Origin of the sequence: Curtobacterium sp. MCBA15_013 (genome assembly GCF_001865095.1) — a bacterium.
In the GTDB taxonomy this organism is placed as follows: Bacteria; Actinomycetota; Actinomycetes; order Actinomycetales; family Microbacteriaceae; genus Curtobacterium.
This window is the reverse complement of the sequence record NZ_MJGQ01000086.1, coordinates 1-110,298: the sequence shown is the minus strand read 5'-3', so window position 1 is coordinate 110,298 and position 110,298 is coordinate 1. Positions and strand designations below refer to the sequence as shown.

93 protein-coding genes are annotated in these 110,298 nt (G+C 72.2%); 39 read left to right on the top strand and 54 right to left on the bottom strand.

The features are described 5' to 3' along the window. Window positions 1–33: 33 nt before the first annotated feature. Window positions 34–456: a hypothetical protein gene (locus tag BIV01_RS18630; RefSeq protein ID WP_071303807.1), complete on the bottom strand. Its 423-nt coding sequence runs from the start codon at window positions 454–456 to the stop codon at window positions 34–36. Window positions 457–716: 260 nt separating this feature from the next. Here BIV01_RS18630 and BIV01_RS18625 point away from each other — a divergent pair, with 260 nt between their 5' ends. After that, window positions 717–965, top strand: a complete 249-nt coding sequence (locus BIV01_RS18625) for a WhiB family transcriptional regulator (RefSeq protein WP_022904217.1) — start codon at window positions 717–719, stop codon at window positions 963–965. An 869-nt stretch (window positions 966–1,834) separates the two neighbouring features. Here BIV01_RS18625 and BIV01_RS18620 read toward each other — a convergent pair. Then, entirely contained in the window at window positions 1,835–3,343 is a 1,509-nt protein-coding gene (locus BIV01_RS18620; protein ID WP_070418508.1) for a sensor histidine kinase, read from the bottom strand. Between the two features lie 117 nt (window positions 3,344–3,460). On the opposite strand from BIV01_RS18620, the gene BIV01_RS18615 reads away from it, so the two are divergent. After that, complete coding sequence (locus BIV01_RS18615) at window positions 3,461–3,874, top strand: Rv3235 family protein (RefSeq protein WP_083414148.1); 414 nt, start codon at window positions 3,461–3,463, stop codon at window positions 3,872–3,874. 78 nt (window positions 3,875–3,952) lie between these two features. Here BIV01_RS18615 and secA read toward each other — a convergent pair whose 3' ends face one another. The 6 genes from secA to mtrA all read right to left on the bottom strand — a co-directional run bounded on the left by secA (window position 3,953) and on the right by mtrA (window position 12,634). After that, on the bottom strand, window positions 3,953–6,733 hold the full coding sequence (gene secA / locus BIV01_RS18610) for a preprotein translocase subunit SecA (protein WP_071294918.1): 2,781 nt from the start codon (window positions 6,731–6,733) through the stop codon (window positions 3,953–3,955). Window positions 6,734–6,891: 158 nt separating this feature from the next. Beyond that, window positions 6,892–7,599, bottom strand: coding sequence for a ribosome hibernation-promoting factor, HPF/YfiA family (hpf, locus tag BIV01_RS18605; RefSeq protein WP_070418505.1), 708 nt, complete (start codon window positions 7,597–7,599; stop codon window positions 6,892–6,894). A 184-nt stretch (window positions 7,600–7,783) separates the two neighbouring features. Then, window positions 7,784–8,494, bottom strand: coding sequence for a ComF family protein (locus BIV01_RS18600; RefSeq protein ID WP_071303806.1), 711 nt, complete (start codon window positions 8,492–8,494; stop codon window positions 7,784–7,786). A gap of 95 nt (window positions 8,495–8,589) precedes the next feature. Next, entirely contained in the window at window positions 8,590–10,272 is a 1,683-nt protein-coding gene (locus tag BIV01_RS18595) for a GerMN domain-containing protein (RefSeq protein ID WP_071303805.1), read from the bottom strand. Next, window positions 10,272–11,954 carry an MtrAB system histidine kinase MtrB gene (gene mtrB / locus BIV01_RS18590; RefSeq protein WP_254791888.1) on the bottom strand — a complete coding sequence of 561 codons (1,683 nt, stop codon included), beginning with the start codon at window positions 11,952–11,954 and terminating at the stop codon, window positions 10,272–10,274. The genes BIV01_RS18595 and mtrB overlap by 1 nt, the downstream gene beginning before the upstream one ends. A 5-nt stretch (window positions 11,955–11,959) precedes the next feature. After that, window positions 11,960–12,634 (bottom strand): MtrAB system response regulator MtrA, encoded by a 675-nt coding sequence (gene mtrA / locus BIV01_RS18585; protein WP_070418502.1) that lies wholly within the window; start codon window positions 12,632–12,634, stop codon window positions 11,960–11,962. 148 nt (window positions 12,635–12,782) lie between these two features. Here mtrA and BIV01_RS18580 point away from each other — a divergent pair, with 148 nt between their 5' ends. Genes BIV01_RS18580 through BIV01_RS18560 form a run of 5 tightly spaced genes read left to right on the top strand, consistent with a single transcriptional unit; the run spans window position 12,783 to window position 18,481 of the window. Then, window positions 12,783–14,261, top strand: coding sequence for a glycerophosphoryl diester phosphodiesterase membrane domain-containing protein (locus tag BIV01_RS18580; RefSeq protein WP_175473782.1), 1,479 nt, complete (start codon window positions 12,783–12,785; stop codon window positions 14,259–14,261). Then, on the top strand, window positions 14,258–14,896 hold the full coding sequence (locus BIV01_RS18575; protein WP_071303803.1) for a DUF4129 domain-containing protein: 639 nt from the start codon (window positions 14,258–14,260) through the stop codon (window positions 14,894–14,896). The genes BIV01_RS18580 and BIV01_RS18575 overlap by 4 nt, the downstream gene beginning before the upstream one ends. Further along, the gene (locus tag BIV01_RS18570) at window positions 14,893–16,137 is read left to right on the top strand and encodes a DUF4350 domain-containing protein (RefSeq protein ID WP_071303802.1); all 1,245 of its coding nucleotides are present in this window, start codon (window positions 14,893–14,895) and stop codon (window positions 16,135–16,137) included. Before BIV01_RS18575 ends, BIV01_RS18570 begins: the two co-directional genes overlap by 4 nt. Next, window positions 16,134–17,129, top strand: coding sequence for an AAA family ATPase (locus BIV01_RS18565; protein ID WP_441294383.1), 996 nt, complete (start codon window positions 16,134–16,136; stop codon window positions 17,127–17,129). The genes BIV01_RS18570 and BIV01_RS18565 overlap by 4 nt, the downstream gene beginning before the upstream one ends. Further along, the gene (locus tag BIV01_RS18560) at window positions 17,129–18,481 is read left to right on the top strand and encodes a DUF58 domain-containing protein (RefSeq protein WP_071303801.1); all 1,353 of its coding nucleotides are present in this window, start codon (window positions 17,129–17,131) and stop codon (window positions 18,479–18,481) included. Before BIV01_RS18565 ends, BIV01_RS18560 begins: the two co-directional genes overlap by 1 nt. Before the next feature lie 7 nt (window positions 18,482–18,488). Here BIV01_RS18560 and BIV01_RS18555 read toward each other — a convergent pair whose 3' ends face one another. After that, window positions 18,489–19,484 (bottom strand): stage II sporulation protein M, encoded by a 996-nt coding sequence (locus tag BIV01_RS18555; RefSeq protein WP_071303800.1) that lies wholly within the window; start codon window positions 19,482–19,484, stop codon window positions 18,489–18,491. An 80-nt stretch (window positions 19,485–19,564) separates the two neighbouring features. On the opposite strand from BIV01_RS18555, the gene BIV01_RS18550 reads away from it, so the two are divergent. Beyond that, window positions 19,565–20,434 carry an RDD family protein gene (locus BIV01_RS18550; protein ID WP_071303799.1) on the top strand — a complete coding sequence of 290 codons (870 nt, stop codon included), beginning with the start codon at window positions 19,565–19,567 and terminating at the stop codon, window positions 20,432–20,434. A 385-nt stretch (window positions 20,435–20,819) separates the two neighbouring features. On the opposite strand, the gene ahcY is transcribed toward BIV01_RS18550, so the two are convergent. Beyond that, window positions 20,820–22,298 carry an adenosylhomocysteinase gene (gene ahcY / locus BIV01_RS18545; RefSeq protein ID WP_071303798.1) on the bottom strand — a complete coding sequence of 493 codons (1,479 nt, stop codon included), beginning with the start codon at window positions 22,296–22,298 and terminating at the stop codon, window positions 20,820–20,822. 103 nt (window positions 22,299–22,401) lie between these two features. After that, on the bottom strand, window positions 22,402–22,617 hold the full coding sequence (locus BIV01_RS18540) for a DUF3499 family protein (RefSeq protein ID WP_070418494.1): 216 nt from the start codon (window positions 22,615–22,617) through the stop codon (window positions 22,402–22,404). Between the two features lie 139 nt (window positions 22,618–22,756). Here BIV01_RS18540 and BIV01_RS18535 point away from each other — a divergent pair, with 139 nt between their 5' ends. After that, window positions 22,757–23,116 (top strand): metallopeptidase family protein, encoded by a 360-nt coding sequence (locus BIV01_RS18535; RefSeq protein WP_254789530.1) that lies wholly within the window; start codon window positions 22,757–22,759, stop codon window positions 23,114–23,116. Window positions 23,117–23,132: 16 nt separating this feature from the next. On the opposite strand, the gene BIV01_RS18530 is transcribed toward BIV01_RS18535, so the two are convergent. From BIV01_RS18530 to manA, 5 genes are all read right to left on the bottom strand, one after another. Continuing rightward, window positions 23,133–24,536 carry a DUF5719 family protein gene (locus BIV01_RS18530; protein ID WP_071303797.1) on the bottom strand — a complete coding sequence of 468 codons (1,404 nt, stop codon included), beginning with the start codon at window positions 24,534–24,536 and terminating at the stop codon, window positions 23,133–23,135. Further along, complete coding sequence (locus BIV01_RS18525) at window positions 24,533–27,370, bottom strand: glycosyltransferase family 2 protein (RefSeq protein ID WP_071303825.1); 2,838 nt, start codon at window positions 27,368–27,370, stop codon at window positions 24,533–24,535. Before BIV01_RS18525 ends, BIV01_RS18530 begins: the two co-directional genes overlap by 4 nt. 133 nt (window positions 27,371–27,503) lie before the next feature. Beyond that, the gene (locus BIV01_RS18520) at window positions 27,504–27,836 is read right to left on the bottom strand and encodes a WhiB family transcriptional regulator (RefSeq protein WP_083295294.1); all 333 of its coding nucleotides are present in this window, start codon (window positions 27,834–27,836) and stop codon (window positions 27,504–27,506) included. 202 nt (window positions 27,837–28,038) lie between these two features. Further along, window positions 28,039–29,001 (bottom strand): UDP-glucose 4-epimerase GalE, encoded by a 963-nt coding sequence (galE, locus tag BIV01_RS18515; protein WP_070418491.1) that lies wholly within the window; start codon window positions 28,999–29,001, stop codon window positions 28,039–28,041. 53 nt (window positions 29,002–29,054) lie between these two features. Beyond that, complete coding sequence (gene manA / locus BIV01_RS18510) at window positions 29,055–30,263, bottom strand: mannose-6-phosphate isomerase, class I (RefSeq protein ID WP_071303796.1); 1,209 nt, start codon at window positions 30,261–30,263, stop codon at window positions 29,055–29,057. 51 nt (window positions 30,264–30,314) lie between these two features. Here manA and BIV01_RS18505 point away from each other — a divergent pair, with 51 nt between their 5' ends. Continuing rightward, on the top strand, window positions 30,315–31,694 hold the full coding sequence (locus BIV01_RS18505) for an O-antigen ligase family protein (protein ID WP_139199581.1): 1,380 nt from the start codon (window positions 30,315–30,317) through the stop codon (window positions 31,692–31,694). A gap of 37 nt (window positions 31,695–31,731) precedes the next feature. Here BIV01_RS18505 and BIV01_RS19555 read toward each other — a convergent pair whose 3' ends face one another. Beyond that, entirely contained in the window at window positions 31,732–33,123 is a 1,392-nt protein-coding gene (locus BIV01_RS19555; RefSeq protein WP_071303794.1) for a hypothetical protein, read from the bottom strand. A gap of 186 nt (window positions 33,124–33,309) precedes the next feature. Between BIV01_RS19555 and BIV01_RS19550 the strand changes: the two genes are divergently transcribed. Both BIV01_RS19550 and BIV01_RS18490 read left to right on the top strand, forming a co-directional pair. Further along, a complete protein-coding gene (locus BIV01_RS19550) occupies window positions 33,310–34,596 on the top strand; it encodes an O-antigen ligase family protein (protein ID WP_139199579.1) in 1,287 nt (428 codons plus the stop codon). 112 nt (window positions 34,597–34,708) lie between these two features. Then, window positions 34,709–36,577, top strand: coding sequence for a hypothetical protein (locus BIV01_RS18490; RefSeq protein WP_071303793.1), 1,869 nt, complete (start codon window positions 34,709–34,711; stop codon window positions 36,575–36,577). A 90-nt stretch (window positions 36,578–36,667) separates the two neighbouring features. Here the strand turns inward: BIV01_RS18490 and BIV01_RS18485 are convergent, their stop codons facing one another. Next, entirely contained in the window at window positions 36,668–37,417 is a 750-nt protein-coding gene (locus BIV01_RS18485) for a polyprenol monophosphomannose synthase (protein ID WP_071303792.1), read from the bottom strand. Next, a complete protein-coding gene (locus BIV01_RS18480) occupies window positions 37,414–39,903 on the bottom strand; it encodes a glycosyltransferase (RefSeq protein WP_071303791.1) in 2,490 nt (829 codons plus the stop codon). Before BIV01_RS18480 ends, BIV01_RS18485 begins: the two co-directional genes overlap by 4 nt. Before the next feature lie 136 nt (window positions 39,904–40,039). Here BIV01_RS18480 and BIV01_RS18475 point away from each other — a divergent pair, with 136 nt between their 5' ends. Continuing rightward, window positions 40,040–41,338, top strand: coding sequence for a glycosyltransferase family protein (locus BIV01_RS18475; RefSeq protein WP_071303790.1), 1,299 nt, complete (start codon window positions 40,040–40,042; stop codon window positions 41,336–41,338). 86 nt (window positions 41,339–41,424) lie between these two features. On the opposite strand, the gene BIV01_RS18470 is transcribed toward BIV01_RS18475, so the two are convergent. Next, the gene (locus BIV01_RS18470; protein ID WP_071303789.1) at window positions 41,425–43,863 is read right to left on the bottom strand and encodes a hypothetical protein; all 2,439 of its coding nucleotides are present in this window, start codon (window positions 43,861–43,863) and stop codon (window positions 41,425–41,427) included. Then, entirely contained in the window at window positions 43,863–44,426 is a 564-nt protein-coding gene (locus BIV01_RS18465) for a hypothetical protein (RefSeq protein ID WP_071303788.1), read from the bottom strand. Before BIV01_RS18465 ends, BIV01_RS18470 begins: the two co-directional genes overlap by 1 nt. A 206-nt stretch (window positions 44,427–44,632) precedes the next feature. Between BIV01_RS18465 and BIV01_RS18460 the strand changes: the two genes are divergently transcribed. The 5 genes from BIV01_RS18460 (at window position 44,633) to BIV01_RS18440 (ending at window position 49,877) form a co-directional block, all read left to right on the top strand. Then, window positions 44,633–45,535 carry an ABC transporter permease gene (locus tag BIV01_RS18460; RefSeq protein WP_071295759.1) on the top strand — a complete coding sequence of 301 codons (903 nt, stop codon included), beginning with the start codon at window positions 44,633–44,635 and terminating at the stop codon, window positions 45,533–45,535. A gap of 4 nt (window positions 45,536–45,539) precedes the next feature. Continuing rightward, window positions 45,540–46,769, top strand: coding sequence for an ABC transporter ATP-binding protein (locus BIV01_RS18455; RefSeq protein WP_071295760.1), 1,230 nt, complete (start codon window positions 45,540–45,542; stop codon window positions 46,767–46,769). Then, entirely contained in the window at window positions 46,688–47,800 is a 1,113-nt protein-coding gene (locus tag BIV01_RS18450) for a glycosyltransferase family 2 protein (protein WP_083414145.1), read from the top strand. The genes BIV01_RS18455 and BIV01_RS18450 overlap by 82 nt, the downstream gene beginning before the upstream one ends. Before the next feature lie 74 nt (window positions 47,801–47,874). After that, a complete protein-coding gene (locus BIV01_RS18445; protein ID WP_071303786.1) occupies window positions 47,875–49,026 on the top strand; it encodes a glycosyltransferase family 4 protein in 1,152 nt (383 codons plus the stop codon). Continuing rightward, window positions 49,023–49,877, top strand: coding sequence for a glycosyltransferase family 2 protein (locus tag BIV01_RS18440; RefSeq protein WP_071303785.1), 855 nt, complete (start codon window positions 49,023–49,025; stop codon window positions 49,875–49,877). Before BIV01_RS18445 ends, BIV01_RS18440 begins: the two co-directional genes overlap by 4 nt. A 242-nt stretch (window positions 49,878–50,119) precedes the next feature. On the opposite strand, the gene BIV01_RS18435 is transcribed toward BIV01_RS18440, so the two are convergent. The 3 genes from BIV01_RS18435 to BIV01_RS18425 all read right to left on the bottom strand — a co-directional run bounded on the left by BIV01_RS18435 (window position 50,120) and on the right by BIV01_RS18425 (window position 53,488). After that, window positions 50,120–51,871 (bottom strand): glycosyltransferase, encoded by a 1,752-nt coding sequence (locus tag BIV01_RS18435; RefSeq protein ID WP_071303784.1) that lies wholly within the window; start codon window positions 51,869–51,871, stop codon window positions 50,120–50,122. A gap of 125 nt (window positions 51,872–51,996) precedes the next feature. Next, window positions 51,997–52,860, bottom strand: coding sequence for a glucose-1-phosphate thymidylyltransferase RfbA (rfbA, locus tag BIV01_RS18430; protein WP_071295765.1), 864 nt, complete (start codon window positions 52,858–52,860; stop codon window positions 51,997–51,999). A 19-nt stretch (window positions 52,861–52,879) separates the two neighbouring features. Continuing rightward, window positions 52,880–53,488, bottom strand: a complete 609-nt coding sequence (locus tag BIV01_RS18425; RefSeq protein ID WP_071303783.1) for a dTDP-4-dehydrorhamnose 3,5-epimerase family protein — start codon at window positions 53,486–53,488, stop codon at window positions 52,880–52,882. A gap of 85 nt (window positions 53,489–53,573) precedes the next feature. Between BIV01_RS18425 and BIV01_RS18420 the strand changes: the two genes are divergently transcribed. Genes BIV01_RS18420 through BIV01_RS18395 form a run of 6 tightly spaced genes read left to right on the top strand, consistent with a single transcriptional unit; the run spans window position 53,574 to window position 61,062 of the window. Then, complete coding sequence (locus BIV01_RS18420; RefSeq protein WP_070418474.1) at window positions 53,574–54,515, top strand: glycosyltransferase family 2 protein; 942 nt, start codon at window positions 53,574–53,576, stop codon at window positions 54,513–54,515. After that, a complete protein-coding gene (locus tag BIV01_RS18415; RefSeq protein WP_071303782.1) occupies window positions 54,505–56,088 on the top strand; it encodes a DUF2142 domain-containing protein in 1,584 nt (527 codons plus the stop codon). The genes BIV01_RS18420 and BIV01_RS18415 overlap by 11 nt, the downstream gene beginning before the upstream one ends. Further along, window positions 56,085–57,071, top strand: coding sequence for a dTDP-glucose 4,6-dehydratase (rfbB, locus tag BIV01_RS18410; protein ID WP_070418472.1), 987 nt, complete (start codon window positions 56,085–56,087; stop codon window positions 57,069–57,071). The genes BIV01_RS18415 and rfbB overlap by 4 nt, the downstream gene beginning before the upstream one ends. 14 nt (window positions 57,072–57,085) lie before the next feature. Then, window positions 57,086–57,937, top strand: a complete 852-nt coding sequence (gene rfbD / locus BIV01_RS18405; RefSeq protein WP_071303781.1) for a dTDP-4-dehydrorhamnose reductase — start codon at window positions 57,086–57,088, stop codon at window positions 57,935–57,937. Next, entirely contained in the window at window positions 57,934–58,872 is a 939-nt protein-coding gene (locus BIV01_RS18400) for an NAD-dependent epimerase/dehydratase family protein (protein WP_071303780.1), read from the top strand. The genes rfbD and BIV01_RS18400 overlap by 4 nt, the downstream gene beginning before the upstream one ends. A gap of 60 nt (window positions 58,873–58,932) precedes the next feature. Continuing rightward, window positions 58,933–61,062 (top strand): acyltransferase family protein, encoded by a 2,130-nt coding sequence (locus BIV01_RS18395; RefSeq protein WP_071303779.1) that lies wholly within the window; start codon window positions 58,933–58,935, stop codon window positions 61,060–61,062. A 125-nt stretch (window positions 61,063–61,187) separates the two neighbouring features. On the opposite strand, the gene BIV01_RS18390 is transcribed toward BIV01_RS18395, so the two are convergent. Further along, complete coding sequence (locus tag BIV01_RS18390) at window positions 61,188–62,366, bottom strand: glycosyltransferase family 4 protein (RefSeq protein ID WP_070418468.1); 1,179 nt, start codon at window positions 62,364–62,366, stop codon at window positions 61,188–61,190. Between the two features lie 29 nt (window positions 62,367–62,395). Here BIV01_RS18390 and BIV01_RS18385 point away from each other — a divergent pair, with 29 nt between their 5' ends. After that, on the top strand, window positions 62,396–63,451 hold the full coding sequence (locus BIV01_RS18385) for a lysylphosphatidylglycerol synthase transmembrane domain-containing protein (RefSeq protein ID WP_083414142.1): 1,056 nt from the start codon (window positions 62,396–62,398) through the stop codon (window positions 63,449–63,451). A 57-nt stretch (window positions 63,452–63,508) separates the two neighbouring features. Further along, window positions 63,509–64,651 carry a glycosyltransferase family 4 protein gene (locus tag BIV01_RS18380; RefSeq protein ID WP_071303777.1) on the top strand — a complete coding sequence of 381 codons (1,143 nt, stop codon included), beginning with the start codon at window positions 63,509–63,511 and terminating at the stop codon, window positions 64,649–64,651. Window positions 64,652–64,682: 31 nt separating this feature from the next. On the opposite strand, the gene purE is transcribed toward BIV01_RS18380, so the two are convergent. The 4 genes from purE to BIV01_RS18360 all read right to left on the bottom strand — a co-directional run bounded on the left by purE (window position 64,683) and on the right by BIV01_RS18360 (window position 68,994). After that, the gene (gene purE / locus BIV01_RS18375) at window positions 64,683–65,195 is read right to left on the bottom strand and encodes a 5-(carboxyamino)imidazole ribonucleotide mutase (RefSeq protein WP_071303776.1); all 513 of its coding nucleotides are present in this window, start codon (window positions 65,193–65,195) and stop codon (window positions 64,683–64,685) included. 9 nt (window positions 65,196–65,204) lie between these two features. Further along, window positions 65,205–66,317: a hypothetical protein gene (locus BIV01_RS18370; RefSeq protein WP_071303775.1), complete on the bottom strand. Its 1,113-nt coding sequence runs from the start codon at window positions 66,315–66,317 to the stop codon at window positions 65,205–65,207. 28 nt (window positions 66,318–66,345) lie between these two features. Then, the gene (locus BIV01_RS18365) at window positions 66,346–67,710 is read right to left on the bottom strand and encodes a glycoside hydrolase family 6 protein (protein ID WP_071303774.1); all 1,365 of its coding nucleotides are present in this window, start codon (window positions 67,708–67,710) and stop codon (window positions 66,346–66,348) included. Window positions 67,711–67,857: 147 nt separating this feature from the next. Beyond that, window positions 67,858–68,994 (bottom strand): 5-(carboxyamino)imidazole ribonucleotide synthase, encoded by a 1,137-nt coding sequence (locus BIV01_RS18360; protein WP_070418462.1) that lies wholly within the window; start codon window positions 68,992–68,994, stop codon window positions 67,858–67,860. A gap of 153 nt (window positions 68,995–69,147) precedes the next feature. Here BIV01_RS18360 and BIV01_RS18355 point away from each other — a divergent pair, with 153 nt between their 5' ends. Both BIV01_RS18355 and BIV01_RS18350 read left to right on the top strand, forming a co-directional pair. Beyond that, complete coding sequence (locus tag BIV01_RS18355) at window positions 69,148–69,630, top strand: GtrA family protein (RefSeq protein WP_254791887.1); 483 nt, start codon at window positions 69,148–69,150, stop codon at window positions 69,628–69,630. A gap of 52 nt (window positions 69,631–69,682) precedes the next feature. Then, window positions 69,683–71,230 carry a DUF2142 domain-containing protein gene (locus tag BIV01_RS18350; RefSeq protein ID WP_071303772.1) on the top strand — a complete coding sequence of 516 codons (1,548 nt, stop codon included), beginning with the start codon at window positions 69,683–69,685 and terminating at the stop codon, window positions 71,228–71,230. On the opposite strand, the gene BIV01_RS20055 is transcribed toward BIV01_RS18350, so the two are convergent. From BIV01_RS20055 to BIV01_RS18330, 4 genes are all read right to left on the bottom strand, one after another. Further along, window positions 71,211–73,088, bottom strand: coding sequence for a hypothetical protein (locus BIV01_RS20055; RefSeq protein WP_071303771.1), 1,878 nt, complete (start codon window positions 73,086–73,088; stop codon window positions 71,211–71,213). The two genes, BIV01_RS18350 and BIV01_RS20055, sit on opposite strands and share 20 nt — an antisense overlap. A 19-nt stretch (window positions 73,089–73,107) precedes the next feature. Next, window positions 73,108–74,415, bottom strand: coding sequence for a UDP-glucose dehydrogenase family protein (locus tag BIV01_RS18340; protein ID WP_071295778.1), 1,308 nt, complete (start codon window positions 74,413–74,415; stop codon window positions 73,108–73,110). Window positions 74,416–74,477: 62 nt separating this feature from the next. Beyond that, a complete protein-coding gene (locus tag BIV01_RS18335; protein ID WP_070418457.1) occupies window positions 74,478–75,026 on the bottom strand; it encodes a PH domain-containing protein in 549 nt (182 codons plus the stop codon). 4 nt (window positions 75,027–75,030) lie between these two features. Further along, window positions 75,031–75,831 (bottom strand): biotin--[acetyl-CoA-carboxylase] ligase, encoded by an 801-nt coding sequence (locus tag BIV01_RS18330; RefSeq protein WP_083403378.1) that lies wholly within the window; start codon window positions 75,829–75,831, stop codon window positions 75,031–75,033. 73 nt (window positions 75,832–75,904) lie between these two features. On the opposite strand from BIV01_RS18330, the gene BIV01_RS18325 reads away from it, so the two are divergent. Beyond that, window positions 75,905–77,500: an acyl-CoA carboxylase subunit beta gene (locus BIV01_RS18325; protein ID WP_070418456.1), complete on the top strand. Its 1,596-nt coding sequence runs from the start codon at window positions 75,905–75,907 to the stop codon at window positions 77,498–77,500. Between the two features lie 13 nt (window positions 77,501–77,513). Beyond that, window positions 77,514–77,780: an acyl-CoA carboxylase subunit epsilon gene (locus tag BIV01_RS18320; protein ID WP_083403379.1), complete on the top strand. Its 267-nt coding sequence runs from the start codon at window positions 77,514–77,516 to the stop codon at window positions 77,778–77,780. A gap of 410 nt (window positions 77,781–78,190) precedes the next feature. Here the strand turns inward: BIV01_RS18320 and BIV01_RS18315 are convergent, their stop codons facing one another. The 4 genes from BIV01_RS18315 to BIV01_RS18300 all read right to left on the bottom strand — a co-directional run bounded on the left by BIV01_RS18315 (window position 78,191) and on the right by BIV01_RS18300 (window position 82,737). Beyond that, complete coding sequence (locus BIV01_RS18315) at window positions 78,191–79,234, bottom strand: hypothetical protein (protein ID WP_071303770.1); 1,044 nt, start codon at window positions 79,232–79,234, stop codon at window positions 78,191–78,193. Continuing rightward, window positions 79,231–80,535 carry a sensor histidine kinase gene (locus BIV01_RS18310; protein ID WP_071303769.1) on the bottom strand — a complete coding sequence of 435 codons (1,305 nt, stop codon included), beginning with the start codon at window positions 80,533–80,535 and terminating at the stop codon, window positions 79,231–79,233. The genes BIV01_RS18315 and BIV01_RS18310 overlap by 4 nt, the downstream gene beginning before the upstream one ends. A 5-nt stretch (window positions 80,536–80,540) precedes the next feature. Next, entirely contained in the window at window positions 80,541–81,305 is a 765-nt protein-coding gene (locus BIV01_RS18305) for a response regulator transcription factor (RefSeq protein WP_374115184.1), read from the bottom strand. A 172-nt stretch (window positions 81,306–81,477) separates the two neighbouring features. Further along, window positions 81,478–82,737, bottom strand: a complete 1,260-nt coding sequence (locus BIV01_RS18300; RefSeq protein ID WP_071303768.1) for a class I SAM-dependent RNA methyltransferase — start codon at window positions 82,735–82,737, stop codon at window positions 81,478–81,480. Window positions 82,738–82,751: 14 nt separating this feature from the next. Here BIV01_RS18300 and BIV01_RS19540 point away from each other — a divergent pair, with 14 nt between their 5' ends. Continuing rightward, window positions 82,752–83,579, top strand: a complete 828-nt coding sequence (locus BIV01_RS19540) for a Maf family protein (protein ID WP_071303767.1) — start codon at window positions 82,752–82,754, stop codon at window positions 83,577–83,579. Between the two features lie 79 nt (window positions 83,580–83,658). Then, window positions 83,659–85,428, top strand: a complete 1,770-nt coding sequence (locus tag BIV01_RS18290; protein WP_071303766.1) for an acetyl/propionyl/methylcrotonyl-CoA carboxylase subunit alpha — start codon at window positions 83,659–83,661, stop codon at window positions 85,426–85,428. 129 nt (window positions 85,429–85,557) lie between these two features. On the opposite strand, the gene BIV01_RS18285 is transcribed toward BIV01_RS18290, so the two are convergent. The 13 genes from BIV01_RS18285 to BIV01_RS18225 all read right to left on the bottom strand — a co-directional run bounded on the left by BIV01_RS18285 (window position 85,558) and on the right by BIV01_RS18225 (window position 99,661). Continuing rightward, window positions 85,558–86,493 carry a hypothetical protein gene (locus BIV01_RS18285; protein WP_071303765.1) on the bottom strand — a complete coding sequence of 312 codons (936 nt, stop codon included), beginning with the start codon at window positions 86,491–86,493 and terminating at the stop codon, window positions 85,558–85,560. Window positions 86,494–86,688: 195 nt separating this feature from the next. Further along, entirely contained in the window at window positions 86,689–88,353 is a 1,665-nt protein-coding gene (locus BIV01_RS18280; protein ID WP_071295785.1) for a phospho-sugar mutase, read from the bottom strand. Continuing rightward, window positions 88,350–89,189, bottom strand: coding sequence for a purine-nucleoside phosphorylase (locus BIV01_RS18275; protein ID WP_070418448.1), 840 nt, complete (start codon window positions 89,187–89,189; stop codon window positions 88,350–88,352). The genes BIV01_RS18280 and BIV01_RS18275 overlap by 4 nt, the downstream gene beginning before the upstream one ends. Before the next feature lie 30 nt (window positions 89,190–89,219). Then, window positions 89,220–89,498, bottom strand: coding sequence for a PTS sugar transporter subunit IIB (locus BIV01_RS18270; RefSeq protein WP_070418447.1), 279 nt, complete (start codon window positions 89,496–89,498; stop codon window positions 89,220–89,222). Then, on the bottom strand, window positions 89,495–89,941 hold the full coding sequence (locus BIV01_RS18265; protein WP_070418446.1) for a PTS sugar transporter subunit IIA: 447 nt from the start codon (window positions 89,939–89,941) through the stop codon (window positions 89,495–89,497). Before BIV01_RS18265 ends, BIV01_RS18270 begins: the two co-directional genes overlap by 4 nt. Window positions 89,942–89,944: 3 nt before the next feature. Next, entirely contained in the window at window positions 89,945–91,060 is a 1,116-nt protein-coding gene (locus tag BIV01_RS18260) for an adenosine deaminase (RefSeq protein WP_071295787.1), read from the bottom strand. 132 nt (window positions 91,061–91,192) lie between these two features. After that, window positions 91,193–92,482, bottom strand: a complete 1,290-nt coding sequence (locus tag BIV01_RS18255) for a thymidine phosphorylase (protein ID WP_071295788.1) — start codon at window positions 92,480–92,482, stop codon at window positions 91,193–91,195. 5 nt (window positions 92,483–92,487) lie between these two features. Further along, on the bottom strand, window positions 92,488–92,886 hold the full coding sequence (locus BIV01_RS18250) for a cytidine deaminase (RefSeq protein ID WP_070419511.1): 399 nt from the start codon (window positions 92,884–92,886) through the stop codon (window positions 92,488–92,490). 163 nt (window positions 92,887–93,049) lie between these two features. After that, window positions 93,050–94,333, bottom strand: coding sequence for an ABC transporter permease (locus tag BIV01_RS18245; RefSeq protein ID WP_071295798.1), 1,284 nt, complete (start codon window positions 94,331–94,333; stop codon window positions 93,050–93,052). A gap of 5 nt (window positions 94,334–94,338) precedes the next feature. Further along, window positions 94,339–95,667: an ABC transporter permease gene (locus BIV01_RS18240; RefSeq protein ID WP_217637380.1), complete on the bottom strand. Its 1,329-nt coding sequence runs from the start codon at window positions 95,665–95,667 to the stop codon at window positions 94,339–94,341. Next, on the bottom strand, window positions 95,664–97,184 hold the full coding sequence (locus BIV01_RS18235; RefSeq protein ID WP_071295789.1) for an ABC transporter ATP-binding protein: 1,521 nt from the start codon (window positions 97,182–97,184) through the stop codon (window positions 95,664–95,666). The genes BIV01_RS18240 and BIV01_RS18235 overlap by 4 nt, the downstream gene beginning before the upstream one ends. Before the next feature lie 75 nt (window positions 97,185–97,259). Further along, a complete protein-coding gene (locus BIV01_RS18230) occupies window positions 97,260–98,336 on the bottom strand; it encodes a BMP family lipoprotein (RefSeq protein ID WP_070418441.1) in 1,077 nt (358 codons plus the stop codon). Window positions 98,337–98,545: 209 nt separating this feature from the next. After that, window positions 98,546–99,661 (bottom strand): mannose-1-phosphate guanylyltransferase, encoded by a 1,116-nt coding sequence (locus BIV01_RS18225; RefSeq protein WP_070418440.1) that lies wholly within the window; start codon window positions 99,659–99,661, stop codon window positions 98,546–98,548. A 256-nt stretch (window positions 99,662–99,917) separates the two neighbouring features. Here BIV01_RS18225 and BIV01_RS18220 point away from each other — a divergent pair, with 256 nt between their 5' ends. The 6 genes from BIV01_RS18220 (at window position 99,918) to BIV01_RS18195 (ending at window position 105,501) form a co-directional block, all read left to right on the top strand. Next, a complete protein-coding gene (locus BIV01_RS18220; protein WP_229086419.1) occupies window positions 99,918–101,156 on the top strand; it encodes a glycosyltransferase family 4 protein in 1,239 nt (412 codons plus the stop codon). Window positions 101,157–101,234: 78 nt separating this feature from the next. Continuing rightward, on the top strand, window positions 101,235–101,684 hold the full coding sequence (gene sdhC / locus BIV01_RS18215) for a succinate dehydrogenase, cytochrome b556 subunit (RefSeq protein WP_083414140.1): 450 nt from the start codon (window positions 101,235–101,237) through the stop codon (window positions 101,682–101,684). A gap of 11 nt (window positions 101,685–101,695) precedes the next feature. Continuing rightward, complete coding sequence (sdhD, locus tag BIV01_RS18210; protein ID WP_070418438.1) at window positions 101,696–102,142, top strand: succinate dehydrogenase, hydrophobic membrane anchor protein; 447 nt, start codon at window positions 101,696–101,698, stop codon at window positions 102,140–102,142. A gap of 70 nt (window positions 102,143–102,212) precedes the next feature. Next, the gene (gene sdhA, locus BIV01_RS18205; RefSeq protein WP_071295791.1) at window positions 102,213–104,006 is read left to right on the top strand and encodes a succinate dehydrogenase flavoprotein subunit; all 1,794 of its coding nucleotides are present in this window, start codon (window positions 102,213–102,215) and stop codon (window positions 104,004–104,006) included. Between the two features lies 1 nt (window position 104,007). After that, window positions 104,008–104,781 carry a succinate dehydrogenase iron-sulfur subunit gene (locus BIV01_RS18200; RefSeq protein WP_071295792.1) on the top strand — a complete coding sequence of 258 codons (774 nt, stop codon included), beginning with the start codon at window positions 104,008–104,010 and terminating at the stop codon, window positions 104,779–104,781. Between the two features lie 75 nt (window positions 104,782–104,856). Then, entirely contained in the window at window positions 104,857–105,501 is a 645-nt protein-coding gene (locus tag BIV01_RS18195) for a TNT domain-containing protein (protein WP_070418435.1), read from the top strand. A gap of 74 nt (window positions 105,502–105,575) precedes the next feature. On the opposite strand, the gene BIV01_RS18190 is transcribed toward BIV01_RS18195, so the two are convergent. The 4 genes from BIV01_RS18190 to BIV01_RS18175 all read right to left on the bottom strand — a co-directional run bounded on the left by BIV01_RS18190 (window position 105,576) and on the right by BIV01_RS18175 (window position 109,049). Beyond that, window positions 105,576–106,238, bottom strand: coding sequence for a DUF805 domain-containing protein (locus BIV01_RS18190; protein ID WP_083403381.1), 663 nt, complete (start codon window positions 106,236–106,238; stop codon window positions 105,576–105,578). Further along, entirely contained in the window at window positions 106,235–106,759 is a 525-nt protein-coding gene (locus BIV01_RS18185) for a DUF805 domain-containing protein (protein WP_071295793.1), read from the bottom strand. The genes BIV01_RS18190 and BIV01_RS18185 overlap by 4 nt, the downstream gene beginning before the upstream one ends. A 72-nt stretch (window positions 106,760–106,831) precedes the next feature. Next, complete coding sequence (locus BIV01_RS18180) at window positions 106,832–107,776, bottom strand: quinone oxidoreductase family protein (RefSeq protein ID WP_071303823.1); 945 nt, start codon at window positions 107,774–107,776, stop codon at window positions 106,832–106,834. A 10-nt stretch (window positions 107,777–107,786) separates the two neighbouring features. Then, complete coding sequence (locus BIV01_RS18175) at window positions 107,787–109,049, bottom strand: ice-binding family protein (RefSeq protein ID WP_071303764.1); 1,263 nt, start codon at window positions 109,047–109,049, stop codon at window positions 107,787–107,789. A 186-nt stretch (window positions 109,050–109,235) separates the two neighbouring features. Between BIV01_RS18175 and BIV01_RS18170 the strand changes: the two genes are divergently transcribed. Next, the gene (locus BIV01_RS18170) at window positions 109,236–110,234 is read left to right on the top strand and encodes a diacylglycerol/lipid kinase family protein (RefSeq protein ID WP_083414139.1); all 999 of its coding nucleotides are present in this window, start codon (window positions 109,236–109,238) and stop codon (window positions 110,232–110,234) included. Window positions 110,235–110,298: the final 64 nt, after the last annotated feature.

The following is a 110,298-nucleotide window of genomic DNA, read 5'->3' as shown; positions in this document are numbered from 1 at the left end:
GCACCGCGCCTCCAGTCCGTGGATCGGGACCGTCTACTCGACCGGTCGGGCGAGCGCGTCCGTCACCGGTCGCGACAGCACCAGCGTGATGCCCAGCAGCGCGGGGATGAGCAGGAACCAGCCGACGGCGGGCACGCGGAAGACGCCCTGGAACGCCCCGATCGCGAGCGCACCCTGCAGCACCTGCCAGACGATGATCCCGGACCGCACCCACGGACTACGGTTGCGGAGGCCGATGAACAGGGAGCCGAGCCAGAGCGCCGCGATGGCCGCGAGGACCGTCAGCGCGATCCCGGACGCGATGCTCGTGGCCGGCGCGACGATGAGTTCGACGATGAGGACGATCGTCACGACGACGAGGGCGGCGAACTCGAGTCCGACGACGACGAGGAGCGCCAGGAGGGCAGGCGACCGCCGCTCGACGTGGTCGGGCTCGGTCGGGGTGGTGTCGGGCACAGCATTCCTCCAGCGTCGGAACCCTTGATTTGGCCCTACCAGTATGGAACGATATTCGAGGTCGTTTGGACGGCACGATGTGGTGTGCGTCTCCCGTGGTTCGACGCTCCTCCCCCGAGCGTTCTGCGGGCGTCAGACTCGCTTCCAGCGGACTCCTCCCCCACGGGTGTCCCCTCGTGCCTCGCGCATGCTCAGCGTTCCGATCCCCGAACCACGGCCCCGGCCTGCCGTTCGAGCATCGATTTCAAGGAGCACCACACATGGACTGGCGTGACCAGGCAGCCTGCCTCACCGCGGACCCCGAGCTCTTCTTCCCCGTCGGGAACACCGGACCGGCCGTCGATCAGATCGAGAAGGCCAAGTCGGTCTGCGCTCGCTGCACGGTCACCGAGATGTGCCTGCAGTACGCCCTCGAGAACAACCAGGACTCCGGTGTCTGGGGTGGCCTGAGCGAGGACGAGCGCCGCGCGCTGAAGCGTCGCGCCGCCCGCGCTCGCCGCGCTTCCTGACCCGGCGCCTGCTGCGCGCCTGACGCCCGCCGCCCCCTCGGGGCCGGCGGGCGTCGTCGTGCGCGGGGCGCGGCTGCGCCGCGCGCGGGGGCGGCTGCGCCGCGCCGCGCCGCGCCTCCAGGCGGTTGCGCATGCCTGCGCACAACGGAAAGCACGCGGCGCCGCGCGATCGCGCGGTTCGGACGCACTTCCGTTGTGCGGCCGCCCTCTGCGCATGCCGCCGCGGCGAACCACGGAACCGACGTCGAACCAGGGCCCGACGGCGGTTCGACGTCGGGAACGTGGTTCGACGCGGGCCTGGCGGGCGCACGCCGCGCCTCCAGGCGGTTGCGCGTGCCTCCGCACAACGGAAAGCACGCGACGCCGCGCCTCCAGGCAGTTGCGTGTGCCTGCGCACAACGGAAAGCACGCGACGCCGCGGCATCGCGCGGTTCGGACGCACTTTCGTTGTGCGGCCGCCCGCTGCGGCTGCGGTTGCGGCGGGCGCGCCGGCGCGCGCGCCGCGCGGCGAACCACGGAATCGACGTCGAACCAGGGCCGGACGGTGGTTCGACGTCGGGAACGTGGTTCGATACGGCACTGGCGGGCGCACGCCGCGCCTCCAGGCGGCTGCGCGTGCTTCCACACAACGGAAGGCAGGCGACGCCGCGGCATCGCGCGGTTCGGGCGCGCTTTCGTTGTGCGGCCGCGCGCCGCGGCGTGCGCGCCGGCGCGCGCCGCGCGACGAACCACGGAACCGACGTCGAACCAGGGCCGGACGGTGGTTCGACGTCGGGAACGTGGTTCGATGCGGCCCTGGCGGGCGCACGGCGCCTTCAGGCGGTTGCGCGGGACGCCGCGGCGGGCCCGCGGCGCGGGCGCGGAGCGCGCTACGCGGCGCCCGGGGTCGCCGTCAGCCAGCGGAACGGGATCGTGATGGTCACCTCGGTGCCGCTGCCGGTCAGGGTGTGCCAGTCGATGGTGCCGCCGAGCTCGCCCTGGATCAGCGTCCGGACGATCTGTGTCCCGAGGCCCGACCCGACCTTGCCCTCGGGCAGGCCCCGCCCGTTGTCGCGGACCTGGATGTCGAGGTGGTCGTCGAAGCGCTCCGCCACGATCTCGACCTCGCCGTCGCGGCCGTCCAGCCCGTGCTCGACGGCGTTCGTGACGAGCTCGGTGAGCCCGAGCGCGAGCGGGGTCGCGGCCTCGGAGGGCAACACCCCGAACTCCCCGGTCTTCTTCGGGCGGACGGTCGTGTTGTGCGACGCCGCGACCTCGGTCACGAGCTTCAGCACGGAGTCGAAGACCTCGTCGAAGTCGACGTTCTGGCTGAGGCCGGTCGACAGGGTGTCGTGCACGACGGCGATCGCGGCCACGCGGCGCATCGCGTTCTGCAGCGACGTCCGGGCCTCGTCCGAGTGAGTGCGGCGCGCCTGGATGCGCAGGAGCGACGCCACGGTCTGCAGGTTGTTCTTCACGCGGTGGTGGATCTCGCGGATCGTCGCGTCCTTGGTGATGAGCTCGCGCTCCTGGTGCCGCAGCTCGGTGACGTCGCGGCAGAGGACGATCGCACCGATCCGCTCGCCGTGGTCGCGGAGCGGGATCGACCGCAGCGAGACCGTGACGCCCTTCGACTCGACGTCGGCGCGCCACGGGGCACGGCCGGTGACGACCAGGGGCAGCGACTCGTCGACGTCGAGCTGCGCACCGATGAGCTCGGTCGTGACCTCGGCGAGGGACTTCCGCTCGAGCTCGCCCTCGAAGCCCATCCGGTTGAAGGCGCTGAGGCCGTTCGGGCTGGCGAACGTGACGATCCCGTTCGTGTCGAGGCGGAGCAGGCCGTCGCTGGCGCGCGGTGCACCGCGTCGGGGCCCGGCCGGCGCACCGATGTCGGGGAAGTCACCCGTGGCGATCATGCCGAACAGGTCGTTCGCGCTCGCGGTGAAGTTGAGCTCCTGGCGGCTCGGGGTGCGCATCTCGTCCTGGTTCGAGTGCCGCGTCACGACCGCGATCGGGCGCTCGGTCGTCTCGGCGCTGTTCGCGCTCAGCCGCCGGAGCACCGGGATCGCCCGGACGCGCGTCGGGGTGTCCTCGTACCAGTCCGGCTCGGCGGAGTCGACGACCTTCGCGCCGACGAAGCTCTCGGTGACCTGTTCGCGCCACTCCTCGCGGATCTCCTGCCCGACGATGTCACGGTAGAAGAGCGTCGCCGCGGAACTCGGGCGAGCGTGCGCCACCGCCACGAACGAGCCGTCCTCGGCGGTCGGGACCCAGAGGACCATGTCCGCGAAGGACAGGTCGGCGAGCAGCTGCCAGTCCCCGACGAGCAGGTGGAGCCACTCCACGTCGGCTTCGGAGGAACGGCCTTGTGCGAGGACGAGGTCACTGAGGGTCGACACCCGCCCAGTCTAGGTGCGCACCACTGTGGACAACTCCGCTCTCTCCACAGGCACGATGACAGTCATATTTCTCATGTTGTACTCGCTCTACGCTCAGCCCCGACGAAAGGGGCAGGGGTGGCCGAGGAAGCACGCCGGATCGATGACGCAGAGCCGATGGGGGACGTCCCGCGACTCAGCGCGGTACCGCCACCGACCGACGTCGAGGACACCGCTCGCGCGCTCGGCCTCTGCGTCGCCGAGATCCTGACGGGGTCACGCGAGGTCGACAGCATCGCCCGGTGGATCACGGACGAGGTGCACCGGCACCTGCAGCAGCGGGCGGCGGTGGCGGCGCGGGCCCGGCAGCTCGGCAGCCGGTCGCGCGGACGGGCGCTGCTCCGGGTCGGAAGCGTGATCGTGTGCCGCCCGGCCGACGGGGTCGCCGAGGCGACGGTCGTCGTGCACACGCGCAGTCACGCCCGTGCGGTCGCGATGCGCCTGGAAAAACGGCAGGGTCGCTGGCGCGCGACGGCCGTCGGGGTCTTGTGACGCCCGTGACGTGACCGGAAGACGGACAGGAGGAGCGGTGCCAGCCGGCACCGCGCCTCCTGTCTGGACGTGGTCGCGTCAGCCCTTCTTGGCGGCCTGACGACGCTCGGCACGGTTGCCCGCGGCAGCCTGGCCGGACGCGGTCGCGGCGTTGCCGAACGCGGAGCCCTGCTCCGGCCCGGCGGCCGCCTCGGCCTCGGCCTGCGCCTTCTGCGCTCGCGCGGTCGCGGCCTGCTCGAGGCGACCGCGCTCGTCGCGGACCTCGACCTCGCCATCGATCGACGGAGCGGAGTACTCGAGACCGGAGACCTCGTCCTCACCGAGGCCCTTGGCCTCGATCACGGCGTTCTCGCCGTCGGACTGGACCTGCACCTCGAGGTTGAAGAGGTAGCCGACCGACTCTTCGCGGATCTGGCCCATCATGCTCTGGAAGAGCGCGTAGCCCTCGCGCTGGTACTCGACCAGCGGGTCGCGCTGTGCCATCGCACGGAGGCCGATGCCGTCCTTGAGGTAGTCCATCTCGTAGAGGTGGTCGCGCCAGCGGCGGTCGATCACCGAGAGGACGACGCGGCGCTCGAGCTCACGCATGGCCTCGTCGCCGAGGAGTTCCTCGCGCTGCTGGTAGGCGAGCTTGGCGTCGGAGAGGATCTCGCGGCCGAGGAACTCGCGCGAGGCCTTGCCCTTCGAGCCCGCCTCGGTGATGACCTCGTCGATGGAGATCGAGATCGGGTACAGGGTCCCGAGCTCGGTCCACATGGCGTCGAGGTCCCAGTCGTCCGCGTTGCCCTCGGCGGTGTGGGAGTCGATCACGTCGTCGACGACGCTCTTGAGGAACGACTGCGCACGGTCGTGGATGTCGTCGCCCTCGAGGATGTGGCGGCGGTCGCTGTAGATCGCTTCGCGCTGGCGGTTGAGGACGTCGTCGTACTTCAGGACGTTCTTGCGGATCTCGGCGTTGCGGCCCTCGACCTGCGCCTGGGCCGACCGGATCGCACGGCCGACGAGCTTGTTCTCGATCGCGAGGTCGTCCGGGACGTTCGAGCGGCCCATCAGGCTCTCGGCGGCACCGGAGTTGAACAGGCGCATGAGGTCGTCGGTGAGCGACAGGTAGAAGCGGCTCTCGCCGGGGTCACCCTGACGGCCGGAACGACCGCGCAGCTGGTTGTCGATGCGACGGGACTCGTGGCGCTCGGTGCCGAGGACGTAGAGACCGCCGACCTCGCGCACCTTGTCGGCCTCGTCCTTGATCTCAGCCTTGACGCGGTCGAACACGTCGTCCCACGCGGCCTCGTACTCTTCCGGCGTCTCCGTCGGGGACAAGCCCTTGGCGTGCATCTCCTGCACGGCGAGGAACTCCGAGTTGCCGCCGAGCATGATGTCGGTACCGCGACCGGCCATGTTCGTCGCGACCGTCACGGCGCCGAGTCGACCGGCCTGGGCGACAATCGCGGCCTCACGCGCGTGGTTCTTCGCGTTGAGGACCTCGTGCTTGACGCCCTTCTTCGCGAGGAGCTTCGACAGGTACTCGGACTTCTCGACGCTCGTGGTGCCGACGAGGACCGGCTGGCCCTTCTCGTGGCGCTCGGCGATGTCCTCGGCGACCTGCTCGAACTTCGCCTTCTCGTTCTTGTAGACGAGGTCGGTCTGGTCGATGCGCTGCATCGGCTTGTTCGTCGGGATCGGGACCACGCCGAGCTTGTACGTCGACATGAACTCGGCGGCCTCGGTCTCGGCCGTACCCGTCATGCCGGACAGCTTCTGGTAGAGGCGGAAGTAGTTCTGCAGCGTGACCGTGGCGAGGGTCTGGTTCTCGGCCTTGACCTCGACCTTCTCCTTCGCCTCGATCGCCTGGTGGATGCCCTCGTTGTAGCGGCGGCCCATCAGGATGCGGCCGGTGTGCTCGTCGACGATGAGCACCTCGCCGTTCATCACGACGTAGTCCTTGTCCCGCTTGAAGAGGGCGACGGCCTTGATCGAGTTGTTCAGGAACGAGATGAGCGGGGTGTTCGCCGACTCGTACAGGTTGTCGATGCCGAGGTAGTCCTCGACCTTCTCGATGCCGGGCTCGAGCACGCCGACGGTGCGCTTCTTCTCGTCGACCTCGTAGTCCTCGCCCGGGGTGAGGCGGGTCGCGATCGACGCGAACTCGGTGAACCAGCGGTTGGCCTCGCCCGAGGACGGACCGGAGATGATGAGCGGCGTGCGGGCCTCGTCGATGAGGATCGAGTCGACCTCGTCCACGATCGCGAAGAAGTGGCCGCGCTGCACCATGTCGGATGCCTGCCACGCCATGTTGTCGCGGAGGTAGTCGAAGCCGAACTCGTTGTTCGTGCCGTAGGTGATGTCGGCGGCGTACTGCTCGCGACGCTCGGCCGGGGACTGGTTCGCGATGATGCAGCCGGTCGTCATGCCGAGCGCACGGAACACGCGGCCCATGAGCTCGGACTGGTACGACGCGAGGAAGTCGTTGACGGTGATGACGTGCACGCCGCGCGACGGGATGGCGTTGAGGTACGCGGCCGTCGTGGCGACGAGGGTCTTGCCTTCACCGGTCTTCATCTCGGCGATGTTGCCGAGGTGCAGCGCGGCACCGCCCATGAGCTGCACGTCGAAGTGCCGCATGCCGAGGGTGCGCTTCGCTGCTTCCCGCACGGCGGCGAACGCCTCGGGCAGCAGGTCGTCGAGGGTCTCGCCGTTCGCGTAGCGCTCGCGGAGCTCCTTGGTCTCGTCCTGGAGTTCCTCGTCGGTGAGGCTCGCGAAGTCGTCCTCGAGGTCGTTGATGGCCGAGGCGTACGCCTTCAGCCGTCGGAGGGTGCGTCCTTCGCCGATGCGGAGGACCTTCTCCAGCACGTTTGCCACGTGAGCTCCTTACGAGATCGTCACGCGCGACCTGCGCGATGCGAACAGCCAGTCATGCTAGCAACCCGTCGACTCCGGCCGCTGTGAACAGCGCGGGTGTGCGCGGCCCGCGAACGGTCCGCGCACACCCGGGTTCGGTCTGCCGTACTGAGCGATCGTCAGGCGATCGCGACCGCCGGCTCGGACTCCGACGCCGCTGCCGGAGCGTGCTCGGTGGACGGGTCGTCGATGCCGATCACGCCGTAGTCCCAGCCCTTGCGGCGGTAGACCACGCTCGGCCGGTGCGTCTCCGCGTCGACGAACAGGTAGAAGTCGTGCCCGACGAGCTCCATGAAGTACAGGGCGTCGTCGACCGTCATGGGACCGGCTTCGAAGACCTTGTGCCGGATCACGACGGGGCTGTAGACCTCGTTCTCGTCGTCCTCGGCGTTCGCGTCGACCACCGGGACGGCACCCGTCGCGACGTCCTCGATGAGCTTGCCGTCGGCCGGGACGACACCCATGCGCTCGAACGCGGTGCCGGACGCCTCGGACACGGAGGTCGGACGGTGGCGGCCGCGGTGCACCTTGCGGCGGTCGCGTGCTCGGCGGAGTCGTTCCATGATCCGGGCGAAGGCCAGATCGAAGGCGGCGTACTTGTCCGACGCGGCGGACTCCGCCCGTACGAGGGGGCCGGGGCCGATCAATGTCAGCTCGACGCGGTCCTCGCCCTGGGAACCGCCCGATTTCTCGTTGTGGCGGCTGATGCGCACCTCGAATGCGAGGGCGCGGTCGGCGAGCACGTCGATCTTCTCGGACTTCTGTTCGACGTAGGTGCGGAATCGGTCGGTGACCCCGATGTTCCGGCCCGTGATCGTCACGTCCATGTGGCGGCTCCCATCCAGACTCAGCGCGTCGCCTCCATCCGGCGATCCTGAACGCCTTGCCGCGAGGCTAGACCCGGTGGCGCTCCGGCGTCACGTGATGTCGGTGAGTCGCCAGGACACCCACCGGACACACAGTGGCCACCGAGCGTTCACCGATGCGCCGAGGGCTCCGGACGGGCGCACCTCAGTCGTCGACGCTCGCGACGGCGACGCACCGCACGACCCGACCACCGGCGGCACGCACGGCGCGCACGGCCTCTGCCATCGTGACGCCGGTGGTGACGACGTCGTCCACCACGACGACGGCTCGACCGGCAACGCCCGTGACCGAGAGGGTGCCGACCGTCGCGGCCACCCGTTCCACCGCGCTGCGTTCCTTCTGCCCACCGCGCACTGCGCCGACGCCGGCACCTGCACCGGCACCGACGCCGGCGCGGCGCCGCACCAGCCCTCCTGCCCGCACCCGCGACATCGCCCGCGACCGCCGCACTCCCCCGCGCGCCGCCAGCAGCACGACGGGGTCGAACCCCCGCCGCCGAGCACCCTGCCGCGACGGCGGTACCCGCAGCAGTACGGCCCCGGGACCGGCGTCGGCGAGCGCCGCCCGCACGAGCCCACCGAACCGGGCGCCGAGGGGCCGAGCGAGGTCCACCCGCCCGCGCAGCTTGAGCTCGAGGAGCATCGTCCGCACGAGTCCCGTGTACTCGAACGCCGCGTCCAGCCGGACCCCGGCGACGAGACGCACCCGGCGGGGCATCGCGTCGAGCGCGTGTCGGCACGCGGCGCAGAGTGCCCGGTCGGGCCGGCCGCACCCGACGCAGTCCACCGGCAGGAAGAGCCCGAGCACCGCGACGGCCGCGTGGAGCCACGGCCGCAGCCTGTCCCGTGTCGTCATGCCGACGATCCTGACCGCCACCCACCACCTGGCGGGGGCCGATCCGTGGGGCTGGGGACGCGCCTCCTGGACCGCCGCCCTGTGGAGGAGCGACCTCAGCGCTGCACGCCGAGCACGTCCGCGCTGATCCCGGTCGTGACCCAGCCACCGCCGGTCGACTGCAGGACCGACCCGTCGGACATCCGCAGGAGCATCGAGCCGCCGCTCCCACCGACGATCTCGGTCGCCCGGCCGTCGGGCTTCGGCAGGGTGCTCGACTGCCCACCGATCGTGGAGCGGACGACGTCCGGGCCGGAGGACGTCTGCCCGACCGAGGCGACGTCGGAGTCGCTGATCCAGGCGGCGCCGACGGCGTTGCCCGTGGCGGCCTGCACGCGCACCGGGGAGCCGAGTGCGGTCGGTGTGCGGTCGGCGCCGCGGACGATGGCCATCACGTACAGGCTCGGTCCGTCGTTCGTCTGGATGAGTGCGAGGGCCCTGGTCGAGTCGCGCGAGACCTGGAACGACACGAGGTCGCCGGCCGGGAGCGTCGTGTTCACCGCGTGCGGATCGCCGCCGAGGCCGTAGGCCGTGACCCGGCGGGTGTTCTTCTCGGACGCGACCCAGACGAAGCCGAGGTCGTCGACGGACGGCGGGACCAGGCCGTCGGTCGCGTCGATGCGCAGGTGCGAGCGTCCGCGCACGACCGTCACGCCGTCGCCGTTCCCGACGACCGCAGCGGTACCGGACGCGGACAGCGCGAACGAGGACGGACCGAGGTCGCCGATCTCCGCGCCCATGCCGTTGCCGAGCGGTGCGATCTTCCCGCCGCCGAGGGCCGAGTAGCCCACGGTGCCGTCCTGGTCGACGAGCGGGCGGGCATCGACGTCGGGGTTCTGCTGCGCGTCGGACCCGCTGCCGTCGGGGACGGCGAAGGTCGTGCCCTCGGCCGTGATGTCGACGGAGGACACCGTGGCGACCGAGGCGAGCGACTTGCTCAGCTGCTCGCGCATCCGGATCCGGTCCTGACTGCTGGCGCGCAGGGCGTCGCTGGACAGGTCGACGAGGGCGGTCCCGCTCTGGATCGTGACCGCGTTCAGGGAGAGCTGCGTGCCCTCGGGGAAGGCGGTGACCACGGCCCCCTTGAGCCAGCTCGCGGGTCCGGCGAGCAGCGCGCTCGCGATGCGGGTGCTCGTCGACGACCGGGCGAGGAACCAGCGCTCGTCGGGCACGAGGAACTTGTACGTCGGGTCGTAGAAGTAGAGCGCGTGCTGCTGGAACACCGACTCGAAGTTCACCGGCGACAGGATGATGCCGTCGGGGGCGTAGGCGATGCGCCACTCGCCGTCCTCGCGGGTGAACTGGAACGTCAGCGTGGACGAGGTCGGTCGGACCGCCTGCGTGTACTCGCCGTCGGCGTCCACCGAGGCGCTCGCGGTGAGGGTGTAGGTCAGCTCGCGTTCGCCGACCCGCTCGATCGCCGGGTTGCCGGGCTGGATCGTCACCGAGCGCCGGGGGTTCCACTTCGTCGAGAAGTTCGAGGCGAGGAACTCCCGGGCCACGGCGTAGTCGTCCGCCGCACCGGTGCCGGCCGCGATGAAGCCGCGGAGGATCGTCGTCTGGTCGGCGCCGGGCACGGGCTTGCCGGGCCGGTAGTCGACGCCGGACACCGACTGGTCCTTGATCACGCCGCCGGAGCGCACCGCGCCGTCGGTGGGGATCGCGGCGCAGGCGGACACGGCGACGATCGTCAACGCGGCGAGCGCCGTGGCGACCAGGGTGCGGAAGCGGGTGCGCATCAGTCGTCCTCCCTGACGGCGCGGGGGCCGTCGTACGACTCGTCGAGGTCCGGCAGCGGGATCGCCGAGGTCGTCACGGTGACGCGGTCGTTGCGCGGCAGCGTGAGCACGAAGGTGGAGCCCTCGCCGGGGCGGGACCACACGTCGATGCGGCCGCCGTGCAGGTTCGCGTCGCCGAGCGAGATCGCGAGTCCGAGGCCGGTCCCGCCGATCGTCCGCTTGCGGCTCGGGTCGGCGCGCCAGAACCGGTCGAACACGCGGGCGGCGTCCTCCGGCGGCATGCCGACGCCCTGGTCGCGGACGGCGATCGCGACCGAGCGGGCGTCGCTGTCGACGACGACCTGCACGGGCTTCGCGTCGCCGTGCTCGATCGCGTTGCCGACGAGGTTGCGGAGCACGCGGCGGATGCGCTTCGCGTCGAGCTGCATGGTGGTGTGCCCGCCGGGTGTGGCGAGCTGCAGGTCGATGCCGGCCCGTTCGGCGAGCGGCCGGAACTCGTCGACGATGTCGGTCGCCAGGGCCGCGGGGATGACGGGCTCGGGATCGAGGTGCACCGCCTGCGCGTCGAACCGCGAGATCTCGAGGAGGTCGGCGAGCAGGAGCTCGAACCGCTCCACCTGGGCGTGCAGGAGCTCGGCGGACCGACCGACCGACGGCTCGAAGGCGTGACGGGAGTCGAACAGCATGTCGCCGGCGAGCCGGATGGTCGTCAGCGGGGTCCGGAGCTCGTGGGAGACGTCGGAGACGAACCGCTGCTGCACGCGGGAGAGCTCGGCGAGCTGGGTGATCTGCCGGCTCACCGCGTCGGCCATGCCGTTGAAGCTGCGGGCGAGGGTGGCGATGTCGTCGTTGCCCCGCACCGGGATGCGTTCGTCGAGCCGGCCGGCGGCGATCTTCCGGCTCGTCTCGGCCGCACCCCGGATCGGCACGACCACGAGCCGGACGACGAGCGAGGTCACGAGGGCGATGAGCACCATGAGCGCGACACCGCCGATCGAGAGCGTCTGCGAGACGAAGTCGAGGGTCTGCTGGGCGTCCGACAGGTCGTAGACGAGGTACAGCTCGTACTGACCGGCACTCGGGATCTGCAGCGTCGACCCGACGGCGAGGCCGGGCTGGTGGCGGCCGTCGTCGTCGAGGCGCACGGGCTGCAGGCTGAGCGTGCCGGTGTTCTTGCCGACCTGCTTCCGGAGGGCGTCGGTGATCACGGCGTCCGGGAAGCCCTGACTCGCGACGTTCTGCACCGTCTGCGGCCCGGGCTGGTCGGGACTCCGCTCGATGGCGATGCTCGTGCCGCCGGGGCTCGTGGTGTTCGACAGGATCGCCTGCTGCGCCTCGCTCTGCAGGGTCTCGAGCTCGCTCTGGTTGTTGTCCTCGCCCGCGGTGGCCGCGTCGAAGATGCCCTGCGCGACGATCGTCGCGCGTGCCGACTCGGCCTCGATCTGGTCGCGGCGCTGCGAGTAGACGTTGTTCGAGATGCTGATCATGACGGCCGTGCCGATGATCGCGACCGCGAGGCCGGTGGTCATCACCGTGATCGCCACCGACCGGAACATCAGGGACCGGCGCCACACGTACGCCGCGGCCCGCCAGCCACGCCGGACCCACCGTCGAAGGCGACGGCCGGCACGGGCGAGCCTGCCCTGCACGGCGACGCCGCCGGTCGACGCTGCGGACGGCACGGTGCTCAGGCTCCTCCGGCCCGGTACCCGACGCCGCGCACCGTGGTGACGATCTTCGGGTTGTCGGGGTCGTGCTCGATCTTCGCGCGGAGGCGCTGCACGTGGACGTTCACCAGGCGGGTGTCCGCCTTGTAGTGGTAGCCCCAGACCTGTTCGAGCAGCATCTCCCGGGTGAACACCTGGTTCGGCTTCTCGGACAGCGCCCGCAGCAGGTCGAACTCGAGCGGGGTCAGCGCGATGACGGCGTCGCCCCGACGGACCTCGTGCCCGGCGACGTCGACGGTGAGGTCGCCGACGTGCAGCACCGTCGCGTCGGCGGCCGTCGGGCGGAGCCGGGTGCGGATGCGGGCGACGAGCTCCTTCGGGTTGAAGGGCTTCACGACGTAGTCGTCGGCGCCGTTCTCGAGCCCTGCGACGACGTCGGACGTGTCGCCCTTGGCCGTGAGCATGATGATCGGCGTGCCGCTCTCGGCGCGGATGCGCTTGCAGACCTCGATGCCGTCGATGCCCGGGAGCATCACGTCGAGCAGCACCAGGTCGGGCTTCGTCCCGTGGAACGCGTCGATGGCGTCGTTGCCGTCGGCGCTGAACTCGGGTTCGTAGCCCTCGGAGCGGAGGACGATGCCGATCATCTCGGCGAGGGCCTGGTCGTCGTCGACGACGAGGATGCGCGGTGTCATGTGATGGGGACTCCGTGTGACGTGCAGCGGTACCCGGTCGGCACCTGACCACTCACGATAGCCGAGGCCCCGTGCGACGGCGTTTTCCGACAGGATGGGTGTCGACCGCGCCTTCCGCGTGCTCGGTCGGGACCACGAGGGGGCGGCGATGTCCGATTGGCAGGTACCGGGGGCGCCCGGCGGTCCGCAGGACGGTCGGGGCAACGGCCCAGGAGGCTCGGCGCGGCCCCCGGGGCAGCAGCCGTCCGCCCCGTGGCCGGGCCGGTCCGGTGGTCCGTCCGCCGGTGGACCGTACGGCAGCGGGCCTTCCGCCGGTGGGCCGGGTCGGCCGCCGGGGCCGCCTCCGGCCGGGTCGCGGCCGGTCATCCCGCTGCGACCGCTCGGGCTCGGTGACGTCCTGAGCGGCGCCTTCACCGTGTTCCGCCGCAACGCGCGGGTGCTGCTGCTCTGGAGCGTGCTCCTCAGCGGGGTCCTCGGGCTGCTCTCCACCATCGCGAGTGCGTTCGGCCAGCGTGCGATCCAGTCCCGCATGCTCTCGGCGGTCGACGGCGACGTGGACGGCCAGACGTCGATCCTCGCCGGATCGGTGACGCTCTGGCTGGTGCTGTCGATCGGGCTCCCGTTCCTCGCCTACCTCGGGCGCGGCTTCCTCGTCGCCCCGGTCGCCGCGGACACCGGACAACGCATCCTCGGACGGCGCGCCACCTTCCGCGGGCTCTGGGCGCTCCTCGCCGGACGACGCTGGTCGGTGGTCGCCTGGATCCTCCTGCAGCTCGCAGCCGGTGCCGTCCTCGGGGTCGTCTTCGTGCTCGTGCTGGTCGGCGCAGCCGCCGGGCTCTCCGGCAACGGGTCGGGCATCGGCGGCTTCCTGCTCACCTTCTTCGTGCTCGGCCTCGGTTTCACGGTCGTGCTCGTCTGGCTCGGGACGAAGTTCGCGTTCACCGTGCCGACCATCGCGCTCGAGGGACGCCCCGTGTTCCAGGCCGCGGCGCAGTCGTGGCGGCTCACCCGCGGAGCCTTCTGGCGCACCTTCGGCATCATCCTGCTCGTGCAGGTGATGTTCGGCTTCGCGGTGTCGATCGCCTCGGTCCCACTCACGATCGGTGCGACGCTCGTCGGCGGCACGTTCGACCCCCTCGGGCAGACCGATGCGGGGTCGGGAGCCGGGGTCGGCGGGCTCGTGGCGATCGTCGTGGGGAGCCTGCTCGGGATCGCGGTGCAGTGCATCACCGACGTGCTGTCCGCGTCCGTCGTGACCTTCCTGGCGATCGACCGCCGCATCCGGACCGAGGCGCTCGACCAGCGGATCGCGTCGCACCTCGAGACCGGGCAGCCGCGAGACCCGTTCGCGCCGTCGCCGCGGGTGGACAGGCCGGCGTGGCCGGGGCAGGGGCAGGGGTGGCCGGGGCAGGGGTGGCCGGGCTCCGGTCCGGGGCCGCAGCAGCCGTGGCCGGGGCAGCCCTGGCCCGGGGCCGGTCCGGGTCCGCAGCAGCCGTGGCAGGGCCAGCCATGGCCGGGGCAGCCGTGGTCGGGGCAGCCGGGAGCGGGCGGCCAGCAGCCGGGCGGCCCGACGCCGCCGCAGTGGGGCGGCGAACCCGGACGGTACCCGCCGGACGGCCGCGCATGACGATCGACCCCGACGACGCACGACGGCTCCTCGAACGCGAGCTCGAGCGGTCGGAGTACGACGGTGCCCACGTGACGTGGTGGGACCGTGCCTCGCGCGCGGTCCTCGACTGGCTCGGCTCGCTCCGCGCGGACGGCCTCGGCTCCCCCGCGGTCGCGCACACCCTGCTCTGGACGGCCGTCGTCGTGCTCGTCGCGGTGGTCGTCCTCGTGGTCGTCGCCCGCGGACTCCCCCGGCGTCGCGCTCGGCTCGCGGACGGGCAGGTCGGCGGGGTGTTCGACGACGACGACCTGCGTCCCGCCGGTGCCATCGCCGAGGACGCCCGAGCAGCCCTGCGCGCGGGTGACTGGTCCCGCGCCGTGCTCGACGGGTACCGTGCCCTCGCCCGTGGGCTCGGGGAGCGCGACCTCGTCCCCGACGTCCCCGGTGCCACCGCGCGTGCCATCGCCGGCCGGGCGGGCGTGGTCTTCCCGGCCGAGGCCGCTCGGCTCGAGCGCGCCGCGGCCACCTTCGACGAGGTGCGGTACCTCGGCGCCGACGCGACCGAGCGGACCGCCCGCGACGTCCTGGACACCGAGCACGCGGTCCGGACGGCACGCCCGGCGCGGACGACGACCCCGGCGGTCCCCGCGTGACCGCGACCTCCACCCCGTCCGCACCGTCGGGAGCAGCCTCGACCTCGACCTCGCCGCGCCGTGCCGGCCGTGGGCTCCGCGTCGGCTTCTGGGTCGCCATCGTCCTGGTCGGCACCGTGCTCGCCGTGCTCACGGCCGTCGTCGGACGGACCGGTCCCGGGCAGGCGCCGCTCGACCCGACCTCCGCGACGGCGAGCGGCGCGAAGGCACTCGTGCGGGTGCTCGAGCAGCAGGGCACCGACGTCCGGATCGTCGACCGCGCCGACCGGATCGGGGACGGCACCGTGTTCGTCGACGACGAGCAGGGCGTCCTCGACCGAGGCGTCGCGCGGCGGATCGCTCGGCAGGCGGACCACGTCGTCCTCGTGTCGTCGACCCCCGCGACGCTCGAGGCGTTCGGGCTCGACGTCGAGCCGGTCACGCAGGTCGGCGGGGACGACACCGTGTCCACCGCCTCGTGCGCGATCCCGGCCGCTGCCGGGGCCGAGCGTGTCACCCTCGGCGGCACCGGGTACGCCGTGCCGGACGGCGGCCGGGCCCCCACCGGCACCGACCTCTGCGCACCGTCCGGCTCGGGCGGCGACCGGGCCTACGGCCTCGTCCGGACGGCGACCCCGGCCGGTGACGTCACGCTCGTCGGGACCACGGCGGCGTTCCGGAACGACACGATCACCACTGCCGGCAACGCCGCCCTCGCCCTCGGCCTGCTCGGCGACGACGCGACGCTCACCTGGTACACGCCGACCCCCGGCACGGCGGACGCGGCACCGACCCTCGGGTCGCTCGCACCGCCGTGGGTGCCGAGCGCACTCGTGCTGCTCGGACTCGTCGCCGTCGCCGCCGCGGTCTGGCGCGGCCGCCGGCTGGGCCCGCTCGTGGTCGAGCGGATGCCGGTCGTCGTCCGTGCCGCCGAGACCACCGAGGGCCGTGCCCGGCTCGCCGCACGCACCGGCGACCGGACCCACGCGCTCGACACGCTCCGGATCGCGGCTCTCCGCCGCACGGCACGCCGGCTCGGGCTCCCCCGGTCGGCCCACGTCGACGAGGTCGTCCGGGCCGCGGCACGCGCCACCGGGATCCCCGACCGGCGCGTCGGGGCGGTCCTCGTCGGCGGCCCGGCCACCGACGACCGGGCCCTCACCGCCGGGGCAGCGGCGCTCGACGACCTCGAGCGTGCCGTCCTCGCCGCGACCACCGGCGCCCAGCAGACCGACCGAGACCACCGAGGAGCACGACCGTGACCGATCCGTCCACCACCCAGACCCCGCAGGCGACCCCCGCTGGTGATCCGTTGCGCGACGTGTTCGGACGGCTGCGCGCCGAGGTCGGCAAGGCCGTCGTCGGGCAGGAGGGCGCCGTCTCCGGGATGATCGTCGGCATCCTCTCGCAGGGGCACGTCCTGCTCGAGGGCGTCCCCGGCGTGGCGAAGACCCTGCTGGTCCGGAGCCTCGCCGCCGCGATGTCGCTCGACACGAAGCGGATCCAGTTCACGCCGGACCTGATGCCCGGCGACGTCACCGGCTCGCTCGTGTACGACGCCTCGACGGGCACCTTCCCGTTCCGCGAGGGACCGGTGTTCACGAACGTGCTCCTCGCCGACGAGGTGAACCGGACGCCGCCGAAGACCCAGTCCGCACTCCTCGAGGCCATGGAGGAACGCCAGGTCAGCGTCGACGGCGACGCCCGGGTGCTGCCTGATCCCTTCTTCGTCGCGGCGACGATGAACCCGATCGAGTTCGAGGGCACGTACACGCTCCCGGAGGCCCAGCTCGACCGCTTCCTCATGAAGCTCACGCTCGACGTCCCGCCGCGGGACGTCGAGTGGCAGGTGCTCCGTCGGCACGCGGACGGCTTCGTGCCGCGGGACGTCCGGTCGGCCGGGATCGCACCGGTCCTCGGGGTCGACGAGGTCCTCGCCGCACAGCGCGCGGTCCGCGGGGTCGGGGCGCGGGACGACGTCCTCGCGTACATCGTCGACCTCGCCCGCGCGACCCGGCAGGCGCCGTCCGTCCGGGTCGGGGTCAGTCCCCGCGGTGCGACCGCCCTGCTCGCTGCCGCGAAGGCCTGGGCCTGGCTCACCGGGTACGACGCGATCACGCCGGACCACGTCCAGGCCATGCTCCTGCCGGTGTGGCGGCACCGGCTGCGGGTGGCCGCCGACGCCGAGCTCGAGGGCGTCGGTGCCGACGGGGTGCTGCAGCAGGTGCTCGAGCAGGTCCGGGTGCCGATCTAGTGGCGATCTCCGGCCGGTTCGTCGCACTCCTCGCCGTCGCGATCGTGCCCACCGTGCTGCTCGGCACGGGATGGGCGGGTGCGGCCTGGGCGAGCGTGGTCGTGCTGGCGGCCCTGCTCGACGTGCTGCTCGCCGCCGACCTCACCGCCGTGCGGGTCGAGCGGCGGATGACCCGGCTCGCCCGCCGGGACACCACCGCCGACGGCACCCTCGTGCTCGCCAACGACGGCCGCCGGACGCTCCGCGGTGTGGTGCGCGACATGTGGGAGCCGTCCGCCGGGCAGGCTCCGCGCCGCATCGACCTGCAGGTGCCTGCCGGGGAGCGACGGACCGCGCGCGTGCGGTTCGCCCCGTTCCGTCGCGGCCGCCGGGCCTCCGCGGGCGTCGCCGTGCGCGCGTTCGGGCCGCTCGGGCTCGCCGCACGCCAACGCGTCCTCGTGGCGCCCGCCGAGCTGGTCGTCACGCCACCGTTCCGGTCGCGTCGGCACCTGCCCTCGCGGCTCGCGCGGTTGCGGGAACTCGACGGCGAGACCACCCTCCAACTGCGGGGCCACGGCACCGAGTTCGACTCGCTGCGGGACTACGTGCGCGGCGACGACGTCCGGTCGATCGACTGGCGTGCGACCGCCCGCCGCCAGGACCTCGTGGTGCGCACCTGGCGTCCGGAGCGGGACCGTCGGGTGATCGTCGTCGTCGACGCCGGGCGTGCCGGTGCCGGACGGGTCGACGACGAACCGCGGCTCGACACGTTCATCGAGTCCGCGCTGCTCCTCGGCGCACTCGCGGCGGCCGCGGGCGACCGGGTGGACCTCGCCGTCCTGGACGACGCCGTCCGGGGTCGCGTGCACGGTGCCACGCGCACCGACGTCGTGCAGCGGTTCGGGGAGACGCTCGCGCTCGCGGAACCCGGGATCGCGGCCACCGACTGGTCGGCGGTGCCCGTGCTCGTCGACTCGATCACCACCTCCAGGGCCCTCGTGGTGCTCGTGTCGAGCCTCGACTCGGTCGGCGCGTCGGGTGACCTGCTCGCCGTGCTCCCCCGCCTGACGCGGCGGCACGCGGTCGTCGTCACCAGTGTGACGGACCCGGCCGTCGAGCGGATGGCGAGCGGGGCGGTGGGCCCGGCGGTCTCGGGACCGGGGCGGCGGGGCGGACGCGTGCCGTCCCTCCAGGGCCGTGCCGAGCGCGACGTGTACCGAGGCGCTGCCGCCGAACGCACGCTCCTCGATGCCGACGGCGTGGCGGACGTGGCGCGCCGCGCCGGGGCCGAGGTCGTCCGGGCCGCACCCGAGCAGGTGCCGCCCCTCGTCGCGGATGCGTACATCCGCGCGAAGGCGACCGGGCGGCTCTAGGCGTCGGTCAGTCGGCGACGAGGGCCGACGTGCCGCGCTCGAACTCCTCGAGGTCGCCGCGCTGCCCCGCGCGGTACGCGCGACCGCCGAGGACCCACTGGTACCAGAGCACGGCCGCGAGGGCGACGGTGCCGATCCCGATCTTGACGGGCCACGGCCAGTCCTGCCGGGTCACCGTGCCCTCGACGAGACCGGACAGCAGGAGCGTCAGGGCGAGGCCGACGGCGATCGTGATGAGTGCTCGGCCGTCCTCGGCGAGGGCCTGTCCGCGGGTGCGGGCCCCGGGGGCGACCCACGACCAGAAGATCATCAGGCCGGCGGCCGCCGCGAGGAAGATCGAGTACAGCTCGAGCTGCCCGTGCGGGGCGATGTAGAGGAAGAAGTCGCCGAGGCGGCCCTGGTCGTGCAGGATGGCCGCCGAGACGCCGAGGCTGATCGCGTTCTGGCCGATCGAGAACGGCACGAAGAGTCCGGTGATCCCGAAGGCGACCATGGTGGCGGCGATGTACGCGTTGTTCGTCCACACCTGTGCCGTGAAGGCACCGAGGCCGTGGTCGGAGTAGTACGCCTGGAAGTCCCGGGTCGCGTACTGCCGGAGGGCCTCGGGGGTGCCGAACGTGTCGACGGCGCCCGGGGTGGTCGTGATCCAGACCGCCGTGATCGCGGCGATCGCCGCCGTGGCGGCCGCCACCCAGATCGCGACCCAGCGGATCCGGTACAGGGCGGCGGGGAGCTGCAGGACGAAGAAGGACGTCAGCGCCGCGAGCGGGTCGACGGGGGTGCCGGTGAACCGGAGTCGGGCGCGGAACAGTGTCAGCGAGAGCCGGTCGCCGACCGCGGTGCGCGGGGCGGCGCCGCGGATGCGCGCGAGGTCGGTCGCTGCCGCCTGGTAGCCGGAGACGAGGCGGTCGACGTCGGCACCGGAGGCGTGGCGGGTGCGGGCGAGCCGGTCGAGTTCCTGCCACCGGTCGCGGTGCACCTCGGTGTAGGCGTCCAGGTCCACAGCGTCTCCCCCGCTCGTTCCGGTGTTCGCGCGTCCGTGCCGTCCGGGCGGTGGGCGTGCGTCTCCGACAGAATGATCCCATGCCGAAGACCAGCGTGCCGCGTGACCTCGCCGACGGTCGGTTCGTCGTCGCGCTCGACGACACCCACGACGAGCTCGTCGTCGGCGAGGCCGTCGCACTCGACGTGCAGCCCGCCGGCATCGCGTTGCGGCTCGCGGCGGCGCTCCTCGACGGTGTCTGCCTGCTCGCGCTGTACGTCATGCTCATGATCGGCCTGTCGCGGGTCTGGCCGAGCGACCTCGACGAGGCCTGGGCAGCGGCGCTCAGCATCGGCGTGCTCGTCGTCGTGCTCGTGCTCGTCCCGGCGGCGCTCGAGACCGTCACCCGGGGCAAGAGCGTCGGCCGGTACGCGACCGGCACCCGGGTCGTCCGGCTCGACGGCGGGGCGATCGGGTTCCGGCACGCGTTCACCCGTGCGCTCGTCGGGCTGTTCGAGCTGTGGATGACGTTCGGTTCCGTGGCGCTGCTCGTGGCGCTGTTCGGGTCCCGTCCGCGTCGGCTCGGGGACCTGCTCGCCGGGACGTTCGTGCAGCACGAGCGGGCGGCGAAGCAGCGGTCTCCCGAGGTCCTCATGCCCGCGGAGCTCGTGGCCTGGGCCGGGGTCGCGGACGTGTCGGCGCTGCCGCAGCGGCTCGAGAACCGGCTCGGGGCGTTCTTCCGCGGTGCTGCCGACCTCCGCCCCGAGCTCCGGGAGGCGGCGGCACGGTCCCTCGCGGCAGCGGTCGCCGAGTACGCGCACCCGGTGCCGGCGGTCCACCCCGAGGTGTTCCTCGCCGGGGTGGTCGTGCTGCGGCGGGAGCGGGACCTGCGCGCGTTGCGGGGTCGGGCGGCGGTGCTCGACCGGGCGTCGGCGGTGGCGACGGCGCGGCCGCCGGGGTTCCCGCGCTGACGCGCTGCGCCGCGGGCGCGCGGCGGCGCGGCGGCGCGGCTCGCGTCCACCTTTCGAACCAGGTTTCCGACGTCGAACCAGCGCGGGAGGCTGGTTCGACGTCGGAAACGTAGTTCGTCGCCGCCGGGCCCGCGCCGCGGGCGACCGGCGCGCGAGCCGCGGGCCGCGGGCCGCGGGCCGCGAGCCGCGCTCGGTCGCGCCGGGTGCCGGCGCCGACCGGCGCAGCCGGCAGCCGGCGGGCGGCAGCCGGCGGCTGCCGGCGCACAACCAAAAGCACGCGGAGCCGCGCGGATGCGTGGTTCCGGGCGACTTTGGTTGTGCGGTGCGGCAGCGCGCCCGCCGCGGCGCGGCAGCGCGCGACGGCAGCGCGCGCCCGCGCGCCGCGTCAGTACCGGTAGTGCTCGGGCTTGTAGGGGCCCTCGACCGGGACACCGATGTACGCCGCCTGCTCCGGCCGGAGCTCGGTCAGCGCGACCCCGAGCGCGTCGAGGTGCAGCCGCGCCACCTTCTCGTCGAGGTGCTTCGGCAGCACGTACACCCCCGTCGGGTACTCGGCGCGGCGGGTGTGCAGCTCGATCTGGGCGAGCACCTGGTTCGTGAAGGAGTTGCTCATCACGAAGGACGGGTGCCCCGTGGCGTTGCCGAGGTTCATGAGCCGCCCCTCGGAGAGCACGAGGATCGACCGGCCCGTCGGCAGACGCCACTCGTGTACCTGCGGCTTGATCTCGACCTTCTCGACGCCCGGCAGGGACTCGAGGCCCGCCATGTCGATCTCGTTGTCGAAGTGCCCCACGTTCGCGACGATGGCGAGGTGCTTCAGCGCGAGCATCTCGTCGACACCGACGACGCCGAGGTTGCCCGTGCACGTGACGACCATGTCGACCTGGTCGGCGACGTCCGCGAGGCGCGCCACCTGGTACCCGTCCATCGCGGCCTGGAGCGCGCAGATCGGGTCGACCTCGGACACGATCACGCGGGCGCCCTGCCCGCGGAGCGCCTCGGCCGCACCCTTGCCGACGTCGCCGTAGCCCACGACGAACGCGACCTTCCCGCCGATCAGCACGTCGGTCGCCCGGTTGAGCCCGTCGGGCAGCGAGTGCCGGATGCCGTACTTGTTGTCGAACTTCGACTTCGTGACGGAGTCGTTGACGTTGATCGCCGGGAACCTCAGCTCGCTGTTGCGCGACAGCTCGTAGAGGCGGTGCACGCCGGTGGTGGTCTCCTCGGTCACGCCCTCGATGTCGGCCGCGATGCGGGTCCAGCGGTCCGACGACTCCTGCAGTGAGGCGGCGACGGTCTCGAGGACGATCTTCCACTCGGTGCTCGCATCGGCCCCGGCATCGGGCACACGGCCGGCGGCTTCGGCATCGGCGCCGGTGTGCACGAGCATCGTGGCGTCGCCGCCGTCGTCGAGGATGAGGTTCGGGCCGATCCAGTCGGCGCCGGCGGCTGCGGCCTCGGCCGACCAGTCGAAGATCCGGCTGGTGCACCACCAGTACTCCTCGAGCGTCTCGCCCTTCCACGCGAACACGGGGACGCCGGCCGGCGACTCAGGCGTGCCGGTCGGGCCGACGGCGATGGCCGCGGCGGCTTCGTCCTGCGTCGAGAAGATGTTGCAGCTCGCCCACCGGACCTGCGCACCGAGCGCGACGAGCGTCTCGATGAGGACGGCCGTCTGCACCGTCATGTGCAGCGAGCCCGCGATGCGCGCGCCGGCGAGCGGCTGCGACGCGCCGAACTCCTCGCGCAGGGACATGAGCCCCGGCATCTCGTTCTCGGCGAGGCGGATCTGGTGGCGCCCCGCCTCGGCGAGGGCGAGGTCGGCGACGCGGAACGGTGCTGCGGTACGGGCTTCGGTGGGCATGCGGCCCAGTCTTCCACGCCGGGAGGCGCGGGTCGTCAGCCGACGTCGGTGCCGTGAGCCGCGCCTCCAGGGATCCCCCTGTGGAGGACCGGACCCGACCGCGTCAGTCCGCGTCGCGACGGAGCGGCTCGCGCCGCACGACCTGCCACCCGCGCGGGACGCGCAGCTGCGCCGCGTGGCGGGCGCAGAGGTCGTAGCCGTGGGGTTCGACGCGGGTGGAGAGGGGGCCGACGACGACCATGGAGTCCCCGTAGTCGTACGTCAGGGTCGCCGAGGCGCTCGCGCCACAGGCGACCTTGCTGCAGATCCTCACGTCCATACCGCCACCGACCCTATCGGAGCAGGGCGGCACCGCCCGCGCCGCGTACGATGTGGGGATGCGTCGCAGGACTCGTCTCGTCACACCCGTCGACCGGGGCCGCGGTCGGTCCCGGCACGGACGCGGCGGACGGTCCAGCGTGACCGGTCCGGACCTCGCGCCGATCATCACCCGCGCCGAGACGTTCGACCGCATCGTCGGGGACACCGCGCACTACCTGCTCGGGCTCTGGCCGGCCGAGCTCGAGGGCGTCGTGTTCCAGGTCGCGGACATGCCGACGGACTCCACCCTGCCAGACCACATGCCCCGGTGGCGGGTGGACCGCGAGCAGCGCCGCGTGACCGTGTTCCGCGTCCCGGTGGAGCGGGTCACCCGCAGTCCCGAGAAGGACGACACCGACAAGCGCATCATCATCGAGACCGCGGTGTTCCGTGCGGTGGGCGAGCTGATCGACAAGGACCCGTGGGACCTGGCGCCGGACCGCTACCGCCACTGGTGACGCGGCGCGCCACGGCTCAGGGGTAGACCCGGACCGGCGTCGAGACCTCGGTCGCCGCCCGCACCGGGAAGCCGGCGATGCCGTCGTCGCCCATGTACGTCACCCCGGCGACGAGCCCCTCGGTCCCCTGCAGCTCGAGCTGCTTCGCGACCGGGACGACCACGGTGCGCACACCACCGGCGACGACCTGCACGTCCTGCGTCTCGTCGCCGGAGCGGATCCTGACGTCGGCGTCGGAGCGCGTCGGGTTGACGAGCGTGAGGCGCTGGTTCTCACCGGGCGCCACCGCCGTGATGGTGGACTCGCCGAGCGGGTCGGCGGAGGCGAACCACCCGACGTCCGTGCGTCCGTCGTAGGTGGGCGTGGTGGTGCGGGCGCCGGCGACGAGCGGCTCGGTCGACGTGACGGTGAAGGCGTAGCGACCGTCCGGGAAGTCGTCGAGCGTGACGTCGGTGACGACACCGGGCTCGGCGGTGGCGTTCACGGTGGACCCGCCCCCGTCGGCGGTGGTGATGCCGAGGGTCACGCGGGCCGCCTTCGTGCCGGGCACGAACAGCCGGACGATGGGTGCGGCGTCGGCCGTGTCGTCGCCGCGCTGGGCCTCTTGGGCGCCGTCGAGGACCACACCCGGGATGATCTGCGACGTCGAGGGCGCCGCACCGCCGGAGATGATGTCGAACCCACCGGGGGTGAGGGTGCGGACGATGGACTCCTGCATGTGGGCGACGATCTGGCCGCCGGAGGACTCCACGTGCACGACGGTCGAGCCCTGGTCGGAGACGAACCCCGACAGCGGGACGACCTTCTGGGTGTTCGGCGCGACGACGATGCCGGTCGTGCCAGGGGCGCTGACCGTGCCCGAACCGTCGTAGATCGACAGGTCGACGGTCGCGTTCACGTCGGTCGGGTTCGACAGCGTGACGAGACTCGTGCGGCCGGTCTCGGTGGACCCGCCGACCAGCCAGGTGGACTGGCTCGGGTCGTCGCACGACGCGGCACCGACGCCGACGACGTCCCCGCTCGCGACGCTCTGGTAGCTGCTGCCGGCGACCTGCGGGGTGGTGTCCCCCGCCGGAGCGGTCAGGAGGCGCGGCTTGCTCCCGCCGGTCGCGGAGTCGTCGAGGCCGGAGCGCTCGACGCTCGACCCGGTGGTCGCGGTGGCGACGGTGGCCGAGCCGACGGTGCTCGCCTTCGTCGCGTCGTTGCCGGCGTCGTCGGAGAGCCGGAGCGCGTTGCCGGCGCAGACGCGCTCGGCGTCGGCCGGGACGGGTGTCACCGTCTTGCCCGCGGGACGACCCGGGTCGGTGTCGGTGCCGAGGGCGTGCGCCGCGGTGACGGCTCCGGCGGCGACCACGACGGCGATCGCGGTCGCCGTGCCGCGGACGACCCAGCGGCGGACGGAGGCGGGGGTACGGCTCATTCGTCGCGCTCCTCGTCGAAGGTGGTGGCGGGTTCCTCGGCCTCGATGACGTTCGAGGTGGCACGGCGTCGACGGGGCGCGGTGGGCACCGCCAGCAGTGCCGCGGCGCCGAACACGACCCCGAGGACCACGAGGTAGAGCACGTGCGTCGCCTGTGCCCCGGCCGACCCGGTGGACGGGCGGTCGACGTCGCCCTCGTAGTGGAACAGCTGGCCGCTCGTCGTCTCACCGATGCTCGTGAACAGCGCGTTCTGGCCGATCGCCCCGGCTGCACGGTCGTGGACCGCCTGCGCGGAGGAACCGTCGGGGGCGTCGTCGAGCAGGACGAAGCTCACGCCGAGCTGCCGCAGTGCGGGCTCGGGGTCGTACCCGCTCCGGCTCGCCAGGTTGCCGGCGAGGGTCGCGAGCTGCGCACCGGAACGGCTGAGCGTGAGCGCCGTCGAGTCGAGGGTGGTCTGGTCGTCGAGCGTCGAACCCTGACCGCGTTCGAGCGACACCGCGAGCGAGCCGTCGTCCTGCGGGTCGACGACGAGCGTGCCGACGTCGGGGTTGGCCTGCGCCTCGGCGTTCACGTACGCGCTGAGCACCCGGCCGGAGGTCGGCTGGATCACCGCGTTGCCGAGGTAGAACGCCCCGAACGCCGGTGCCACGGTGACGGCGGCGACCACGGTCGTCACCAGTCCCGCGACCGGGGCGATCCGCGGCAGCACGTCGATCCCGATGCAGGCGGCGGCGACGATGCCGAACCAGTACACGCTCAGCCCGCTGCCCGGCCAGATGATCGTGGTCGTGGACCCGACCCCGGTGACGGTGACGTGGGTGGCGGCGAACGCGGTGGCGAAGCCGGCCAGCGCGATGAGGAGCGTGGCTCCCGCGACGGCCCAGCGGTGGCCGAGCATCGCACCGATGGCGGCGACGGCCACCGGGAGCGCGAGCACCGCCATGAGGACCGGCAGGATCCAGGCGGCGAGCGCGAGCCCGGACGTGGTGGGCAGCCACCCGCTCCAGTCCGGCACCGGCTGGCCGATGGCGAGCTGGAAGGCCGACGGTGCACGGGTGGCCGAGGGCACGCCCGGGTCCGCGAAGACGGCGAGCACGTTGCCGCGGGCGACCTGCGCGAGCACGAGCGGCAGGAAGAGCACGGCTGCCGGCACCGGGATGAACACCCGACGGTGCGCACGACGCCACCCGACGGCGAGCGACACGAGCCAGCCGAGCAGCAGCACCGGCAGCAGCGACGGCGCCGAGGCCGCGATGACGGCGAAGAGCAGGGACGCGCCCGAGGCCCAGGCCCAGGAGCGGTGCGCCTCGAGCACGGCGAGGAACAGCCAGGGCAGGAGGACGTGCGCGATCACGGCGCCGAGGTGCCCGCTCGTGACGGCACCGACGAGCGTCGGGGCGATCGTGTACAGCGCCGCGCCGATCACCGGGACCCAGGTGCGGGTCGTCAGCTTCCGCACCGCGAACCAGGCGCCGAGTGCGGCGAGCGGGAACGCGACGAGCATCACGAGCACGACCGAGGTCGACGGTGACCAGAACGTGATCGAGCCGAGCACGGCGACGACCGCGGCGAACGGGTCGCTCGGCCCGGTGAAGCCGGTGCCGATCGAGTGCCAGCCGTAGCCGACGTTCTGCCACAGCCGGGCGACGTCGGTGCTCAGCGGCAGGAGCCCGCCACCGGTCAGCGCCGGCGAGCCGAGCAGCGGGTACAGGGTCACGACGCTCAGGACCGCCGCGGCGAGGACGACCCAGATGCCGCCGTCGCCGAGGAACGACGCCCGGGCGATCGGTGCGTCCTCGACCCGGGCGAGCTCGACGTCGCGCGACGTGGTCCGCCGCTCGTGCACCCGGCGCCAGCTGACGCGGAGCGGCTCGACCGCCGCCCACCCGAGCTTCTTGCCGCGTGCGAGGACCCGGCGCGAGCGTCCGGTCCCGCCGCCGAAGGCGACCGAGAACGCCGCGGCCAGCTCGGCCCCGACCGCGGCCGGGTGCTTGGCGACGAGGTGCCCGATCGCGCGGCCGATCGCGAACGGCACGAGTGTGAGCCAGTGGATCCAGAGGACCCCGGCGGACGCGTAGGTCATCCGGCGGTGCAGCTGCGCCTGCCGGTGCATCCGGACGCGCCGCCCCTCGGAGACCCGCTTGCGCCCGAACTCCTCGATGGGCCCGGCGCTCGTCACGCGGGCCTCGGGCACGACGGCGACGCGGTGTCCGGCGAGGCGCACGCGCACGCAGAAGTCGAGCGCGGCGTCCACGTTCGGCAGGGCGGGGTCGAAGCCGCCGAGTTCGTTCCACACCGAGCGTCGGACGAGCATCCCGCCGGCGGCGACCGCCATCACGTCGGTGTTCCGGTCGTGCTGGCCCTGGTCGAGCTCGTCCTGCACGAGGACGATCGACCGACCGAAGCGGGTCATGCTCTCGCCGAACGCCCGGAGCCGCGACGGGTCGTCGACGTCGACGAGCTTCGGCCCCGCGACGACCACGCTCGGCGCGATCTCGACCGCGGACAGGAGGTCGGCGAGGGCGGTGGGCGCCGGCGCGTTGTCGTGGCCGAGCAGCCAGAGCCACTCGTCGACGGGTTCGTCCGCGACCGCGGGCGGGGCCTCGCGTTCGCCGCGGGCGACCGCCTCGCCGAAGGGGCGACCGGCGGGCAGGCGCAGGAGTTCGGCGGAGCCGCCGAACGAGAGGTCGGTGGTCGAACCGTCGGTCGACCCGAGGTCGACGACGACGAGGTTCTCGGGGTGACGGGTCTGGGCGGCGAGCGCGTCCAGGGTCCGGTCGAGGTGGTCCGCCCCGTTGGCGGCGACGAGGATCGCGGTGACTCTGGGCTGCATGACGGGCGTCACTCTACGGTCTGGAGGCGCGGCGCGGCCTGCGGACGGCGGCGCGCCGTGAACCTGTGGGAGCCATCAACGACCGGTGCGCGTCGGACGCGCACCGTGCCTCCTGGACTGGCCAGGTGCGCGGCTACGCCCGCTTGCGGAGCTTGCGGCGCTCGCGCTCGGACAGGCCACCCCAGATGCCGAAGCGCTCGTCGTTCTCGAGCGCGTACTCGAGGCACTGCGCCCGGACCTCGCACGAGGTGCAGATCTTCTTGGCCTCGCGCGTCGAGCCGCCCTTCTCGGGGAAGAACGCCTCGGGGTCGGTCTGCGCGCAGAGCGAGTCCACCTGCCAGGCGAGCGGGTTCTCCTCGTCGTCGGTCTCCGGACGCCGGACACCCGGAACGCCGAGCGACACGGGGTCGACGTGCCAGTCCTCCGGTACTCCGGCGTGGAAGTCGGAACCGTTCACCCTGATCACCCCTGACGTCTCGATAACGGGACCACAACGATCGCTGTCGTTGCCTGTAATTACAGCGGTGTCATTCGCGAGAGTCAAGTCGCGGATCATAGAAGGCACTGACGGTTCCGGCGTGTCATGTCCCCCGTACGGGCGTGTCGCGGCCGGTCTGTCGGGGTTTCGGGGGACAACTGACGCCCCCTCAGCCGGCCGCGACGGCCCGTCAGCCGATGCGGCGCCGGGCTTCCCAGGCGCTCGTGACCATCTCGTCGAGCGTGTGGCGCATCGCCCAGTCGAGGTCACGCGCAGCCGCTTCGCCCGTCGCGACGATCCGCGCGGGGTCACCGGCGCGTCGCGGCGCGATCTCGGGCTCGAACGCGATGCCGGTGCCCTTCGCCATGGCGTCCATGATCTGCCGGACGCTGACCCCGTCGCCGCTGCCGAGGTTGTACGCGCGCTCGAGGGTCTGGCCCGCCTCGAGCTTCTGCGCGGCGACCGCGTGCGAGTGCGCGAGGTCGGCGACGTGGATGTAGTCCCGCACGCAGGTGCCGTCGGGCGTGGCGTAGTCGTCGCCGTTGATCCGCGGCGTGCGACCGGCGAGCAGGGCGTCGAAGACGAGCGGGAAGAGGTTGTGCGGGCTGGCGTCGTACAGGTCCGGCTCCCCCGACCCGACGACGTTGAAGTAGCGCAGCGACGTCGTGGTGAAGCCCGCGGCGACCTCCATGTCGCGCAGCAGCCACTCGCCGATGAGCTTCGACTCGCCGTAGGGCGACTCCGGCGCCTTCGGGGTGTCCTCGACCACGGTGTCGACGTCCGGCGTGCCGTAGACGGCGGCGCTCGACGAGAACACCGCCTTGGTGACGCCGTTCTCCGCCATCGCCCGGAGGAGCGTCGCCATGCCGGTGACGTTCTGCTCGTAGGTGTGCAGCGGTCGCTCGACCGACACCCCCGCGTACTTGAACCCCGCGACGTGCACCACACCGGTGACGGCGTGCTCGCGCAGCGTCCGGGCCACCAGCTCGCCGTCGAGGATCGTGCCCTCGACGAACGGCACGTCCTCGGGCACGAACGCCCGGAAGCCGCTCGAGAGGTCGTCGAACGCGACGGTGTCGATGCCCGCCGCACGCAGTGCTCGGACGACGTGGGACCCGATGTACCCGGCGCCGCCGGTGACCAGCCAACTCATGCTGGCCACGCTAGCGGAACCGGCGCGGCGTCAGACCGCCACGCGCTGCGGGTTCACGCACCCGTCGCGATGAAGACCGTGGACGCCAGACCGCTGCCGTTGTCGGCCTCGACCGTGACGTCGCCCTCGTCGGGGGTGATGTAGCAGGACTCCCCCTGGCGCAGCAGCGTCGCGGACTGCGCGCCGACGAGCGTCACCGCGCCCGCCGTGCAGATCGCGATCGAGGGGCCGTGCAGCGGCGCGACCCCGCCGGAGGCCAGGCCGACCGGGCGTCCGTCCCCCGTGACGCGGAGCAGCGCGAACCCGACGCCGTCCGGCGCGAAGCGCTCGACGCCGGCGGCGACCGACTCGGGGGCCAGGACGGGTGCCGGGTACGCGGTGAAGTCGAGGACGTGCAGCAGCTCCGGGACGTCGACGTGCTTCGGCGTGAGCCCGCCGCGCAGGACGTTGTCGGAGGGGGCCATGAGCTCGATGCCGAGCCCGTCGAGGTAGGCGTGGATGTTCCCTGCCGGCAGGTACATCGCCTCACCCGCGGCGAGCGTCACGCGGTGCATGAGCAGGGACACCACGATGCCGGGGTCGCCCGGGTAGCTCGTGCCGAGGTCGCGCACGGTCGCGGTGTTCGGGGTGACGGCGTCGTCGGGGAGCGCGGCGGCGAGGTCGCTCACGGCCTGCACGACGGCCTGCGCCGAGGAGTCTCCGGTCTCGAGCCACCGCACCGTGTCCTCGAGCCCGTGCTGCAGGTGCACGACCAGGGGGCCGAGCCGACCGGACCCGGCGTCGAGCGCCTCGACGTCGGCGAGCGTCTCGGCCACCGGGCGGAAGCCGCTCAGCGCCTCGAAGCGTTCGCTGAGCGCCACGACGAGCTCGGGCTTCGGGAACGGGTCCTTGTAGTTGCGGGCCGGGTCGTCGATCGGGACACCCGCCGCTTCCTCGCGCTCGAACCCCTCGCGCGCCTGCTCGGGTGTCGGGTGCGCCTGCAGCGAGAGCGGGGCGGCGGCCGCGAGGACCTTCAGCAGGAACGGGAGGCCCGTGCGGTCCGGTCCGAGGGCGTCCCGGGGCTCCGCGGTGATCCAGTCGAGCAGCGTGTCCGCGCCGCCGACCATCGCCGGGTTCACGACGACGCTCGGGCTGCCCGGGTGCGCGCCGAGCCAGAGTTCGGCCTGCGGTGCGCCGGTGACGGTCCGGCCGAGGAGCTCGGGGATGGCCGTGACGGATCCCCAGGCGTAGTCGCGGGGCGTGTTCGTGATGCCGAGGAACATGCGCACGAGCCTATCGGCGGTCGACGTGCGCTCCCCGGGTACCCTGGCGTCGTGACGAACACCTGGCCGTTGGCGCGCGGATCCGTGCCCGAGCGCGAGGCGTTCGCATTCGGCGCGACGATCCTGTTCGTGCTCTTCGCCGGCGACGCCGTGCCGAACACGCTCACGTGGGTCGGGGCGGGACTGCTCTGGGCGGCCGCCGGGGTCTGGGCCACGACGATCATCGTCCGGGCCCGCCCGCCGCTCACCCGGACACCGCGTGCGCTCTGGCTCTTCCTCGCCTGGTGCCTGGTGTCCGTGGTGTGGTCGCACTGGCGGTTCGCGACGGTCTCGAGCCTCGCGGTCCAGGTGATCTGCGCGGGCGCGGCCTTCGCGATCGCCTCGACCCTGACGTGGCGGCGGATCACCGATGCGCTGAGCCTCGCGCTGCGCTGGGTCCTGATGGGGTCGCTGCTCTTCGAGGCCTTCGTCGCGGTCGTCCTCCGGCACCCGATCGCACCGGCGTGGACGGACTACGGCGACCGGAAGATCCCGGACGCCTTCTACTTCTCACGCGCCGAGCTCTTCACCGGCGGGCGCATCCAGGGCCTCCCCGGCAACGCGAACCTGCTCGCGATGGTCGCGCTCCTCGCCGTGATCGCCGTCGCGGTCCAGTACGCCGAGGGGCGACTCCGGCGCAACCGCGCGATCGGCTGGACCGTCGTGGCCCTCGTCGTCCTCGCACTCACCCGCTCCTCGACCGTGCTGGCCGCCGGGCTCGTCGTCCTCGTCGCGCTCGCCGTCGCGCTCTGGATCCGCCGGGTCCCGACCGAACGACGGACCCCGCGCTACCTCGCCGTCGCCGTCGGGGCCGTGGTCGTCGCCGTGCTCGGGTTCCTTGCCCGCGGCCAGGTGTCCGAGCTGCTCGGCAAGGGTTCGGACGCGACCGGTCGCGGCGTGATCTGGGAGCGGGTCATCGGCCTCATCCAGGAGCACACCGTCGTCGGTTGGGGGTGGATCGGCTACTGGTGGCCGGGCATCCCGACCCTCGCGGACCTCGCGCACCGCAAGGGCGTGACCTACCTGCAGGCGCACGACGCCTACCTCGACGTGTGGATGCAGACCGGTGTCATCGGACTGGCGATCTTCGTGGTCTACGTGGTCACGACCCTCAGCCGGTCGTGGGCCTCGGCCACCCGGATCGGCTACGACGCGTCGCTCTCCCCCCGTCCGTTCGACCCGGTGTCGCTCCTGCCGCTGCTCGTCGTCGTGGCGCTGCTCGTGCAGTCGGTCGCCGAGTCCCGACTGCTCTACCAGGGCAACTGGGTCCTGTTCGCCCTCATCGCGATCAAGACCCGGATCGTGCTCGTCGGCGAGGAGCCCGTGTCCGCCGGTGACGGTCCCCGCACGCCCCCGGCCCGCCGCGAGTTCCGGACGCCCGCGCGCCGCTGACCCGAGCCCGCCCCGGCCCCCGACACCGGTCCCGTCGTCACGGCCGCTCGACCAGGCGGTCGCACGGCACCGCGGCCCGCCACGGCGCGGTCCGGAGCACGACGGACGGCAGCGTCGGGTCGGCGCGACAGGCTTCGGCGGCCGCGGGGACCTGCGCGGACCAGACCGGGCCGGCGCTCCGCCGGGTCGTCCCCGGAGCGGCGTTCCAGACGGCGGCGACGACCACCGCGGCGACCACGCACCACGCGAGCACGACCGCGACCAGCCGGCCCGCGGCCGCCGACCGGCCGACTGCCGGACCGGATCGACCCGCACCGGGCCGACCCGCGCCTCCTGGCACTCCCACCGACCCGATGACCACGGACGCCGCCACCACCGCTCCCGACACGAGCAGCAGCCCGGACGCTGCCGCGTACCGCTGCGGCCCCGCCGCCAGCGCGGCCGGCCCGAGAGCCACCCAGTCCTGCACCGCCGACCCGTTCGCCAGGAGCGCTGCCCACCACACCACGAGGGAGCCTCCGGCGAGGGCGACCACGACCCACCGCGCACGCCCCCGGCCGAGCACCACGGCCGTCACGAGCACGACCACCAGCAGCACGGCCGGCAGGACGACCACGCCCCACCCGTGCGCGTGCACCGTCTCCGCCACGACATCGACCCGACGGTCCCACGCGCCCCCGAGCGGCTGCAGCAGGTACCCGGCGAGCACGTCGGAGGCACCCGGGTCGCCCGGCCGGGACGCTCGCGGGTCCGTGAGCGCCGTCGCGACCTGCACCGCACTGCCCAGCACCGCCGCCAGGGTGACCGGCAGCGGGCGGAGGTCCACCCGTCCGGTCGCCGTGCGTCGCAGCGGCAGCCAGGCGACCAGCAGGAGCGGGAGGAACAGCGTCGCCTGGACCTCGCTGAGCACACCGAGGGCCGTGACCACGGCGAGCGCCACCGCTCCCCACCACGTCCGGGCACGGTGCGTGAACAGCCACGGCACCAGGACGAGCACGTACCAGTGCAGGTTCGCCGCGGTGCCGCTGATCTCGACGGGGGCGAGCGGCAGGACGACGGGGACCGCGGCGAGCAGGACCCGGAGCGGCCACGGCCGGACGACGTCGCCGGAGAGCAGGAACACGAGCGCGCAGACGACCCCGACGACCAGGCAGGCCAGGCCCGACACCGCGACCGCGTACCGCTCGACGGGCAGGAGCCAGGCGAGGTCGACGACGATGCGCGGGACGAGGTGGCGGTACCCGGCGTACGGCTCCAGGACGGCGCCGGGGCCGAGTGCGAGCCGCTCGCGGAGGAACACCCCGCCGTCCTCGGCCCACACCGTCCCGCGGGTCACCGGGCCGAGCCGCCACCAGGCCACGGCCGTGGCGGACCCACCGACGACCGCAGCGACCGTCGGTGCGCCGTACAGCCGCCACCCGCGCGCCATGGTGCGGCGATCGTACCGCCGACATCGCGGATCGTGGATATCCACGCGGGGGTGCACCCGTCGTGTCGCGGGCGTCCTCGGCACGCCGATCGAGGTCGCCGCCGGCTCGGTGCAGGGCGCGACGCCGGGGCGTCCACCTGCCGACGAGGCCGGATGGGCCAAGATGGTGAGGTGACGGACGGCCGGGTGACCAGACGCGTGCTCGCGCGACGGTACCTGTCGGCGTGGATCGGGTTCTCCGCGGGCGGCCGGTTCAGCCAGGCACTCGCGACCGTGATCGTGCTCTTCGCGTTCGCGCAGCCGACGGTGACCGCGCTCGTCGGTCGTGCCGGTGTGTGGGCCGTGCTCGTCACGCTGTTCGTCCTCGCCGGCCTGAGCCTGCTCGGGCAGCGCTACCGGATCGAGTGGCACGGGGTGCTCCCCCTCTCGCTCCTGGCGTTCGTCGGGTACTGCGCGTTGAGCGTCCTCTGGAGCGAGTACTCGTGGGTGGCGCTCCGGGGGCTGGTCGGCACCGTCTGCTTCATCGGGCTCGGGCTCTACCTCGCGCTCGGCCGCGACCTGGTGCAGGTCATCCGGGCGTCCGGCGACGCCTTCCGGATCCTGCTGGTGGTCGCGCTCGGCCTCGAGGTCCTCTCCGGCCTCGTCCTCGACACCCCGATCGCGGCGTTCGGCATCCAGGGCAACATCGCGTACGGGGGCCCGATCCAGGGCATCGGCGGGACCCGGAACTTCATGGGGTTCATCGCCGCGATGGCGCTGGTGACGTTCGTGGTGGAGTTCCTCACCCGCTCGGTGACGATGTGGCGTGCGATCGGCTCGACCACCCTCGCCGTCATCGCGCTCATGCTCGTGCAGTCCCCCATCACCGGGCTCGCGATGATCGCCCTGGCCGTGACCGCCCTCGCGCTGTGGTCGCTCCGGCACGCCCGACCGACGACCCGACCGGTGGTGAACGGCGTGCTCGGCGGGGCGGTCCTGCTCATGATCGGCCTCGGCATCGTCGCCCGGCACCGGGTCCTCGCCGAGATCGGTGCAGCCGGTGGCACGGCGACCCGGGTGGACCTCTGGGCGCAGATCCGCGTGTTCGTGAGCCAGTTCCCCATCCAGGGCTGGGGCTGGGTCGGCACGTGGCCGCACGAGGCCGTGGTGCCCTACGTGACGTTCATCGACCCGGCCGGGCAGCGGTTCACGTCCGGCCTCAACGCGTTCGTCGACGCGTGGCTGCAGATCGGGCTCGCGGGCACGATCATCCTCGCGGTGACGGCGCTGCTCGCGTTCGCGCGGGCGTGGGTCACGGCAACCACGTTCCCGGGGGTCGCCTACGTGTGGCCGGCGGCGGTGCTGGTGCTGCTGGGCGTCACGAGTGCGGCGGAGAGCTACCTGCTGCACGGGGCCGGGCTGATGGTGTTCGTCGCCGTGCTCGTGATCGCCGCGCGGCGGCGGTCGTGGCGGCGGCACCTGCCGCGCGGCTGAGCGACTGTGTCGAAGTGCACAGGTGTGCTCCGCGATCCCCGATCCGTTGCATCGTGCACCTAGACTGCCGGAGACCGTCAGGGGGCGGTCCACGAACCTGGGGAACAACCACATGCGCCTGCACCGACGCCTCGCACTCGCCCTGACCACCGCGCTCGTCGCCACCGCCGTCGCCGTCGTCGCACCGGTCTCGACCGCGCAGGCCGCGGCCCCGACGACCGGCCGGTACACGCCGATCGACACGACCCGCGTCTGGTCGGGCGCCCTGACGACGTCGCCGAAGGTGGTGAAGATCGCCGGGAACGCGGGGGTCCCCGCGAACGCCACGGCCGTCGCCGTCAACGTCGAGGTCGCCAAGCCCACCGCGGCCGGCTACGTCCGCGTCACCCCCGCGGGCAAGGACGCCACCGTCGCGACGCAGGACTTCGCCGCCGGGCAGACGATCGCGAACCTCGTCACCGTGCGGCTCGTGAACGGCTCGATCCAGGCGAAGCTCTCGAAGGGCACGGCGAGCGGGTACTTCGACGTCGCCGGGTACTACGCCGACGGCTCCGGTGCCACCTACACCCCGCTCGACGCCGCGCGGGTGTTCGGCGCCACGGTGGGTACCACGCCGACGCAGGTGCCCCTCGCCGGCCGCGCCGGGATCCCGGCCGATGCGACCGCCGTCGCCGTGAACGTGCAGGTCAGCAACCCGACGGTCGCCGGGTACGTCCGCGTCACCACGGCCGGGCAGGACCCCTCCGTCGTGACGCAGCTCTACTCGGGTGGTCAGGCGCTGTCGAACCTCGCGATCGTGAAGCTCTCCGACGACGGTGCCGCCCAGGTGAAGCTCTCGAAGGGCTCGGGCACGGTCTACATGGACGTCGCCGGCTACTACTCGAACTCGTCCACCGGCTCGGTGTTCGTCCCGATCGACACCACCCGTGCGTTCGCCGGTTCGGTGTCCGCCACCGCGGGGACCATCCGACTGTCCGGTGTCGCGGGCGTCCCCGGGACCGCCACGGCCGTCGTCGCGAACGCCGAGACGACGAAGCCCACCACCGCCGCGTACCTCCGCGTCACGCCCGCGGGCCAGGACCCCCAGGTCGCGACGCAGGTGTTCGACGCCGGCACCTCGGTCGCGAACCTCGTCGTCGCGAAGGTCACCGGGTCGAGCGTCGACCGCCGGGTGCAGGCGAAGGTGTCGAAGGGCTCCGCGCAGCTGCACCTCGACGTCGCGGGGTACTTCCTCGACGGGTCGAGCGGCTCCGGCTTCGGGGCCGACGTCTCGTGGCCGCAGGGCGGGTCCTCGTCGAACTACCCGTCGAACCAGGCGTTCGGCGTCGTCGGCGTGAACGGCTCGCTGCCGAACCAGACCAACGAGTCCCTCGCCCCGCAGCTGGCGTGGGCCGCGGGGTCGGCCGGCGGCACGTCGCAGCCGAAGGCGCAGCTCTACGCCCTCGCCGCGAACCCCGGCAAGGCCGCCTCGGTCTGGCCGTCGTCCAACCGGGACCCGTCGGGCACGACCGTGTCCAACCCGTACGGCACCTGCACGGCGAAGGCGTACACCAGCGCCTGCTCGTACATGTACGGCTACACCCGTGCGTACGAGGCCGCGAACACCCGCGGCGTCCCGAACCCCTCGTCGTACCGCTGGTGGATCGACGTCGAGACGGGCCTCTCGTGGCTCGGGTCCACCGACGCGAAGGACTACCAGACGCAGAACCGCGCCGACATCGAGGGCATGGTCGCCGCGCTCAAGGCCGCGGGCGTCTCGACGATCGGCATCTACTCGACCAAGAGCCAGTTCGCACAGATCGTGGGCTCGGTTCCGGCGAAGTCGTCGCTCCAGGGCCTGCCGAGCTGGATCGCGGTGGGCACAGACGGCGTCGCAGCGGCCCAGCGTGCTTGTTCGGCTGGTGGACTCATGTCGGGAAGCCGTGTCCAGATGGCACAGTACGTGGCGAACAATCAGGACTACAACGTGAGCTGCGTCTGAGACGCATCCCCTTCACGGACGGGAGGCGCGGTGCCAGCTGGCACCGCGCCTCCCGTCTGTTCTCGGGTCGCGTCGGCGACGTGGGTCGCGTCAGCGACGTGCGCCGTGTCGGCGACCGAGGCGCCGCTGCAGGCCCCACTGGGTGGTGCGGAGCATCGCCTCGAGCACGATGGAACGACTCATCTTCGAGACGCCGTGCACACGGTCGCGGAACCGGATCGGGACCTCGACGATGCGCCCGCCGAGGTCGTCCACCCGCAACGTCATGTCGACCTGGAAGCAGTACCCCTTCGAGTCGATCGAGTCGAGGTCCATCCGGGCGATCGCGTCGGCGCGGTAGACCCGGAAGCCCGCGGTGACGTCCCGCACGCCGATGCCGAGCACGAACCGGGCGTAGGTGTTCGCGCCGCGGCTGAGGACCTCGCGGTGGAGCGGCCAGTCGACCACCGATCCCCCGGGGACCCACCGCGACCCGATCGCGAGCAGGACGTCGTCGGCGCCGTCGACCGCGGCCACGAGTGCCGGGAGCCGGTCGGCCGGGTGCGAGCCGTCCGCGTCCATCTCGACGAGCAGCGGGTACCCGCGCTCGAGCCCCCACCGGAAGCCGGCGACGTAGGCCGTCCCGAGGCCGAGCTTGCCGGAGCGTTCGAGCAGGTGCACCCGGTCGTCCGTGGCGGCGAGCTGCCGCACGAGGTCAGCCGTGCCGTCGGGGCTCGCGTCGTCGACGACGAGCAGGTGTGCGTCCGGCAGCGCGCCCAGGACGGCTGCGGCGATCGTGCGGACGTTCTCGGCCTCGTTGTAGGTCGGGACGATGACGAGCGCCGTGGCGCCCGCGGTCACCGGTTCTGCAGCCGACGCTTGATCTTGCCCGCGACGCTCCGCGGGCCCTCGGTCCGGAAGTAGTGCACGGCGCGACCGAGGTCGTGACGGACGCCGTAGAGCTTCTTGCGGTCCGGGACGCGCACGCGCATGGCGTGCGGCTGGATCGTCGACGAGGTGTCGCGGACGCTCTTGTCGGCCGCGCGGATCGGGTTCCGGCAGAACTCGACGAGCGGGGCGAGGACGTTCTCCCACGTGAACTGCTCGCGCACGCGGTCGACGTTGCCGATGAACTCGGCACGGGCCTTCTTGTCGAAGAGCGCCGTCTCGAGCGCTGCGGCCAGGCCGTCGATGTCCTGCTCGTGCACGGCGATGCCGAGCTTCTCCTCGGCGACGAGGTCACCGAAGGAGTCACCGGCGGTCGTGACGATCGGCAGACGCGCCCACAGGTAGTCGAGGATGCGGGTGCGGAACGAGAACGTGGTCTCGAGGTGCTCGTAGTGCGTCGAGACGCCGGCGTCGGCCTCGAGCAGGTAGGCGCCGCGTTCCTCGTACGGGATCCACGCGTCGTTGAAGAACACGTTCTTGCCGGTCAGCCCGAGCGCATCGGCCTCGGCACGGACCTTGGCGACGATGTCCATCTCGGGCACGTCCGGGTTCGGGTGCTGCACGCCCATGAAGAAGAGCTTGACGCTCGGCTTCTTCGCGGCGAGCCGGCCGATGGCACGGACGAGCGTGATCGGGTCGAACCAGTCGTAGATGCCACCGCCCCAGACGACGAGCTTGTCGTTCTTCCCGATGCCGGGGACGACGCCCTTGACCCGCTGCTGGTCGTGCACCGGCGGCGTCGACGACAGGCCGAACGGCACGACACCGATCAGCGAGCGGAGGTCGGGGTCGCGCGAGTACGTCCGGGCGTTCACACGACCCGAGCCGGCGAGCTGGCCGAGCCAGAACATGCGCTGCCGCTCGGAGGCGCAGATGAAGTAGTCGCCGAGTTCGAGCTGGTGGTTCAGGGTGTCCGACGCGTCGAGGATCTGCCGGTTCCACTGGTCGACGTCGTCGCTGCGGCCCTGTTCGAGCTGCTCGAGGTGCAGCGGGTCGTAGACGTCGACGACGAGGATCTTGCTCGTCGACTCGAGCACCGGGAACAGGCGGAGGGCGTGGCCCTGCACGATGATGACGTCGGCCCAGGCCTCGTGCTCGACCATCTGGCGCGGGTGGCGGTGCGGCACGGTGACGACCTCGTACGAGGGGTCGATCTGCGACGAGCGCGTGAGGCTGATGACCCGGACGTCGTGCTCGCCGGCGAGCTGCTTCGCCATCTGGGTCGCACGGATCGCCGGACCGGCCATCTTCTCGCCGATGGAGTCGCCCGTGATGATGAGGATCCGACGCCGGGTGCCGACCTCGAGCACGCCGAGGGAGTGCACGATCTTGTCGTAACCGGCCAGGTAGTTCTCGATCGGGTACGCGGGCTCGTCGCGGTTGCCGAAGAGGCGCAGGAGCTCGCGGTCGCTGCGCACGCGGGTCGCCTGGATCTGCCGACGCGACTCGGTCATCGACGGCAGCTGCTCGACGAACTGGTCGACGCCGTAGATGCCCGCCATCGCCGTCTTCGGCACGGGGATCGTCGGGACGCTGTCGTCGCCGGGGTTGCGGAGGTCGAGCTCGGTCGAGTCGAGTTCGCCACGACCGACGGCGCGACGGACGACGAGCGCGAGCGACCCGGGCAGGGCCGCTGCGAGCTGCTCGTCACCGAGGTTCTTGTACAGCGTGAAGAGGGCGTTCCGCTCGAGCAGGTAGGTCTCGCGGAAGTCGCCGAACTTGTTCATCGACGCGTGGTGCTTGTGGAACGCGACGGACTTCGGCTGGTACCGGAAGCGCCAGCCGAGCAGGTTGAGCCGCCAGCCGAGGTCGACGTCCTCGTAGAACATGAAGTAGCGGTCGTCGAAGCCGTCGAGCTGCTCGAAGAGCTCCGCACGGATGAACATCGCCGCGCCGGTGCCGAACAGCACGTCGGTCTCGGACTCCCAGCGCCCGGTGTCCGGCGAGCCCGCGAACGGCTTGTAGCCCATGCCGTACCAGGTCATCGCGGCCTCGGTGAAGTCGACGTTGACGCCTTCCCAGTCGAGGACCTTCGACGCCACGGCGCCGATGTCCGCGCCGGAGGCGAACGTCGCCATGGCCTCGCGCACCCAGCCGGTGTCGGGTCGGGCGTCGTTGTTGAGGAACGCCACGATCTCGCCGGAGGACTTCTCGACGCCGAGGTTGCAGCCGCCCGTGAAGCCGAGGTTCGCACCGGCGTCGACGAGCGTGAAGTCGAGCTCCGACGCCTTCAGCCGACCGAGGTGCTCGGGGCCGGAACCGTTCTCGACGACGATGACCTCGAGCCGGTCCTGCGGCCAGTCCTGCTTGCGGAGCTCCGCGATGCTCGTCAGGGTGTCGTCCGTGCCCTTGTAGTTCACGAGGATGACGGACACGACTCCCGGCTTGCGCTCTGTCACGCGGTTCCTCCAGCAGCTGCCGCGCACCTGGCGCGGGTCGACGGGTCGGCCGCGGGGTGCCGACGGCCGATGACACCCTACAAGGCGCGCGCCCGCGCTCCCCTGAGATCAGCGCCGATTCGTGCAGAATGGCTCGGTGACCGCGACCAGCATCCCGACCGCTCCCACGTCTTCCCCCCTCGCCGCGGACTACGCCGCGATCGCCGCGGGCGACCACGCCGAGGGGCCGCGCGGGACCGTCCGGTTCGCGGTGTCGACGGACGACCCGGCCGAGGGCAAGGGCGACCTCTACGTCGCGCTCGGGCTGGCCCGGGCGCTGCGGGACGCCGGGTGGGGGGTCGCGATGTGGCCGATCACCCGGTGGGCCGACCCGGTCCCGGACGACACGGCCGTCGTGGTCGTGATGATCGAGTCCTTCGTGCCGGGCCGGGTGCCGCCGTCCACCGCCCTCGTGGCGTGGGTGCGCAACTGGACGGCGAAGTGGGCGGCCCTGCCGTACCTCGACGAGTTCGAGGCGGTCTGGACGTCGTCGACCACCGCGCGCGACGCCGTCGCCGCGCACTACGACGGCCCGGTCGAGGTCGTGCCGATCGGCGTCGACCTCGAGCTCTTCACGACCGACCCGGGTACCCCGCGGAGCGACCGCGCGGTGGCGACCGTGAACTTCTGGGGCGTCCGCCGCCACGTGCAGGACGTCCTCGACGACGTCCGTCCGGCCGAGCCGATCGTCTGGTTCGCCGCGAACGCCGAGCACGTCGACCCGTCCCCCGGCGTGGAGCTGCGGCCGATGGTCCCCTACTTCGCGCTCCCCGAGGTCTACCGGTCGGCGGCCTTCGTCGTCGACGACGTCATCGCGCCGGCCGCCGAGTACGGCACGTTGAACTCCCGCCTCTACGAGTCGCTCGCGTCCGGGGCGCTCCCCGTGACGGACTGCGCGCTCGGACTCGACGAGCTCGGCCTCGGCGAGGTCCCCGTGTTCGACGACGCCGCGTCCCTCGAGCGGGCGCTCGCGATGCCCGCGGACGAGCGGACGGCGCTGGTCGAACGGCTGCGCGCGGTCGTGGTCGAGCGACACTCCTTCGCGGCGCGTGCGGAGCAGGTGCGCCCGGTCCTCGAGGCGGCGATCGAGCACGCGCGGTCCCGGACCGGCAGCCGGTCCCCGTTCCTCCGCTGGGCGACGAACGAGCGCGAGGTCCTGCGGGTCGCCGAGCTCGAGCGCGACGTGCACCTGCAGGGCGTCCGCGACATCAACGAGCGGCTCGTCGTGGCCGAGCAGGCGGTGGCCTCGTTCGACGCCGCGCGTCGGCGTGCGGAGGAGGAGCGCGACACGATCGCCCTGCGGTACGACGAGCTCACCCGGTCGGCCGAGTACCGCCTGCTGCACCGCTTCGGCGGTCTGGCGCGCGCCGTGCGCCGCGGCACCGGACGCGGCTGAGCCGACCACGGACGAGACGGGAGGCGCCCCACCGGCTGGTGGGGCGCCTCCCGTCTCGCATCGTGGTCCGTGGGACCGTCAGCGCACTACTTCACCGTGATCGTCCGGCACAGCGTGGTGTTCGCTCCCGCGCCGGTGTTCATCGCGTAGACGCAGACCTGCGTGCTGCCCGCCCTGTAGCCGGACACGGTCGTCGAGAACGAGTGGTTCGCGCCGTACCCGCCGTAGGTGGTGGCGAGCGACGCCTTCGCCTCGTTCGCGGTGAGCGACTTCGCGCCGGCGCCGTTCACGTACACGTGCACCTGGATCGGGGACGCGGTGTCCGGGTCGATCGTCCAGCCGCGCACCTTGACCTGTCCGGCCGCGGGGGACGAGACCTCGTCGAGCAGCAGGACCGGATTGCCGGAGGTCATCGCGACCGTGCTGCAGGCGCTGGCGTCCTTCCCGCCCCCGACGTTCGTCCCGACGACGCACACGGTGTGCTTGCCCGGGCCGATGCCGGTGAGCGTGGCCTGGAAGCCGTGCTTCGAGTAGTACCCGGGGTACGCCTTCGCCGCGGTGGCGCTGGCCTGGTCGGCCGTGCCGGTGGTGACCTTCTTGCCGTCGACCGTGTACGTCACACCGATCGGCTGCACCGTGTCGGGGTCGACCGCGTAGCCGCTGACCTGCAGCGAGCCGAGCGTCGGCGACGAACCGGACTCGATCTTCACCTTGGGCGGGCCGGTCGGCGTCTGGAACGTCGTGCAGACGTTGCTGTTGCCGCCGGGTCCCACGTTGATCGCGATGATGCAGAGCTGGTGCTTCCCGGCCGGGACGCTGCTGCGGGTGAACAGGATCGCGTGGTCGTCACCGTAGCCGGGCAGCGCCTTGTCGAGGCCCGCCTTGGTCTGGTCGGCCGTGAACGAGGTCAGGGCCTTGCCGTCCAGGTACAGGTGGACGCGCAGCGGCGCGATCGTGTCCGGGTCGGCCGTCCAGCCGCGGATCTTGAGCTTGCCCGGTGCGGTCGACGATGCCTCGTCGATGACGATCCACGGCGAACCGCTCGCCTTCGTCACGGTCTTCGCCCCGAGCTGCGTCCACTTGCCCGTGGAGGTGTCCTTCGCCCACGTGCTGATCGTGTGCTTCCCGGCGCCGATGCCGCTGATCGTCGCCGAGTAGCCGTGCGCGTCGCCCCAGCCCGGGTAGATCTTCCCGACGTCGGTGCGCGAGGCGCTGGCGGTCCAGGCCTTCTTCGCCACGCCGTCCACGCGGAGCTGCACGGGGATCGAGGACTTCGTGTCCGGGTCGATCGCCCAGCCGCGGACGCTGAGCTTGTCCGCCGCGAGGGTGGCCTGGTCGAGCTTGCCGAACGGCGCCCCGGTCCGGACGGTCACCTGCTGGCAGCCGAGCAGCGCGTTGGCGCCGGCGCCCTGGTTGATGCCGAACACGCAGACGTTGTGGCTGCCGCCGGAGATCCCGGTCAGGGTCGTCGAGAACCCGTGGCTGGTGTTGCCGGCGCCGAGCTGGCTGCCCAGGTCGGAACGCGCCCCGTCGGCCGTGATGGTCTTCTTGCCGACGCCGTCCACGTAGAACGCCACCCGGATCGGGCTCGTCGCGACGTCGGGGTCGTACGCCCAGCCGCCCACCGTGACCTGGCGGAACCCGGCGGTCGCGGAGTCGACGTGCCCGGCGGGCGAGCTGCCACCGGTGGGCGAGCCGAACCAGTCGGTGTACATGCGCCAGAAGTTCCGGTTGCCGTACGCCGAGCAGCCGTCACCCGTGCCGTAGAGGTTCGACATCGCGGCGGCGTTCGGGGTGTACGGCGTGTAGATGTACAGCCCGGCGGTCGCCTGGTTCTTGATGTAGACCGTCTTCCGACCGCACGCGGCGTTCGGGTTGTAGAGGATCGAGTTGTTGCGGCCGGCCTGGTACGCCCAGGACGTCGGCGAGGCCTGGTAGCGCTTGAACTGCAGCGCGGCGGCGTACACCTGCTGGCCGAAGCCGTAGTACTTCGGGTCGCACGGCGCGGTGTCCGGGCACGCGAAGCCGGTGGCGTGCAGGTACATGTAGCTCGTCGGGCTGTTCGTCGTGACGATGCCCTGCTCCTTCTGCAGGAGGACGAGCAGGACCTTCTGGCTGATGCCGCACGCGGCGCCGACCTGCGCGATGACCGTGGCCGCCGACTTCACGCCGCCGTTGATCGCGGAGCACCGACCGGACACGGCGGCGATGCCGCTCATGTTCTGCGAGAAGTTCTTGAGGCACGCCGGGCCGCCCGATGCCTGCTTGCAGTTCGGCGCGACGCTGTTGAGGAACGACTGCACGGACGACGAGCTCATCGCCGACCCGTTGTAGAAGTTCACGTCGCTGATGATGTTGCCCGGGTCGAACGACGCGGCGGTCGCGGCCGAGGCGGACTCCGTCGTCGTCTGCTCGGACAGCACCGTGCCGAAGGTCAGGCCGCTCACGGCGACCGCGAGGGCGGCCACCAGGGCGAGGGACGACCGCAGCGGGCGTCGTCGCCCGTCGGTTCGGATGGATCGCATCACGGCACCTCCGCCGTCATCGGGTCGGACGTGGTCGACTGCGTGCCGACCCGGTAGTCGAGGGTGATGGACCAGGTGCCGCTGGACACCTGGGCCGCCGGGAAGGACACCTGCGCGCAGTTCACGGAGGACGCGCTCGCCTCCGCCGTGCTGGTCAGGGTCCGGGTGACACCGCTCTTCGTCGCGGTGAACGTGCACGTGCCCGACGTGTTCGTCGTGCCGGAGACGAGTCCACCGGCCTGGAGCGTCCGGCTGCCCGTGTCCCACCCGGCGTACGTGACGACGGCGGTGGCCGGGAAGTCCGACGGGTCGTCGTCGGGCTCGGTCGTCTGGCCGGAGCCCGGGAACGCCGAGGGGCTGTCGTCCGCGTCGTCGGAGCTGCTCGGCGACGGGGTCGACGAGGGGCCGGACGTCGCGGTCGCCGACGCGGTCGGAGTCGGTGCGGCGGACCGCGTGGGCGACGCGGTGGGGTCGTCGTCACTCGTGGCGGAACAACCCGCCGCGAGGAGACTGAGAACACCGACCACCGCGAACGCAGCGATCGGCCGTGACGCGAAGTGCATGCTGACGGGCCGTCCTGTGGATGTTGACAAGGGTCCGGGTTGCGTCAACGGTAACCCCAAAGTGAAGGTTGAGGGTTCAATCCGCGCACATTCACCCCCGCACGGGGGCGGACGACAGGTGTCGCCCGGTCCGCAGCGCGCACCGGCGTCCTGGGTGATGCGGTGAGTATGCTGTTCCGGTCCTGCCCCCACGAACGAAGAGACACATGGTCGATCAAGCCCGCATGGCCGCGCTCGCGAAGGAGCCCCTGGTCGTGGTCGGCGCTCCGACGAGTGCCATCCGAGGAACCTGGCGAGAACTGCGCGACGTCTTCCGGCAGCGCGAGATGCTCGGCATGCTCGTGCGCCGCGACCTCAAGGCGCGGTACAAGGACTCGGCGCTCGGGTTCGTGTGGACGCTGGTGCGCCCGCTGACCCAGCTCCTCATCTACTACTTCGTCATCGGCAAGGTGCTCGGCGCCGCGCACGGCATCGACAACTTCGCGATCTACGTCTTCACCGGACTCGGCGCGTACACGCTCTTCAGCGAGATCGTCGCGGGGTCGACCGGCTCGATCGTCGGGAACAGCGGCCTCATCAAGAAGGTCTACGTCCCGCGCGAGGTCTTCCCGCTCGCGAGCGTCGGGGCCGCCCTGGTGAACTACGCCATCCAGTTCGTCATCCTCATCGTGGCGACGCTGGTGCTCGGTGCGTTCCCGTTGCACGAGGGCCTGGTGTACCTGGTGCCGTCCCTCGCCGTGATCGTCGTCTACGGCGCGGCCATCGGGCTCGTCCTCTCCGCGCTCAACGTGTACCTGCGGGACGTGCAGTTCGTCATCGACGTCGGCCTGATGGTGCTGCTGTGGGGATCGCCGATCGTGTACTCGTACTCGATGGTCCTCAAGGAACTGCACGTCCAGTGGATCCTGACCGTCTACACGAACAACCCCCTCACGCTGTCCGTCCTCGGCATGCAGAACGCCATCTGGCTGCACGACCCGGCGAAGGTCGTCTACCCCGACCACCTCATGCTCCGACTCGGCATCGCGTTCGTCATCGGCCTGTTCTGCCTCATCGGCGCGCAGCGCGTGTTCTCGCGCCTGCAGGGCAACTTCGCGCAGGAGCTCTAGACCCATGGCCATCAGCACCCCCGTCGCACCCACCGCCCAGCAGCGCGGTGACGAGCGCCCCGACGTCATCGTCATCGACCACGTCCGGAAGCGCTTCACCGTCCGCAAGGACAACACCATCCGCGAGCGGATCGTCACGCTCGGCCGCGCCGGTCGCAAGCACCGCCAGGACTTCTGGGCGCTCGACGACGTCACCGTGTCGATCCAGGCCGGGACCACCGTCGGGCTGATCGGCCAGAACGGCTCCGGCAAGTCGACGCTGCTCAAGGCCATCGGCGGCATCATCCAGCCGACGTCCGGCACCGTCTCGCGCCGGGGGCGGCTGGCCGCGCTGCTCGAGCTCGGCGCCGGCTTCCACCCGGACCTGTCCGGCCGCGAGAACGTCTACCTCAACGCGGCGCTGCTCGGTCTGAGCCGCAAGGAGACCGAGGCGCGGTTCGACGACATCCTCGCGTTCTCCGGCATCGGCGACTTCATCGACACCCAGGTGAAGTTCTACAGCTCCGGCATGTACGTGCGACTCGCGTTCGCCGTGGCCGTGCACACCGACCCCGACGTGCTGCTCGTCGACGAGGTCCTCGCCGTCGGCGACGAGGCGTTCCAGCGCAAGTGCCTCGACCGCATCCGATCGTTCCAGGAGCAGGGCAAGACGATCATCATCGTCACGCACTCGCTCAGCCAGGTGCAGGAGATGTGCGACCGGGTCGTGCTGCTCAACAAGGGCAAGGTCCTGCACGACGGGGACGCCGTCCAGGCGGTCAGCAAGTTCCGCGACGTGCTCGAGGAGCGCCGGTCCGGCGAGCTCAGCGCCGACGTCGCCGTGGGCCGCGGCACCGTCCTCGGGGCGACCGTGCACGCCGACGGCAAGGAGCACCGAGCGCCCGTCACGCCCGGTGACGACCTCGTCGTGGACATGGAGTTCGAGCACCTCGACGGCGTCGCCGACTGGGAGGCCGCCGTCCAGATCAACAACACCGCCGGTCAGGTCGTCTACGGCACCACCACCGGCATCATGGGCGTCACGCTCCAGCCGCTGCACGGGCGCCGGAAGCTCCGCCTCCGGATCACGGACACGAACTTCGGCACCGGCAAGTACTTCATCAACGTGTCGATGATGGACTCCGCCGGGCGGCACCTGCACGACCTGCCGGAGTGCGACTCGTTCGAGGTCCCGTCGTTCGGCGACGCCGTCGGCAGCGTCTACGCGAAGCCCTCCATCGAGGAGCTCGGCTGACGCCCACCGACGGCGCCTCCCGCACCGCGGTCGTCGTCGTCAACTGGAACCGTGCGGACCTCACGACCCGGGCCGCCCGCGCCGTGCTCGACGACGGCGCGGCCGACCAGGTCATCGTGGTCGACAACGGGTCGTCGGACGACTCCGTCGCCGTGCTCCGCCGCGAGCTGCCCGAGGCGACGGTGCTGGTCCGCGACACCAACGGCGGGTTCGCGGCGGGCGCGAACACGGGCATCCGGCACGCGGACGCCGACGTCGTCGTCCTCCTCAACAACGACGCCGAGCCGGCTCCGGGCTTCGTCGCGGCCCTCCGCGACCACCTCGACGCCGCCCCTGCGGCCGTGGCGGCCGTGACGGGCCGCATCGTGCTCGCCGGGCGCTGGTCGCGCCTCCAGGCCGGTGCCCCGGCCCCCGCCGGACGGGCGTTGCGCGACCACACCGGCCACCTGTGGGTGCCCGACGCCGACGGCGAGGTCCGCCTCAACTCGACCGGCGTGCGGGTCGACCGCGACGGCAACGGCATGGACCGCGACTGGTTCGGCGCGGCCGACCAGGCGGCGGACCGCGACGTGTTCGGGTTCTCGGGCGGCGCCTCCGCGCTCCGGAAGGCCGCGCTCGACGACGTCGGACTCCTCGACGAGTCGCTGTTCATGTACTACGAGGACACCGAGCTCGCCTGGCGGCTCCGTCGCCGCGGATGGCGCGTCGAGTACGCGGCCGACGCGGTCGTCGAGCACGACCACTCGGCGTCGTCCGGCGTGCAGAGCGACCTGTTCGTCTTCCGCAACGCCCGCAACCGGCTGGTCGTCGCCCTGTGGCACGCGCCGTGGCCGACGGTCCTGCGGGCTGCGGTCCGGACGACCGCGCGCGGCCTGGTCGGACTGCGTTCCGGTCGCACCCGACGGGAGGCGCGGCTCGTCCTGGCAGCACTGGCCGACGTGACGGGGCACCTCCCCGCGCACCTCGCGCGGCGGCTCCGTGAGACGCGGGTCGCGTCCGTCCCGCGGAGCGCCGTGGACCCGGACGCATGAGCGGAGCGGGCTATCCTGGGGGCTCCCCCGTCGACGGTCCCGGCCGCGGCGTCCCCGGCCGGAAGGAACCTCGCGTGCCGCAGCTCACCGTCCTCATCGACGGGACCGCGGTACCGCGCAACCTCGGCGGTGTCGGACGCTACGTCGAGGGGGTCGCGTCGCACCTCACCGACCCGTCGCTCGACGTGCACCTCGTCGTCCGGCCCGTGCACGCCGCGCACTTCCGCGACGTCGCACCGCACGTGACGCTGCACACGGCACCGGCGTGGACCGACTCCGTGCCGCTGCGCTTCCTCTGGGAGCAGACCGGGCTGCCGGCACTCGGTCGGCGGATCGGCGCGGCGGTGCTGCACTCCCCGCACTACACGTTCCCGTTCTCGTGGCGCCGTGGGTCCGTGGTGACGCTGCACGACGCCACGTTCTTCTCGAACCCCGAGTGGCACTCCCGCCTGAAGCGCACGTTCTTCACCTGGTGGAGCCGCCGATCGCTCCGGACCCGTCCGGTCGTCATCGTGCCGAGCGCCGCCACCGCGACCGAGGCCGCACGCGTGGTGTCCGGCATCCGTGCGGACGTCCGGGTCGCCCCGCTCGGGGTCGACCGGACCGTGTTCCACGAGCCGTCCACCGCCGAGGTCGAGGACGCCCGCATCGCCGCGACGCTCCCCGACGACGCGTCCTGGATCGCGTTCCTCGGCACGATCGAACCGCGCAAGAACGTCACCGCGCTGCTCGACGCCTACGCCGCGGTCCGCGACGCCCGCGCGGTCACGGGGTCGGACACGCCCTGGCTGGTGCTCTCCGGTGCCCGCGGCTGGGACGAGGCCGCGATCGCACGGCTCGACGCGCTGCAGGACGCCGACCACGTCATCGAGGCCGGGTACCTCCCGCTCGAGGACCTCTCCGGCTTCCTCGGCGGCGCGGAGTTCGTCGTGTACCCGTCCCTCGGCGAGGGCTTCGGCCTGCCGGTGGTCGAGGCGATGGCGGCCGGCGCGTGCGTGCTCACCACCAGGCGCCTGTCGCTGCCGGAGGTCGGGGGCGACGCCGCCGTGTACACCGAGCCCTCAGCCTCTGCGCTGGGGGCGGCGATGGCCTCGCTGCTCGACGACCCCGCGCTCGTCGCGTCGCACCGGGCGGCCGCACTCCGCCGGGCCTCCTCGTTCACGTGGGAGGCCACGGCCGCCGTGCACGTCGACGCGTACGCCGCCGTCGCCGGGGGAACACGATGACCCGGGTCGCGGTGCTGACCGTCACGTACAACACCGGTGAGACGATCCGGCCGTTCCTCGCGAGCATCGAGGCGGCGTCCAGAGAGCCCGTGGCCGTGGTGATCGCGGACAACGGCTCGGCCGACCTCGACGCACTGCGGGCGATCGGCGAGTCGTACGGCGCCGTCGTGGTGTCCTCCGGGGGCAACCGTGGCTACGGCGGCGGGATCGACGCGGCTCTCAGCGCGCTCGACGACGTGCTCCCCGACGTCCGGCCGGAGTTCCTGCTCGTCACGAACCCTGACGTGGTCCTCGCGCCGGGCTCGATCGACGAGCTCGTCGCGGCTGCGGACCGGCTGCCGTCCGGCGGGTCGTTCGGTCCGCGGATCCTCGACGAGCAGGGCGACACCTACCCCTCGGCGCGCCAACTCCCGTCGCTCCGGACCGGCCTCGGCCACGCGGCGTTCTCGCGCTTCTGGCCGGCGAACCCCTGGAGCCAGCGGTACTGGTCCACCACCCAGGTCGTCGAGCGCGAGGCCGGCTGGCTGTCCGGCGCGTGCTTCCTCATCCGGACGTCGTTGTTCCGCGAGCTCGGGGGCTTCGACGAGTCGTACTTCATGTACTTCGAGGACGTCGACCTCGGGCAGCGCGTGGGGCTCGCCGGGCGGGCGAACGTGTACGTGCCGACCGCCGTGGTGACGCACACCGGGGCGCACTCGACCTCGTCGAACCGGCGCCGCATGGAGATCGAGCACCACCGGAGCGCCTACCGGTTCCTGTCGCGGAAGTACCGGGCGTGGTGGCTGTGGCCCCTGCGGGCGGTGCTGCGCGTCGGGCTCGCCGTCCGGGCGCGCTGGGTGACGCGCAAGTAGCGCGCGCCGCGGGGCGCGGCGTGCCGCCGCTGCGCAGCGCACAACCAAAACCACTGCGCGCCGCGCCTTCCCGCGGTTCGGCGCGGCTTCGGTTATGCGGCGGCGCAGGCGCGCCCGCGTCGAACCACGAATCCGACGTCGAACCGGGCGCGCGGCCTGGTTCGACGTCGCGAACGTGGTTCGACGCCGCGGCGGCGGCAGCCGCGGCGCGGCGCCGCAGGCGGCCGCGGCCCGCGGCGCGCTCAGCGCCGCAGGCGCGCGCGCTCGGCGCGCGCGGCGTCGAGCAGCACGCGGGCACGGGCATCGAAGGAGTGCTCGGCGGCGATGCGCGCGGCCACCTCGGCACGCGAGGCCACGTCGGGCCACGGGTACGCCGGGTCGAGCAGCGCCGCGAGGTCCTCCCGCGACCCCGCCACCGCCAGCGTCGGCACGTCGAGCACCTCGCCGAGCCCGACGACGGGGTCGGTCACGACGACTCCCCCGGCGGCCAGGACGTCGAACACCCGGTTCGACACGAACCCCCCGGCGGCCATGTCCGGCCAGTGGTCGTTCAGCACGACGCGGGCGGACGCGTAGGCACGGGCGACCTCGGCGCGGGACAACGACGGCGCCCCGAGGGACGACTCCGGCACGACGTCCTCCCACCCGGGCCCGTGCACGCGCAGGTCGGCACCGAGTGCGACCGCGTCCGCGACGACGGGGCGAGCGGCACCGCGGGTGGAGCCGACGAAGACGACGCGGCCGGCGTCGGGCCCTGACGACACGCCCGGGCGGAACACCGCCGGATCGGTCGCCTGCAGCAGCGTCCGGACCGGCACGCCCGACCGCGCACTCGCCGCGGCGGCCCACGCCGGACCCGCGGCGAACGCCCGGTCGAACGACCGCAGTTCGGTGTCCGCGACGTCGTCCGGGTGGCTGATCACCCAGAGCAGGTTCACGGAGGCCGGGTTCGGCGGCACCCGGTCGAGCCCGCGCACGACGAGCGTGATGTCGTCCGCGCCGTCGTCGTCCCGCACGTGGGCGTCCCGGCGGTCGACGCGGACCCGCTGTCCGAGGCGCTCGAGCGCGGCGGCGAGCTCGGCCGCGAAGTGCACGTCACCCCAGCCGTCGCCCTCGGGTCCGGCGGGCGCGGCGATCTTCAGCGACCACGCGAGCTGCTCGGTGGCCGACCCCGTCGGGGCCGCGGGCGTCACCGGCCGAGCGCCCCACGGCGGCACCGGTGGCCCGGCAACGACCGAGCCGGTCCCGTCGACGGCGCGGTCACGCCACGCCGAGACGGCGTCGACGGTCGCCGCGTCGACGGTGCGCCCCGCCTCGTCCGAGCGCTCGAGCGCCCAGACGAGCGCGACGTCACGATCGGTGCGGTCCGCGACCGCGCGGCTCCAGGCCGACAGCGTGGTGCGTTCGTCCGGGAGGCACGGTGCCGATACCAGCGCACGTCCCGGCATCGCCAGTGCGGGTTGGTCCGCGGCGAAGACGGTCGCAGCGGCTGCGGTGTCGCGTGCGGCGAGGATCGTCGACCGGAGTCCGTCGGCGCCGGGCACGACCGACGCGGAGTCGTCGCTCCAGGGCAGCGCCCCGGGCCGGAGGAGCCGGGCCCCGTGGCGTGCGGAGCCGTCGGCGAGCCAGACCCGGGCCTGCGCCACACCGCGCGCACCGGCCTCGGCGAGCACCTGGAGGTCCTGGTCGGTGACACCCACCGTCGAGTCCACCACGACGAGCACGCCGCGCACCCCACCGGCGACCCCGGCGTTCACGGCCGATCCGATGCCGTCGACGGCGTCCGGCCGCACCCACGGCACACCCCGGGGCGACGGCAGGACCGGGGAGGCGTCCGCGACGTAGGCCACGGCACGGACGTCCACCTCGGGACCGAAGGCGGTCCGGGCAGCGGTGACCATCGCGGGCAACCGGTCCTGCCGGTCGGACCGGCTGACGAGGAGCACGGTGACGCCGGTCTGCCGGACCTGCGCCGGGCCGTCGAACCCGGCCACCCGCACGGGCGACGCCGCCGTCGCGGACGGGTGTCGCGCCTCCTGGACCGCATCGGGCCCGGAGGGCGTCGCGTCGCGACGGCGGCGTCGACCGAACCAACCAGAGCCGGGCGCCACGGGGGTGACTAGGCGGAGAGGAGCCGCTGGAGGTAGACGCCGTAGCCGCCCTTGACGAGCGGGGCGGCGAGGTCGGCGAGCTGTGCGTCGTCGATCCAGCCGTTGCGCCAGGCGATCTCCTCGATGCAGCCGATCTTGAAGCCCTGACGGTCCTCGATCACCTTGACGTACTCGGACGCCTGCATCATCGACTCGAACGTGCCGGTGTCGAGCCAGGCCGTGCCGCGGTCGAGGACCTGCACGCCGAGCTCGCCGGCGTCGAGGTAGCGCTCGTTCACGGTCGAGATCTCGAGCTCCCCGCGGGCGCTCGGCTCGATCGTCTTCGCGATCTCGATGACCTTGTTGTCGTAGAAGTACAGGCCGGGGACGGCGTAGTTCGACTTCGGCTCGGTCGGCTTCTCCTCGATGGAGACCGCGGTGAAGCTGTCGTCGAACTCGACGACGCCGTACGCCTTCGGGTCGGCCACGTGGTACGCGAAGATGGTCGCGCCCTCGACCTCGGTGTTCTTGCGGAGGTTCGTGCCGAGGCCCGTGCCGTGGAAGATGTTGTCGCCGAGGACCAGCGCGACGCTGTCGTCGCCGATGAAGTCCTCGCCGATGACGAAGGCCTGCGCGAGGCCGTCCGGGCTCGGCTGCACGGCGTACTGGATGTCCATTCCGAGGGCCGAGCCGTCGCCGAGGAGCGCGCGGAACTGGTCGTTGTACTCCGGCGTCGTGATGACCAGCACCTCGCGGATGCCGGCCATCATCAGCGTCGACAGCGGGTAGTAGACCATCGGCTTGTCGTAGATCGGCATGAGCTGCTTGCTGATGCCCTTGGTGATCGGCCAGAGACGGGTGCCGGAACCCCCGGCGAGGATGATGCCCTTCACGGGTGCGTCCTTTGCTTCGTTACTTCGTCGTACGGAGGGACTCGGTGTACGCCAAGCACTCCTCGTAGGTGGGGAGCAGCCCTGCGGCGGCGGCCTGCTCGAGGGTCGGTGCGCTGGTGTCCTTCTCGGAGAGGACCGGCTCGCCGAGCCCGTCCGGCAGCGTGAGTCCCACGGTCGGGTCGAGGATCGTGATCCCCTTCTCGCGCTCCGGGTTGTAGTGCGCGCTGACCAGGTAGTTCACCGTCGACTGGTCCTCGAGCGCGACGATCGCGTGGCCGAGCCCCTCGGACAGGTACACCGCCTTGCGGTCGACGTCGTCGATGCGGACCGAGTCCCACTGCCCGAACGTCGGGGAGCCGACGCGGATGTCGACGATGTAGTCGATGAACGCCCCGCGGACGGCGGTGACGTACTTCGCCTGGCTCGGTGCGACGAGGGCGTAGTGGATGCCCCGTGCGACGCCGGCCGCCGAGACCGACATGTTCACCTGCCGCAGGTCGAGCGGGTGGCCGACCGTCTCCTCGAGGACGTCGGCCCGGTACGCCTCGAGGAATGCTCCTCGTGCGTCGCCGTGCTGGACGGGCGTGAACTCCCACGCGCCGGGGATCTTCAGTTCGCGGATCTGCACCGGGGAAGCCTAGCAAGGCGCGAGTTCGCATAGGCTGTCATGGTTCTGCGCACTGCCGACTCCCGAAACGAGACCAAGCGAGCCCGTGAAGCTATTCGTCCAGATCCCCTGCCTCAACGAGGAGAACACCCTCGCCAGCGTCATCGACTCGATCCCGAAGCAGATCGACGGCATCGACGAGATCGAGATCCTGGTCATCAACGACGGCAGCACCGACCGCACGGTCGAGGTCGCCAAGGAGCACGGTGTCCGGCACTTCGTGCACCACACCACGAACATGGGCCTCGCCCGGTCGTTCCGGGACGGCGTCGACTACGCACTGCTCCACGGTGCCGACATCGTCGTGAACACCGACGGTGACAACCAGTACCCGCAGGCGCACATCGCCGAGCTGGTCCAGCCGATCCTCCGCAAGGAAGCCGAGATCGTGATCGGCGACCGCCAGACCCGGACGATCGAGCACTTCTCCGGGTTCAAGAAGCTCATGCAGCGCTTCGGCTCGTGGGTCGCCTCGCGCGCGGCGGGTCTCGACCTGCCGGACGCCGCGAGCGGGTTCCGCGCGTACTCGAAGTACTCGCTCATCCGCCTCAACATCGTGACGCGCTTCAGCTACTGCATGGAGACGATCGTGCAGGCCGGGTACAAGCGCCTGGCGATCGCGTCGATCCCGATCACGACGAACCCGAAGACGCGCGAGTCCCGCCTGTTCAAGAACATCTGGCAGCACATGTTCCAGTCCGGGTCGGCGATCGCCCGCGTGTACCTGATGTACCGCCCGATGGCGCTCTTCCTCTGGGTCGCGGCGATCCTCGGCGCGCTCGGGGCGTGGCCGCTCGTCCGGTACCTGGTGCTCCTCGCGATGCACACCGGCGGCAACCACCTGCAGTCGATCATCCTCGGGGTGGTCCTGCTCATCACCGCGGTGCTCAGCATCGTGATCGGCGTCGTCGCCGACCTCACGCGGCTCAACCGCACGCTGGCCGAGGAACAGCTCGACCTGCAGAAACTCCAGCGCTATGGCGACTGAGGTCACCGCCGCACTGCCGGTGACCCGGGGGGAACGACGCGCCGTCATCGCACTGACGGCTGCGTTCGCGCTGCTGCTCACGCTGTGGGCCTTCCTGACGCCGATGTTCGCGGCCCCGGACGAGGCAGCGCACTTCGACGCCGCCGAACAGCTCGCGCTCGGCAAGGGGTGGCCGGCGCCGGGCGAGATGGACCTGCTCAAGACGACGTACGTCGAGCAGGGGCAGTCCACGAACGTCGCCGCGGCGGACCGTGAGACCGTCGCGCAGCTCACGGCGGAGAACCCGGGCAACCACGACTTCGTCAACCAGATGTCGCAGCACCCGCCGACGTACTACGGCGTGGGTGCGGTCGTGCTCAAGGCGATCGGGTTCTTCCACCTGCGCTGGGACATCGGCGTCATGGCCCTGCGCCTGATGGACGTCGTGGTGCTGCTCCCGCTGCCGTTCCTGACGTGGGCGACCGTCCGGCGGGTCACCCGCTCGCCGCGCACCGCGATCGTGGGCGTCCTCGCCCTGTTCGCCGTGCCGCAGCTGGCGCAGATCGGCTCGTCCGTCACGAACGACGCGCCCGTCATCGTGCTCGGTGCCGTGATCTCGTGGCTCGCCGTCCGGGCCCTCACCGGCGACCACCGGTGGCGCATCGCCGTGTGGCTCGGGGTGGCCGTCGCCGCGGTCTGCTCGGTGAAGGGCACCGGGCTGCCGACGGTGCCGTTCGTCGCGATCGCCCTGCTCGTCGCCGGCCACGGGACCCTGTCGTGGGGCGCCCGCATCGGCCGGACCGCCGTCGCCGGCGCGATCGTCGCCGCGGCCGGCTCGTGGTGGTGGATCCGCAACCTGATGCTCTTCGGCACGCTCCAGCCCGACGGCGTGAGCGCCGTCCGCCAGGACAAGCCGTGGGGCCGCGAGACGAGCGCCAACTTCGGCGAGTTCATGAACGTCGAGTGGGACCGCCTCACCTCGTCGTTCTGGGGGCAGTTCGGTGCGCTCCGCTACCCGATGACGCAGATCCTCACGGACTCCCTGACCGTCATCGCCCTCGCCGTGATCGTCGGATGGGCGTTCCGTCGCACGGCGCAGCGCAGCACGGCGATCGTGCTGCTCGTCCTGCCGGCGCTGACGCTCGTGATCCAGCTGCAGAACAACTTCTCCTCCTACGACGACACGCAGCTCATCGCCGGCGCACAGGGCCGCTACCTGTTCATCGGGCTCGTCCCGCTCATCGCCGTCAGCGCGATCGCGTGGCGGAACCTCGTGACGAGCGCACCGGAACGCGGCCGCGTCGGTTCCTTCGCGCTCTGGGGCTTCCCCGTGATCGGGCTCTACGGCCTGACGGTCGCCTACCGCGGCTTCTACGAGAACACCCACCTGCAGGTCACGGTCGCCGGTCTCGGTCGACTCGTGAACCTGACGCCCGCCGGCCGGTACGGCCTCGTCGTGGTGCTGCTCCTCGCCGCCGTCGCGGTGGTCTGGGCGCTCGTCGAGGCCCGCCGGAACCTGCTGCTCCGGGACGCCCCGCTACACTCGTCCATCGATCCAACGTCACCGACTCCGAAAAGGAACCTGACCTCGTGAAGATCCTCGTCACCGGCGGAGCCGGCTTCATCGGCTCGAACTTCGTCCGTCGCACCCTGCAGGACGCGTACCCCGGACTCGAGGGCGCCGAGGTCGTCGTCTACGACGCCCTGACCTACTCGGGCAACCTCGAGAACCTCGCCCCCGTCGCGGACTCGCCGCGCTACACCTTCGTGCAGGGCGACATCCGCGACGCGGCCAAGCTCGACGAGGTCATCCCCGGCATCGACGCCATCGTGCACTTCGCCGCCGAGTCCCACGTCGACCGCTCGGTCCGCGACTCCGGCATCTTCGTCGAGACGAACGTCGTCGGCACCCAGCGTCTGCTCGACGCCGCGCTCCGGCACGGCACCGAGCGCTTCGTGCACGTCTCCACCGACGAGGTCTACGGCTCCATCAGCGAGGGCTCGTGGGACGAGGAGCGTCCGCTCGAGCCGAACTCGCCGTACTCGGCGTCGAAGGCCGGCAGCGACCTGCTCGCCCGCAGCTACCACCGCACGCACGGGCTGAACCTCTCGATCACGCGCTGCTCGAACAACTACGGGCCGTACCACTTCCCCGAGAAGGTCATCCCGCTGTTCGTCACGAACCTCATCGACGACAAGCACGTCCCGCTCTACGGCGAGGGCAACAACATCCGCGACTGGCTGCACGTCGACGACCACACCCGTGGCATCGCGCTGGTGCTCACCAAGGGCCGCGCGGGCGAGATCTACAACATCGGCGGCGGCACCGAGCTCACCAACAAGGAGCTCACCCAGCTGCTGCTCGACGCGACCGGCAAGGACTGGTCGTACGTCGACCGCGTCGCCGACCGCCTCGGCCACGACCTCCGCTACTCGGTCGACATCTCGAAGATCCAGGCGGAGCTCGGCTACGAGCCGCAGGTGCCGTTCGAGCAGGGTCTCGCCGACGTCGTCCAGTGGTACCGCGACAACCGCGCGTGGTGGGAGCCCCTCAAGGAGCGCGCGGCGCTCGCCTGAGCCCGGACGCCACGATGACCCGCACCCTGATCACCGGCGCCGCCGGCATGCTCGGTCGCGACCTGCAGCTCGCGCTGCAGGGTCGTGACGTCACCGCGCTCGGTCGCGCCGACCTCGACATCACGGACCCCGACGCGGTCGACGCCGCCGTCGCCGGCCACGACGTCGTGATCAACTCGGCCGCGTACACCAAGGTCGACGACGCCGAGACGCACGAGTCCGACGCCGCAGCGGTCAACGCGACGGGCCCGAGGCTCCTCGCCGAGGCGGCCGTCCGGCACGGCGCCAAGCTGGTGACGATCTCGACGGACTACGTCTTCGACGGCAACGGCACCGCACCCTACGCCGAGGACGCCCCGACGGACCCGCTGAACGCCTACGGCCGGACCAAGGCCGAGGGCGAGGCACACGTCCGCCGGATCGCGCCGGACTCGTCGTACATCGTGCGGACCGCGTGGATCTACGGCGCGCACGGGCCGAACTTCGCGGCGACGATGCTCCGGCTCGCGCAGACGCACGACACGGTGTCCGTCGTGACCGACCAGGTCGGGCAGCCGACGTGGACGGGTGACCTCGCGGCACGCATCGTCGAGCTCGTCGACGCGGACGCCCCGGCTGGCACCTACCACGGCACGAACTCGGGCCAGGGGTCCTGGTACGACTTCACCAAGGCGATCTTCGCCGAGAACGGGCTCGACCCGGACCGCGTCCTCCCGACCGACAGCGCCGCCTTCGTGCGTCCCGCACCGCGTCCGGCGTACAGCGTGCTCGGGCACGACGGCTGGTCCCGCGCGGGCCTGGCGCCGATGCGCGACTGGCGCGAGGCGCTGCACGCGGCGACGGCCGCCGGGGTCTTCGCAGCGTGACGGCCTCGTCGACCCCGGCGACGCTCGTCGTCGGCTCCGGAGGCTTCCTCGGGCGCGCGGTCCGTCGTGCGGCGGCCGAGGCGGCACCGGGGACCGACGTCCGCGCGGCCTCGGTGCCCTGGGACGACCAGGACGCCGCGGTCGAGGCGCTCGTGACGGCGATCCGGGGCGTCCGCACGCCGGACTCCCCCTGGCGCGTCGTCTGGTGCGCCGGGACGGGGGTCGTCGCGACCGGTGCGGAGGTGTTCGAGGCCGAGCAGCAGCTCATCGGGCGGGTGCTCGAGACCCTCGCGGGCGACGAGGCCGCTCCGGGCACGCTCTTCTTCGCGTCCTCGGCGGGTGCCGTCTACGCGGGTTCCTCGCCGGCCCCCTTCGACGAGGACTCCGAGCCGGCTCCGCTCGCGCCGTACGGCCGGTCGAAGCTCGCGTCCGAAGCGCGGTTCCGCACCTGGGCCGAGTCGACCGGTGCGCGCCTGCTCGTCGGACGGTTCTCGAACCTGTACGGGCCGGGGGCGAACCTCGGCAAGGCGCAGGGGCTCGTGTCCCAGCTGGCGCTCGCGCACCTCGAGGGCCGGCCGTCGTCGATCTACGTCCCGACGGAGACCACGCGGGACTACCTCTACATCGACGACGCGGCGGCGATGGTGCTGGACGCGCTGGACACGACCGAACGGTCGACCGCCGCCGGCACCGCCGTCACCAAGATCTTCGCCTCCGGCCGCAGCGCCACCATCACCGAGGTCGTCGCCGCGGTCGAGGACGCCTTCGGGGAACCCCTCGACGTCCGCCACGGTGCCGACCCCTCGGCGACCTACCAGGGCCTCGACCTCCGGTTCGCCTCCCGGGTGCTGCCGACCGTGGACGCCCGCGACTTCACCGATTTCGGCCGGGGCGTCCGCAACACCGTCGACGCCCTGCGTGCCGCCCGGATCTGAACGTCCCCGAAGCCGCGTCCGTTTCCGAGGATCGCACGACAACTCGTAGGATTGGCGTCAGTGAGCACTGCAACCGAGGGCCCCCGCGGACCCGCACACCGCGCCCGGGACACCACCCGCTGGGACATCCAGGGGCTCCGGGCGTTCGCAGTCCTCGCCGTCGTCGTCTACCACCTGTGGCCGAACCGGCTGCACGGCGGGTTCGTCGGCGTCGACGTCTTCTTCGTCATCTCGGGCTACCTCATCACCGGGCACCTGCTGCGCGAGCAGCTCTCCACCGGCCGGATCCGACTCGGGCAGTTCTGGTCCCGGCGGGCGAAGCGGCTGCTGCCCGGCGCGTTCCTGACGATCCTCGCGACGGGCGCCGCGGTGCTCCTCGTCGTCCCGAGCGCCCTCTGGTCGCAGTACGGCCGCGAGCTGATCGCATCGACGGTCTACGCGCAGAACTGGGAGCTGGCGGCCAGTTCGGTCGACTACCTCGACGCCGACAACCAGGCCTCGCCGTTCCAGCACTTCTGGTCGCTCTCGGTCGAGGAGCAGTTCTACATCGCGCTGCCCCTCCTGCTGCTCCTGCTCACGCTCGTCGTGCGGAAGCGCGTCTCCCCCGTCACCACGGCACGGATCCTGCTCGGCACGGTCGTCGTTGTCTCGCTCGTCTGGTGCATCGTGCAGACGAACACGAACCCCGGCGTCGCCTACTTCTCGACGGCCACCCGCGCGTGGGAGTTCGCGCTCGGCGGGCTCGCCGCGACCGTCGCGCTCCCCGCACCGCGCACGGTCGTGGCCCGGTCCGTCCGCTCGGGCGCCGCGATCGTCGGCGCGCTCGCGCTCCTCGCCTCGCTCGTCGTGATCACCCCGGCGACGCCGTTCCCCGGCATCGCCGCCGCGCTCCCGGTCGTCGGCGCGACCCTGATGGTGACGTTCGGTGCCGGCACCCTGTTCGAGCTCCTCGGCGCGGTCCGCCCGATCGCGTTCGTCGGGCGCATCTCGTACTCGCTGTACCTGTGGCACTGGCCCCTCGTCGTCATCGTGCCGATCTGGCTCGACCACCCGCTCGGCTGGAAGAGCAAGCTCGCGGTCCTGGTGGTCTCGCTCGTCCTCGCGGCGGTCACGACGGTGTGGTTCGAGGAGCCGCTCCGGTTCTCCGGCTGGGTGCGCACCCTGCGGCCGCGTCGCGTCGCCGTCCTCGGTGTGGTCTGCACCGTGGTCGTCGCGGCACTCGGCGTCTCGACGCTGACCGCCGTGCACGTCCAGGAGGTCCAGGCCGCGACCTTCACGAAGCGCCTGCAGGACGGCGAGGTCTCGTGCTTCGGGGCTGCGGCGCAGATCAGCGCAGCGAAGCCGTGCGTGGACCCGAAGCTCGCCGACGTCCGTGTCCCGGCGCCGTCCGCCGCCAAGGAGGACGACCCGAACCCGTCACCCGACGAGCCGGACCCGAACATCAAGAAGTGCTGGAGCGGCCGCTTCGAGACCTGCGTGCTCGGCAAGACCACCGGCTACTCGAAGCACCTCCTCGTCATCGGCGACTCGCACAGCAACACCCTGCTCGGCGTCTACCGCGACCTGGCCGCGAAGAACGGCTGGCGGATCGACCTCGCCGGCATCGGCGGGTGCTACTTGACGACCGCGCACCAGCAGTCCCTGAGCCCGGCCTCGGGTCGCGGCTGCGACCGCTGGAAGCAGCAGGCGATCGCGTTCGTCGAGCAGCACCGGGACGCCGACGCCCTGATCGTCGCGCACTCGACGACCCAGATGCCGGTGGACGCCCCCGAGGGCCAGCAGCGCGACGACGCCACCCGCGCCGGTCTCCTCGACGCCTGGCAGCAGGCTGCGGGCGACGACCTCCCCGTGATCGCGGTCCGCGACAACCCGGTCCCCCGACGCGACGTCGTGGCGTGCGTGAGCCGGATGACCGGCCCGACCGACTCGTCCTGCGACAACCCGCGGTCCGTGGCCCTCGCCCAGACCGACTCGTCGGCCGAGGCGATGGCGGCGTTCACCGCCGCCGGAGGCACGGGCAGCGTGCTCGACCTGACGAAGTACTACTGCACGGACACCACCTGCCCGGCCGTGATCGGCGGTGTGCTCGTCTACCGCGACACGAGCCACATCACGGGTACCTGGGCGAAGTCGCTGGAGCCGTACATCGACCAGCAGCTCAAGCAGAAGCTCGCGTCGTTCTCGCGGTGACCTGATGCGGTCCAGGAGGCGCGGTGCGGGCACGCACCGTCCCTCCAGACACGGCCGTCACCCCGCTGGCGCGGTGCGCCGGTACCGGCTGGTGGGGCCCCCCTCCTGACCCGCAGGGACGTGCGTCAGCGGCGCGCGGCCGCCAGCAGTTCGCGGTACCGGTCGCCGACGGCGTCCACGGTGTGCGCGGCCGCGGTCTCGGCCGCGGCACGGCCGAGCCGCTCGGCGAGCTCGGGGTCGGCGAGCAGGCGGTCCACGGCAGCAGCGAGCGCCGCGGCGTCGCCGGGCTCGACGAGCAGGCCGTTCACGCCGTCCTCGATGACGTCGACGATACCGGGCACGGCCGACGCGACGATCGCGCACCCGGCGGACATCGCCTCGAGCAGGGCGACGGGCAGGCCGTCGCGGTCGCCGTTCGCGGCGGGCACGGACGGGTAGAGCGCGATGCGGGCCTTGGCGTACTCGGACGCGAGGTCCTCCTTGCCACGGGCGCCGAGGAACGTGACGGCGGACCCGGCCCGGGCCTCGAGCTGCGCGCGGAGCGGACCGTCGCCGACGACGGCGACCTCGGCCGGCTGCTCGGCCATCCGGTCGAGGGCGTCGAGCAGGACGATCGCGCCCTTCTTCTCGACGAGGCGGCCGACGAAGAGCACCCGGCCGGGGACGCGGGTCTCACGCGCGACCGCGCGGGTGATCGGCTCGAGGTCGACGCCCATCGGCACGACGTGCACCTGGTCGTCGCGGGCGCCGAGCTTGCCGAGTTCGCGCGCCATGTCCGTGCTCATGCAGGTGACCGACGCGGCGCTGCGGATCACGGAGCGCTTGACCCGCTGGAGGACCGGGTTGCGCAGGGCGTACAGGTCGCCGCCCAGCGTGGTCACCACGCGCGGCAGGTCACCGAGCACGAGCTGGCCGACGGCACCCTGCGGGATGATCCAGTGCAGCAGGGCGACGTCGGGCTGCGAGCGCCGGCGTTCCCGGCGGAGCGCGGCGGCCATCGAGCCGAAGAAGAACGGGACCTGGAGCCAGCGGGACTTCTTCGCCTTGAGGTTGTCGACGATCGCGCCGTCCGCCAGGTCGCGCCACCGGGCCGGGAAGTACCCGTACCGACGGACCTCGACGTCACCGATCCGCTGGTGCGCGCGGGCGCCCTTCGTCATCGGGGCGACGACGACGACGCGGTACTCGTCCGAGAGGGCGGTCGCGAGGTCGAGGACGAAGCCGGGCGTGCCGTCGCCGGCCTCGGCCGGGAAGGTCGACGCGGCGACGAGGAGGGTCGGACGGGGATCCGGATCGGGTCGCATCCAGCGCGCTCCCTTAGAGTTGTCGGTCGATGGACGCACAACAGCCTACGGGGTCGGCCGCAGGGTCACCGGACCCGCTCGACACCTCCTCCGACGTCGCCACGGGCGCGGTGCCGACGACCGGTCGGCGCGCTCGCGTGCTGACCGTCGTGAAGTGGGTCGCTGCGGTCATCGCCGTCGCCTTCCTCGTCTGGAGCATCGCGAAGCAGTGGGACAAGATCGTCCACGACTTCGCACGGCTTGACGCTGCCACGGTGGGCATCGGCATCATCTTCACCATCGTCGCCCTCGTCGCGAACATGCTGTCCTGGCGCGCGATGATGGCCGCCAGCGGGTACCGGGTGCGCCTGGCCGCGGCGTCCTCGATCTTCTTCGTCGGGCAGCTCGGCAAGTACATCCCCGGCGGTGTCTGGTCGATCGCCGCCCAGGCCGAGCTCGGGCGTGCGCACGGCCTGCAGCGCACCGGCAGCGCGGTCGCGGCGCTGGCCTCGATGCTCGTCAGCATGGTCACGGCCGCGATCGTCGGGATCGTCGCCGTCCTGCTCGCCTCGTCGACCGGGTTCGCGACCTTCTGGTGGCTCATCCCGGTGATCGTCGTCGGCCTGGTGTGCCTCACCCCGCCCGTCCTCGGTCGGCTCATCGCGATCGCCTTCCGGGTGCTCCGCCGCCCGCCGCAGGACACCACCCTGACCTGGTCCGGCACGGTCATGTCGCTCGTCTGGTCGCTCGTCATGTGGATCGCGTACGGCGTGCAGGCCACGGTCGTGCTCCGGGTCTTCGGCGCCGACTCCCCGACCCTGTTCCCGGTGGCCGTGGGTGCGTACGCCGTCGCCTGGCTCGTCGGCTTCATCGTGGTCATCGCCCCCGCCGGCATCGGCCCCCGCGAGGGCATCCTCGTGCTGCTGCTCGGCAGCGTCGCCGGGGGTTCCGCACCGCTCGCGCTCGCCGTCATCAGCCGGGTGTTCATGACGATCGGCGACGTCGTGCTCGCCGGCGTCGGGGCCGCCCTCGCCGCCCGGCACCGCCGCGTGACCGCCGCCGCCACACCCCGATCCGGCGCCCCGGTCCCTCCCCGCGCGGACTGATATGGTCGGCTTCCGGCCGCGCAGTGCGCACCACAGCACCACGAGGAGGCGCACCGCATGACAACACTCCACGTCGTCGTGGACCAGATCGTCGCCCCCGTCCCCGGCGGCATCGGTCGGTACGCCGAAGAACTGACACGGCACCTCATCGCGGGTGCCCCGGAGGGTGCCGACGTCGCCGGCATCGTCTCGGCGGTCGGCAAGGACGAGCTCGCGCACATCCGCACGCTGCTCCCCGGCCTCGGCGACCTCGACCGCCTGGCGCTCCCCCGCCGTGAGCTCTCGCTCGCGTGGCAGGGCGGCTTCGTCGGCGGCGTCGGACGCGGCATGGTGCACTCGCCGAGCGTGCTCGCGCCCCTCGTCAAGCACGACCGGTTCAGCGACCCGGGCCGGCAGACGGTGGTCACCGTGCACGACACCGTGCCGTGGACCCACCCCGAGACCCTCACGCCCCGCGGCGTCCACTTCCACCGGGCGATGGTGAAGCGTGCGTGGAAGCACGCCGACGCCGTCGTCGTCCCGACCCACGCGGTCGCGGCGACGCTGAACGGCATCCACCGCTTCGACGAACGGCTCCGGGTCATCGGCGGCGCGCCGAGCGGGCGGCTGCGGACCCCCGTCGACGCCGACCTCCGTGCCGAGCGGCTCGGCCTGCCGGAGCGCTACGTGCTCGCGGTCGGCACGCTCGAGCCCCGGAAGGGCCTGCAGTACCTGATCGAGGCGATGGCACACCCGGACGCCCCCGCCGACGTCCCGCTCGTGATCGCCGGCCCGGACGGCTGGGGCGACGTCGACGTGTACGGCACCGCGGAGCGCGCAGGACTGTCCCGCGACCGCGTGAAGGTGCTCGGCCGGATCGACGACCAGGACCTCGCCGTGGCGTACGACCGGGCGACGGTGTTCGTCTTCCCGAGCCTCGCCGAGGGGTTCGGGCTCCCCGTGATCGAGGCGATGAGCTTCGGCACGCCGGTCGTGCACTCGGACGACGACGCCGTGCGCGAGGTCGCCTCGGACGCCGGTGTGACGGTGGCCCGCGATCCCCGCGACTCCTACCCCGAACGACTGGCGCAGGCGGTCTACCAGGTCGTCAACGACCCGCTGCTCGCCGGGCAGCTGGCCGTCGCGGGTCCGGACCGGGCGCGCATGTACGACTGGAAGGACTCGGCCGCCGAGACCTGGCAGCTGCACGCCGATCTCTAGCGGTCGGTCCCCGCGACCGGGGTACCGCCGACTAGAGCGAGTCGCGCAGGCGCTGCGCCTTCTCCTCGACGAGCTGCTCGAGCCCCTCGGCGTACTCGCCGAGGCGCGCCGCGATCGCGGGGTCGGCCGAGCCGATGATACGCGCGGCGAGGAGCCCGGCGTTCGCCGCTCCGTTGATCGCCATCGTCGCCACCGGGATGCCGGCGGGCATCTGCACGATGGACAGCAGCGAGTCGAGTCCGTCGAGGCGCGCGAGCTCCACGGGCACGCCGATCACCGGGAGCGTCGTCATCGAGGCCACCATGCCCGGCAGGTGCGCCGCCCCACCGGCGCCGGCGATGACCACACGGATGCCCCGGGCAGCGGCGCCGCGGGCGAACCGCGTCATCTTGTCGGGGGTGCGGTGGGCGGACACGACGTCGGCCTCGAACGGGATGCCGAGCTCGGTCAGCATGTCCGCCGCGGCGCGCATCGTCGGCCAGTCGGAGTCCGACCCCATGATGATCGAGACGAGCGGCTGGACGGGGGCTGCGGTGTCGGTCACGCGACGAGCCTAGTCGAGCAGGGCGGACCGCCAGGCGTCCCCGTCGTCGCCGATCGTCCGTTCGTCGCGGACCCAGCGGGCGGCCACGGCGTCGGCGGACCCGGAGTCGACGGCGCTGCGGACCGCGTCGCGCCAGGCCCCGACGTCGTCCGGCACCGCCACGACGCCGTGCCCGCGCGCGTCCCGGTAGGACGGCCGGTCGGAGACGACCGCGGGGAGCCCGAGCGCGGTGTACTCGAGCGCCTTGAGGTCGCTCTTCGCCCGGTTGAACTCCTCGTCCCGCAGCGGAGCGACGCCCGCGCGCCAGCGCTGCCGGTGGTCGACGAGCCAGCGGGCGAACGCCGGGTAGTGGCCGTCCGGCACCTCGACGCGGCGGTACCAGCCGGGATCGTCGGCGTCCTCGGTCACGCCGATCACCTCGAGGCGGATCGGCGTGCCGTCGGGTGCGGTCAGGTCGGTGAAGACGTCCCGGAGCAGCTCGAGGTCGGCGCCGTGCGTGAGCGTCCCCATGTAGAGCACCCGGTGCTCGTCGGCGGGGCGAACGTCGTCGGCGGCCGGCTCGCCCGGGGTCCAGATCGTCGGGTCCAGGGCGTTCCGGACCACCACGACCCGGTGCGCGAGCGGCCGCACGAGCGCTGCGAGCTCCTCGGTGCTGACGACCGCGAGGTCGGCGCCGCGCACGAGGGCGTCGATCGAGGCCAGCCGGTCCGGGTCGTACTCGGCCCGGGCCAGACGGTCGCGGCCGGAGTCCGTGAAGAAGTCGTCGTCGACCTCGGCGGCGGTCCGGGTCCCCCGCTCGGCGGCAGCGGCCAGGAAGGGTGCCACGAGGTCCCGCGGCAGGGCGTCCCGCTGCACGAGGACGGCCCGGTAGTCGGTCGTGTCGGTCCCGTCGACGAACGCGGCGGGGTCGACCTGCCGGACCTCGGCCGCACCGGTGCGCGCGAGGTGCTCGGTGCGGCGGACGACCCGCACGTGCGCCGAGGCGGGATGCGCCCCACCGCCTCCGGCCACGACGTAGCCGAGGACCGGCAGGCGCACGGGTTCCGCGGCCGGGGCCGACCGCGCCCCGGTCAGGGAGCGACGGAGTCGACGGGCGGCACGGCGGACGAGATCACGCGGCATGGGCCCATCCTCCCGCGATCCGGTGGCGTCAGCGGACCGTGACGGTCGTGCACCCCATCGAGGTGTCCCCGCCCCGGCCGATCCCGACCGCCGTCAGGCACACGCTCCGCTTCCCGCTCGACACCGCCACGGTCGCCCGGAACCCGTGGTTCCGCCCGACCCGGTGCAACCGGTCGACGTCCGGCCGCGAGGCGTCCGCCGTGGCGGTCCCCACCACCTTCCCGCCGACCGTGACGCGCACGGTGACCGGCTTCGTGAGGTCGTCGCGGTCGAACGTCCACCCCGACACCGTCACGCGCCGCTTCGCCGTGGACGCGACCGAGTCCCGGTGTGCCGTCGGGGCGACGGACGGGGCCTTCCGGGCGGGAGCGGCCGTGGCGACCGGCGTCCCGAGTCGCGCGTTCGCCACGAGGGACTTCGCGAAGGACGACCACCACTTCCCCGCCGCCGGTCCGCGGTTGCACGTGCCGTCGCTCGCACCGGGGGTCTTCACCCACAGCAGCGCGTCGAGGGCCGAGCCGTCCGACACCACCCGCGGTGAGGTGCCGAGCCCGGAGCCGGGACCGTTGCACCAGGTGCCGCGCCAGCCCTGGCCGTTCCGGGAGGTGTCGATCACGTAGTGGGACCCGCCCGTGGCCGCGGAGACCTTGTCGGCGTAGGTCTGCTCCTGCGCGGTCGGGTAGTAGTTCGCGACGTTCGTGAAGAAGCCCCGCGCGCGCTGGACCCCGGCGCTGTTCAGCCGGGACGCCATCACCGCCGGCGGGACCCAGTTCGAGTTCCCCGCGTCGAGGTAGGCCGGCACGCCCGCCGCCGTGAAGGCAGCGACCTCGCGGGCGAGGATGCGGTACCGCTGGGCGTCGAGGGTCTCGCTGCACGCGCTGTTGCTGAGCATCGCGAGGGAGTCCGGCTCGACGATCACGGCCGCCCGGTGCCCGGCGACCCGGGCGACGATCTGGTCGACCCACGCGTCGTACGTCGCCTCGTCGAAGCCGCCGGCGGAGTACCCGCCGCAGTCACGCTGCGGGATCGCGTACGTCACGAAGACCGCGGTCGTGCCGGTGCGCTCGGCACCCGCGATCGCGGCGTCGATCGTCCGCGTCAGGGTCGCCCCCTGCGTCCAGTCCCCGAGCCAGATCGCGACCGGGTACTGCGCGATGGTCTTCGCCGCGGCCGCGCCGCTCGGGTCGCTCGTCGCGAGGGCGGTCGCCTGCTTCGCCGCCTCGCTCGTGTCGGAACGGTAGGGACCGGAGGCGTAGAGGGACGACGCAGCGGCCGCACGGATCGTGGCGGCGCTCGTCGCCGCGACGGCGGTGGTCGGCGTGAGCGCTCCCGCGGCGAGCGCCACGAAGGCGCTCACCGCTCCCGTGGTGGCGAACACACTGGCGCGGCGCATGACGTACTCCCTGTGGACGGTGGACCCTGTCCCGTCCATGGGAGCACGCCGACGCGCGGGGGTACACACGCCAGATCGGGTGCCACCCGAGCGGGTGTCCGCCCTTCTGCGGACCGTCCGAGCGCACCGTCCGCGCGGACCGCAGCCTCAGTCGTCGAAGTGGGCCGCTGCGGACCGGGCGCGGTACGTGACGTCGTCGAGGTCGTCGCCGATGACGGTCACGTGCCCGATCTTGCGACCCGGCCGGGGAGCCTTGCCGTAGAAGTGGTACTTGGCCTCGGGGAAGGCCTCGAGCGCACCCGGGTACCGCGCCGCGAGGTCGCCGTCCGCCGGACCGCCGAGCACGTTGATCATGACCGCGGCCGGGGCGAACGACCCGGTGGCACCGAGCGGCAGGTCGAGCACGGCACGCAGGTGCTGCTCGAACTGGCTCGTCGTGGCGCCGTCGATCGTCCAGTGACCGGTGTTGTGCGGGCGCATGGCGAGCTCGTTGATGAGGATGCGCTCGTCGTCGGTCTGGAACAGCTCCACCGCGAGCACACCCGTGACACCGAGCTCCGTCGCGATCCGCACGGCGATGTCCTCGGCCATGTCGGCGATGCGTCCGGCGCTGTCGGGGGCGGGGGCGAAGACCTCGGCGCAGACGCCGTCGCGCTGCACGGTCTCGACGAGCGGCCAGGCGACGACCTCGCCGGAGGGGCGTCGGGCGACGGACTGGGCGAGCTCGCGGGTGAACGGCACGAGTTCCTCGACGAGGAGCGCCTGCTCGCCGCCTGCCTCGGCGACGGCGATGAACCAGTCGGCGACGTCGGCCGGGTCGGTGACCACCCGGACGCCCTTGCCGTCGTACCCGCCACGGGCGGTCTTCACGACGGCACGTCCGCCGTGGTCGTCGAGGAACGCCTGCAGCTCGTCGGGGTCGTGCACGGCGGCCCAGTCCGGCACCGGCAGCCCGAGCTCGGACAGGCGCGTGCGCATGGTGATCTTGTCCTGCGCGACGGCGAGCGGCTCCGGGCCGGGGTGCACGGCGACGCCGGCGTCGACGAGGGCACGGAGGACGTCCTGCGGAACGTGCTCGTGGTCGAACGTGACGACGTCGACGTCCCGCGCGAAGGCGAGCACGGTCGCGGCGTCGTGGTAGTCCCCCTCGGCGGTGGCCGCGATGGCCGCCGACATGCCCGGGCCCTCGGCCAGCACCCGGATGTCGAGACCGAGCTCGACCGCGGCCGGCACCATCATCCGTGCCAGCTGTCCCCCACCGATGACCCCGACGCGCAACGCCATGCTGTGTGTTCCTTCCGTCGTTCACACCGTCCGGCGAGAACGCGCTGTCTAGAATCGCTGTTCGGGTCGCCGTCCTGTGCGACCTGCGGGTCGGCCCTCGTGAGCACGACCAGCGACAACTCTACGGACCCGGGAGAGACCGTGCGGCGACTGGTGGCCCAACTGGCACGCTTCGGCGTCGTCGGCGCGGTGGGGTTCGTCGTCGACACCGGCATCTTCAACGTGCTGCGGGCGACGGTGCTCAGCCCGGACGAGGTCCACTCCGGGCCGTTCTGGGCGAAGGTCGTCTCGACGATCGTGGCCATCTTCGTCAACTGGATGGGCAACCGCTACTGGACCTTCCGCGAGCAGCGGCGGGCGGTGGCCACGCGTGAGGGCATCGAGTTCGTCGTCGTGTCGCTCGGCGGCATGGTCATCTCGCTCGGCTGCCTGGGCATCTCGCACTACGTGCTCGGGCTGACCTCGGCGTTGGCGGACAACATCTCGGGCAACGTGATCGGACTCGTGCTCGGCACGGTGTTCCGCTTCTGGCTCTACAAGGTGTGGGTCTACCACCCCGAGCGCGGACACGACCGGGCCGTGCCCGCCGCCGAGACGCCCGGTTCCACCGCGGGTTCCGAGGTCGTGGGCCAGTAGGCTCGACGCGCCACCGACACCGGTGGCGTCGCCGACCCCGGGAGTCCGCTTGATGCAGTCCGAACCGCACCCCGTCGTCTCGCGGAGCGAGGGGCTGTGGGTCGCCGTCCTGACGGCGGTGTTCGGGCTCTGGCTGGTGCTCTGGGCGATCGTCGTGCCGGCGTTCCAGGCACCGGACGAGCCCGCGCACCTCGACGCCGCCGTGCACGTCGCCACCGGTTCCGGTTGGCCGGCACCGGGGACGTTGCACGTGTCGAACGCCGTGCAGGCCGCGCAACGGGAACAGGTCGCCGGGGACTCCTCGACGTGGTCGACCGTGAGCGAGCTGCTCGCGGCGCACCCCGGCGACTCCACGACGGTCGACCAGATGACGCAGCACCCGCCGACGGCCTACGTGGTGGACGCCGTCGTGCTCCGCGTGCTGCACTACGGCTCGCTCCGCTGGGACCACGCCCTCGTCGCGCTCCGACTGGTGGACGCGCTGCTCGTGACGCCGCTCGCGCTCCTCGCGTGGGCATCGGTCCGGCGGGTCACCCGGTCGCCGCGGGCGGGCCTGATGGGTGCACTCGCGCTGTTCGCGACGCCGCAGCTGGCGTCGATCGGGGCCTCCGTGACGAACGACGCCCTGACGTTCCTGCTCGGCGGCGTCGTGGTGTGGCTCGCGACGCGGCTCCTCACCGGGGACCTGCGACGCCGGACGCTCGTCGGGCTCGGGGTCGCGCTCGGGCTGCTCGTCTGGACGAAGGGCACGGGGCTGCCGGCGGTGCCGTTCGTCGCGGTCGTGGCCCTCGTCGCCGGTGCGGGTGTCGTCCCGTTCCGCCGTCGCGTCCTCCGCGCCGCCGTCGCCCTCGGCGTCGCCGCGGTGATCGGCGCGTGGTGGTGGCTGCGCAACCTCTGGCTGTTCCGCACCCTGCAGCCGGACGGCTACGCCGCGATCCGACCCGACCGCCCGTTCCCCGACAACCAGGGGCCATCGGTGTGGCACTTCCTCGACGTCAGCTGGGGCACCCTCGCCCGGACCTTCTGGGGCTCCCCGGGGCAGCGCGCGCAGGTGAGCATCGGCGACGTCCTCACGGCGGTCCTGACGCTCGTCGTGCTCGTCGTGCTCGTCGGCTGGGCGTTCCGCCGTGGCCGGACCCGGCGCACCGCCTGGACACTCGCGGTGTTCCCCGCGCTCCTGCTGCTCCTGCAGACCGCGAGCAGCGCGAAGGCGTACCTCGACACGACCGAGGTCGCGGGCACGCAGGGCCGCTACCTGTTCCCGGCGCTGCTCTGCCTCGTCGTGCTGAGCGCCGTGGCGTGGCGGCGGCTGCCCCTGCCCGGACGCGGGACGGCCGTGCTGCCCCGGGTGTTGGCCGTGGCGCTCCCGGCCATCGGGCTCTGGGGCCTCGCGGTCGCCGCCGGGTGGTTCTGGAACGCCGCGACCGGACCGCTCTCGGCCGCGAGCATCGCCCGCTACGAGTCGTGGGGCCCGGTGCCGTTCGCCGTGGTCGCCGTGGTCGCGGTGCTCGTCGCGGTCGGGCTGACCGGCGGCGTGCTGCGGGTGTGGGTCACCCCGACCCGCAGCACGCCGACCGAGGTCAGTTCCCCGACACCTTGACGACGTCGACCCGGCAGGCCTGGACCGGCGCGGACCGGATGTCCTGGCACGTCTGCTGGACGGTGAAGCTGTCCTCGAGCGTGCCGATCGCCGAGTAGTCCCGGTCCTTCGGGATGAGGGCGTTCGTGTAGTTCAGGAAGTACTGCACGCCCGACTTCTTGAGCAGTGCGACGAACGACGGGTCCTGGTAGTCGTACTCCTGGCCCGGTTCGCCGTACATCTGCGTGCCGGTGCGGAACGCGACGAGCGTGGCGTCCCGGGTGTTCGTCCCGAGGATCGTGCTGCCGGCGGGCAGCGTGTGGTTGGCCAGCAGCAGGTCCGGGAGCGGTTCGTCCGGGGTGATGACCCCGCCGAACACCTGCCCGACGGGGATGCCCGACGGGCGCGTGCCCATCGTCGAGAAGGGCGCCTTCACACCGTTGACGTTCTGGCTGTACGCGGCGACGACCAGGACGGCGCACGCGGCCACGGCGACGACCTGCCGCACACGACGTCCCCGACGAGCCGCCCGCCAGAACGCGGGCAGGAGTGCCCCGGCGATCAGGACCGACCCGATGAAGAGCGGGAGGTAGTAGCGCGCGTTGCCGCCCTGCGTGTCCACCGTCGCGATGCCCGCGTAGCCGAGCAGGTACACCCCGGAGAAGATGCCGACGATGCTCGCGAAGACGAACCGGCGGTAGTGCACGACGCCCGCCACGACCGCGCCGACGAAGACGACGCCGATCGCGAGCGCGAACGGTGCGAACGACCCGATGCGGTTGAAGTAGTACGGCAACGCCTCGAGCCGCTGCTCGACGTAGTACCGCACCTTGCCGACGAGGGTCGTGGTGTGGCTCTCGGTCGGAGCGGCCTCGGCGCCCGGCTGCGGCACCGCTGGAAGCGTGCGCTCGGCCTCGAGGATCCCGGCGTCGTAGATCGACGGCGTGCGGTCCTCGTTCGGCGACACCGCACGGGCGTTCGGCGGCGTCGCGATGCGGTACTCGTCGCCATCGGTGCTCGACGTGTCGCTGAACTTGCCGGAGACGTTCACGGTCAGCGACGAGCCGACCTCGATGCCGCCGAACTTCACCGACAGGGCGATGACCCACGGCGCGGAGACGAGGACCACGGCGACGAGGGCGACGACGGGCAGCAGGACGGACCGGCGCTCGCGGGCCTCGGGGCGGTCCTGGAACCAGCGGACGACCGCCCACACCGGCACCACCACGAGGAACACCGGGACGAGGAACGCCTTCGTGAAGTACCCGAACGCGCACACCGCGCCGAGCAGCACCGCGGTGAGCACGATCCGTCGCACCGAGCCGTGCCAGGCGCGGTCGGCCGCGAGCAGTGCCCAGAGGAACCCGAGGCACCACACGAGCACGAGGGTGTCCGGGGTCTGCAGGCTGACGTTCGCCATCAGGAGCGGGGCCGTCGCGGCGATCGACCACGCGGCGGTCCAGCCGTTGCCGGTCGTCCGGAGCAGCAGCCACGCCCCCATCGCCATCACGGCGACGCAGGACAGCGTGTTCACGATCGCGAAGGCCGTGGTCTGCCCGACGCCGACGGCGATGAACGGCGCCATCAGCCAGGACACCATCGGCGACCAGTAGCCGTTCACGGCGTCCGCCCAGTGCCACTCGGCGTACTGCTTCGCGATCGACATGTACGAGATGCCGTCGATGTTCGTCATCTCGAGCCGCGTGCGGAACGCGATCACTGCGACGAGCAGTGAGGCGACGAGGAGCAGTGCACCGTTCGCGAGCAGGGACACCCGCGACGGGCGCCGTCCCTCGTGGAAGGCCCCGAAGCGGCGTCGGTGCTCCACGGGAGCGTCGACGACCGGGTCCTCGGTCGTCACGGCGTCGTCGATCGTCATGCTGCTCCCCGCGCGGTGTTCAGCGGCCCATGCCGCGGTAGGTGAAGCCGGCAGCCGTCCAGGCGTCGCGGTCGAGGCAGTTGCGCCCGTCGATCACGACGGGCGTCGCCACGAGCGAGGCGGCCACGGCCGGGTCGAGCTCGCGGAACTCGGTCCACTCGGTGAGGACGAGCACGAGGTCGGCGTCACGCAGGGCATCGGTCGCGCTCTCGGTGTAGTCGAGCTCGGGGTGCACGCGGCGCGCCGTGACGACGGCTTCCGGGTCGTACGCGGCGACCGAGGCACCGAGACCCAGCAGCCGGGCGGCGATGTCGAGTGCCGGCGAGTCACGGACGTCGTCGGAGTTCGGCTTGAAGGCCAGGCCGAGCACGGCGACACGCTTGCCCGCCACGACCCCGCCGAGGAGCTCCTGCGCGAGCTCGACGACGTGCGCGCGACGACGGAGGTTCGTGGCGTCGACGTCGGCCAGGAACGCCAGGGACTCCCCGACACCGAGCTCGTCCGCCCGCGCCTGGAACGCCCGGATGTCCTTCGGCAGGCAGCCGCCGCCGAAGCCGAGGCCGGCGTTGAGGAACTTGCGGCCGATGCGGGCGTCGTGGCCGATCGCGTCGGCGAGCGCCGTGACGTCGGCACCGGCGACCTCGGCGATCTCGGCCATCGAGTTGATGAACGAGATCTTCGTCGCGAGGAACGCGTTCGCGCTGATCTTCACGAGCTCGGCCGTGGGCAGGTTGACCACGAGCCGGGGCGTGCCGCTCGCCAGGGCCTCGGCGTAGACCTCGTCGAGGGCCTCGACAGCGGCCTGTCCGGCGTCGCCGTCGGGCACGCCGTAGACGAAGCGGTCCGGGCTGATCGTGTCCTGCACCGCGAAGCCCTCGCGGAGGAACTCGGGGTTCCAGACGAGCGTCGCACCGGGGACCGCCTCGGACACCTCGGCTGCGAGGCGCGCGGCCGTGCCGACGGGGACCGTCGACTTGCCGACGACGAACTCGCCGGCGGCGAGGTGCGGCGTGAGCGCGGCGACGGCGGCGTCGACGTACGTGAGGTCCGCGGCGCCGGTCGGCCCCTGCGGCGTGCCGACGGCGAGGAAGTGCACGCGCGCACCGGCGACCTCGGCCATGTCGGTGGTGAAGCGGATGCGGCCGGAGGCCAGCGCCGACCGCAGGATCTCGGGGAGACCGGGCTCGAAGAAGGGAGCCTCACCCGCGGCGAGCCGCTCGATCTTGACCGGGTCGACGTCGACTGCGACGACTTCGTGCCCGAGCTTGGCCATGGAGGCGGCGTGCACGGCACCGAGGTAACCGCAGCCGATGACAGAGATACGCACGGGAAGACGGTACCGGAACCTCGGCGCAGTTCTCGTCCGCACCGCCCGCTGTCGAGACATCGTCAGGGTCTGACGTCGCCCCATCGCGGTCGATCCGCCCCGCCGACGATCTCGTCCCAGTCGGGTTCGCGGTGCCGTCGCCGGGCCTCGTGCGCCTCGACGAGGTCATGCAGGACCGCCACGACCAGGTCCGCGTGCGGCACGTCGCCGAGCACCAGGGCCGGCTCGTCGCCGGGGAACACGAGGACGTCGCCGGACCGGAAGACCCCCTGCAGGCCGCGGCGACGCACCGTCACGTCGTAGCCCCGCGAGTGCAGGAGCTCCCGCCGGGTGCGCGTGCCGAGTCCGTGCACGACGACGAGGCGCCTGGTGGTCACCACGTAGCGCTCCGACATCCAGCGGAACAGCGGCATCGCGCCGCCGAGGAACACGAGGAGCACCACGAGACCGGCGACGACCGCGTTCAGCCAGGCGAGCTGCGCCCGGAACACCCCGAAGCCGAACCCGCCGGCGAGCATGACGAGCACCACGAACACCGCGGGGCGCACGAGCCGGCGAGCGTGCGGGCGCAGCCGCGCGACCACGCGTTCGGGCGGCGGCTCGTCGGTCATGCCGTCATGCATACCGCAGGTGGGTGACGTCCCCCACGGCGACGCCCCTGGAGACGCCCGCTCGATCCCGGATCGTGATCCGGCCGTCGTCGTCGATGCCGGTCGCGTCCCCCTCCGAGGTGGTGCCGTCCGGCAGCTCGAGGCGCACCCGCTGCCCGATCGTGCCGCAGGCCGACCGGACGTGGGACCGGACCCCGTCCGCGGCCGCACCGCCGGCGACCAGGGCGACCACGGCCTCCTGGACCGCGCGGAGGAACGCGGACAGCACACGGTCGGCGAGGTCCGGTGCCGAGCCCGTCGCGCCGGCGACCGCGAGCGAGGTCGCCGTCGGCGTCGGCAGCCGGTCGGCGGGGATGGTCAGGTTCACGCCGGCGCCGACGACGACGCTGCCGTCGGCGGCGACCTGGCAGAGGATGCCGCAGACCTTGCGGCCGTCGATCTGGACGTCGTTCGGCCACTTCACCGCGACACGCTCCGGACCGTGCAGCACGGCGACGATCGCGTCGCGCATCGCGGCGCCGGCGACGAGCGGCAGCCACCCGCGGTCGCGGTCGTCGAGGTCCGCGCGGACGAGCACGCTCGCCGCGAGCGTCTGGCCGGCGGGCGCCGACCAGGTCCGGTCGAGGCGGCCGCGACCCGCGGTCTGGTCGAGCGTCGCCACGACGCTGCCGTGCGGCTGCGTCGTCGCGAGGGCGAGCAGGTCGGCGTTCGTCGACCCGGTCGTCACCGGCTCGGTGAGCACCGCGCCCGCGGCCTCGACGACGGTTCGGCTCAGCGGGAACGTCGACGACGCAGGTGTGGACATGCAGCAAATCTACGGGCAGGAACCGTGGGGGTCCTCCAACCGACCCCGCCGTCGCCGCCGGTAGGGTGAGCGGGTGACCCCAGGAGACACCCCCGATCTCTCGACGACGGCCGGCCGGCTCGCCGACCTCCGCGAGCGGTACCACGAAGCAGTGACCGCCGCGGGCGAGGCCGCCATCGCGAAGCAGCACGCCAAGGGCAAGACCACGGCGCGCGAACGCATCGAGCAGCTGCTCGACGAGAACTCCTTCGTGGAGCTCGACGAGTTCGTCCGCCACCGCACCCACGCCTTCGGCATGGAGTCGAAGCGGCCCTACGGCGACGCGGTCGTCACCGGCTTCGGCACCATCCACGGCCGCAACGTCGCCGTGTACGCGCAGGACTTCACCGTCTTCGGCGGCTCCCTCGGCGAGGTCGCGGGCGAGAAGATCATCAAGGTGATGGAGCACGCGCTGAAGACGGGCGTGCCGATCATCGGCATCCTCGACTCCGGCGGCGCTCGCATCCAGGAAGGCGTCGTCGCCCTCGGCAAGTACGGCGAGATCTTCCGCCTCAACACCCAGGCCTCCGGCGTCATCCCGCAGATCTCGATCGTGATGGGCCCGGCAGCGGGCGGTGCGGTGTACTCCCCCGCCCTCACGGACTTCGTGATCATGGTCGACAAGACCAGCCACATGTTCGTCACCGGCCCCGACGTCATCAAGACCGTCACCGGCGAGGACGTCGGCTTCGAGGAGCTCGGCGGCGCGCAGACGCACAACGCGATCTCCGGCGTCGCGCACTACCTCGCCGAGGACGAGTCCGACGCGCTCGACTACGCCCGCTCGCTCATCGGCTTCCTGCCGGACAACAACCTGTCCGACGCGCCGGCCTACGACGTCGCGCCCGAGCTCGAGACGACCGACGCCGACCGCGAGCTCGACGTCGTCATCCCGGACTCCACGAACCAGCCGTACGACGTGACGACGATCATCGAGCACATCGTCGACGACGGCGAGTTCCTCGAGGTCCAGCCGCTCTTCGCGCCGAACATCCTCATCGGCTTCGGTCGGGTCGAGGGCCGCACGGTCGGCATCATCGCGAACCAGCCGCAGGCGATGGCCGGCACGCTGAACATCGACGCCGGCGAGAAGGCCGCGCGCTTCGTCCGGTTCTGCGACGCGTTCGGCATCCCGATCCTCACCCTCGTCGACGTGCCCGGCTACCTGCCCGGCACCGACCAGGAGTGGACCGGTGTCATCCGCCGCGGCGCCAAGCTCCTCTACGCCTACGCCGAGGCCACCGTGCCGCTCGTCACCGTCATCACCCGCAAGGCGTACGGCGGCGCGTACATCGTCATGGGCTCGAAGCAGCTCGGTGCCGACATCAACCTCGCGTGGCCGACCGCCGAGATCGCCGTGATGGGTGGCCAGGGCGCCGTCAACATCCTGTACCGCGCCGAGATCAAGCGCGCCGAGGAGTCCGGCGAGGACGTCGCGGCCGTCCGTGCGAAGCTCGCGAACGAGTACACGTACAACGTCGCGTCCCCGTACCTCGCCGCCGAGCGCGGCGAGCTCGACGGGATCATCCAGCCGCACGCGACGCGCGTCTCGGTCGTCAAGGCGCTGCGGGCCCTCCGTGGCAAGCGCGCGACGCTGCCGCCCAAGAAGCACGGGAACATCCCGCTGTGACGGGCGCACGCTGATGGGCCGCCACGCAGCCGTGGTCCCCGCGGTCCCCGTCGACCAGGCCGTCGCCGCGGCCGCCGACGTCCGTGTCGTCTCCGGCGAGCCCACGCCGGAGGAGCTCGCCGCCGTCATCGCCGTCCTGCAGCGTCAGGCGGACGAGGCAGCGTCGCTCGGCCGTCCCGAGGTCACCGTGTCGCCGCGCTCGGGGTGGGACGTGTCCGCCCGAGGACTCCGTCGGCCGCTCGAGCACGGTGCCGGTGCCTGGAGCCGGTCGCTCCGCTGAGCCGCTCCGGGGGCTTGCGCGTGCCGCACGGTGCGGGCGACCATGTACCCCTGGGTACCGGGCGGTCTCGGCGCCCCGACCGCAGGATTCCCGGTCGGTCTCCCCGCAGACGGGGGACAGCAGGGGCCGAGGGCGGCGGAAATGGCCGATTTTGTCCCCCATAATGACGACTGACAGAGCGTTCGGCTGCGGGCATAGTAGTTCGTGTTCGGTGTCCTTCAACGAAGAACATCGCAGGTCGGTGGCCGACTAGGGTACGAAGCCACCTACCAGCTACGAGTCAGGGCGATATTCGGGTTGTCGCTCAGACTCGGGTCGTGAACGGGCCGGTCGGTATCCGACCGGCCCGTTCCCCGTTTCCGGGCGCTGGAGTCCGCGCGGGCGCCGACGACGTTCGGTGTCGGGCCGCCTCAGACGGTCTCGTGCCGCGGGATCTCGAGCCACACGACGACCGACTCGTCGCCGTCCTCGTCGTCCATCCCGGCCCCGAGCGCCGCCGACTCGCTCGCCGCGAGGTCGAGCCGCAGCCCCACGACGGTCACGGCGGACTCGGACCCCTCGGGGACGGTCCGGATGATCACGTTGTCGGCCTCCCGCGCCTGGCGCAGGGCCTCGGCGATGCGGGCGTGCACCCGGCGCAGGTCGTCGATCTCGAGGTCGTCGAGACCGCCGTCGTCGTGCAGCTGCACCGTGGCGCCACGACGACGGAGGCGCATGACCTCGTCGCGGACGTCCTCCGAGAGCAGCGACCGGCCCCGGATCTCGTCGCGGATGGCCTGTTCGAGGTGCAGGCACTCGGCACGCTCCGCGTCGTCCAGGTCACCGCCGGTCTCGATGATCCGCTGGAGCATCGGCAGCGCCATGCGCGTCGTCTGGCTGAGCCGGAACTGCCGCTCGAAGACGTGGGCGTCCTGCGCCGCCTGCCAGTCGGCGGTCTCCTGCTCGGCGCGGACGAAGTCGCGGGTGACACGGGTGGCACGACTCATCGCAGCCGTGAGGCCGGTGGCGATCACGACCCACACCACACTGCCGAGCACGCCGAGCGAGCCGAGCGCCCCGAGTCCGGCCCACGCGACGGCGTGCACGGTGAGGAACCCGACACCGACCCAGGCGAACGCGACGCGCGCACGCACGACGAGGACGACCATCAGCGTGCCGACCGCGGCGATCCACCACGTGCCGTTCCCCGGGCCGGCGGTCAGGTCGACCGTGGGCGAGGCGACGACGGGCAGCACCACGGCCGTCGCGAGCGCGAAGCACGTCGCCCAGACCGGGAGCGGCCGGCCGGGCACGAACACCGCCACACCGGTCGCCGCGGCGTAGAGGACCATGCACGCGACGACCGGCCCGATCTGGGCGGCTCCGGGGAGCGTCGTCGCCGCGAGCACGAGGTGGTAGACGGAGAAGAGCGTCGCGAGCCCGATCGCGACCCCGGCCGGGAGTGAGGCCTTCACCGGTGCTCCCCCGCCGCCGGCGCCCAGTCGAGGAGCACACGGGTGCCCGCTCCCGGCGCGGTGACGATCTCGGCGGTGCCCCCGGCGGCGACCACCCGCTCCACGATCGAACGACGGACGCCGAGTCGCTCGGCGGGGATGCCCGCGATGTCGAAGCCGGCACCGTCGTCCCCGACCTCGACGTGGACGCCGGCGCCGCGCTGCTCGACGACGATCCACCGGTCGACCTCGGCCGGACCGGCGTGCTGCACGCTGTTCACCGCTGCCTGGACGGCCGCCGAGGCGACGGCGTCCGCGACGATCGCGGGCACCCGGATCGACCCGACGTGCCCACGGTCGACCCGCACCGGCGCCGCGAGCGCACCGACGGCGTCGGAGATGCGGGTCCGCAGGTCCACGAGGGAGACCGGGGGTGCGTCCCCGGGGCCGTCCGCAGCCGCGGCCTCGAGGTGGTCGATGGCGTTCCGGGCCATGCGCGCGGCGAGCATCTCGGCGTCGCGGGTGTCGGCCCGGGCGGCGGAGAGGAGCGTCGTGAGCACGCTGTCGTGGACGATCGCGTCGACCTGGACCCGCTCGACCTCGGTGGCGTGCTCGCGGATCGCGTGCGAGTACCGCCGGACCGCCGTGGCCTGGGCGGCGTCGACGGCTGCTGCCGCACGGCGGAGCACGATCACGATGATGAGGGCAGCCCCGCTGAGGATCGCCGTGTAGAAGCCGTTGAGCAACGCCCCGACACCCGCGTCGCCGCCCAGCGGGGTGAACCGGATGGCCACGTACACGGCCGGCACGAGGGCGGTGTAGACGGACGCCCGCCACGGGGCGAAGCCCATCGCGGCCGCGGTCGACCCCACGGTGCAGAGCCACCAGGGCCACGGTGCCTGGTCGGACGGGATCGGCTCCTCCACGGTCAACGGCCAGGTGACGAGTGCCACGAGGAACACCAGGGCGCACACGATCTGCGCGATCTGCGCCAGGCGCCTCGCGAAGACGGACGCCGCGACGAAGAGGAACGACGCGGCGAGCGCCAACGCGACGACGGGACCCCACACCGGGTCGAGGTACGGCAGCTGCGACAGCACCGCGGGCACGGTCGTCGCACCGAAGCCGAGTGCGGCCACGGCGAGGAGGATCGCGAACGCGCGCTCGACGGACGCCTGGGTGATGGACGCGCGGACGCTCCGCGCGGGATCGGCCCCGAACGGCGCGGGTTCGATCCGCCCGGCCGCAGTCCGGGCGCCCGCAGCTCCGGCCCCGGCCCCGGCCCCGGCCCCGGCCCCGGGCGCAGCGTCAGCCGCCGTCATGCTGCTCAGCGGCCGTCGCCGTCGGGGTCGATGCCCGAGTCGAGCCCCGGCAGGATGCCGTCCTCGACCGCACGGCGGAGGAGGTCGACCTTCGTCGGTGCCGGTCGACCGACCTCGACGTACTTCACACGGATGCGGTCGAGGTACTCGCGGGCGGTGGAGTAGCCGATGCCGAGCTGCTGCGCGGCGAGCTTGAGCGGCAGGCCCGAGGCGTAGAGGTGCAGGATCTCGCGTTCGCGGCGTCCGAGCTGCGCCTTCGCGAAGTCCCGGTCGGCGTCGATCGCGCTGGCCCACTCGAGGTTGTTGAGCACGTCCCCGCGGGCGACGGTGGCGACGGCGGCCATCACGGTCTTGGTCGCCGAGGACTTCGGGATGACGCCGGCCGCCCCTGCGGCCAGTGCCTCGCGGACGTTCGCGACGCGGTCGGCGATCGAGTGCACGAGCACGGCGGAACCGGTGCCCTGCACACCCTTCACGTTCGCGGTCACGGTCGAGCCGTCGCCGAGGGACAGGTCGAGGACGACGACGTCGACCTCACGCCCACCGAGGTTCTCGATGTACTCGGGCACGCTCGCGGCGGTCAGCACCACCTCGAACCCCTCGTTCTGGCAGGCTGCCTGGATCCCGAGCCGCACGGACTCGTGGTCGTCGACGATCGCGACACGGACAGGCTTGGTCGCCAGTCCGGTCGTTCCGGTGGTGGTCGTGTCTGTTGCCACGGTGGCCTCTCTGGTCGATGCGCTCCCCGGCCCCTGAAACCGGTTCGCCATCAACGACCAAGGATACCCAGGTCGGACTCAGGCAGCGGCGCGACGCGGTCGTGACACGGCCGGTCGTCGTGCGCTCGGACACGCGTCGCGCAAATCGGCCAGGTCGGCGCGGCGCCCGCGCGACCGCCGTCGAGCGCGCGGCCGCCGCCCTGGAGGCGACCCGCGATCGACGTCAGGCGACGGGCACCAGGCGCGCCACGGCCTCGAGGTGGTGGGTGTGCGGGAAGAGGTCGAAGGCGCGCAGTGCCTCCAGGCGGTACCCGAGGTCCGCGAACGTCGCGACGTCGCGCGCCAACGCGACCGGGTCGCAGGCGACGTAGACGACCTGCGCCGGCTGGAGGGCCGCGATCTGCACGACGACCTCGCGCCCGGCACCCGAGCGCGGCGGGTCGAGCACGATCGTCCCGGCGCGGTGCCGCTGCCGCTCGCCGGCGGACAGGGTCGAGACGGTGCGCTGCAGCCAGCGGTCGACGCGGCCGGTCTCGGCGCGGGCGCCGATCCACTCGGACAGGTTCTCCTGCGCGTGCTCGGTGGCGCGCTCCGAGCTCTCGACGCTGGTGAGCTTGGCGCGCGGCCCGACGAGGTCGCCGAGCGCGGCGCCGAGCAGGCCGACACCGCCGTAGAGGTCGAGGTGCTGCCCCTCGGGGTCGAGCCGGTCGCGGTCGACGAGGTCCTGCACGGCCGCGGTCAGCACGGCCGGAGCCGCACGGTGGACCTGCCAGAAGCCGTTGTCGTCGACCGAGAACGAACGCTCCCCCACGACCTCGGTCACGACGGTCGGCTTCTGCTCGTCGATCACGAGTCGCGCGCCCTCGGAGCCGCTCGGCGCGAGGACGTCGACGACGGACGCGCCGGGCATCGCGCCGCGGCCGAGCGGTGCGCTCTCCTGCACGACCCGGCTCGCGAGCGGGAGGGACGCGACGGGCACGACGGTGTGCGACCGGGCCGCGAAGGGGCCGGCGGTGCCGTCCTCGTCGACGTGCAGGCGGACGCGGGTGCGCCAGCCGGTGCCGTTCGACTCGTCGTCGCCGGGGGCTGCCTCGACCACGACGTCGTGGCCGAGCACGGCAGCGAGGTCCGTGCGGGCGAAGCGCGCGAAGGAGTCGACGAGGACGTCGTGCTTCAGCGTGCGCTGGTGGCCGAGGGCGATGTGCCCGAACTCGGCACCGCCGGCGCGGACGGCCGGGTCGCGGTCGAGGGCGGCCTCGGGCCAGACGTGGTCGACGCGGTGTTCGCTCGGCGTCCCGACCGACACGGTGTCGGCACGCCAGAATGACTTCTTCCGGTCCTCGGTCACGCGGGCGGTCACCCGTTCGCCGGGGATCGCGTCCGACACGAACACCACCCGCCCCTCGTGCCGTGCCACCGAGATGCCGCCGTGGGCGATCCCGGTGACGTCGAGGTCGAGCAGCGTTCCGACGGATTCACCCATGGTTCGATGTTCCCATGCGTCTGTACCTCGCGAGTACCTCCCCCGCCCGCCGCGCCCTCCTCGCCCAGACCGGGATCGAGCCGGTGCTCGTCGCGCCGGGGGTCGACGAGGAACCCGCGGTCGCCGCGGCCGCCACGTCGCTCGGCCGCGACCTGACCGGACCGGAGCTGGTGGCGATGCTCGCGGTCGCCAAGGCCTCGGCCGTCGCGGACGCCCCCGTCGACGGCTCCCCGGTCGACGGCTTCGTGTTCGGCGGGGACTCCGCGTTCGAGGTCGACGGCGTGCTGTACGGCAAGCCCCACGACCCGGAGGTCGCGCGGGAACGGTGGCGGCAGATGCTCGCCGCCGGCGGCGGCACGCTCTGGAGCGGGCACTGCGTCGTGGACCGGCGCCAGGCCGCGGACGCACCCGACGCCCTGGACGCACCCGACGTCCTGGACGCACCCGATCCGGGGCCTGGAGGCGCGGGTCGGGCCGGCACCGTGCCTCCCGTCCGTACCGTGGACGCGTCGGGCGGCGGGCCGCTCGGCGCTGCTGCCTTCGTCGCGGGCGTCGCGCCCGGCGGGTCGGCGATGGTCGCCGACGGCGACCAGGTGGTGGCGGTCGACAGCGCCGTGCTCACCTTCGCCGACGACATGTCGCCCGCGGAGATCGACGCGTACGTCGCCACCGGCGAACCGCTCGAGGTCGCCGGGGCGTTCACCATCGACGGTCGGGCCGCTGCGTACATCACCCGGATCGACGGCGCACCGTCCGCCGTGGTCGGGCTCTCGCTCCCGGTGCTGCGCGCGATGCTGCTGCGGGGGTTCGGCATCGCGTGGCACGACCTCTGGGCACTGTAGACATCCACACTTCTTCGCGCCGGTTCTTTGTGGGTGCCAGTCAATTCGCGCCTCTGCCGCACGAATACGCTGACTTACCATGCCCCGTATCAGCAAGGTCCTCATCGCGAACCGCGGCGAGATCGCCGTCCGCATCATCCGCGCGGCCCGCGACGCAGGCAAGGCATCGGTCGCGGTCTACGCCGACCAGGACCGTGACGCCCTCCACGCACGCCTCGCCGACGAGGCCTACGCGCTGAACGGCACCACGAGCGCCGACACCTACCTCGTCATCGACAAGATCATCTCGGTCGCCCGACGCTCCGGCGCCGACGCCGTGCACCCGGGTTACGGGTTCCTCGCCGAGAACGCCGACTTCGCCCGCGCCGTCATCGACGCCGGGCTGACCTGGATCGGCCCCTCGCCGGAGTCGATCGAGCGCCTGGGCGACAAGGTCTCCGCTCGGCACGTGGCCGAGAAGGTCGGCGCGCCGCTCGCGCCCGGCACGATCGAGCCCGTGCAGGACGTCTCCGAGGTCTTCGACTTCGTCGACCAAGTCGGGCTGCCCGTCGCGATCAAGGCGGCGTTCGGTGGTGGCGGCCGTGGTCTCAAGGTCGTCCGCTCGCGCGACCAGGTGGAAGAGCTCTTCGAGTCGGCGACGCGCGAGGCCATCGCGGCGTTCGGCCGCGGCGAGTGCTTCGTCGAGAAGTACCTCGACAAGCCGCGCCACGTCGAGACGCAGTGCCTCGCCGACGAGCACGGCAACGTCGTCATCGTCTCGACGCGCGACTGCTCGTTGCAGCGTCGGCACCAGAAGCTCGTCGAGGAGGCGCCCGCGCCGTACCTGACGGCTTCGCAGGAGGAACGGCTGTACGAGTCGTCGAAGGCGATCCTGCGCGAGGTCGGTTACGTCGGTGCCGGCACGTGCGAGTTCCTCGTCGGCGCCGACGGCACCGTCTCGTTCCTCGAGGTGAACACCCGCCTGCAGGTCGAACACTGCGTCTCCGAAGAGGTCACCGGCATCGACCTCGTCCGCGAGCAGTTCCGCATCGCCGAGGGCGGCGTGCTCGACTACTCCGACCCGGTCGCGCGCGGGCACTCGTTCGAGTTCCGCATCAACGGCGAGGACCCGGGGCGCAACTTCTTCCCGGCGCCGGGCCCCGTGCACGCGTTCCACGCGCCGTCCGGCCCCGGTGTCCGCGTCGACTCGGGCGTCGTCTCGGGCGACGTCGTCTCCGGCTCGTTCGACTCGATGCTCGCGAAGCTCATCGTCACCGGTGCCACACGCGCCGAGGCGCTCGAGCGGTCGCGTCGTGCCCTCGCCGAGTTCGAGGTCACCGGCCTGCCGACCGTGCTGCCGTTCCACCGTGCGGTCGTGTCGGACCCGGCGTTCGCGACGCCCGACGAGACCCCGTTCAGCATCTACACGCAGTGGATCGAGACCGACTTCGTCAACGAGATCCCGGCGTGGAGCGGCTCCCCCGAGGAGCTCCCCGCACCGGCAGCCCGCGAGAGCGTGGTCGTCGAGGTGCAGGGCAAGCGCATCGAGGTCACCATGCCGTCGATCGTCGCCGGTGGCGCCGCCGGTCGTCGTCCGGCCGGGCCGTCCGCTCCGCCGAAGCGCCGGTCGTCCGGGGTCCGTGGCGGCCTGGCGTCGTCCGGCTCCGTGACCTCCCCGATGCAGGCCACCGTGGTGAAGCTCGCGGTCGCCGAGGGTGACACCGTGGTGAAGGGCGACCTGCTCGTCGTGCTCGAGGCCATGAAGATGGAGCAGCCCGTCGCTGCCCCGCGTGACGGTGTCGTCACGGGGCTGAACGCCCCCGTCGGCCAGACGATCTCGTCCGGCCACGTGCTGCTCGAGCTCGCGTAGGCGGCGGCGCCGCCGCGCCGCGCCGCGCCGCGCCGCGCCGCGCCGCGCTGCTTCGAACCACGAATCCGACATCGAACCACCGCGCCTGGTCGGTTCGATGTCGGATTCGTGGTTCCACGCGGGGGCCGCTCACCACGCGGGCGTCGTTCGGACGCCCCGCCGGACCGGGAGACCTGCCGCCGCCAGCATCGCCGGGAACGCGCCGCCGGGCACGACGTCACGCCAGATCGGCCGGATGACGCGGCGTACGTCGTCCAGCGCGCGCAGCCGATCTTCCCGCACCTTCTCCGCGATGACGACTTCTTCGACGGAGCGGCCGTTGCGCATCCCGACGTCCCGGTACTTCACGAGACCGTCGAACTCGACGATCACGCCCTGGTCCGGGAACCAGAAGTCGACCCTGCCGATGACACCGCGGTCGTCGCGGAACTCCTGCTGTTGGACCGGCGCCGGACACCCGACATCGCGCATCACGAGCAGAGCGACGCTCTCCCCCGCCGACTCCGAGGAGCCCGCCGCCAACTCCAGCACCGAACGTGCTCGTCGCCCCGCGCGAACCGGGCCGCGTGCCGCCAACTCGTCCTCGATCGCGTCGTGCTGCACGCCACGTCGGAGCGCCGCGTCCGCCACCGCGAGTGCTCGGCCACGGTCGTACCGCAGCGCGATGTCCACGACCGTGTCCACCAAGGTCGTGACGGGCAGCCCTCCGACGACGACCGGCACCACGTGTCGTCCGGCCGCAGCGGCCTTGTCCGCGAACCTCGTGCGCTGCGCGGTCCGACGCACTGGATCGAGCACGGTCACGCGTTCCGGCACCGGCTGGATCCACGGCAGTCCGTGCGCGATCGCGGCGGAGGCATGCGACACGACGGCACGAGGCGTGACGGCGTGCACCGCCGCCGCGCGCGCGAGGTGCTGCTCCCAAGCGGTCGCGCGCTCCCAGTCCTCGCGGTGGACGAAGGCGCCGTGGCCGACGCGGATCAACTGCCCGTCGCGCAACGCTCGCTGCTGCGCGCGGGCCGCGGCCGGGTCGGAGTGCACGGGGACGACGACGGGGACCACCATGGTCCGAGCCTGTCCGGGCTCGGGTCGCGCCCCGTGTCCGACGCTCGATCTGTGGAGAAGTCACGTGCTCACAACTCGCACGCGCGCAAACGTCGAATCACGTTTCCGACGTCGAACCAGCGGCACGAGCTGGTTCGACGTCGGAAACGTGGTTCGACGCGCGGCGGGCCAACGCCGCCGCCGGCGCGGCCGCGCCTACGACACCAGGGGGCGGATGTCGGCGGCGAGGGCGTCGACGAGCGACTGCGCCTCGGCGGGGCTCTCCGCGACGGTGTCGATGTAGACCTTCACCTTCGGCTCGGTCCCGCTCGGGCGGACGATCACGCGGGCGTCACCTGTCAGGTCGTAGCGGAGGATGTCCGACGGCGGGAAGCCCTCGACACCCCCGGCGTAGTCCGTCACCGACAGCACCGACAGCCCGCCGAGCGTCGTCGGCGGCGTCGACCGCAGGGACGCCATGATCGACCCGATGCGGGACAGGTCGTCCACCCGGGTCGCCACCTGCCCGGACGCGAACGCCCCGAACTCGGCCGCGAAGGCGTCGAGCTGCCCGGCGATCGACGACCCCGAGGCGGCCAGGTCCGCGGCGAGGGACAGCAGGGACAGCGCCGCCGAGATGCCGTCCTTGTCGCGGACGACCTCCGGGTCGACCAGGTAGCCGAGCGCTTCCTCGTACCCGAACAGCAGCCCGGGGACGCGGGAGACCCACTTGAAGCCGGTGAGGGTGTCGCGGTACTCCAGCCCGTGCCGCGCCGCGACCCGTGCGAGCGCCGGCGAGGACACGATCGACGCCGCGAGCGTTCCCTGCACACCGTCGTCGGACGCCCGGGCTGCAGCGCGCCACCCGAGGAGCCAGCCGACCTCGTTGCCCGAGAGCCTGCGGAAGGAACCGTCGCCGTCCGGGATCGCCAGCGCCAGCCGATCGGCGTCCGGGTCGTTCGCGATGACGAGGTCCGCACCGACAGCGACCCCGCGGGCGATCGACAGGTCCATCGCCCCCGGTTCCTCGGGGTTCGGGAACGACACCGTCGGGAACGCCCCGTCCGGCTCGATCTGCTCGGGCACGGTCACCGGCACGGCGAACCCGGCCGCCTCGAACACCGCGCGGGCGGTCTCCCACCCGACGCCGTGCATGGCCGTGTAGACGACCTTCGGCTGCGCGTCCGGAGCGAGCCCGGGCGCTGCCACCGTCGCCGCGGTGGCGGACACGTAGGCGCCGAGCAGCTCGGACGTGGCGACGGTGTAGTCGGTGGCACGGGGCAGGTCCGCGATCGAGCCCGCGGCGACGGCGTCGATCGCGGCGGCGATGTCGGCGTCGACGGGCGGGACGATCTGCGACCCCTCGTCGTCCTCGCCGAGGTAGACCTTGTAGCCGTTGTCCCGCGGCGGGTTGTGGCTCGCGGTCACCATCACCCCGGCACCGACGTCGAGGTGCCGCACGGCGAACGCCAGCACGGGCGTGGGGAGCGCCGACGGCAGCAGGGTGACCTCGAGCCCGAGGCCGCGCATGACCTCGGCGGAGTCGCGGGCGAAGACGTCCGAGTTCACCCGACCGTCGTACCCGATGACGACGCTGCGTCGACGACCGGTGTCGATGAGGAAGCGCGCGAGTCCCGCGGCGGCCTGGGTCACGACGACCCGGTTCATCCGGAGCGGTCCGTACCCGAGCTCGGCGCGGAGGCCTGCGGTGCCGAACGCCAGGCGCCCGGCGAACCGCGCGGCGAGGTCCTGCACCGCGGGATCGTCGCCGGTCGCCGCCGCGTCGATCGCCGCATCGAGCGAGGAACGGGTCTCGGGGTCCGGGTCCTGCGCGCTCCAGGCACGAGCAGCAGCGAGCACGCCGTCGACGTCGAGCTTCACGACGCGGAGCCCAGCGCGGTCACCACGCGGGCGAGCAGGTCGGCGATCACCGGCTCGGCCTCGCGCCCGGCCTCGAGCACCTCGGCGTGCGACAGCGGCGTCTTCTGGATGCCGGCGGCGAGGTTCGTGATGAGCGAGAAGCCGAGGACCTCCATGCCGGCCTGCCGCGCCGCGATGGCCTCGAGCGCGGTGGACATGCCGACGATGTGCCCGCCGATGGTCTTCGCCATCTGGACCTCGGCCGGCGTCTCGTAGTGCGGACCGCGGAACTGGGTGTAGACGCCCTCGTCGAGCGAGGGGTCCACGCCGCGAGCAACCGAGCGGAGCCGCGCCGAGTACAGGTCGGTGAGGTCGACGAACGTCGCACCCTCGAGCGGGCTGTCCGCGGTGAGGTTGATGTGGTCGCTGATGAGGACGGGCGTGCCGGGCGTCCAGTGCTCCTTGATGCCCCCGGCACCGTTCGTCAGGACCATGATCGAGGCGCCGGTCGCCGCCGCGGTCCGGACGCTGTGCACGACCCGACGGACCCCGTGGCCCTCGTAGTAGTGCGTGCGCGCCCCGATGACCAGCGCGTGCCGGCCGTCGGCGAGACGGATCGAGCGGACCGTACCGGAGTGCCCGGGGACGGCCGAAGCGCTGAAGCCGGGGACCTCGGACGCGGGGATCTCGGACACGGTCTCGCCGATGAGGTCCGCGGCCTTCCCCCACCCGGACCCGAGGGTCAGGGCGATGTCGTGGCGCTCGATGCCGGACTTCGAGGCGATGACCTCGGCGGCGTCACGCGCGACCTCGAACGGGTCGGCGGCGGGGTCGTTCAGCGGGTTCTCCGTGCTCATGCCCCAACTCTAGAGGCCACGGAACCGGCGTCAGTGTTCGCCGAGCGCCCGGTCCACCGCGGCCGTGATCTCGGCCTGGTCGAAGTGGTTCCGGATCACGATGACCTCGGCGTAGGTGGACCCGATCGCCTCGACGAACTCCTGGCTGGTGAGGATCACGTTCGCGTCGTCGGACACCTTCTGCACGGACGCGACGTCGGCCGCCACGACGGACGCGGTCAGCCCGAGCGCCGCGAGGGCCTTCTCGGCGTTCACCTTGAGGATCGCGCTGGAACCGATGCCCGCGCCGCAGATGGTGACGATCTTCATGCGGTGACCCCCATGATCGCGCGGACCTCGTCCGCGGTGGCGGCATCGGCGATCCGACCGGTCACCGAGGCGTCGTTGAACAGGTTCGCGATCTCCCCGATCGACTCGAGGTGGGTGCCGACCCCGGCGACCGCGAGCCCGAGGACCACGCGGACCGGATCGTTGTGCGGGTGCCCGAACGACACCGGCGCGTCGAGCGTCACGACGGACAGCCCGTCACGCAGCACCGCGGGCCCCGGCCGGGCGTGCGCGAACGCCAGCCCGGGCGAGATGACGATGTACGGCCCGTGTTCCTCGACCAGGCCGATCATGGCGTCGGTGTACGGCTCGGTGGCCGCTCCCGACGACACGAGGGCACCGCCGGCCAGCCGGAGCGCGTCGCGCCACGAGGACGCGGTCGCCCCGAGCACGACGGCGGAGTCCGGCAGCGGCGGCAGTGGCATGCGTCAGGCCTCCTGGTGGCCGGCCGTGATGGTGGCGATGATCTCTTCGCGGTCCTCGAGCGGCAGGAACGAGCCGAGCGCCGCGTTGATCTGGAACGCCGCGAGGTCGTCGAGGTCGTAGCCGAACGTGCCCGCGAGCAGTGCGAGCTCCTTCGAGAGCGAGGTGTCGCTCATCAGGCGGTTGTCGGTGTTCACCGTGACCCGGAAGCCGAGCTGGTAGAGCACGTCGAAGGGGTGGTCGGCGAGGTCGTCGCCCCACGCCGCGACGGCCCCGGTCTGCAGGTTCGACGACGGCGAGACCTCGAGCGGGATCTCACGGTCGCGCACCCACGAGGCGACCTCGCCGAGGGAGGCGAGCGTCGAGCCGTCACCGGCGTCGGACAGGACGACGTCCTCGAAGATGCGGACGCCGTGGCCGAGGCGCAGTGCCCGCCCGTCGACGAGCGCGGAGCGGATCGAGGCGAGCCCGTCGGCCTCGCCCGCGTGCACCGTCACGGGGAAGAGCTCGGAGGCGAGGTAGTCGAACGCAGCACGGTGGTTCGAGGGCGGGAACCCGGCCTCGGCCCCGGCGATGTCGAAGCCGACGACGCCGGCGTCGCGGTGCCGGACGGCGAGCTCGGCGATCTCGAGGGCGCGGTCGGCGTGGCGCATCGCCGTGACGAGCTGGCCGACGCGGATGCTGCCGCCGGCGGCGGCGTCGACCGCTTCCTCGATGCCGGCCTGCACGGCCTCGACCGCCTGGTCGAGCGTGAGCCCGCCCTGCAGGTGCTGCTCGGGCGCCCAGCGGACCTCGCCGTAGACGACGCCGTCGGCGACCAGGTCCTCGACGAACTCCTTCGCGATGCGGTGCAGCTGCGGCGCCGTCTGCATCACCGAGATCGTGACGTCGAAGGTCTTCAGGTACTCGACGAGCGAGCCGGAGTTCGACTGGTCGGCGAACCACTGCCCGAGCTCGGCCGGGTCGGTGGTCGGCAGGGTGACGCCCGCGGCACCGGCGAGCTCGACGATCGTCGCCGGGCGCAGGCCACCGTCGAGGTGGTCGTGCAGCGAGACCTTCGGCAGGTCGTTGATGACCGCTCCGGCGTCGGGCAGGCGGTAGGTCGTGGCGTCGGAGCTCATGCACCCAGGCTATCGGTGGTCACCGACCCCGCGCAGGCACCTGTGCACAACAGACGACGGGACCCACTGGAGGCTCTCCACAGCCGGGCAGGCAGCCGCAGCCCGGCCGGTGGCCGGTCCCACGGCCGGGGTTCAGCCCGCGATGCGCTCGCGCACGATCGGCCCACGCAGAGGCGCCTCGGTGCCGATCGACCACGCACCCTCGAGCGACTCGAGCGCCCGCGGGATCCTCGACGCGTCGTCGGTGTGCAGCGTCCAGAGCGGCTGCCCCGCGGCGACGGTGTCACCGGGCTTGACGTGCAGCTCGATGCCCGCCCCGGCCTGCACCGGGTCCTGCGCGCGCGCACGGCCGGCACCCAGGCGCCAGGCCGAGACGCCGAACGGCAGGGCGTCCTGCTGCGCGAGCACGCCCGACGACGGCGCGGTGACGACGTGCTGCTCGCGGGCGACCGGCAACGCGGCTGCGGGGTCCCCGCCCTGCGCCTGGATCATCCGCCGCCAGGTGTCCATCGCTCGGCCGTCGGCCAGTGCGGCGGCAGGGTCGGCGTCCGGCAGCCCGGCCAGCGTGAGCATCTCGGTCGCCAGCGCCACGGTCAGCGCGACGACGTCGGCTGGACCCCCGCCCGCCAACACGTCGACCGACTCCCGCACCTCGAGCGCGTTGCCGATCGTCAGCCCGAGCGGGACCTCCATGTCGGTCAGCAGCGCCGAGGTCTTCACCCCGGCGTCGTTCCCGAGGTCGACCATGGTCTGCGCGAGCTCGCGCGACGCCTCGTACGAGGGCATGAACGCCCCTGACCCGAACTTCACGTCGAGCACGAGCGCACCCGTGCCCTCGGCGATCTTCTTCGACATGATGCTCGACGCGATGAGCGGGATGCTCTCGACGGTGCCGGTGATGTCCCGCAGGGCGTAGAGCTTCTTGTCGGCCGGCGCCAGGCCGGTACCGGCGGCGCAGATGACCGCGCCCACGTCGGTCAGCACCTCGAGGAGACGGTCGTTCGACAGCGCCGCCTGCCACCCGGGGATCGACTCGAGCTTGTCGAGCGTCCCGCCGGTGTGCCCGAGCCCGCGGCCCGACAGCTGGGGTACCGCGACCCCGAACGACGCCACGAGGGGCGCCAACGGCAGCGTGATCTTGTCGCCGACGCCACCGGTCGAGTGCTTGTCGACCGTCGTCTTGCCGAGCGACGAGAACGACATCCGCTCCCCCGACGCGATCATCGCGAGCGTGAGGTCCTTGATCTCGCGCCGCTCCATCCCGTTCAGGAAGATCGCCATCGCCATCGCCGCCATCTGCGGGTCCTCGACGTAGCCGCGCGTGTAGGCATCGACGAGCCAGTCGACCTCGGCGGTGCTCAGGGCGCCCCCGGAGCGCTTCGTGCGGATGAGGTCGACGGTGTCGAACGGCTCGACGGCCATGTGGATCAGTGCTCCTGCTGGTAGGTGGCGAGGGTCCGCGGCCCGAAGGCGTCCGGCAGGACCTCGTCGATGGTGCGGATGCCGGAGACGGTCTCGAGCAGCATGCCCTCGGTGGAGTGCTCGAAGAGCAGCTGGCGGCACCGGCCGCACGGCATCAGGGTCGCCCCGTCGCCGTCGACGCACGTGAACGCCACGAGCTTGCCGCCGCCGGTCATGTGCAGCTGCGAGACGAGCGAGCACTCCGCGCAGAGCGTCACCCCGTAGGACGCGTTCTCGACGTTGCAGCCGGACACGATCCGGCCGTCGTCGGTGAGCGCCGCGGCTCCCACGGGGAACGACGAGTACGGCGCGTAGGCGTGCCCCATCGCAGCCGTCGCGGCGGTCCGCAGGGCGGTCCAGTCCACGTCGGACGGGAGGCGCGGCTCGGCCCCCGTCCCGTCGGCGGCGGTCCGGCCGCCGCGCCCGTCCAGGGCCGTGGCCGGGTCCGCCCAGGCGGTCGCGTCGGTGGACGCGACCCGGTCGTCGCCCGAAGCGTGCGTGTCGGTCATGTGCCGTGCCTCCTGGCCGTCAGCTCTTGATGTACGGCTTGCCGGCCGCCGCGGGACCGCGCACCTGCCCGACCAGGCCGGCGACCGCGAGGATCGTCACCACGTACGGGAGCATGAGCAGGAACTCGCTCGGGACGGGCGAACCCTGGACGACGCTGAGCGCGTTCTGCAGGTTGGACGCGAACCCGAACAGCAGGGCCGCGAGCATCGCACGGATCGGGTCCCAGCGACCGAAGATCACGGCGGCGAGCGCGATGTAGCCAGCGCCGGCGGTCATGTCCTTCGTGAAACCGCCGACCGCGTCGAGCGTGAAGTACGCACCGCCGAGACCGGCGATGGCGCCCGCGAGCGAGACGTTCCAGAACCTGGTGCGGTTCACGTTGATACCGACCGTGTCCGCGGCCTGCGGATGCTCGCCGACGGAGCGGAGGCGCAGGCCCCACCGGGTCTTGAAGAGCCCGAACGTGACCACCGCCACCGCCACGTACGCCAGGTACACCACGACGGTCTGCTCGAAGAAGATCGGGCCGATGATCGGGATCTGGTGCAGCAGCGGGATCTCGAGCTTCGGGAAGCGCAGGCCCACGTTGAGCGTCGACGCGTTCGGCGAGAGCACCTGCGAGTACAGGAAGCCGGTCAGCCCGGAGACGAAGGCGTTGATGACGACACCGACGATCACCTGGTCGACGAGGTACTTGATGCTGAACGCCGCGAGGATGAACGACACCAGGACACCGGCGACGACGGCACCGACGAGGCCCGCCCACGGTGTACCCGTCACCGACGCGACGAGCGCCGAGGTGAACGCACCGGCGAGGAACTGGCCCTCGATGGCGATGTTCACGACCCCGACACGCTCCGAGATCACGCCGCCGAGGGCGCCGAACACGAGCGGGACGCTCAGACCGAGCGCGCCCACGAGCATGCCCGGAATCGTGATCGAGTCACCCGCGACGGCCCAGGCGAGGAAGCCCACGACGAACACGATCGCGAACAGCGCGGTCACCCAGAGGCGGACCCGACGGAACGCGCGCGTCTCGACGACCGCGTAGACGGTGGCGAGTGCGAGGAGCACGATGACGACGACGCCCGTAGCCGTGGACGGCAGCGGAAGGTTCGGCAGAGCGAAGAAGTCACCCTTGGAGGACAGGCGGAACGTGGCCGTGCCCGGTCGGTGTGCGACGCCGAAGAGCAGCAGCGCGATCACGGTGAAGACGCCGTACCCGATCGCGGCCTTCCAGCTGCGGGTCGTCTCGAGGCCGCGGCCTTGCGCGGGGAGCGCGGGGACCGCGGTGGGGGTCATGGTGCTCACGCGGCGACCGCCTTCTTGCTCTGCTTGTTGCGGGTTCGGCGACGAGCACCCGGCTGCGGGATCCGGAAGATCGCGCGGACGAGCGGCGGCGCCGCGATGAAGAGGACGATGAGGGCCTGGATGACGCCCACGATGTCGATCGGGATGCCGTTCGCGGCCTGCATGGCGTAGCCGCCGTTCTTCAGCACGCCGAACAGGATCGCGGCCCAGAACACGCCCCACGGCTTCGACCGGCCGAGCAGCGCCACGGTGATGGCGTCGAACCCGATGCCGGCGTCGATGCCGGAGGTGAACCCGGTCGTGACCGCGCCCTGCACCTGGTACGCGCCGGCGATGCCGACGAGGGCACCGGAGATGACGAGGACCCAGATGGTCAGGGACGGCACGCTCATGCCCGCCACGCGCGCGGCACGCGGGTTCTCACCGATGGTGCGGAAGCGGAAGCCGAGCGAGGACTTGTTCACGAGCCACCACACGACGACGACCGCGATGATCGCCACGACGAAGCCGAGGTCCACGCCGTAGCGCACCCCGAACAGCGGCGGGAGCACCGCGCTGTCCTTCGTCGCGGGCGAGATCGGGTTCGGGCTGCCCGGCGCCTGCAGCAGGCCCGGCGTGCGGAGCAGGTAGCTCACGAGGTACAGCGCGACGTAGTTGAGCATGATCGTGAGGACGACCTCGTTGGCACCCGTCCGCGCCTTGAGGACGCCGACGATCCCGGCCCACACCGCACCGCCGACGATGCCGGCGATGATCGTGAGCGGGATGTGGATCGCCGCGGGGCCGTCGAACGAGAAGCCGACCCAGCCGGCCGCCGCGGCGCCCATCAGGATCTGGCCCTGGCCGCCGATGTTGAACAGGCCGGCGCGGAACGACAGCGCGATGCCGAGACCGGCCGCGATGAGCGGCACGGCGTAGTCGATCGAGCGGGTCAGCGGCACGATGGCCTGCTGGAAGCTCGACGCGCCGAAGTTGACGACGGACCCCTCGAACAGCGACGCGTACGCCCCGCCGACCGCGGTACCGATCGCCCGGAAGGTGTCGGCCGGACGGGCGAAGAAGTACCCGGCGGCCGAGCGGACGTTCTCGTCGGTGATGGCGATGAGGATGCCGCACGCGACGAGGGCGAGCACGACGGCGAGGACCGTGACGAGCGCGGAGCCGTTGACGATGCCCTGCAGTGCGGCCTGCCAGCGGTCGCCGCCCTGGCGTCGCTCGGTGTCCTCGGCGGAGTCCGTCATGAGGTGCGGGGTGGACTCGACGTCCTGCAGGCGGTCGTCGGTCAGCGGTGCGTCCGGCTGCGTGTTGTCTGGCGTGTTGCTCACGCTGCCAGCTCCGTTCCTTCTGGGAGTTCCCCGGCCATCATCAGGCCGAGGACGTCGCGCGGGGTGTCCGCGGGGACGATGCCGACGATCCCGCCGCGGTACATCACGGCGATCCGGTCGGCGAGCGCCACGACCTCGTCGAGCTCCGTGGAGACGACGATGACCGGGACACCGGTGTCGCGGGTGGCGACGATGCGCTTGTGCACGAACTCGATCGACCCGACGTCGATGCCGCGGGTCGGCTGCGCCGCGACGAAGAGGCGCAGGTCGCGGCTCAGCTCGCGGGCGAGGACGATCTTCTGCTGGTTGCCGCCGGACAGCCGGCCGGCCGCGGTGGTGCGGCTCGGCGTGCGGATGTCGAACTCGGCGATCTTCTCGTCGGCGAACGCGTCGCGCTCCGCCGATCGGATCGTGCCGGCGCGGACGAACTCGGCGTGGTCGGCACGGTCGAGCATGAGGTTCTCGGCGATGGTGAACTCGCCGACGAGCCCGTCTTCCTTCCGGTCCTCCGGGACGAAGCCGACGCCGGCGTCGAGGATCTGCTTGACGGTGCGGCCGGTGAGCTCGCGCCCGTCGAGCGTGACGCGGCCGGCGTGCACCGGCTCGAGGCCGAGGATCGCCTCGGTCAGCTCGGTCTGCCCGTTGCCCTGCACCCCGGCGATGGCGAGGACCTCGCCGCGCCGGACCGTGAACGAGACGTCGTCGACGAGGACGATGCCGGACGGGTCGGTGACGGTCAGCCCGTCGACGACGAGCGCGTCCTCACCACCGGTGGCCGGTGCCTTGTCGACGACGAGGGAGACGGCACGGCCGACCATGAGCGCCGCGAGCTCGTTGTTCGTCGCGGTGGGCGATGCCTCGCCGACGACCTTGCCGAGGCGGATCACGGTGATGCGGTCGGCGACCTCGCGGACCTCGCGCAGCTTGTGGGTGATGAACACGATCGCGGTGCCGGCCGCACGGAGCTGCCGCATGATGCCCATCAGCTCGTCGGTCTCCTGCGGGGTGAGGACGGCCGTCGGCTCGTCGAACACCAGGACCGAGGCGTCGCGGGACAGCGCCTTGATGATCTCGACCCGCTGCTGGACACCGACGGGGAGGTCCTCGACCTTGGCGTCCGGGTCGACGTCGAACCCGAAGCGCTCGGAGATCTCCCGCACGCGCTTGCGGGCGCCGGCGAGGTCGAGCCGGCCGCCGAACGCGGTCTGCTCCTGGCCGAGCATGACGTTCTCGGCGACGGTGAAGACGGGGACGAGCATGAAGTGCTGGTGCACCATGCCGATGCCGGAACGCATGGCGTCACCGGGTCCGTCGAAGTCCTGGACGACGTCGTCGAGGAGGATCTCGCCCTCGTCCGCCTGGTACAGGCCGTACAGGACGTTCATCAGGGTCGACTTGCCGGCGCCGTTCTCCCCGAGGAGACAGTGGACCTCACCGGGCTCGACGGTGAGCGAGATGTGGTCGTTGGCGACGAGGGGGCCGAACCGCTTCGTGATGCCGCGGAGTTCGAGCTTCATGTTCTCTGGGTCTGTTTCTGTGATCGACGCACGGAAACGCGGGCGAGGGAGGTTCCCCCGCCCGCGTTCACCGGACTACTTGACGGTCGCCTTGGTCTCGACCTTGATCGAGCCGTCGATGATGCCCGACTTGATGGTGTCGAGCTCCTTCTCGAGGCCGCTGTCGACCTTGTCGGCGTAGTCGTGGAACGGCGCGATGCCGACGCCGTCGTTCTTCAGCGTGCCGACGTACGGCTCGTTGGAGTACTTCTTGTCGGCGGCCTGCTCGACGACGTCCTTGACGGCGGGGCGCATGCCCTTCTCGACGGACGTGAACGCGATGTCCTTGTAGCGCGGGTCGGCCTCGTAGAGGTCGCTGTCCGCACCGATCAGCACGGAACCGTTGTTCGCGTCCTTGATGGCCTCGGCAGCCGACTGGTAGATCGGGCCACCGACGGGCAGGATCACGTCGGCGTCCTGGTCGATCAGGGTCTGCGCGACGGCCTTGGCCTGCGTGCCGGCCTCGAAGCCGCCCGTGAAGGAGCCCTTCTGGCTGTCGACGTCCCAGCCGACGACCTTGACGTCCTTCGACTTCTGCTCGTTGTAGTACTTCACGCCGTCCGCGAAGCCGTCCATGAAGATCGTGACGGTCGGGATCTGCATGCCGCCGAAGGTGCCGACGACGCCGCTCTTCGAGTACGAGGCGGCCGCGTAGCCGGCGAGGAACGCCGCCTGCGAGGTGTCGAAGGTGATCGGCTTGACGTTCTTCGCGTCGATCGAGTTGTCGTCGATGATCGCGAAGTCGGTGTCGGGGTTCGCCGCGGCCTGCTTCTTCGTGGCGTCGGCGAGGTTGAAGCCGACGGTGACGATGAGGTTGCAGTTCTGGCCGATGAGCTGCTCGATGTTCGAGTCGTAGACGGTGGCGTCCTTGGACTCGGCCGACTTGTAGGTGGCACCGAGGTCGGACGCGGCGTCCTTCATGCCCTCGAACCCGAGCTGGTTGAACGACTTGTCGTCGAAGCCACCGGCGTCGGAGACCATGCAGGGGCGGAAGCTGGTCTTGTTGTCGCCGGACGCGGTGTCGGACGGGGCGGCCGAGCAACCGGCGAGGACGGCGACGGTACCGGCGAGCGCGAGGGAGCTCAGCAGGACCTGACGGGTACGAGATGTCACGGGTGGGTTCCTCCGGGGAGCGTGCCCGGACCACGTGCGTTCCGGGCGATCGTGGCGACAGTACACGACCGCCCGGCCGGTACAGAACGCCCCTGAGGGACTCCTGGGATCAGTTACGGGATCGCGACCGCGCCGAAACGCGCCCGTAACGCGAAGTCACGGTTCTGCCCCCAGTTCGGGGGACGTCAAGCGCTTTTCGTGATGGAGCGCTACAGGACGTCGCCGCGGCCGCTGATCTTCAGTGCATCCACCACACCCTTGACGCGCTGCGCGTTCGCACTGGTGGTCACGAGCAGGGCGTCGGGGGTGTCCACGACGACGATGTCCTCGACGCCGATGAGCGAGATGAGCCGCTGGCTGTGCGAGACGACGATGCCGCTCGACGAGTCCGCGAGGATGCGAGCGCCGTCCCCGAGCACCGCGAGGTTGTTCGCGCGGCCGCCGGACTGCAGCTTCGCGAGCGAGGCGAAGTCGCCGACGTCGTCCCAGTCGAAGTCGCCGGGGATGACCGCCATGCGCCCTGCGGCGGCGGCGGGCTCGGCGACCGTGTAGTCGATGGCGATCTTCTCGAGGTTCGGCCACACCGCGTCCACGACGGCACCACGGGCCGAGGTGTCCCACGCGTCGGCGAGCTCCTCGATGCCGGCGAGCAGCTCGGGCTTCGTCCGGCCGATCTCGGCGAGCAGCACGTCGGCGCGGGCGATGAACATGCCCGCGTTCCAGAGGTAGGTGCCCTGCTCGACGTACGAGCGCGCGGTGTCGAGGTCGGGCTTCTCGACGAAGGAGCGCACCGCGTGGGCGGTCGGGGCGCCCTCGATGCCGATCGGGTCGTCGTGCGCGTGGATGTAGCCGAAGCCGATCGCCGGCTCGGTCGGCGTGATGCCGATCGTCGTGATGTAGCCGGCGCGTGCGGCGACGACCGCTTCGCGGACCGACCGGCGGAAGCCCCGGGCGTCACCGATGACGTGGTCGGCCGCGAAGGAGCCGATGACGACGTCCGGCTCGCGGCGGCGCAGGATCGCCGCGGCGAGGCCGATGGCCGCCGTGGAGTCCTTCGGCTCGCTCTCGAGCACGACGTTGTGGTCCTCGACGCCGGGGAGCTGCGACTCGACGGCGACACGGTGCGCACGGCCGGTGACGACCATGATCCGCTGCTCGCCGGCCAGTGGCGCGAGACGGTCCCACGTCTGCCGGAGCAGCGAGGTGCCGGACCCGGTCAGGTCGTGCAGGAACTTGGGCGCGTCGGCACGCGACAACGGCCAGAGCCGCGATCCGATGCCCCCGGCGGGGATGATCGCGTAGAAGTCCTCGAGTGCGTCTGCCACGTGCTCACCGTACCGGTGCGGCCGGGCGCGACCTGGGTGGTTCCCGCACGCTTCCCGCACGCACGCGGTGCGGGAGTCCGCACACGGCCACCGCAGCCGGCCCGCCGGTCGTGCGCCGCGCCTCCAGTCCGATCGTCCACCACACGCGGACGCGACCGTTCGCCACCCGCAGACGCGGCTGTTCACCGCCTGCGTGCCGGGCGTTCACGTCGACGGCCCCGCGGGGACACGCCGTGCGCGGAGCATGGACACCGCCATGAACGCACGCAGCGTGGAGCGCGGCACGTCCCAACGGACCGTCGCCGTCGTGACCGAGAGCTTCCTGCCCACCCTCAACGGCGTCACCACCAGCGTCCTCGCGGTGCTGGACCACCTGGAACGCCGCGGTCACCGCGCGGTCGTCATCGCGCCGGACACCCCCGGCATCGCGCAGTTCCGCTCGCGCACCGCGGTGGAGCGGTACCGCTCCTTCGACGTGCACCGGGTCCCGGCCGTCGCGTACCGCCAGTTCCCGGTCGCGCTCCCCCACCCGGTGCTCGACACGATCCTCGCCGCCTCCGGCGCCGACGTGCTCCACGCCGCGAGTCCGTTCCTGCTGGGTGGGCGCGCGATCACGGCGGCCGGGAGGCTCGGCATCCCCTCCGTCGCCGTCTTCCAGACCGACGTGGCCGGGTTCGCCCGCCGCAACGGCCTGACCGCGACCGTCCCGTTGGTGCGGAAGATCCTCGGACGCATCCACGCCGGCGCCTCGCTGACGCTCGCGCCGTCGAGCGCGACCGCGGCGATGCTCGCCGAGGACGGCGTCCCCCGCGTCGCGCGCTGGGGCCGCGGCGTCGACACCGAGCTGTTCCACCCCGCGCGCCGCTCGTCGGCGCACGTGCGGGCGCTCCGGCGGCGGATCGCCCCGCGCGGCGAGACCATCGTCGGGTACGTCGGGCGGCTCGCGCCCGAGAAGGAGGTCGAGCGGCTCGCGGAGCTCGGCGGCATCCCCGGGATCCGGATCGTGGTCGCGGGCGGTGGTCCGTCCCGGGCCGCGCTCGAACGGCGTCTCCGCCACCTGGACGTCACGTTCACCGGTCCGCTCCGCGGGGACGCGCTCGCGGACGCGTACGCGGCCCTGGACCTGTTCGTCCACACGGGACCGGCGGAGACCTTCGGCCAGACCCTGCAGGAGGCGCACGCCAGCGGGCTGCCGGTCGTCGCGCCGAGCGCCGGCGGGCCGCTCGACCTCGTCGCGCCGGGACTCGACGGCGAGCTGTACGACCCGGACGAGCCGCAGGCCCTGCGTCGAGCCGTCCTCGCCCTGCACCACGACCGCGCCCTGGCCGAGCGGATGGGCTCCGCCGGGCGGCTCCGGGTCGAGGGGACGACGTGGGAGGCGATCGGCGACGAACTGCTCGACCACCACGACACGGCCCGCACGATCGGCGCGCCGCCCGCCACGACGCGGGGTGCCCGGACCGGTTGGCACGAGAAGGTCAGCGCACGCGCATAGGATGGGTCGTGTTCCACACGAACACGAACGGCAAGGGCTCGCCGATCGGGCGAGCCCGTCCTATGGGAGGACGAGCTCATGGCCGAGCAGACCGCAGGGGGTACGGCGACCGCCGCACCCCAGGTGACGATCGAGGCGCCGCGCGCTTCTCGGACACCGCAGGGGACGCTCTACCGGGGGTCCACCGGCATGTGGTCTTGGGTCCTGCACCGCATCACCGGTGTGGCGATCTACTTCTTCCTGCTCGTGCACATCCTCGACACCGCCCTCGTGCGGCTCTCCCCCGAGGCGTACAACGCGGTCATCGGCACGTACAAGACGCCGATCATGAACCTCGGTGAGATCGCGCTCGTGATGGCCATCGTGTTCCACGCGTTCAACGGGCTCCGGATCATCCTCATCGACTTCTGGTCGAAGGGCCCGAAGTACCAGCGGGCCATGTTCTGGATCGTGATCGTCCTCTGGGCGATCGCCATCGCCGGCTTCCTGCCGCGCCAGCTCATGAACCTCGTCGCGGACTTCAACTAGGGGGCATCCGGATGACCACGCAGACCATCGAGCCCCCGCGCTCGGCAGCAGCAGCCCGCCGCTCCACCAACTGGGAGAAGTGGGGCTGGATCTACATGCGCGGCTCGGGCGTCCTGCTCGTCGTGCTGATCTTCGGGCACCTCTTCGTCAACATGGTGGCGGGCGAGGGCGTCAAGCAGATCGACTTCGCGTTCGTCGCCGGCAAGTGGGCGTCGCCGTTCTGGCAGGTGTGGGACTCGCTCATGCTCGTCCTCGCGCTGATCCACGGCTCGAACGGCATGCGGACGATCGTCAACGACTACGTGTCGAAGCCGGGCATCCGCAAGACCCTGCTCGTCGCGATCCTCATCGCCTGCGTCGTGCTCATCGTGCTCGGCCTGCTCGTGTGCTGGACGTTCGACCCGTGCCCCGCCGGCGCAGCCGCCGCGGACCTGCCGTCGTTCTGCCCGGCCCAGTAGCCGCAGCACGCGTCCTCGACCTCGCCGCCGCACGCCCCTGCCGGCGCGGCACCACTCCTGAAAGGCCCCAGTGACCGAGACCACCGTTCACCACCACCAGTTCGACATCGTCATCATCGGCGCGGGCGGTGCCGGCATGCGTGCCGCCATCGAGGCCGGCCCGAAGGCGAAGACGGCCGTCATCTCGAAGCTGTACCCGACGCGATCGCACACCGGTGCGGCGCAGGGCGGGATGGCCGCGGCGCTCGCCAACGTCGAAGAGGACTCGTGGGAGTGGCACACCTTCGACACGATCAAGGGCGGCGACTACCTGGTCGACCAGGACGCCGCCGAGATCCTCGCGAAGGAAGCCATCGACGCGGTCATCGACCTCGAGAACATGGGCCTGCCGTTCAACCGCACGCCCGAGGGCAAGATCGACCAGCGGCGATTCGGCGGTCACACCCGCGACCACGGCAAGTCCCCCGTCCGCCGGGCCTGCTACGCCGCGGACCGCACGGGCCACATGATCCTGCAGACGCTGTTCCAGAACTGCGTGAAGCTCGGCGTGAACTTCTTCAACGAGTTCTACGCGCTCGACCTCATCATGGTCGACGTCGTCGGCGAGGACGGCGTCACCCGCAAGCAGCCCGCCGGTGTCGTCGCCTACGAGCTCGCGACCGGTGACCTCCACGTCTTCCACGCCAAGGCGATGATCTTCGCGACCGGTGGCTTCGGCAAGATGTACAAGACCACCTCGAACGCCCACACCCTGACCGGCGACGGCGTCGGCATCGTCTGGCGCACCGGCCTCCCGCTCGAGGACATGGAGTTCTTCCAGTTCCACCCGACCGGGCTCGCCGGCCTCGGCATCCTCCTCACCGAGGGCGCCCGCGGCGAGGGCGCGATCCTCCGCAACGCCTCGGGCGAGCGGTTCATGGAGCGCTACGCCCCCACCATCAAGGACCTCGCCCCGCGCGACATCGTCGCCCGGTGCATGGTGCAGGAGGTCGCCGAGGGCCGTGGCGCCGGGCCGAACAAGGACTACGTGCTGCTCGACTGCACGCACCTCGGGGCCGAGGTACTCGAGACCAAGCTCCCCGACATCACCGAGTTCGCGCGCACCTACCTCGGTGTCGACCCGGTCGTCGAGCCGGTGCCCGTCATGCCGACGGCGCACTACGCGATGGGCGGCATCCCGACCAACACCGACGCCGAGGTCCTGTACGACAACACCACGGTCGTTCCCGGGCTCTACGCCGCCGGCGAGTGCGCCTGCGTGTCCGTCCACGGTTCGAACCGCCTCGGCACCAACTCGCTGCTCGACATCAACGTCTTCGGCAAGCGCTCGGGCAACAACGCGGCCGAGTGGGTCAAGACCGCCGAGTTCCTCCCCCTGCCCGATGACCCGGCCGCCGGCGTCCGCGACATGCTCGCGCAGCTCCGTGCCTCGACCGGCACCGAGCGCATCGCCGTGCTCCGCAAGGAGCTGCAGGACGAGATGGACAAGAACGCGCAGGTGTTCCGCACCGACGAGTCGCTCGCCCGCGTCACCGAGACCATCCACACGCTCCGGAACCGCTTCCTGCAGGTCTCCGTGCAGGACAAGGGCAAGCGGTTCAACACCGACCTGCTCGAGGCCGTCGAGCTCGGGTTCCTGCTCGACCTCGCCGAGGTCGTCGTGTACTCCGCCCGGAACCGCAAGGAGTCCCGCGGCGGCCACATGCGCGACGACTACCCGAAGCGCGACGACGAGAACTACATGCAGCACACCATGGCGTACCTGACGGGCGACCCGCACTCGTCACTCGCCGACGACCACATCACCCTCGACTGGAAGCCAGTCGTCGTGACGCGGTACCAGCCGATGGAGAGGAAGTACTGAGATGACCGACACCCTGGTCTCCGACGCACCCCGCACCGACACCGTGCAGGACGCCCCTCCCGGATCGTTCCCGGTGACGCTCATCATCCGCCGGTTCGACCCGGACGTCGACGACGAGCCGCGCTGGCAGGACTTCGACGTCATGATGCTGCCGACCGACCGCATCCTCGACGCGCTCCACAAGATCAAGTGGGACCAGGACGGGTCCCTGACCTTCCGGCGCTCCTGCGCGCACGGCGTCTGCGGCTCCGACGCGATGCGCATCAACGGGCGCAACCGGCTGGCGTGCAAGACGCTGATCAAGGACCTCGACGTGTCGAAGCCGATCTACGTCGAGGCGATCAAGGGCCTGCCGCTCGAGAAGGACCTCGTCGTCGACATGGAGCCGTTCTTCAAGTCCTTCCGTGAGGTCCAGCCGTTCCTGCAGCCCGCGACCGCCCCCACCCCGGGCAAGGAGCGCATCCAGTCGGTGGCCGACCGTGCGCGCTTCGACGACACCACGAAGTGCATCCTCTGCGCCGCGTGCACGTCGTCCTGCCCGGTGTTCTGGACGGACGGCCAGTACTTCGGTCCCGCCGCCATCGTGAACGCGCACCGGTTCATCTTCGACTCGCGCGACGACGCGGCCGACGTCCGGCTCGACATCCTCAACGACAAGGAGGGCGTGTGGCGCTGCCGCACGACCTTCAACTGCACCGACGCGTGCCCGCGTGGGATCCAGGTCACGAAGGCGATCTCCGAGGTCAAGCAGGCCGTCATGCGGGGCCGAGCCTGACGACGTCGCCGGGACGGGGCCGACGCTCGGCTCCGTCCAAGGCACGTCAGGGGCACCACCGATAGGCTCCGCTCCATGACCTTCGCGGACACCCGCCCCATCCTCGACCAGCTCGGCTACACGATCCGCTACGTGCAGCTCCCCGGAGAGACCCTGCACGAGCCCCCGGTCGAGGGCGCGCTCCGAGTCGTGGCGGTCGAGGGCACGGGCGACTTCGCGCTCGAGGTCGTCGACTACGGCACCGCGCGGCGTCTCGCGACCGCCCGGGGCGAAGCGGACGCGGTCGAGATGCTCCGTCGCTTCCTCAACCGGCCGTTCCCGGCGCCGAAGGACATCCCCCGGTACGAGCTCGACGGGCTCCGCGACCGGGCGGCGTCGACGTACCCGCAGCTCGCGCAGCAGGTGGCGCAGGCGGGCGAGCAGGGCCTCACGATCCAGGTGCCGGCCGGCGTGCCCGTGGACCGCGTCGGTGGCCCGGACGGCTACCTGCTGCACCCGCTCGACACCCCGCTGCCGCAGCGCTCACTGCCGCCGCACGTCGCGTCGGCGCCCGAGACGCACCGCTACCTGGTCGAACGGCCGTTCCTGGTGACGGTCCGGTTCGTCCAGCCCTGGTTCGACCAGCCCGGAGGCGCGTTGCGCTTCCAGACGGCGGATCCGTCCGTCACGGTGCGCGATCTGGTCGTGGACGGTTCGCTCTCGCGGCTCCGGGTGGTCTGACCCGCGCCCCGACCGCAGCACGACGAAGCGGCCCGCCCCCTGCCGGGGCGGGCCGCTTCGTCGTGGTGGTCGCGCTACCCGAGATTGGGGCGGTCGTACTGCGCACCGGCCGGGTTCGACTCGAGGGCGCCGAACACGATCCCGGCGATCCCGACGAACAGCGCGATGAGCCAGAACGGTCCGGCCAGGTTCGCGTCGTGCACCCGGCGCCACCCCAGGGCCAGGCTCGGCACGATCGTCGCGAGCCACCAGAGCCCCCAGACCCCGCCGATCAGCAGCGCGACGACGGGCGGCCCCACGGCGTCGGACCGTGTCACGCCGTACGCGTCGGTCGAGGTGTTCGCCGCGATCCACGAGAACAGTGCGACGAGGTAGGCACCGAGGAAGACGAGGTTGACCAGCCCGTTGGCGAGCGCCCAGAACCAGAACTCGCTCCGGCTGGCGCGCCCGTCGAACCGCGCGTACTTCTTGAAGAAGCGCGTGGCGGCGTCGAGGAAGCCGATGCCGTACCAGGGTGCCCAGAGCGGGGGCGTGCCGTCCGGCCCGACCGGGATCGGGGGCTGGAGCTGCGCGTACGGCTGGCCGTACGGCGGGAACGTCTGGCCGTACTGCTGGCCGTACGGCTGCCCGGCCGGCGGCTGCTGCCCGTAGGGCAGCGAGGGCTGGCCGTTCGGCTGCCCGGCCGGCGGCTGCTGCCCGTCCGGCTGTCCCCACCCGGGTTCGCCGCCGGTCGTCATCGCGAACCGGTCGGTCGATCGAACCGGGCGCCCTGCGGGTTCGACGGCAGGAACATCATGATGAACACCGCGACCGCACCGAGGAACGGGATGAGCAGCAGCAGCGCGAAGAGCCCGTTGATGTTCGCGTCGTGGAGGCGTCGCACGATGAGCGCCAGCGTCGGGATGATGAGCGCGAGTCCGACGATCCAGAAGGCCGTCCCGGCGAGCGGGTTGGTCGACATCGTCGAGAAGCCCACGTACGTCGAGGAGGTCGTGGTGGTCGTCGTGCCGGTGGCCGCCGTCAGGATGCCCGTGATGATCGACGCCACCGTGCCGATGATGGCGCTCCAGAGGTACCACCACCAGTACTCGCTGCGGCTCGCGCGGCCGCTGAACGTCGCGTACTTCTTGAAGAAGCGCGAGAACGCCTTGCCGAACGAGATGCCGTACCAGGGCGCCCAGATCGGCGGTTCGCCGCCGGGCCCGGTCGGTGCGGGCTGCTGGCCGTACGGGTTCTGCGGCGGGTACTGGTCGGTCATGGGTCCCCCTCGGGTGTTGGCTGAAGTACGAGTGCGATTCAACCAGAACGCCCCGGCCACGTCCGCGCCGGGTCAGGGGACGAGCGCGAGCTTCCCGCCGGGGTGCTGCGACTCGAGCACCTCGGCCGTGGCCTTCGCCTCGGCGAGCGGGAACGTCCGCGCGACGGGGACGGCGAGTTGCCCGTCGCCCGCGAGGTCGATGAGTCGCTGCCGCACCGAGTCTCGGAACACCTTGCTCTCCGGCTGGGCTCCGCCGATCGCACGGATGCCGTCGGCCCCCGCTCGACCGAACGCGGCGATCGTGACGATGCGCGACCGGTCCGCGACGAGCGCGAGCGAGACGTCGACGGCCTCGTCGGTCCCGACGCAGTCGAGCGCCACGTCGACGCCGTCGCCCGTGCCGTCGGCCACGAGTGCCCGGACCCGGTCCTCGAGTCCGTCGCCGTACGCGATCCACTCACCGCCGAAGTCCGCGACGGTGTCGGCGTTGCGCTCGGAGGCGGTGCCGATGACCCGCGCCCCGAGGAGGCGGAGCTGCTGCAGGAGGCTGACCCCGACGGCACCGGCGGCACCGTGCACGAGGACCGTGTCGTTCCCCGAGGCCCGGGTCACCCGGAGCATGTCCGCGGCGGTGGTGCCGGTGAGCAGGAGGTTCGCGGCCTCGGGGAAGCCGAGGACCGCGGGCTTGGCGAACACGTCCCGTGCCGGCACCGTGAGTCGCTCGGCCCAGCCACCAGCGACCCGGAACGCGAGGACCTCGTCACCGACCGCTCCCCCGCCGGACGCGATCTCGGTGTACGGACCGACGGCGCTCAGGACGCCCGCGACCTCGTAGCCGATCGCGATCGGCAGGTCCGACGGGTCGCCCTGTCGGGTGTGCTTCGTGTCGGCGGGGTTCATGCCCGCAGCGCGGATGTCGATCGTCACCTCGCCGGGCCCCGGGGCCGGCACCTCGGTCTCGACGTACTCGAGGACTTCGCTGCCGCCGAACCGCGGGGCCACCCAGTGCTTCGTCATGCTCCCGACGCTACGCGCGCTGTGCCGGACGTCGTCGGGCACGCAGGGTACGGGACCGCAGCACGAGCAGCGCGGAGCCGGCGACGAGGAGTGCTCCGGCGATCGTGAGCGGCACCGTCGGGTCGCTGCCGGTGAAGGCGAGTTCCGCCGGGGAGTTCCCGGAACCACCGCTGCCCGAGCCCGCAGCGACCGGCACGGCCGGAGCGCTCGACGTCGGTGCCGAGGGAGTGGGGGTCGGCGTCGGGACCACCGCGGGAGCGCGGACGGTGAGGACGTACGTCTCGGTGTCGGCCGGGGCCGTGCCGTTGTCCGCCGTGATCGTCACCGTCGTGGTGCCGGGCGTCGTCGGGGTGCCGGAGATGACCCCGGTCGTCGGGTTGATCGTGAGGCCGGGCGGCAGGGTCCCGCCGTCCGAGTACGTGGGCGCGGGCGTTCCCGTCGCCGTCACCGGGAACGAGTAGGGCGTGCCGGCGGTCGCGGCCGTGGGGGTGCCGGACGTGATCGTCGGAGCCACCGTCTCGGAGGGGGTGCCGGGGGCCGGGCACCCGGTCGGCGCGGTGATGGTGTTCGTGTCGAGCGTGACGGCAGCGGTGCGCGCGAGCAGACGCCCGACGACGGTCGCACCCGTGGTGGCCGTGACGGACTGGTCCGCGAGGACCGTGCCCTGGAACTGCGCGGCGCTGCCGATGGTCGCCGAGCTGCCGACTTGCCAGAAGACGTTGCAGGAGCTCGCGCCACCCGTGGTGAGGATGCGCGTGCCCGATCCGATCGTCAGCGTCGACGCGGCCTGGAACACCCACACGGAGTCGGCGCTGCCCGCGAGCGTCAGCATCCCGGTGTCCGCGAGTCGCAGTGCGTCGCCGGTGTAGACACCGGGCGACAGGCTGAGGCCGTTCAGCTCCGAGACGCCGGTCTGCGTCGGGGTCAGCGACGCCGCCACGTCGTACGCGGTCGTGGTGTCGGCCTGGGCCTGGGTCGCTGCCGCGTCGGTCTGGTGCACCGTGCCGTTCACGATCCCGTTGCCGGGTCCGCCGAACCCGGTGATCGAGGTCCCCGGGGAGAGGCCGAGGTCGCCCTGGACGGTGGTGGGCCCGGTGTTCGTGACGGTCGAGGCGCCGAGGACGCCGTACGTCGCGGCCGTGCCGAGCCCGATCGGACCGTCGATGACGGTCGCGGCCGAGGCGGGACCGGAGCAAGCGAGCGCCAGCGCTGCCGCCAGTCCGATCCCGGTGCCGATGAGGGTGAGTGAGCGGACGATGGGCGTGCTGGCCATGACGGCCCCTGCCTGTTCAGGAGAGGTACCGCACAGGTGTCGAAGTCACCCGGCACTCGCCGTGCCGCGAGTCTCGCTCGCGTACCTGTGCGCGAGGGTCCCGATTGCCAGGTTCGGCGGATCCGCGGGGATCGGACACACCGGTCCGCGGCGCGATCGCCTCGCGTCCGGCTGTAGCGTCGACTGGTGCCCTCCACTCCCGCAGCCCCCGACCGCACGCACCGGACGGCCGGCCCGCAGCACGCGGCCGTCGTCGTGAACCCCTCCGCGGTCGACCTCGCCGCCCTCCGCTCGGCGGTCGCCACCGAGCAGGGGTCGCTCGGCTGGGCCGACACCGCCTGGTTCGAGACCGCGGCCGACGACGACGGCCGCGCCGCCGCACGCGCCGCTCGTGACAGCGCACCCGACGTCGTGCTGGTCGTCGGTGGCGACGGCACGCTGCGGGTCGCAGCCGAGGTGCTGCACGGGTCCGGCATCCCGATCGCCCTGCTCCCGACAGGCACCGGCAACCTCTACGCACGGAACCTCGGCATCCCGATCGGTGACGTCACCGCGGCCGTCCGGTCGGCGTTCCACGGCGCTGACCGTGCCGTCGACGTCGCCTTCGCCGCGCTCACCACCGCCGACGGGGACACGACCGAGCACGCGTTCCTCGTGATGGCGGGGATCGGGCTCGACGCCCGGATGGCCGCGGACACGAACGCCGGCCTGAAGAAGCGCTTCGGCTGGCTCGCCTACTCCGACCCGATCATGCGGTCCGTGGTCGGCAACCGCCAGGTCGACCTCCGGTACCGCCTCGACGAGGGCGACGAGCACAGCATGCGGGCGCACACCGTCATCGTGGGCAACTGCGGGACCCTCACGGCGGGCCTGCTGCTCCTCCCCGAAGCGCAGCCGGACGACGGGCTCCTCGACGCGGTGGCGTTCCGCCCGCGTGGCGCCTTCGGCTGGACGAAGATCGGCTACGGCCTGTCGCTCAACCGCTTCTACCACCGGACGCGCTTCGGACGGCTGCTCGCGCGCTTCCTGCCGCGGTCGCGGACGCTCGGCTACACGACGGCGCGGCGACTCGACCTCGTGCTCGACGAGCCCGAACAGCTGCAGTTGGACGGTGATCCGTTCGGCCTGGTGGCCGCTGCCAGCCTGCGCGTCGAGCACGGCGGTCTCGTGCTGCGGACGGCCTGACACGGCGGTCCGACGCGGGTGCGTGACGGACGGGAGGCGCGGTGCCAGCCGGCACCGCGCCTCC

What these genes read in the sequence shown, in the direction of transcription:
- BIV01_RS20055 (WP_071303771.1), bottom strand. Translation starts at nt 73,088, where the DNA reads ATGACGATCGACGACGCCGTGACGACCGAGGACCCGGTCGTCGACGCT.
- BIV01_RS18575 (WP_071303803.1), top strand. Translation starts at nt 14,258, where the DNA reads ATGACGATCGACCCCGACGACGCACGACGGCTCCTCGAACGCGAGCTC.
- BIV01_RS18580 (WP_175473782.1), top strand. Translation starts at nt 12,783, where the DNA reads ATGTCCGATTGGCAGGTACCGGGGGCGCCCGGCGGTCCGCAGGACGGT.
- BIV01_RS18460 (WP_071295759.1), top strand. Translation starts at nt 44,633, where the DNA reads ATGGTCGATCAAGCCCGCATGGCCGCGCTCGCGAAGGAGCCCCTGGTC.
- BIV01_RS18540 (WP_070418494.1), bottom strand. Translation starts at nt 22,617, where the DNA reads ATGGACGTGAGGATCTGCAGCAAGGTCGCCTGTGGCGCGAGCGCCTCG.
- BIV01_RS18235 (WP_071295789.1), bottom strand. Translation starts at nt 97,184, where the DNA reads ATGAAGCTCGAACTCCGCGGCATCACGAAGCGGTTCGGCCCCCTCGTC.
- BIV01_RS18260 (WP_071295787.1), bottom strand. Translation starts at nt 91,060, where the DNA reads ATGAGCTCCGACGCCACGACCTACCGCCTGCCCGACGCCGGAGCGGTC.
- BIV01_RS18370 (WP_071303775.1), bottom strand. Translation starts at nt 66,317, where the DNA reads ATGCCGCGTGATCTCGTCCGCCGTGCCGCCCGTCGACTCCGTCGCTCC.
- BIV01_RS18360 (WP_070418462.1), bottom strand. Translation starts at nt 68,994, where the DNA reads ATGGCGTTGCGCGTCGGGGTCATCGGTGGGGGACAGCTGGCACGGATG.
- BIV01_RS18525 (WP_071303825.1), bottom strand. Translation starts at nt 27,370, where the DNA reads ATGCAGCCCAGAGTCACCGCGATCCTCGTCGCCGCCAACGGGGCGGAC.
- BIV01_RS19540 (WP_071303767.1), top strand. Translation starts at nt 82,752, where the DNA reads ATGCGTCTGTACCTCGCGAGTACCTCCCCCGCCCGCCGCGCCCTCCTC.
- BIV01_RS18470 (WP_071303789.1), bottom strand. Translation starts at nt 43,863, where the DNA reads ATGCGATCCATCCGAACCGACGGGCGACGACGCCCGCTGCGGTCGTCC.
- BIV01_RS18175 (WP_071303764.1), bottom strand. Translation starts at nt 109,049, where the DNA reads ATGGCCAGCACGCCCATCGTCCGCTCACTCACCCTCATCGGCACCGGG.
- sdhC (WP_083414140.1), top strand. Translation starts at nt 101,235, where the DNA reads ATGGCCGAGCAGACCGCAGGGGGTACGGCGACCGCCGCACCCCAGGTG.
- BIV01_RS18195 (WP_070418435.1), top strand. Translation starts at nt 104,857, where the DNA reads ATGACCTTCGCGGACACCCGCCCCATCCTCGACCAGCTCGGCTACACG.
- BIV01_RS18310 (WP_071303769.1), bottom strand. Translation starts at nt 80,535, where the DNA reads ATGACGGCGGCTGACGCTGCGCCCGGGGCCGGGGCCGGGGCCGGGGCC.
- BIV01_RS18180 (WP_071303823.1), bottom strand. Translation starts at nt 107,776, where the DNA reads ATGACGAAGCACTGGGTGGCCCCGCGGTTCGGCGGCAGCGAAGTCCTC.
- mtrA (WP_070418502.1), bottom strand. Translation starts at nt 12,634, where the DNA reads ATGACACCGCGCATCCTCGTCGTCGACGACGACCAGGCCCTCGCCGAG.
- BIV01_RS18390 (WP_070418468.1), bottom strand. Translation starts at nt 62,366, where the DNA reads ATGCGACCCGATCCGGATCCCCGTCCGACCCTCCTCGTCGCCGCGTCG.
- BIV01_RS18465 (WP_071303788.1), bottom strand. Translation starts at nt 44,426, where the DNA reads ATGCACTTCGCGTCACGGCCGATCGCTGCGTTCGCGGTGGTCGGTGTT.
- BIV01_RS18285 (WP_071303765.1), bottom strand. Translation starts at nt 86,493, where the DNA reads ATGGTGGTCCCCGTCGTCGTCCCCGTGCACTCCGACCCGGCCGCGGCC.
- BIV01_RS18625 (WP_022904217.1), top strand. Translation starts at nt 717, where the DNA reads ATGGACTGGCGTGACCAGGCAGCCTGCCTCACCGCGGACCCCGAGCTC.
- rfbD (WP_071303781.1), top strand. Translation starts at nt 57,086, where the DNA reads ATGACCCGCACCCTGATCACCGGCGCCGCCGGCATGCTCGGTCGCGAC.
- BIV01_RS18380 (WP_071303777.1), top strand. Translation starts at nt 63,509, where the DNA reads ATGACAACACTCCACGTCGTCGTGGACCAGATCGTCGCCCCCGTCCCC.
- BIV01_RS18200 (WP_071295792.1), top strand. Translation starts at nt 104,008, where the DNA reads ATGACCGACACCCTGGTCTCCGACGCACCCCGCACCGACACCGTGCAG.
- BIV01_RS18490 (WP_071303793.1), top strand. Translation starts at nt 34,709, where the DNA reads ATGCGCCTGCACCGACGCCTCGCACTCGCCCTGACCACCGCGCTCGTC.
- BIV01_RS18550 (WP_071303799.1), top strand. Translation starts at nt 19,565, where the DNA reads ATGCCGAAGACCAGCGTGCCGCGTGACCTCGCCGACGGTCGGTTCGTC.
- BIV01_RS18300 (WP_071303768.1), bottom strand. Translation starts at nt 82,737, where the DNA reads ATGGGTGAATCCGTCGGAACGCTGCTCGACCTCGACGTCACCGGGATC.
- BIV01_RS18320 (WP_083403379.1), top strand. Translation starts at nt 77,514, where the DNA reads ATGGGCCGCCACGCAGCCGTGGTCCCCGCGGTCCCCGTCGACCAGGCC.
- BIV01_RS18530 (WP_071303797.1), bottom strand. Translation starts at nt 24,536, where the DNA reads ATGAGCCGTACCCCCGCCTCCGTCCGCCGCTGGGTCGTCCGCGGCACG.
- BIV01_RS18455 (WP_071295760.1), top strand. Translation starts at nt 45,540, where the DNA reads ATGGCCATCAGCACCCCCGTCGCACCCACCGCCCAGCAGCGCGGTGAC.
- BIV01_RS18190 (WP_083403381.1), bottom strand. Translation starts at nt 106,238, where the DNA reads ATGACGACCGGCGGCGAACCCGGGTGGGGACAGCCGGACGGGCAGCAG.
- BIV01_RS18595 (WP_071303805.1), bottom strand. Translation starts at nt 10,272, where the DNA reads ATGCGCACCCGCTTCCGCACCCTGGTCGCCACGGCGCTCGCCGCGTTG.
- BIV01_RS18290 (WP_071303766.1), top strand. Translation starts at nt 83,659, where the DNA reads ATGCCCCGTATCAGCAAGGTCCTCATCGCGAACCGCGGCGAGATCGCC.
- BIV01_RS18305 (WP_374115184.1), bottom strand. Translation starts at nt 81,305, where the DNA reads ATGGCGAACCGGTTTCAGGGGCCGGGGAGCGCATCGACCAGAGAGGCC.
- BIV01_RS18275 (WP_070418448.1), bottom strand. Translation starts at nt 89,189, where the DNA reads ATGAGCACGGAGAACCCGCTGAACGACCCCGCCGCCGACCCGTTCGAG.
- BIV01_RS18185 (WP_071295793.1), bottom strand. Translation starts at nt 106,759, where the DNA reads ATGACCGACCAGTACCCGCCGCAGAACCCGTACGGCCAGCAGCCCGCA.
- BIV01_RS18600 (WP_071303806.1), bottom strand. Translation starts at nt 8,494, where the DNA reads ATGACGACACGGGACAGGCTGCGGCCGTGGCTCCACGCGGCCGTCGCG.
- BIV01_RS18245 (WP_071295798.1), bottom strand. Translation starts at nt 94,333, where the DNA reads ATGACCCCCACCGCGGTCCCCGCGCTCCCCGCGCAAGGCCGCGGCCTC.
- galE (WP_070418491.1), bottom strand. Translation starts at nt 29,001, where the DNA reads ATGAGTTGGCTGGTCACCGGCGGCGCCGGGTACATCGGGTCCCACGTC.
- BIV01_RS18220 (WP_229086419.1), top strand. Translation starts at nt 99,918, where the DNA reads ATGAACGCACGCAGCGTGGAGCGCGGCACGTCCCAACGGACCGTCGCC.
- BIV01_RS18385 (WP_083414142.1), top strand. Translation starts at nt 62,396, where the DNA reads ATGGACGCACAACAGCCTACGGGGTCGGCCGCAGGGTCACCGGACCCG.
- manA (WP_071303796.1), bottom strand. Translation starts at nt 30,263, where the DNA reads ATGTTCCTCGGCATCACGAACACGCCCCGCGACTACGCCTGGGGATCC.
- BIV01_RS18265 (WP_070418446.1), bottom strand. Translation starts at nt 89,941, where the DNA reads ATGCCACTGCCGCCGCTGCCGGACTCCGCCGTCGTGCTCGGGGCGACC.
- ahcY (WP_071303798.1), bottom strand. Translation starts at nt 22,298, where the DNA reads ATGCCCACCGAAGCCCGTACCGCAGCACCGTTCCGCGTCGCCGACCTC.
- BIV01_RS18270 (WP_070418447.1), bottom strand. Translation starts at nt 89,498, where the DNA reads ATGAAGATCGTCACCATCTGCGGCGCGGGCATCGGTTCCAGCGCGATC.
- BIV01_RS18335 (WP_070418457.1), bottom strand. Translation starts at nt 75,026, where the DNA reads ATGACCGACGAGCCGCCGCCCGAACGCGTGGTCGCGCGGCTGCGCCCG.
- BIV01_RS19555 (WP_071303794.1), bottom strand. Translation starts at nt 33,123, where the DNA reads ATGGCGCGCGGGTGGCGGCTGTACGGCGCACCGACGGTCGCTGCGGTC.
- hpf (WP_070418505.1), bottom strand. Translation starts at nt 7,599, where the DNA reads ATGGACGTGACGATCACGGGCCGGAACATCGGGGTCACCGACCGATTC.
- sdhD (WP_070418438.1), top strand. Translation starts at nt 101,696, where the DNA reads ATGACCACGCAGACCATCGAGCCCCCGCGCTCGGCAGCAGCAGCCCGC.
- BIV01_RS18350 (WP_071303772.1), top strand. Translation starts at nt 69,683, where the DNA reads ATGCAGTCCGAACCGCACCCCGTCGTCTCGCGGAGCGAGGGGCTGTGG.
- BIV01_RS18365 (WP_071303774.1), bottom strand. Translation starts at nt 67,710, where the DNA reads ATGCGCCGCGCCAGTGTGTTCGCCACCACGGGAGCGGTGAGCGCCTTC.
- BIV01_RS18440 (WP_071303785.1), top strand. Translation starts at nt 49,023, where the DNA reads ATGACCCGGGTCGCGGTGCTGACCGTCACGTACAACACCGGTGAGACG.
- BIV01_RS18255 (WP_071295788.1), bottom strand. Translation starts at nt 92,482, where the DNA reads ATGGCCGTCGAGCCGTTCGACACCGTCGACCTCATCCGCACGAAGCGC.
- BIV01_RS18330 (WP_083403378.1), bottom strand. Translation starts at nt 75,831, where the DNA reads ATGTCCACACCTGCGTCGTCGACGTTCCCGCTGAGCCGAACCGTCGTC.
- BIV01_RS18415 (WP_071303782.1), top strand. Translation starts at nt 54,505, where the DNA reads ATGGCGACTGAGGTCACCGCCGCACTGCCGGTGACCCGGGGGGAACGA.